Genomic DNA, 115343 nt, shown 5'->3' with positions numbered 1-115343 from the left:
CGACGCCGATGCCGACCGTGCACGGACGCCCATGGTGTCGATTTGGTAATCGAGCGCGAGCCTCGGGGCGATCCGCAGCGACCTGATATTCGCGTTCAGCGATCCGGCTATGACAAAGGGCTCGTCGGCGCCGGTGGCGACGTCGTTGACGCGCATCGTGTTCGACCAGGAGAGGTATCGGGCGGCCCCCCGCCATCGGGTTTCCAGCGTGTCCTGATCGATGCCTGCCGCATCGCGGACGTAACTGTAGTCGAACGCCAGCCGTGCCCATTGCGCCAGATTCCAGTTCCCTGAAAGTGTCGCGGACCATTGATCCGGCCGCGCGGAAAAATGCGGTGATTCAAGGCCGTCATCAATGTCGATTTCGGCGGAGAAGGACATATCGTCCAGTGGAAGCCGGGAGACGAGCGCATAGTGACGTCCGCCGGCGCGATCGACCGTCATCGTCGCGTCGACGAAGACCGGCCCCAGAGCCAGGCGCCCTGCCAAAGAGCCGAAAATCTCCCCGTCGTTGCCGTCGGATGCGGCGATCGACGCCGACACTGTCATCGAGGTCAGAAGACCGATATCGACGGTCGCCGTCCCGGCAACGGTTTCATCCGATGAGAATCCTTTGCCGCTGACGGCATCGACCATCGCTGTCGGATGGCCGACGGCAGCGGCATACTCCACCGTCCCCGGCGGCACCATGCCACTGCCGATGTGGATGCGATCCGATGTCTGGCGTACCTCGCCCAGAGGGCCGAGTTCCAATACGATGAAATCGTTGAAACCGGGCAGTACATCCACATCCTCGAAGACGTACCGCCCGTCTTCGGTCTCCTCGGTGAATGCCAGCAGAACGCCGTTCCGATAGAGTTCCACCGCCCAACCCGGCTGCGTCGTGCCGGTGAATGTGCGATCGGTGAAGGACCGCCTGTTGCCGTTCACGCGGTTGGTGACCGTGACGCCGGTTGCGAATTCCTGCCGGGTCGAATGACTGAGTGCCGGAATGCTGACGTCGCCGATCTGGTACCCGGTTGCTTGCAGTGGCCCGAGCAGACCGCCGGCGGGATCCTCCCGCGACAGCGTGAGCCTGGCGGATTTGAGGCCGTCATGATTGTCAGCCTGAATGAACAGTTGTCCTGTATGCCAACCCAGATCGGCAGCCGCCCTGAGATTGAGATCCGTGGAGAACTCACTGTTGCCGATGCCGTCGGTGCTGTATTCGGTGGCGGCGGAGACATCGATCGCAGGCGGGCTGACGGCGCGAAATGGATAGGCAATGGGTTGACGGACCGTAGGGTCCCGGGGCGGGCGCCATGACGCCCATCGGTTCCGGCGCTCCAACAGTCGTTCAACGGGGAGTGAGCCCTCGGATGAGACGACCATCGACAGCGTCGGCCAATCCATTTCGACGTGAAGCGGCGTGACCTCGGACAGCCAGTCTATTGAAACATAGATGTCGTCTACATGACGTTCTGCTGCACCGTCAGGAATGGTGGATTGCCGACCTTCGAGGGCAAGTGTCCCGGAGGCAAGATCCAGGTCGAATGTCGTCTGCTCGTTGATAATCCAGCCGGTGGCGGTTCCGGTCTCCGGCGAGACTTCAAGGGCAAACAACAGGGCATCTGCCATGGTGCCAAGCGGCAGGTAGACGCCATCGGGACGCTCCAGTGCCAGAAAATATTCCGACGCCAGATGATCATCGGCCCGCAGGTTGATCACGAGCTCTTCCAGCGGGTCCGATTCGATGACCGGCGGCAGCTGATCGACGTCCAACCCCGAGTCCGAAAACCCGGGGGTGGAAAGGAATGCATTAATAAAGAATATGAATATAATTTTATGTGTATGGCGCAAATGTCGCCCGAGCGAAATGTCCAGGGTCAGTCTGTGAGGAGTCCGGGAGAGGCGCCAAAATTGGCTGCGACTCTCCCGCCGCCGGCTATGGGCGTTCAATCCTGATGGATGACGACGCTAAGGGTCACCGCATAGATGGCTTCGAGTTGGATCGAAATGCCGTCGTCTCCAGCGGATTCGAAAGCTTGAGTCGGATTGCCGGTTGGTATCGCTTCGAATCGGATGCGCGCCGCATATTCCCCCGGGGGTAAATCAGCCGGTCGCCGCACGGCGACTCGCACGGTCTGATTGCCGTTTCCGGCCACCGTCACCTGTCGTGGCGAGAAGCGAATCATTTCATCCGCTCTGTGGCCACCGGGGCCGGGTTGGACCTGGGTAAGGGTGATGCGATAGGTTGCTTCCGTCGCGCTCCGGTTCTGCAGACGCAGTTCCGCGCCCCGCTCATTGGGGTCGATCGCAAGTCGCGTGGGTGCAACGGCAAGGCCGCTACCGGTGATGCCCTGTGCGTGAGAGTCTGCGACTGGCGCGAGGGCGGAAAATACGGTTAAAAACAAAAATAGGGTAGCAATTGTACGGAAATAGAACTTTACGTCGTGTCTCAGTATGGCGGCCATTTTAAACTCTCATTGTATCGCGAGCTCGCTTGGCGAAGCGGCGCCCGCCTTCGAAAGAAGGCGGGCGCCCATTGACTCGACTTGCGTCGATCAATGATCAGGGAGCGTATTCGACTTCGACCGTGTAAGTGCCTTCGTAGAGACCGGCAACCTGCTCTTCGGCGACGGTCGCGGTGGCGCCGATGGCGATGGTGTCGCCGCCTGCGCCCAGCGTGAGCGTTTCACCGGCCTGGTCGCTCGTGAATGCCGTAACCGCAATGGTCTCGACGCCGCCGTCGCGGGTGAGATCAACCACGCCGTCAGCCGGCAGGTTGATGTTGACGGCTTCGCCTTCTTCACCGGTGAGGTCGAAGGTGCCGGCCTGCTGGTCGCCGGTGGGGGCGGCCGGATCGACCGTCACGGCGAGGGAGCCGTCACCGGTCGCCGGGGCGACGACGGTGCCGAACAGCAGTTCGTCAACAGCCGTGATCGTCAGCGCTTCCTGAATGGTGATGCTGGCATCGCCGTCGGCGCTGACCTGGGCCAGAGCGGCCGAACCGGAAAACGCCACGACGGCCGTCGCGGCAGCGGTAATCTTAAGAATGTTTCTCATGGATAGAGACCTCCGTCCATCGGGTTGATGTATCGGAAAACGATGAATATGAAGAACACCGCTCCCGCATTACGGGTGAACGGTGGCACCCAAAAGTTACTCAATCACTAACGTGATACACGCCAAGATCGCAAATTTCAACAAATTGTAGGTAAATCATGCAGTGAGATGCGCGCAAAGCCGGGCATCGCCGGAATCCGGCGCGCGCGGGTTGTCACGGCCGCCGCCGGTGACGCCCGGATGGGCAGGGAACACGCTTCACTGGGAAAATTTTGCCTGCATCCGCAGGGGATATTACCGACCGCTGGAACGGGATTCGGGCGCGGCATCGTCGTTGCGGCGATAGCCGTCGTCTTCGGGGTCGCTCACAGAGTCAGTGCGGCTACCGGTAAAGGACGCTTCTCCTGGAATGCCTGTACCGGTACTGCTCATTGATGAAAGCGCGAGCACGGTCCAGAGCGACAGATCCCGGCCGCCATATTGCCCACCGGAATCCCGACTGATTTCCTCGCCGCCTGCCATCTGAAGCCAATATGCGGCATTGGCGATGCTGTCGCTGTCACCCACCTGGCCGAGCATCGCCGGCTGACCGCCTGACATCTGTCCATTCGAAACGCGGCCGGTGCCGAACATGGCACCCTGGCCCGAGCCACCCGTCCACAGGTCTCTTGCGCGGGCGCTTCCGGTGTCGAGGAAGCCGCCGTCGCGGCGGCCACCTGAAATACCGTCCGGCAGATCGGCCGCAAGCGCCATGTCCCGTCGCACCTGGGTCGCGAATCGCTCGTGAATTTCACCGAGGCTTCGTGCCGAGCCGCCGGCGTCGTAAAAGATCGCCTGGTTGGCGCGGGCAGCGGCGGGGAAAAGGGCAGCGCCGGAACGTCCGGGCGCCTGGTCCATTGCGTTCAGGAATTCCGAAGCGCCCCCGGCGCCCAGAAAATGGGCGAGATAGAGTTCCGTCGGCCCGATCCGTTGTGATGTCGTCCGTTCCAGATGCGCGCGGTTGTCGTTTGCATATTCGCCGGCCATTGTGGCGTTGAGCCCGGCGTCGAGGCGGAGATCCAGAATTTCACGGCGCAGACCGGGATCGGCAACACTGAATCGACCGTTTTCTTCCTGGATTCTGGCGGCGTAGTGTCCCAGACCATGACGTTCGCCATGATTGTGGACCATGCCCAACCATGTCTGGTCGATGAACTGGTACAGCCCCGTGGCGCTGGAAGTGCCGGCACGGACATCCTGTCGGAAACTGCTCTCGCGGGCGGCTTTTGCCATCATGTACGAGAAATCGACGCCCGTTGTCCTGCTGGCATTGCGAATGCCGCTCAGGACTTCGTCCGATACCGCATAGGAACCGATCTGGTGGGTAAGCGCCATGGCATCCGAATCCGCAATTGCTCTGTTCGACGGTTGGGAAGCAAAGGCTGTGCCAAAAGTGGGATCGAGGCGAGGCAACGATTGTCGTGGTGCGTATTGCGAGAATGTGTCGGTGGCCCATCCATCGTCGGGAAATCTCTGCCGGAGAGGGCGGCAGATTCTGCCCAGCCTTTAAGGCCGAACGGCGCGTCCTTCGGGGCGGGCGCTTGCAAGCCGGCCGGGGGCGGCGTAGTTTCCGTGTCGAACTTTTTGTCCGATTGTTAATTCCGTTTCAGCTTCAAGGAGGCTCGCCGCGCCATGTCCCTGTTGGCAAAGGCCCTAAATCGCATCAAACCTTCGCCGACCATCGCGGTCACCGCCCGAGCGCGCGAACTGAAGGCAGCCGGAAACGATGTCATCGGACTCGGCGCGGGAGAGCCCGACTTCGATACGCCGGACAACGTGAAGGCGGCTGCGATCAAGGCGATCAACGAAAACCGCACGAAATATACCAATGTCGACGGCATTCCCGAACTGAAGGCGGCCATCGCGGCGAAGTTCAAGCGCGAGAATGGTCTGGACTACGACGTCGATCAGATCACCGTAGGAACGGGCGGAAAGCAGGTTCTGTATAACGCCCTCGTGGCGACCCTCGATCCGGGTGACGAAGTCATCGTGCCGGCGCCGTACTGGGTCAGCTATCCGGATATGGTGCTGCTGTGCGGGGGAACACCCGTCATAGCAGACTGCTCGCAGAACTCCGGATTCCGTCTTCTCCCTGAAGCCCTGGAAGCGGCCATCACCCCGAAAACGAAATGGCTGATCCTCAACAGCCCCAACAATCCGACCGGCGCCGGTTACGACCGGGCATCGCTGAAAGCGTTGGCCGAGGTTCTGATGCGCCACCCGCATGTCCACGTCATGACGGACGACATGTACGAGCATCTCGTATTCGACGGCTTCGAATTCGCGACGCCGGCGCAGGTCGAGCCAGAACTCTATGATCGGACGCTGACCGTGAATGGCCTGTCCAAGGCCTATGCCATGACGGGATGGCGTATCGGATATGCCGGCGGACCCCGGGACCTGATCAAGGCAATGGCCATGATCCAGAGCCAGTCGACCAGCAATCCCAGTTCGATCAGTCAGTACGCCGCTGTTGAAGCTCTGAACGGGCCACAGGATTTCATCGCCGATCGCAACGAGGTCTTTCGCCAGCGGCGCGATCTCGTCGTCGCCGCTTTGAATCAGACGCCCGGTCTGTCCTGCAACACGCCGGAGGGGGCGTTCTATGTCTATCCGTCCTGCGTCGGGACGATCGGCAAGACGACTCCGGACGGCCATAAGATCGAGACAGATGACGATTTCGTGAAATACCTGTTGGAAGCAGCCGGCGTGGCTGTCGTGCAGGGATCGGCGTTCGGCAAGAGCCCGTATTTCCGGATCTCGTATGCCACATCGACCGATGTGCTGGAGGATGCCTGCGCCCGCATTCGCCAGGCCTGTGAAGCGCTGGTCTGACGATCATCCGTCCGAAGTGGCGGAACCGGATATCGCGGCACCCCCTTCCATCGGATCGTGGATGCTACCATCTCCTTGTTGTGGGGCAACGGTTCCTGAGCCGTTGCCGCCACAGCAGCCCAAATTGAGGAGCAAGCGATATGGCAATGAAAATTGATATTGGAATTCCGCACGAGGACCGCCAGGAAATCGCAGAAGGCCTTTCGCGTCTGCTTGCCGACACTTATACCCTTTACCTGAAGACGCACAATTACCACTGGAACGTTACAGGGCCGATGTTCAATACGCTCCACACAATGTTCGAGGAGCAGTACACCGAGCTCGCCACCGCCGTTGACGAACTGGCTGAGCGCATCCGCGCTCTCGGCATGCCGGCGCCCGGCAGCTACAAGCAGTTTCTGGAACTGACGTCCATTCCTGAAGAAGAGGGGATACCGACGGCCCAGGAGATGATCGCAAATTTGGTCAAGGGGCAGGAATCGGTCGTGAAAACCGCGCGGGAGGTTTTCCCGGCAGCGGAAAAATGCGGAGATCAGCCGACGGCGGATCTGGTGACCCAGCGGATGCAGGTACACGAGAAAACGGCCTGGATGCTGCGCAGCAGTCTGGAATGACCGGGCTCGCCGCGGGTTCTCATCGGTGCCGTATTGATTACGGTTCCTGCGGATACAGTTTGCTGTCCTGATATTCGATAATGGCTGCTGGCCATCCAACCGACGGCGTGGCTGTACCGAAGTGTATTGGCCTCGTCGTCGGCGGCAAGAAGGGTGAGGACTCGCTATGTTGATCAAACGCAAACGCGGTTGGGAACTGCCGGAATCGGCGGTGACGCCCGAGCATATCTACCTCAATCGGCGAAATCTGATGAAGGCGGCCGGCGGCGGGCTATTGACGGCAGCCGGCGCGGGCCTGATCGCCCCGGGATTTGCGGCCGCCCAACAGGATTGGGGAACGGTCCGGGGGGCGTCGGAAGGCGACCCGACGGCAGACCTTTATCCGGTTACCCGAAACCCGGCATATACTGTCGACCGGCCGGTCACGGACGCCGAATTCGCTACGACCTATAACAATTTCTACGAGTTCGGGTCGCATAAGGAGATCTGGCGTGCTGCGCAGGATCTGGAGATCCGGCCGTGGACGGTCCGATTTGATGGCATGGTCGAGGAAGAGCGTGAGATCGATATCGACCAGTTGATCCGCGCGATGCCGCTGGAGGAGCGCATTTATCGGCTGAGATGCGTCGAGGCCTGGTCCATGGTCGTGCCGTGGAGCGGATTCCAGATGTCGCATCTGATCGATTACGCACGGCCGCTGAGCAGTGCCCGGTATGTTCGAATGGAAACGTTCCTCGATCCGGACATGGCCAGCGGGCAGCAGCAGGCATGGTATCCGTGGCCGTATGTTGAAGGCCTGACCATGGACGAAGCGATGAACGAATTGGCGTTCATGGTCACCGGCATGTACGGGCAGCCGGTCACTCGGCAGAACGGCGCGCCACTTCGCATTCACGCACCCTGGAAATACGGATTCAAATCGTTGAAATCCATCGTGCGGATAACCTTCACCGACGAGCGGCCACTTACGTTCTGGGAAGAAGTGGCGAGCAATGAGTATGGCTTCTGGGCCAACGTCAATCCGGAAGTCCCGCACAGGCGCTGGTCCCAGGCCCGGGAACGCGACATCGCCACGGACGAGATGATTCCGACCCAGCTCTATAATGGCTATGCAGAATTCGTTGAGGGCTTGTACGAGAATCGGCAGGATGAAGCGTTGTTCATGTAGGCCAGCGCGGCAAGGCCGCAGATGTCCAATTCGTTCCACGCCCCGGCATCCGCCGGGGCGATTTTTTTGTGCCTCGGCCAAGAAGGAAGAGTTTCTTCACCCTTGTGCTGCTAGTGTCAGCGTCGGGCAGGGGAGGCGCAACCAATCCGGCTCCACCCGATTAAAGCGATTCCGGCTTGCGTTTTTAAAGAAATCAAGCAAATCTGTAGGTTGCCGCTCGCGGCTCAGATATCGGTTTAACTATTCTGGCACGGGGGTGCAGGGTGACAGACGGGTCGATCGAATGTTGGCGATTTCCGCGCGGGTTCAGAACCGCCCTTCTGGCGCTGATCGTCGGTGTTCTGTCCGCCTGCGGCGGGTCGCAGCCGGACAACGAGGTCCAGGTGACTGCTGCGCCCGGCGGTTGGGACGGTCACATTGCCGAAGCTTCGCAGCGGTTTCGCGTTCCCGAGGAATGGATAAGGGCCGTTATGGAGGTTGAAAGCGGTGGTCGCACCCATTTGCGTGGCCGACCGATCACGAGTCACGCGGGCGCCATGGGGCTGATGCAGGTCATGCCGGCAACCTACCAGGAACTGCGCCGCGCCCACAATCTCGGCCCCGATCCCCATAACCCGCGCGACAACATCCTCGCCGGTACCGCCTATCTCCGCCAGATGTATGAGATCTATGGATTCCCCGGCTTCCTCGGCGCTTATAACGCGGGGCCCGGCCGCTATGGCGATCACGTCAACCGTGGTCGCGGTCTGCCGCGGGAAACCCGCAATTACATGGCCCGGATAGAGCCGCAGATCGCACATATTCCCCACCCCGATCGGTATGATTATGACAGCGGGAGCCGCAGCCAGTTGGCTCAGGCTTCGACGTCTGCGGCACGGGCATCATCCCCCGCCCCGGCCACCGCATCAACCGCGACGGCATCCGCAACATCGTCATCGCGATCCGAGTCCGGTTCGACATCATCAAGTGCGACCGATTCGGCTGTTAGCACCGCATCGGCCTCCAGCGATAGCCGGCCCTATTGGTCTGCATCTTCGGTACCGACGACCGGCAATCGATCCGCAACTGACAGTGGATCATCGGCGCCGGCCGTTACGCCTGCTGTCGCGACCAGCAATGCGTCGGCGGGGACGAGTGACAACGGGTATCAGGACGTCAGCGGTGACGGTCGCGTGCTTGTTGCCTCGCTCGAAAGCTCCGCCGCCGGCACAAGCAGCGGCGACGTCGTTAATCGGTGGGCCAATAATTCCAGCACCGCATCGGCCACCGCTCAAACCGGGTCGGACCGGGGCGGTTCAGCGGCGCGATCCAATCTCGGCAGCGTATCGGGACCCGATTGGGGCGTCCAGGTTGGCGCCTTCCGCACGGAGGAACAGAGTCTTCAGGCGCTGCAGGATGCGGCACGGTCGGTACCCGGACTGGGCGGCGCTTTCGAACAGGTCAGCGCGGTGACCACCGCTGATGGCAGTTCCCTATACCGGGCCCGGCTGATCGGACTGACGCCCGAAAGTGCCGCCGACGCGTGCGTGCGGCTGAACAGGCAGGGTGGCGCCTGCATGCTCGTCACGCCGAGCTGAACCTATTTCCGGGATAGCGTTCGGGGCGGCGCGTTCATTGATGCGGCGGCCGCCCCAACTCCTTCTGCTCCGACTCTGGCGACCCCCGGTCGCCGCTGATACCGGTCATCCCTGCTCCAGGTCCCCGTTCGCTCCCCCGGCTACGTGCCCCGATCATGTATGGACGGCCCCGTTGCAAGGGTTTTCTGCATCATGGCTTTGTCGAGGCATTCGCTTGCGGTCATGTATCCGGCCTGTTTGTGCGGTCGGAATGACCGCTGGCCAATAAGGCGGCCGCGACATGGGTCCCATTCAAGTCATCGCTCTGGCTGAGCGTTGATCCGGTCGGGTTTGGCCCGCGTCGTGGCGCGATGCACGTGACCGCCATACTGTCATCTTCCCTCGCAATCTCAGCGGCCGCGCCGGCTTCAGGCGCGGGCCGGGCGCGGCCGGTAGGTCTCTCCCCGGCTCATGACAACCCAGGCTATGCGGGCAGTCTTGTTGGCCAGAGCGGTCGCCGCAACGGGGGTTGGCCGGCGCTGCTGCAAGGCGGCAAGCCAGGGGTCGGTGCCGCCTTGGCTTGTCTTGTGATGGCGCAGCCACGATTGCGCTTCCAGGGTCAGCAACCGCCTCAGGTAGGCATCTCCGCGCTTGCTGATGGCGCCCTGGCGGCGTTTCAGGCCGCTGGCGTGTTCTCTGGGTGTGAGCCCCAGCCAGGCGGCGAGGTGGCGCCCGGTCTTGAAGTTGCGGGCATCACCAATGGTCGCCACCAGGGCCGTGGCTGTGATCGGACCGATGCCCGGTATCGTCGCCAGCCGCCGGCTCGCCTCGTCGGCCCTGTGTTGGCGCAAGATGGCCCGCTCGAGCTCTTTGATCCGATCGTTCAGGGCGCTCCACTGAGCCACCAGGGCTTGGAGTGCCGGCAGGGCAACGCTCGGCACGCCCATGGCTTCACCCTCGCCGACAGCCTCGCGTAACCGGCCCAATCCGGCCTGGCCCTGGGAGGGGGGGCACGAGGCCAAATTCGGCCAAGTGTGCCCGCAGGGCGTTGCCCAGCGTCGTGCGCTGGCGCACCAGCAATTCACGCACCCGGTGCACGGCCAGCAGGGCCTGCTGATCCGCCGTCTTCACCAGCACCGCGTGAATGCGCGGGTCGCGGCTCGCCGCGCAGATCGCCGCGGCATCGGCCGCATCCGTCTTGTTGCGCCAGACATAGCTCTTCACGTAGCGCGGCGCCAGCAGGCGAACCTCATGGCCCAAGGCCATCAGCTCCCGCGCCCAGTGGTGCGCCGTGGCGCAGGCCTCCATCGCAACAGTGGTCGCAGGCAGGGCCGCGAAAAATCGAATCACAGCATCGCGCCGCAACCGTTTGATCAGCAAAGCCTCTCCAGTATCGTCGACGCCCTGAACCTGAAAAACGCGCCTGGCAATATCCAGCCCGATCAGCTTGACTTCCATCGTGGACGGCTCCTCTCGTATGCGGTTGGACCACAACCACATTGGCACATTGCGATGCCGTTAGGGGTGGGGCCGTCCACACCTTCAAGTCAGGGGCGATCAGGAAATGTTGTGCGGGAAACGGAGATTTTCGAAGCGTGAGCCAAAAAAAACGCCGGATCGTAAACGATCCGGCGAGTTGAACAGGGAGGCTTCACGTCTGGGAGACGTAGGACTTCGAAAACGAAGCCCCATCCGGGTCGAAACCCGGATTTCGTTGACCCGGTTCACAGCACCGCGTCATGTCTATAAAATAGTCGCTGTGTGATGTTTTACTATGCACAATATGCGAACTCAAACATGCACACCTTGCATAGCTCACGAACGTATCCGCGCTTAGTAAATTGTTAATCAGCCTGCAGGCCAAGCAGGGCACAAAGGGTTCCTGGAACACGGCTCTGCCTGCCTGACCGCGGCTTTCGACATGCGTATCAACGGCATCGCGTCAAAATTTGGCGCTTGCCACCTTTTTGATCAGAAAGTCGCGGAACACTGAAATCCGCTTCGAGTGGCGAAGCTCTTCCGGATATACGAAATACGTCTCCACCGTCGGACCCGCAACCTCCGGCAAAACCTTGACTACGTTCAGATTGGTGTCGACCATATAGTCGGGCAGGGCGGCAAGTCCGAGCCCGCTGCGCACCGCGCGATAAATGGCATACTGATTGTTGACGCGCAGGATCACCTTGCGATTGGCGGCCGTGCCGCCGCCCAGCCCCATGAGCCAGTTGACGTTCTGGACGGGGGCTTTGACGTCTTCACCATAGATAATCAGATCGTGATCAGCCAGATCGTCGACGGTTTCGGGAATCCCGTGCCGTTTCAGGTAGTCGACCGAGCCATAGATGTGAAAGCGGACTGTCATGAGATGGCGCTGTATCAGATCCGGCTGTCTGGGCACCGTCATCCGGATCGCGATGTCCGCCTGACGCATGGACAGGTCGAGTTCGTTGTCATCGATCAGCAGCGTTAGATTGATTTCCGGGTGTTGTTGCAGGAACTCCCGAATCCGGGGCGTGAGCCATGTCGATCCGAAAGCCACTGTCGACGTCACCTTCAGCGGCCCTTGTGCCTTTTCCTTGCTTTCCGAGAGCTGTGCCTCGGTCATCGAAAGGCGGGAGAAGACATCCCGGGCCGTTCGATACAGCAATTCCCCCTGCTCGGTCAGGATAAGACCCCGCGCGTGCCGGTGGAACAAAGCGACGTTCAGGCTTTCCTCCAGGGCGCTGATCTGGCGGCTGACGGCCGATTGGCTCAGATTGAGTTTTTCACCGGCATGCGTAAAGCTTCCCGCTTCTGCCACCGCATGAAACACCCGAAGTTTGTCCCAGTCCATGATCCCCCCAGTACAGTCAGCGGCGTCGGCATTGCCGGCCAATCATTTGGCGCCGCGCGGCTCTTTTCAATGCAGGCCCCCCAAAATTCCCGAAACCTTTATCGGCGTGGCCAGTCACTTCCGGCCGGTCACTGTCGGAGGGGATGGCATAGCATCATACACCCCGGCGGGCCAATTCCTGCCCCCAGCGCCAACTCGGTCCACCATAACCCGGTTCCGGTAAAGAATGCTTACTTACCCTGAAAGGACAATGACACCTAGCCCTGAAGACGTCGAGAGGCGTTCCCCGGCCTCCGCCCGCCAACGGTGCCCCCGAACCGGGCCCCGGAACTGAGACCCCAATTTTTGCCGAACCGGCGGCCCGCTCTATTCGTTCATCATTGATCGTGCTCGCCGATGAATTTTTCGGCGTCAAGAGCGGCCATACATCCGAGACCGGCCGCCGTTACGGCCTGCCGGTATATCTTGTCGTGAACGTCGCCGGCAGCGAACACGCCGGGGACGTTCGTGCGCGTCGTCCCGGCGTCAACGCTGATATAGCCATCATTGTCCGTATTGACATGTCCCTTGAAAACCGCTGTCGCCGGATCGTGACCGATCGCGATGAATACGCCTTCTACGGGTATTTCGCTCAGCGCGCCGCTTTTCGTGTCCCTGATCCGCAGACCGGTGACGCCGCCCATGGGACCATCGTCTCCGAGGATTTCGTCGACCGTCGCGTTCCAGGCGAAGTTGATTTTAGGATTCCTGTTCAGCCGGTCCTGCAACACCTTTTCGGCCCGCAAGGCATCGCGCCGGTGAACCAGTGTCACCGATTCGCATATATTGGCGAGATAGAGTGCCTCTTCAGCCGCGGTGTTACCTCCCCCGACGACGGCGACAGGCTTGTTGCGATAGAAGAAGCCGTCACAGGTCGCACAGGCCGACACGCCGCGGCCGTTGTACCGGTCCTCGCTTGGCAGGCCGAGCCATCGTGCCTGGGCGCCGGTGGCGATGATCACGGTATCGGCGATGTAAGTATCGCCGTTGTCGCCGGTGCACTTGAACGGCCGTTCGGAAAAGTCCACGCCGTTGACGATATCGAACATCATGCGTGTGCCGCATTTCTCAGCCTGTGCGGCCATCTGCTCCATGAGCCAGGGACCCTGGATCACGTCGGCGAATCCGGGATAGTTCTCGACGTCCGTCGTGATCGTCAATTGCCCGCCCGGCTGAAGCCCCTGAACAAGAATCGGCGAGAGATTGGCTCGGGCGGCATAGATCGCGGCGGTGTAGCCGGCCGGTCCCGATCCGATGATCAGGACCTTTGTTTTATGAATTTCGGCCATGACGGGTCCCTGTATGGGCAGCTGGGTATGTGCGGCTGGACGGTGACGAGGCATATATGGGGCTGGCGGGGGAGAACGGCCATGTGACGGAACAGCCCAAGCCGCCCGTCAACCACGGTGATCTGGTAGCACGAAGCTGGCGCGACGCCAACATTGCGTGGCCGACAGCGTTCAGACGGCCCCGCGGCTCCCGGGTGGGGCCAGGGCGGGGCCGCACGTGCCGTCGGAGAAGTCTCGCGTCAGTCGGCCAGCTTCTCGTCCATAGCCGCGTTCTTGACGGCCTTTTGAAGTTTCTCGAAGGCTCGGACCTCGATCTGGCGCACCCGTTCCCGGCTGATGCCGTACTCCTGGCTCAGATCTTCCAGCGTCGACGGTTGGTCCTTGAGCCGACGCTCGGTCAGGATGTGCTGCTCGCGGTCGTTCAGCGCCGACATGGCGTTCTTCAGCAGCCGCTGTCGGTTCGACAGCTCCTGCCGGTCGGCGAGCTGGATTTCCTGGTTCTCGGTATCGTCGACCAGCCAATCCTGCCATTCGCCATCGCCATCCGCCTTGAGCGGTGCGTTGAGCGAGTTGTCGGGGCTGGCCAGCCGGCGGTTCATGTTGATGACGTCCTGCTCCGGGACGCTCAGCTCAGTAGCGATCTTCTCGACGGTTTCCTTGGGCAGATCGCCGTCATCGATCGCCTGAAGCTGGCCCTTCAGCCGGCGCAGATTGAAGAAGAGCTTTTTCTGTGCAGCCGTCGTGCCGATCTTCACCAGCGACCAGCTGTGAAGGATGTATTCCTGAATGGCGGCCCTGATCCACCACATCGCATAGGTCGCCAGCCGGAAACCACGCTCCGGATCGAAGCGCTTGACGGCCTGCATCATGCCGACATTGCCTTCTGAGATGAGTTCAGCGAGCGGAAGCCCATAACCGCGATATCCCATCGCGATCTTGGCCACCAGTCTCAGATGGCTGGTGACGAGCTTGTGCGCCGCCTGGGTGTCGTCATGTTCCCGCCACGCCTTGGCAAGCATGTATTCTTCTTCCTGCGGCAGCATCGGAAACTTGCGGATTTCCTGAAGATACCGGGAAAGATTGCTTTCCGGCCCTATCGCCGGTGCGCTTGGCACTTGAGCCATCGTTGGACAGCCTCTCGATTTAAAAGTGGCGACGACTTCGGCGCCCGGACCTGATTGTCCACCACGCCTCGCGTCCCTGACTAACTACCAGACTAATACCTTAGTTCCACGGTCGGCTATAGCGGATTTCCCCAGTCGGTCGACGATCGTGCCGAAGGCTTCGGTTTTCGCCGTCAGGTTGAACAAGCCGCCGTCGGCTCGGGAAAGGTCATTCCCAGTTCGGCGACGAGATCGCGCAGATCAGCCGGGGCCTGAGCGTGAAACATAACCGACTCGCCGGACGCCGGATGGACGAACTTCAGCCCAGAAGCATGAAGAGCCTGACGCGGGAATGTGGCGACCACCGGGCGAAATCGCGGCGGCAAATCGCCCGCGTGGGTGCTGCCGGATCTCCGGTTCGCCCTTCCATAGACAGGGTCGCCAATCAGGGGGTGGCCGATATGCGCCAGGTGGACGCGGATCTGGTGGGTCCGGCCGGTTTCGAGCCGGCATTCCAGCAGCGCCACGCCGCCGGATCGCACGCCCGCCTTGTCGCTTCCGGCGCCGCCCGGCATTCCAACGCCAATGGTCCGAAAGTTGGTCACTGCCCGGCGCCCGGTCTGTCCGGTGACGACGGCCATCTTCTTCCGGTCGAAGCGGCTGCGTCCGATCGGAGCGTCGATACGGCCTTCTCCTGGAATCGGTACGCCGCGCACGACCGCCCAATAGGTCCGCGACAGGGTGCGGTCGGCAAACTGGGCGGAAAGCGCGGCGTGGGCAGCGTCTGTCTTGGCCGCGACCATCAGGCCGCTGGTGTCGCGGTCGAGCCGATGAACGATCCCCGGCCGTGCGACGCCGCCGATGCCCGACAGGCTGCCCCGGCAGTGATGGATCAGCGCATTGACCAATGTACCGTCCGGATGACCGGCGGCGGGGTGCACGACCATGCCGGCCGGTTTGTCAATGACGATCAGGTGCGCGTCCTCGAACACGATGGGGAGATCGATCGGCTGACCCTGAGGTACCGGATCGTCCGGCGCAGGGATCTTGATCCGCCATGCCGCAGCTTGTTTGACCCTGTATGCGGGGTCGGCTATCGTTTGCCCGTCCAGAGTAAAGGCGCCGTCGGCAATGAGCGATTGCAGGCGGCTGCGCGAAATATCGTCGACCAGACCGGCCAGCACGCGGTCGATCCGCTCGCCGCGCCGTTCTTCAGGGATGTCGCCCTGGCGGATGGATGGGTCGCGCTCTGCCCGATCGATGGCTCCAGCCGACCCGTCCGGGTCATAATCATCGTCGTCGTCGACTTCAATCGGAATTGGCATCTTTGAAAGCACTCAAAATTCTGACCGCCGTCATGGGGGTGATGATCCTCCTCGGCGTTTCGATCATCATCGTCGAACTCATTCACCGGACACAAAGCCCCGATCCGGCGTCCCCTGACGCTGCTCCGGTCACTGCTTCCGTCAGGCCGGCATCGGGCGAAGCCTTTGCCGCATCGGTCGAGATACCGGCCGGCGCCGCGCTGGCCGGGACCGAGGCAACGGCGGACCACCTGATCCTCATCCTTCAGATGCCTGACGCGACCACATTGTTCAAGGTCGTCGATCTGCGCACCGGCGACGAGATCGGCACCGTCGGCGTGCCCGCCGCCTTGCCGACTGGCGACACGGGCGCCCGCTCCGTGCCGGGGCTGGCACCGGTACCGGGAGAAACCGAATGAATTTCTGCAGCGACAATACGGCCGGCGCGGCGCCGGAAATCCTCGAAGCCCTGGGGCCGGCACTGTCCGGTGCCGCGATGCCCTATGGCAACGACGCGGCGACACGGCAGTTGGAGTCGGCGCTGGCGGAGGTTTTCGAGACCGATCGGCTGGCGGTCTTCCCCGTCGCGACCGGGTCGGCGGCCAATTCGCTGGCGCTGGCCACACTGTGCCCGCCCTGGGGCAGCATCCTTTGCCACCGGGGCAGTCACATCAACGTCGACGAGTGCGGTGCACCGGAAATGTTTACCGGCGGCGCCAAGCTGATTGCGTTGGACGGCGAGCATGGCCGCCTGGACGCCGGGACGGTGGCGGCCGCGATCGACGCTGCCGGTTCCGGCAACGTCCACCGCGTGCAGCCCAGCGTCGTCAGCCTGACGCAAGCGACCGAGGCTGGAACCGTCTACCGGCCCGAGGCCGTCGCGGCGATCGCGGAAATCGCCCGTTCACGCGGGCTTCGGGTTCATATGGACGGTGCCCGGTTCGCCAATGCGGTCGTTTCGACCGGGAGCAGCCCCGCCGACCTGACATGGCGCGCGGGCGTCGACGTTCTCAGCCTGGGCGCGACCAAGAATGGCTGTATCGCCGCCGAGGTGGTCGTTTTCTTCGATCCTGACCTGGCGGCAGATACGCGGTTTCGGCGCAAACGGGCCGGTCACCTGTTCTCCAAGATGCGGTTTCTGTCGGCGCAATTGAATACGTGGCTGGCCGACGGCCTGTGGCTGCGGCTCGCCCGGCAATCGAACGGCGCGGCGCGGCGGCTGGCCGACGGGCTGGAAGCGTTGCCGGGTGTCCGGTTGCAGCATCCGGTGGAAGCGAATGAAATCTTCGCCGTGCTGCCCGACCCCATGGCCGACCGGGTGGAATCCGCCGGTATCCTGTTCTATCGGTGGGGCGATGGCTCGGTGCGCCTTGTGACCTCGTTCGCGATCACCGACACCGATGTCGATCGGTTCCTTGCCGTCGCCGCAGGGTAGACCAGGCTTGCGGCGCCGATGCCGGAAGTGTCGATCGACGCACGGTCGGCTTGCGCCTGTCGCCGGAATGACGGTACACATCGCAGGGCATTCTGGTATGACCATTTGCCAAAAGTGATCAACGTGCCGACAGTCACCGGCGCGACGTCAAAAACGGGAGGATCGATTACATGACCATCTTGCGTACCGCACTTGGCGGAGCCGCCGCCATCGCCCTTTTGTCCAGTGGTGCCGCGGCACAGGACCTGACCTTCGATCTCGGCCATTCGCTCGCCTCGGATAGCCATTACGGAGACGGGTATCAGGCTTTCGCCGATACCATCGCCGAATTGAGCGACGGCAGCATCGAGATCGTCGAGCAGCCCGCCAGCGCCCTTGGCGGCGAGCGTGACATGATCGAGGGGCTTCAGATCGGATCGGTCGATCTTGTCATCACCTCCAGCGGTCCGCTGGGCAATTTCGTGCCGGATGTCCTGGTGCTCGACCTGCCTTTCCTGTTCCGCGACTATGACCATGCGCGCGGCGTGCTCGACGGCGAAATCGGCCAGGAAATGCTCGACGGCATGGCCGAGCAGGATCTGATCGGTCTGGCATGGTCCGAGAACGGTTTCCGCCACCTGACCAATTCGGTGCGCCCGGTCGAAACGCCGGAGGACATGCAGGGCCTGCAGATCCGGACAATGGAGAACGAAGTCCATATGCGCGCGTTCGAAGCCGCCGGCGTGGCGCCGACGCCCATGGCGTGGCCGGAGGTCTTCACGGCCCTGCAGCAGGGCACGGTCGATGGCCAGGAAAACCCGATCGCCGTGATCACGGCGGCCAATTTTCACGAGGTTCAGGATTATCTGACGCTGACCGGTCATGTCTATTCGCCGGCCATCGTTCTGATGTCGCCGTTCTCGTGGGATCAGTTGAACGACGAGCAGAAGGGCTGGTTCCGCGAAGCGGCGAAAGCGTCCGCCGAAGCCACCCGCGAGCGTGTTCTGAGCGAAGAGCGCGACGGCGTCGATCAACTGCGCGAGTTGGGCGTCGAGGTGGTCGAGGAAGTCGACAAGGCAGCCTTTCAGGAGGCTGTTTCTCCGGCCTACGAGGTCTTTGCCGACCGTTTCGATCAGGATCTGATCGAGCGCATTCAGAACTGGGGTCTCGACTGATCCCGAGCAGCGCTTACTCCAACGGCTTCGCCCCGGCCTTTCTGCCGGGGCGGGCCGGATGAAACCGACCTGACGGCCGACGCGGGGCGAATATTCGGATGATAGTCTGGTTTCAGCGGATCGAGTCCGCAGTGACCCGTGCGGCAATTGCGGTCGCCGCGCTGCTGCTGGCCGTTTCGGCGGCATTGGCGATATATCAGGTCTGGACGCGTTATGTGGCCGGGATGCCGTCGACATGGTCGGAAGTGGCGATCCGTTCGATGATGATCTGGGCCGTGTTTCTGACGGCGCCCTATGCCTTCAAGACCGGCGCGATGATCGGCGTCGAGCTGATTTATCGTCTGGTGCCGCGTGGCATGATGATCGGCATCTATCTTCTCGTGTCCGTCGTCTGTGTGGTGTTCCTGGTCGTCCTGGCGTGGCAGGGCTATAGCATGATGCTGCGCGTTCAGAACCAGAACCTGGCCGGGTTGTTCATCAGTATTGCCTATGTCTACGCGGCGATACCGGTCGGGGCGGTGCTCAGCATCTTCAGTGTTATCAGCCGCGCCATCGATGTCTGGCGCGACCCGGAAGGCCATCTGCTGATCGTCGATCCCAAAGCGAGCGCTACCTGATGAACGCAGCAATGGCCCTGACCATGGGCATCCTGTTCATGCTGGGTGTCCCGATCGCAGTGGGCATCGCCATGGCGGCGGTGGTGGCGATCGAATATTTCACCCGGTTGCCGCTGTTGCTGGTGGCGCAGCGCATGTTCACCGGCATCGACAGCTTCACGCTGATGGCGATTCCGTTTTTCATCCTGGCCGGCAATCTGATGTCCGCCGGCGGAATATCGGAACGTCTGGTCGATTTCGCCAAATCCATCGTGGGCGGCGTGCGCGGCGGCCTGGCCTGCACCTGCGTGCTGACCTGCATGATTTTCGCCAGCGTCTCGGGATCGAGCGTGGCGACGACCTTTGCGATCGGCGCGATCCTGATCCCGGCGATGGTCAGGGACGACTATCCCAAGCCTTTCGCGGCCTCGGTCCAGGCCTCGTCCGCCAGCCTGGGCGTGCTGATCCCGCCGTCGATACCGCTGATCCTTTACGGCGTCGCGACCGAGACTTCGATCGGGCAGTTGTTCATTGCCGGCATCGGACCCGGGCTGGTCGTCGGTATCGCGCTGATGGTGTTCGTTCATATCGTCGCCCGCATCAAGGGATACGGGGAGCGTCCGGCCGAGGACCGGCTGGGCGTATGGACCGCCTTCAAGCGGGCGCTGTGGGCGCTGATCATGCCGTTCGTGGTCATTGGCGGCATCTATGGCGGCGTCTTCACGCCGACCGAGGCATCGGCGGTTGCCGTCTTCTACGCGCTGATCGTCGGGATGTTCGTCTATCGGCGGCTCAAGCCCCGGGACCTGCCGGAAATCCTGCGAAATTCCATGGTCGCGACATCGGTCATCATGCTGATCATAGCGGCGGCGGCGCTGTTCAGCTTCGTGCTGACCCGGGCCGGAGTTCCGGCGGAAATCGCGCGCTGGGTGACGCAGGTCTTCAACGAGGGCTGGACATTCCTGCTGGCGGTCAATGTCGTTCTGCTGCTGGTCGGAATGTTCATCGAGACGTCGGCGGCGATCATCGTGCTGGCGCCGATCCTGCTGCCGATCGCGGTGTCGTTCGGCCTGGACCCGGTCCATTTCGGCATGATCATGGTCGTCAATCTGGCACTGGGCATGTTCACCCCGCCGCTGGGCGTCAACATGTTCGCCGCGTCGCAGGTCGCGCGACTGCCGGTAGACCGGTTCATCATCCCTTTGCTGCCTTTCGTGCTCGTCATGCTGGCCTGCCTGATGATCATCACTTACATTCCGTTCGTTACGCTGGTATTCCGGGACCTGCTTTACGGCGGATGACCGGTCCTGCACGCACGCGGGCCGGGTCATCCGTCCGAAGATTGCTGCTCGACCGATTGCACAAGGAAGAAGACGATGCCCGACCGATCCCTGCTGATCGGCGCCGCCTGGCGTGCCGCCAAAACGCATGAAACCATCGACGTCGTCGATCCCTCGACCGGCCAGGTTTTCGAGTCCCTGGCGCGCGGTGACGCGGCGGATATCGATGATGCAGTCGTCGCGGCACGCGGCGCCTTCGACGGCGCCTGGGGCCGCATGACGGCTGTCGAGCGCAGCCGCGTGCTGCGCCGCTGGGCAGATCTGATCGACGCCCATCTTGATGAACTGACCGCGCTGGAGAGCCGCGATTGCGGCAAGCCGCGCCCGGCCGCACGCGTAGACGCCGTTTGTTGCCACCGGTATTTCGAATACTATGCCGGCGCCGCCGACAAGCTGCACGGCGAGACGATACCGTTCCAGGACGGCTATACGGTGCTGACCCTGCGCGAGCCGCACGGCGTGACCGGCCATATCGTGCCATGGAACTATCCCATGCAGATCTTCGGCCGCTCGGTCGGCGCCGCCCTGGCCGCCGGCAATGCCTGCGTCGTCAAACCGGCCGAAGATGCCTGCCTGTCGATCCTGCGGCTGGCCGAACTGGCACTGGAGGCGGGCTTGCCGACCGGCGCCCTGAACATCGTCACCGGTTTTGGCGCCGAGGCGGGCGCGCGGCTGTCGGCCCATCCGGATGTCGACCACATCTCGTTCACGGGCTCGCCGGAAACCGGGGCGCTGGTCCAGACGGCGGCAGCCGCGAACAACCGGCCGGTCACCATGGAACTGGGCGGAAAATCACCGCAGATCGTCTTTGGCGACGTCGATCTCGAAGCGGCTCTGCCGATCCTGACCAACGCTTTCATCCAGAACGCCGGCCAGACCTGTTCAGCCGGCAGCCGGCTGCTGGTCGAACGCAGCGCCTATGACCGTGTGCTGGGCGCGGTCTGTGATCGTGTTTCCGGCATGATCGCCGGTCCGGTCGATGCCGCCGACGACCCCAACTGCGGGCCGCTGATCAGCGCAAAGCAGAAGGCGCGGGTGGATTCGTTTCTGGAGCGGGCCCGCGGCGACGGAATTGCCGTTGCGGCAACGGGCAAACTGGCCACCGGTGCCGACCGGGGCGGTTTCTTTCAGGCTCCCATGGTCTTCGGCAATGTGCCGCGCGATCACTTCCTTGCCCAGCAGGAGGTGTTCGGCCCGGTCCTGGCGGCGATGCCATTCGAAGACGAGGTCGATGCGCTGGAGGCGGCCAACGGTACCGATTTCGGTCTGTGTGCGGGTATATGGACAGCTGATGGCGGCCGTCAGATGCGCCTTGCCCGTGGCGTCAGGTCCGGCCAGGTCTTCATCAACAGTTATGGCGCCGGAGGCGGCATCGAACTGCCTTTCGGTGGCGTGAAGAAGTCCGGATTCGGCCGTGAAAAAGGCTTCGACGGCATGGTCAGCTTTACCACTGTCAAAACGGTGACCATTCGCCACGGATGACGGCTGTCGGCGGATGATTTCGCCTGAAGGGGAGCATGCAGTATGAGATTGAAAGACAAGGTTGCGATCGTCACCGGCGGTGGCGGTGGCTTCGGTGAGGGAATCGCGCGGCGCTATGCCGACGAGGGCGCCCGGGTTGTGGTCGCGGACATCAATGGCGATGCTGCGGGCCGTGTGGCCGCCGATATCGCGGCGAAGGGCGGCACATCAGTTGCCGTCACCGCCAATGTCGCGGTCAGCGCCGATGTCGAGCGTATGATCGATGAGACACTTGCGGCTTTCGGCGGCCTCGACATCGTGGTCAATAATGCCGGTACCACACATCGCAACGGCCCGATCCTCGATATCACCGAGGAACAGTTCGACCGGGTCTTCGACGTCAACGTCAAGAGCCTGTATCTGACGGCGAAATTCGCCATTCCCGTATTCCGCAAGGCCGGAAGCGGCGTGTTCGTCAACATCGCATCGACCGCCGGCATCCGGCCGCGTCCGGGGCTTGTCTGGTATAATGCGACCAAGGGCGCGGCGATCACGGCGACCAAGGGTATGGCCGCCGAATTGGGCAAGGACAATATCCGGGTCGTGGCGATCAATCCGGTGATGGGCGAAACCGGTCTGACCGACGATTTCATCGGCGGCGACAGCCCGGAAAAGCGTGCGAAAGTCATCGAAGGCATCCCGCTTGGCCGGCTCAGCACGCCGCTCGACGTCGCCAATGCGGCGTTGTTTCTGGCGTCGGACGAGGCCGCTTTCCTGACCGGCGTTTGCCTGGAGGTCGATGGCGGGCGCTGCGTCTGACGCGAATTCCGACCAGTACCGCCGGTGCCGCGGACTAGCTTGCGGCACGGGCGTCGGGAATCCGGTCGTGTTGATAAAGGGCGGTGCGGGGCAGCAGGATCTCGGCCCTGGTACCCTTGCCCGGCGTGCTGGACAGCCGGAACTGACCGTCATGAAGCTTGACGAGGCGATCCACCAGAGGCAGGCCCAGCCCGGTGCCTTCCTGTTGTCTCGTCATCGAGTTGGCGATCTGGCGGAACGGTTCCATGGCAAGGCCGGCTTCTTCCGTGCTCATTCCGATGCCGGTGTCGGAGACGACAATCGACACCGTCTCCTCGCCGCCGTTGCCGGTCTTACCCTGAGTTCCTCCCAGGGCCGCGCCTTCGTCCCCGCCCTGGGCGACCACATCGACCGAGATCGAACCGCCAGCGGCATTGAACTTGACCGCATTGCTAAGGAGGTTGATCAGGACCTGCTTCATCCGCCGTTCATCGACGATCACGAATACCCGTTCTTCGGTGTCGGGCGGGTGAACGATCAACCCCTTTTCAGCGGCGCGGGTCTCGATGAACCGCATGCTGTCCCTGATCAGGCGGGAAAGGTCGACTCTCGACAGTTCCAGTTCCAGGCGGCCCGCCTCGATTTTGGACAGATCGAGAATATCGTTCAGCAGATTCAACAGGTGCCGGCCGGAGGTCGTTATGTCGCCGAGATACTCGAACTGCTTGTCTGAAACCTTGCCGGCCCCGCCCGACTGAAGCAGTTCGGAAAAGCCGATGATGGCATTCAGAGGCGTGCGCAGTTCGTGGCTCATCATCGTCAGAAAATTCGACTTGGCCTGATTGGCATTTTCGGCCTGAATCTTGGCTTCGAGAATCGTGTCTTCGGCGAATTTGCGCTCGCTGATATCGATTTGGGCAATCAGGGCACCCCCGCTCTCGAAGGGCACGACGCTCATGCGGTACCAGGTGTTCGATTCCGGTCCGCCAATGCGGTATTCATAACAGAAGGTCTTGCCTTCCGGGTTATCGAGAATGCGCGTCACGCCTTCGACGGCCGCGCGTCCGTCACGCTCGTCGATGACTTCGGGGATTTGCAACAATCCGAACAGATTGCGCGGCCAGGCGACATCGCCGTCGAAGATGCCGTCCCAGAATTCGCGCCAGCCGGTATTGCATACGATCACGTCGCCGGTGTTGTCGACCAATGCGACCTGCACCGGCAATCCATCGAGAATGGCACTCTGGCGGCGCAGAAGATCGCGCTCGCGCAGGCTTATTCTGTCCAGTGCGGCGCGGGCTTCCTTTTCGGTGGTGACGTCTCTGCCGATCCCGCGATACCCGGTCCACCGCCCCGCACCGTCGTGCACGGGATTGGCGGACAGCAGACAGTGCAGTCTCTTGCCGCCCGGCTTCCTGATCGTTCCTTCGATATCGCGAAAAGCTTCGCGTTTACGAACGGCCGAGGCAACGGCCGATGATATCGTGAGCCGACTGGTGCCCTGGCTCGCGACCCGTTCCGTGCGCAGAGGCATGATCGTTCCGATCAGATCGCCGTGTGACAACCCCATCGTTTCGCAGAAACGGTCGGATACATAGGTGAGGCGGAACTGGCGGTCGGTTTCCCAGAACCAGTCGGACGCCGCCTCGGCAAAGTCCTTGAACAAGCCTTCGTTCCGAATGGCCCGGTGCTGGGATTCGCGCGTATGGTCGATCTGCCGCGACATGATCCGTGCGGATGTCAGAATGACGCCCATGACCGCAAAAAAGAGGGCGATTTTCCACGGCAAACGGCTGGACCATTCTCCGAGAATGCCCTCCCGGCCGATCGCGGCGACAGCTACGACCGGATAGGAGCCCACCGGTCGCGCGGCGACGATGCGCGCCTCGCCTCCCGATGACGAATCAACAAGCGTCTCGGTCATGTCGACCGGTTGCTGCTCGCTCTCGGCAGGATCGCCGATAAGGGCCATCATCGACGAAAGCCGGGACGGTGATCGGTCATCGCCGGTGACCATGGGATTCCAATAGGCATCGAACCGGCTCGCGTCCTCGGCGTTGTACGCCATAATCGTCCCTGACGGCGTGACGAGGGCGACGGAGGTGTCGGAATCGATTGTCAGTGTGTCGAACGACTGCGTCAAATGCCCGACATCGATCACCGCGATCAGCGATGCCACAGGCGTGGTCTGGTCGACATGGGTCACCCGGCGGACAAGCAGCAATGCGTCATGATCGCGTGCCGCAGCCGGCGAATCGATCAGTGCCGCGTTCCTGCCCTGCACCAGTGAATAGGGGTCCGGCGAGGCTTCCAACCCGTCGGCAATCGTTTCGCGCGTCGAACGTGCAAGGGTCGAACCGGGAAACGCTTCGGCCGAAGCCGCCGGTCCGGTAAGGCGCGGGGGCGGGCGCATCAGACTGGTGACGATTTCCCCCGTCAGATCAATGGCGACGACGTCTCGCAGGAAGCCGACGTCGCGGAACGCGGCGGCCAGCCGGTCGGCGGCGCGTTCGTCCTCGACCGGCAGCGCAGCGGCGGCCATGTCGAGGGCAGCGTCGGCAACGGCCAGGGTGCGGACGGACTGTTCCGCAACGATCCGCACGAGGGCGTCGGCATCCGTCTCCGCTGCGTTCCACGCGTCGTCATAGTTTCGTTTTATGTCCCGTCCGATGACCAGTACGAGCATTGCCGCGAACAGGAAGGCGCTGGCGATGACTGTCTGCCGCATGAATGTGAAGCCGATCCTGCCGCTGCTGTCCGCGATTCCGATGAACGACACTTGTCGGACGTTCTGGCTACCGAAGTCAACTATAAAGCGAATAGTGTTATAAGTATGCTCCTTATAGTGCGTGTTGCAGCTCGGCATTTCTGTGACGCTTCACCGCCGCGACTGCAACGGCGGAAGCGACAAGGATGTAGAGGGCACAGTAACCTGCGAGTGTGGACATGGTGACCGCGCCGTCGATCAGCCAGCCGAACGCGAATGGGCTTCCGGCGGTTGCAACGATCATCATGGCGGTGGTCATGGACCGGATCGCGCCGATATGTTTTCGGCCATAGAGTTCGGGCCATAGCGCCGATGTGACCAGCATTTGCCCACCGACCGACACTCCGGCCAGCAGCATGAACAAAAGCGCGGCCGCAGGATGATCCACCGTTGCCAGCACCACGCATCCTGCGGCGATGCCAAGCAGATAGAACGGCAGAATGCTGACGGTGCCGATGCGATCGACCAGAGTGCCGAGATAGATGGCGGAGACGGTCGCCGCCGCGGCGAAACCGCTGAAGGTGGCGGCATACCAGGCCAGCGACCAGCCCTTTTCCTCGACCAGCACGACCTGGTGGAACATGATGCCGGTGGTAATGAACGGCGTTGCCAGAAACACGGGCAACAGCAGCAAAAACCTGAGGTCGCGGAGCACCTCGGCGGTGGTAAAATCGCGACTGGCGGTGAATCCCCTCCGCTGGATGGCGCCATCCCGGCTTCGGCCGTCGGTGTCGCTTTCGCTTTCGTTCGGCTTCCCTGAACCGGTAAAGAGGACGATGGGAAGGACGAAAATGACCAGCACACCGGCAAACGCCAGCCATGCAGTCCGCCAATCCAGGATCGCCGCAGCCGATACGACAAGGAACGGCAGAACGGCCTCGCCGGCCGGAACACCGGTGCCGGCAAGACTGATCGATTTTCCGCGATCGCGGTCATAGCATCGCGCCATGGTCGTCATGGCGGTATGGGTCATCAGCCCCTGTCCGAACAGCCGCAGGCCATATAGCGCCAGCCCCAGCATCAGGACGTTTGAGGCGCTGGAGGCAACCACGCAGGCAGTGGCAAGGCCGCAGCAGACGAACGCTGCAAATCGTGTATGGCTGGTTCGGTCGATGAGGCGTCCGATTCCCATGAGGGTCAGCGCACTTGACAGCGTTGCGATCGAATACACGCCACCGAATTGACTGTTGCTTAAATCGAATTCATTTCTGAACTCGGCGCCAAAAAGCGCAATGAAAAACGTCTGGCCGAAGGCAGAAAAACAGGTGAGCGTAAATCCGAAAGAAAGCAGACGGATATTTTTCTTAATGAACGAGAAGTAATTTGACACTGGTCTGCACAGACGAAAATGGGCGGAGCACGCAAGAGGTTATCGCACGCATGATCGCGCGCCGGCAGAATCGGCACAACGCTCAAAACCTATGCGCTGCTATGCGCATTAAGCAGGTGGACCTGCGGAGAGGCGGCCGCCGGCCGTTGCGTGGTCTGCCGAGAAAAAAACAAATTCGACATCGAATGTATGGCATGACAATCGATTAGGGAGTTTGCTAATATACTTTCGTAGTGTCGCGATCGATTTGTCGTGTGCGTTGAAATATCGTTACCGTAGCTCCATTACCCCCGGGCGCTCCTGCAGATGCTGAAATTGCTGATTGCCGATGATCACGCCCTCGTGCGGGACGCGCTGAAGACGCATATCGAGCGGCAGTGCAGCGATGCGAGCGTCGTCACGGCGGCTTCGGTTGACGACGCCATGTCGACGATCGCCGCAGTGCACGCCGAGCCGTTCTCGCTGATCATTCTCGATCTCTGGATGCCGGGCATGGACGGGCTGCATGGCCTGGAGCGCGTTCTGAAGGCCACGCAATCGCCGGTCGCCGTAATGTCGGGGCTGGCAAAGCCGGCCGATGTACAGGCCGCAATGGATGTCGGCGCCGTCGGTTTCCTGCCCAAAACCATTGACGGCGGAGTCTTGCTTGAGGTGGTTCGAGCCTTCAGCAACCGCGAACCGGCCAACGCGGCCGCGATCCGCGCACTTGCGGCTGCGTATCCAGTCGATTCTTCACCTGTTTCCGCCAAGGGCCGGCCGGTTTCCACACTGACGCGCAAAGAGGACGACGTCGTCCGGCATCTTCTGCTGGGCATGTCGAACAAGGAGATTGCGCGCTGTCTGGGCGTCGAGGAAGTGACCGTGAAGCTTCACGTCAAGAATATTTGCCGCAAGCTCGATGCCAGAAACCGGACGCATGCGGCGCTGCAAGCGGTAAGAATCGGTTATGTCGCGGCGATCTGTCCGGGCGAAAAATGTGCGGCCGAACAATGATGGCCACCAGGGTGGGAAGAACGCTCCGACCCCATCGCCCCGTCCTGAGCGCCGCTCCTTCCCATCCTTCTGAGTTGGCGGGCGCAGAGCCATACGACCTGACGCGTTGCCCACTGTCGATACTGGCAGCCATGGCGGCCCCGATCGGCAACTGAATCCCGTTCCCATCCCCGACTCTGCGTGACGGCACAGGATATCGCTGTGTGTCCGGGCAATAGTGATTGCCGAAAATCGCCCCCGTTTCGACCGTACTCCACCTCGGCGACGGAAATTGCGCGTATGTGGCCGGTGCCATGGAACATCAGCATGAGCACGGGGTTCCGGAGCGTAGGACGAAACAAGGGAAGGTGTCGTCATATGTCACGCTCGGCTCCGCATTCTCAGCCTCAGCCCGGGGGGCAAAACAGGACGGACTTCGTTCTTGTGACTGGTGGTGCCGGGTTCATTGGCCGGCATGTCGTGGCAGAACTGCTTCGGCGCGGCGCGCGGGTTCGCGTGTTCGATAACTTCAACGATCAGGTCCACACCGACCCGGCCGGCAAGGGCCATGTTCCGGGGTGCGGAACGGATGCGGCGACGACAGCCCTGCCCAATGGCAGCGTTGCCGATTGTGAAGTCATCGACGGTGACATCCGCGACCGCGAGGCTGTTCGCCGCGCACTTGATGGCGTCGACAGCGTCGTCCATCTGGCCGCCGAGGTCGGTGTCGGGCAGAGCATGTACGAAATCGAACGCTATGTCGGCGTCAACGAGTTCGGCACCGCCGTCCTGCTTCAACAGATGATCGATCTGCCGATCAAGCGCATCGTCGTGGCGTCATCAATGAGTGTTTATGGCGAGGGGCTTTATCGCGATGCCGCCGGATCGGATGTTCAGGACGCATCCCGCCCCCGGGGTGCGAACGGCAGTTCCGGGCTGGCAAGCTGGGATCCGGTCGGCGCCGATGGCGGGGCGCTGACGCCGGTCGCGACGCCGGAATCAAAGGAGCCGAAGCTGTCGTCGATCTATGCGCTGAACAAGTACGCGCAAGAGCAGATGGCGATGATCGTGCCGCCGGCCTATGGCACCGAGGCCGTCGCATTGCGTCTCTTCAACGTCTACGGGCCGGGGCAGGCTCTGTCCAATCCGTATACCGGTGTGCTGGCGGTATTCGCCGCCCGCCTTCTGAACGGCCGGCCGCCAATGATCTATGAGGATGGCCAGCAACTGCGCGATTTCGTGCATGTCGAAGATGTCGCCAGGGCCTTCGCTGATGCACTGACCGCACCCAGGGCAGCGGGGGCGGTCATCAATATCGGCAGTGGACGGCCGATTTCCATCGGGCAGCTGGCCCAGCGATTTGCCGCCGTAATGGCGCGCGAGGACCTGAAACCCGTAATTGCCGGCAAGCGCCGTGCGGGGGATATCCGGCACTGCTTTGCCGACATCGACCATGCAAGGCGGATCCTGCAGTACGAGCCGCGATACGATCTGGACGTCGGCTTGGCTGAACTGGCCGACTGGGTCGTGACCGAGGGCGCGGTCGACAACATCGCCCATGCCAGCGCCGAACTGGAATCGCGGGGACTGGTTACATGACGGCAAACGGGAAATGCGCTCCCGGCGTCGTCGAATGGTTCCGGCCCGGGTGCCATTCCCATGCTGAAGCCGCGCTGGAACAGATGCGCATGATCGGCGTCGATCGCCTGCGAACGCATCTGTCATGGGCGGAGTTTCACGTCGAGGGTGGCCGGGACTGGTATGACTGGCTGCTGCCGAAACTTGCGGCCGAAACCGATCTGCTTCCCTGCATTCATTACACACCACCCTCGATCGCCGAGAACGGGCGCACGAACGGGCCGCCGACCGATCTGAGGGCGTTCGCCGACTTCATCGATAGCGTGATCGACCGCTACGGACGCCATTTCGAAGCCGTGGAACTGTGGAACGAGCCCAACAATCTGCTGGATTGGGATTGGCGGCTGGACCCCGACTGGGGAAAGTTCTGCATGATGGCTGGCGCCGCCGCCAACTGGGTGCGCCAGCGCGGCAAACGGGCGGTGCTGGGCGGGCTGTGCCCGAGCGACGCCAACCTTCTGCGCCATATGGGCGAGCGCGGACTGCTTCAGTACATCGACGTGATCGGTGTGCACGGGTTTCCCGGCACCTGGGAGAGCGAGGAAGGAACCTGGGCGGGGTGGGGCAGTCTGATTGCGGAAACGCGTGAGGCGGTCGAACCATTCACCGACAATGCTGAAATCTGGATCACCGAGGCCGGGTATTCGACCTGGCGCCGCGACGAGGCCGAACAGGCGCGCCGGTTCCTTGAGATCACGGCCGCGCCGGCCGACCGCGTCTATTGGTACGCGCTTCAGGATCTGCCCATCGATGTCGCCAGCCAGGAAGGCTATCACTTCGACGAGCGGCACTATCATTTGGGGCTGTTCGACAGTAGCGGCCATCCGAAACTGACGGCGCGCCTGCTGGCGCATGGCGGGCAGGTCTGTATCGAGCAGACCCTGGATCTGGCGCGTCCGGGACCGGCGATCGTCGGCCGGAAGCCGGTGCTGGTCACTGGCGGGGCCGGGTTCATCGGGTGCAATCTGGCCGACAGCCTGGCCGCCGATGGCCGCGATGTTCTCGTCTTCGACGGACTGATGCGGGTCGGGGTGGAACAGAACCTGGCCTGGCTGAGACGCCGCCACCCCGCCCGGATCAGCGCGACCATTGGCGACGTGCGCGACCGGATCGCCGTCGACGACGTCACCCGCGATGCATCGGGCGTGATCCATCTTGCGGCGCAGGTGGCCGTGACGTCGAGCCTGGCCGATCCGATGGACGATTTCCGCTCGAACCTGTGCGGCACGCTGAACCTGCTGGAAGCCATACGCCCCAATCCGATGCCCTTCGTTTTTGCCAGCACCAACAAGGTCTACGGCGATCTGGCCGAGGTGCCGCTGGTGCTGCTCGACCGGGCGTATCGCCCGGCGGATGACGCACTGAACGCCACCGGCGTCGGCGAGGATCGCAGCCTCAGTCTGGTCACGCCGTATGGATGCTCCAAGGGCGCTGCTGATCAATATGTTCTGGATTACAGCCGTAGCTTCGGGTTGCCGACGGCCGTGCTGCGCATGAGCTGTGTGTATGGCGAACGTCAGTTTGGCACCGAGGATCAGGGGTGGGTCGCTCATTTCGCAATCAATGCCCTCGCCGGACGGCCCGTGACCATCTTCGGCGACGGCTTTCAGGTCCGCGACATCCTTCATGTCGACGACGCCGTCCGCGCCTATCGGCGTGTCTTCGACAACATCGGCGCCGTTTCCGGCCGGGCGTTCAATCTGGGCGGCGGACCGGCCAATGCCGTTAGCCTGGCCGAACTGGTTGCCTGTCTGGAGCATCTGATCGACGGGCCGGTCGACACCCGCACCGAGCCGTGGCGCCAGGGCGACCAGAAATACTTCGTTTCCGATACGCGCCGACTGAACGCGGCGCTGGGATGGGTGCCGGCCATAGAATGGAAGAGCGGCGTTCGACGGCTGGTCAATTGGCTGCGGGTCGAGCGCGCCGACGACGTCGGGCCGATGCCGAATTGCAGGGCCGGCTCCCCGATTCCCCCCACCTTTCCGTCCGCGAGGTGAGACGATGCGCATCGCTCTGGTCAATCCCGCCTGGCGTTACGACAACAGCATTTATTTCGGCTGTCGCGCGGCGCATCTGCCGTTGGAACTGGGATACTCCAGGGCCTTGTCCGAGCAAGGCGGTCACACGGCCGAAATCTTCGACGGCCAGTTGTCGGGCGGTGACAATTCAGCGCTCGCCGAGGCGGTGGCGGCTTTCCAGCCCGACATGACCGTTGTCGCAACCGCGCCGACCTATCTGTTCTGGCGGTGCGCGCCGCCGGAGCTGCGCGTGCCGGGGCAGTTCCTCGGGCTGCTTGGCGGCCGTGGCGGTCTCACCGTCGCCGTCGGTCCGCACGGATCGGTGACGCCGGAACCGACGCTGAGGAAACTCGGCTGCGACATTGTCGTGCGCGGCGAATGCGAAGAGGTGGTGGCCGGTCTGGCCAATCACGGCGGCAACCCCGGCGCCGTTCCGGGTACCGCCTGGCTCGGGGGCGACCGGAGGCTGCGCCTGAACGGCGGCAATGCGGCTTCGCCGTTCGTGTCTCATCCGGCGCTGAAATGGCCGGATCGCTGGCTGGCCGATCACTGGCATCATCACCACCGGTTCGATGCCGCGCCGGACGGACCGGGGGCCGAGGTCGAGGCGTCGCGCGGGTGTCCCTTCAATTGCTCGTTCTGCGCCAAGATCGACTATCGCGACAAATACCGCCGCCGCGACCTGTCGATCCTGCTGGACGAGATCGACGCACTTATCGCTCAGGGCGTGACCTATCTGTACTTCATCGACGAGATATTTCTGCCGCGCCAGGATCTTCTTGCGGCGCTGACCGAGCGGGACGTCCGCTTCGGCGTGCAGACGCGCATCGATCTGTGGAGGCCGGAAATGATCGCGCTGCTGGGCAAAGCGGGCTGCGTTTCGGTCGAAGCCGGGCTGGAAAGCCTGACGCCCGAGGGCCGGGACAGTCTGGACAAGAGATGCCGGCTTTCCACCGAGGAAATGGCCGATCTTCTGATCGAGGCGCGCCGGCACATTCCGTTTGTTCAGGCCAATCTGATCGCGACGGTCGCGGACGACCCGGCGACCGTGGCCTGTTGGCGCGACCGGCTTCGGGATCACGATGTCTGGGCGAACGACCCTGTGCCGCTGTTCGCCTATCCCAGCTCGCCGGATTATCGCAAGCGCTGGGGCGCCCCCGACGATTGCGCCTGGGAACGCGCCCACGATCACTATCTGCGCGAATTCGGCGTGTTCAGCGACATTCAGGAGCAGGATCCGAAATCTCTGGCGCAATTGGAGGCCCCATGCCCCGGATGCTGAGCGAGCCGCGCCGGATCGTTATCTCCACCGACACCGTCGGCGGCGTCTGGACTTATGCCCTGGATCTGGCGCGCGCGCTTGCTGACCGGGGCATCGAAGTCGTGCTGATGATCGTTGGGCCGTCGGCTTCGGTCTCCCAGCGCCGGTCGGTGGATGCGATCGGCGGTGTCACGCCGGTAGTCGCTGATCTGCCGCTGGACTGGGCGGCACGCGATGAGCGTGAGCTGGTCGATGCGGGCGAGGCGTTCTTCAACCAGTGCCGTGCTTTCGACCCCGACGTCATTCACCTGAACAGCCCCGGATTTGCTGCCACGCTGGCGCGGGAGGAGGCTGCGTCGCGCACGCCGCTTGTCGTTGGGCTCCACTCGTGCGTGGCCAGTTGGTGGTCGGCGGTTTTTCCCGGCATTGATCTGCCGCCGGATCTGGCGTGGCAGTTGGCAATTGTCAGGCGGGGTTTGGCGAGGGCCGATGCCGTCATCGTCCCCAGCCATGCGTTTGCCGCCGCGATCAAACCCCATTACGGGCACGGCCTCGATATCGAAGTCATTCCCAATGGACGTCACCTTTCGAACGGTGGGGGGCGTCAGGCAGGAGCCGGGGGACTGGTGCTGACGGCGGGCCGGCTGTGGGATCAGGGCAAGAATGTCGCAACGCTCGACCGGGCCGCGGCGCAGTTGGCGATGCCGATCGAAGCGGCCGGGCCGGTGTGCGAGCCGCGTCGCGGCGCTGTGGCGGCTGCTTTTCACCATTTGCGGCTTGTGGGTGAACTGGACCGGGCGGCGATGCAGGATCGGTTGGACGAGGCTGGTATTTTCGTTTCGGCGGCCATTTACGAGCCGTTCGGGCTGGCGGTGCTGGAGGCGGCGCAGGCCCGATGCGCGCTGGTGCTGTCCGATATTCCGACATTTCGCGAGCTATGGGACGGGGCGGCGGTCTTCGTCGAGCCCTCGGACGCGTACGGCTTCGCCCGCGAAATCGAGCGGTTGCGGGCGGATGGTGCGGCGCGGTTGGCAATGGCCGACGCGGCTGCAAGGCGGGCCGGTGGCTTTGGGATCGACGCCATGGCCACCGAGACGGCTGCGCTTTACGGCCGGGTGGCGGCCTGTCGTCTGGCAAGCGTGGGGGCGCCCGCATGAAGATCGTCTATTTCACCCAGTCCCTGCGGTCCTGCTGGAACCATGGCAACGCGCATTTCCTGCGCGGCATGGTGCGGGCGCTGCGCCGCAGCGGCCATTGTGTCGACGTGCTGGAACCGGCGGGGAGTTGGAGTCTGACCAATCTGCGCCACGACCAGGGCGATGAGGGGCTGTTGCCCTTTCGCCGTGCCTATCCTGATCTGGAGCCGGTATCCTACGACGATGGCGCCGACCCGGTGCTGTTTGCCGATGCCGCCGATCTGGTGATCGTGCACGAATGGACCGACCCGGCGGTGATCGCGCGGCTGGTGCGCCTGCGCCGCGAGGGCGGGCGATTTCTGCTGCTGTACCACGATACCCACCACAGGGCGGTCAGCGAACCGGACAGTGTCGACCGCGCGGTGCTGGAAGGCTTCGACGCCATTCTTGCGTTCGGCGAAAGCCTGGCCGCCGTCTACCGGAAATGGGGGGCGCGGGTGTTCGTCTGGCACGAGGCGGCGGATGTCAGCCACTTTTTTCCTCGCCGGTGTTCCGGCAAAGAGGCGCCGTCGGGCGATGTCGTCTGGATCGGAAACTGGGGCGACGAGGAACGCACCGAGGAGTTGGAGACATTTCTCTTCAGCCCGGTCGCCGCGGAGGAACTGGCGCTGATGGTCCACGGAGTCCGGTATCCCGAAGCGGCGGTGCGGCGGCTGAACAATATCGGCGCCAGTTATGGTGGATGGGTCGCCAACGCCGATGTGCCGAACCTGTTCGCCCGGTTCCTGATGACTGTCCATGTGCCGCGCCGGTTCTATGTCGAAGCCCTGCCGGGGATCCCGACGATCCGCATGTTTGAAGCACTGGCCTGCGGCATTCCTCTGATCAGCGCGTGGTGGCCCGATACCGAAGGGCTGTTCCGGCCCGGCGACGATCACCTGGTCGCCCGGACGGGAGACGAGATGAGGCGGCATATGCGTGATCTCCGCCACCAGCCGGGCCTGCGCGAGGCTCTTGCCACGAATGGCCTGGAGACCATCCGCACCCGGCACACCTGCGACCATCGCGCGGCAGAGCTGATGGATGTGGTTCAGGAAATGACGCAAAGCGCCGCCGAAAGGGTTGTCGGATGACCACGATCGCCTTTTACGGATCGAGCTTGCTGTCGTCCTACTGGAATGGTGCCGCAACTTATTATCGCGGCATTATCCGGGCGCTGCACGACCGGGGCTACCGGGTGACCTTTTACGAACCCGATGCCTTCGACCGGCAGTCGCACCGCGATATCGACGCCCCCGACTGGGCGCGGGTGGTGGTCTATCCCGCCACCCCCGAAGGCGTATCTTCGGTTCTGGACGACGGTGCCGGGGCCGACGTCATGATCAAGGCAAGTGGCGTCGGCGTTCATGACGACCTGTTGCTGACCGGCATGCTGGAAAAGGCATTGCCGGAAACGGTCAGAATCTTCTGGGATGTCGATGCCCCGGCCACGCTTGCCGCGCTGAAATCGGCATCGGCCCCAGCGCTGAGGCAGGCGCTGCCGGCGCTCGACGCCGTTCTGACCTATGGCGGTGGAAATGCCGTCGTCGCGGAATACCGGGCGCTCGGCGCGCGCGACTGCGTGCCGATCTATAACGCACTCGACCCCGCGACGCATTTCCCGGTCGCGCCGGAACCCCGTTTCGCCGCTGATGCGTCCTTTCTGGGCAATCGACTGCCCGATCGTGAAGCGCGGGTCGAAGCGATATTCTTCGACGCGGCGCGGAGACTGCCCGACGCGCGGTTCCTGCTCGCCGGGTCCGGTTGGGAGCCCGATCGGCTGCCGAAAAATGTGCGCCATATCGGCCATGTCCGCACCGCCGATCACAACGCGTTCAACGCCTCGGCGCTGGCTGTCGTCAACATTGCACGCGACGCAATGGCCGCGGTCGGCTTTTCGCCGGCGACACGAGTGTTCGAAGCCCTCGGCGCCGGTGCCTGTCTGATCACCGACGAATGGCAGGGGCTGGAGATGTTCGTCGAGCCGGGCCGGGAAATCCTGACCGTTCGCGACGGGGTCGATCTCGCCCACCTGCTGAGCGCGCTGACGCCGGAACGGGCGGCCGAAATCGGTCGGGCCGGGCGCCAGCGCATCCTGGCTGATCATACCTATGCCGATCGGGCCGCCATTCTGACTGCCAGGCTCGCGGCCCTGCAATCCGCCCGAACCTTTCTCAATCCGACGGGAACGACAGCATGAAACTGGTGTTTTTCGGTCTGAGCCTGTCGTCTTCCTGGGGAAACGGCCACGCGACGACCTATCGAAGCCTGCTGCGCGCCCTGGCCGATCGTGGCCACGACATCGTGTTCTATGAACGGGATGTTCCATGGTATCGCGCCCATCGCGATCTGCCCGATCCCGATTTCTGTACGCTGCGCCTGTACGATCGGCTGCCCGATATCGTGGAAATCGACGACGAAGCGCCCGACGCCGTTATCATCGGTTCCTATGTCGAGGATGCCGAGGCTCTGGTGGCGATGCTGTCGAACCGGACATCGGTAACGCTGGCGTATTACGACATCGATACGCCGGTGACCGTCGCCGGGCTGGCGGCGGGTGGGGCGGCCTATCTCAAGCCGCGGACCGTGCCGGCCTTCGATGTCTATCTGTCTTTCAGCGGCGGCCCGATCATGACGCGGCTGAAGCGGGAGTTCGGTGCACGGATGGTGCGGTCGCTGTCCTGCAGCGTCGATACACGGATCTATGCGCCTATCGAAGTACCGCGCCGCTACGCGCTCGGCTATCTGGGCACCTACGATCCCAGCCGGCAGCCAGCGTTGGAGGAATTGCTGATCGAGCCCGCGCGCCGGATGCCGGATCGGCGCTTCATCGTCGCCGGCGCCCTGTATCCGGATGACATCGCCTGGCCCGGCAATGTCGAGCGTATCGCGCATCTTCCGCCGAGCGAACACGCGGCTTTCTATGCGTCTCTGGTCTTCGCCCTCAATGTCACCCGTGCCGATATGGTGAAGGCCGGATACAGCCCCAGCGTCCGGATATTCGAAGCGGCCGGATGTGCCCGGCCGGTGATCACCGATGTCTGGCCGGGGTTGGCGCAGGTGCTGGAGCCGGGAGCAGAGGTTCTGTGCGCCGGAAGCGCCGACGATGTCGTGGCGTGTCTGGCAATGGCCGACGCCAGCAGGGAAAGGATCGCCAGGGCGGGGTATCTGCGGGTTCTGCGCGATCACACCGCCACTGCCCGGGCCGTCGCATTCGAGGACGCTCTGATTGAAGCCGCGCATGGCCGAATGGCGCGGACGGGATCGCAAGCGCGGGCGCGCGCCTCATGAGCGGGGGTGCAACCATTCTCGACGAAATCGCTGACCTGGCGCCGTGGTTTCACAATCTGCATCTCCCCGGCGGCGTTTGCACCGCGCCCGACCATCCGCTGGGCGATTTTCCCAACTTCAAATGGCTGGAAATCGCCGACCACCTGCCGTCCGACCTCAGTGGCAAGCGGGTGCTGGATATCGGCTGCAATGCCGGCTTCTACAGCCTTGCGATGGCCGGGCGCGGGGCGGAGGTGGTCGGTATCGACATGGACGACCATTATCTGGCCCAGGCGCGATGGGCGGCCGACAAGGCCGGCGCCGACCGGGTCTCTTTTCAGAAAGCGTCGGTCTACGAGCTCACGGCCTTGCCCGGACATTTCGACGTCGTGCTGTTTTTGGGTGTTCTTTATCACCTCCGGCACCCGCTGCTGGCGCTCGACCTGATCGCTGAAATCGATCCGGGCCTGTTGGTGGTACAGACGCTGACACGGGGCGACGAAGCGGTGTCGGAGGACAGCCGCAGCGATGTCGATTTCCAGACGCGGCACAAGCTGCAGACTTCTTCATGGCCGGCCATGGCCTTCATCGAGTCGACGTTCTGCGGCGATCCTACAAACTGGTGGGTGCCGAACCATGCCTGCGTCCTCGCCATGCTGCGCAGCGCCGGATTTGCCGTGCGTGGGCAGCCGGGCCACGAAATCTATGTCTGCGACCGCAGCGACCGCAGCGACCGGACCGCCCCCGCGTTCATCGACGACGCCCATAGCCAGGCAAGCCGCATTGCCGTCAGCAGCCGCGTTTGTCAGGGAGACAATGAATGACCGAGCGCATTCTCGTTGCCGGTGGGGCCGGGTTCATAGGAACCAACCTTACCGCCGCCCTGCTGGACCAGGGTTATGACGTGGTCGTGCTGGATAACCTGCGCACGGGGCGGACGGTCAATCTGGATGCCCTGACCACCAGCGGTCGCCTTGTCTTTCGTCATGGCGACATCAACGATCCGCCGGGCGATCTCGGTTCTTTCAACAAGATCTATAATCTCGCCTGCGCGGCGTCGCCCGTTCACTATCAATCCGACCCCGTCGACACCTTGCCGACCTGTGTCAATGGCACCCACAACCTTCTGGCGCTGGCCGAAGCCTGCGGCGCGCGCTTTCTCATGGCGTCGACCAGCGAGGTCTATGGCGATCCGCTGACCCATCCGCAGCCCGAGGGCTATTTCGGCAACGTCAATCCCAACGGCCCGCGCGCCTGCTACGACGAAGGCAAGCGTGCTGCTGAAACGCTGTGCTGCGACTATCGCCAACGCGGCGTCGACGTGCGCATCGCGCGGATCTTCAATACCTATGGTCCCTTCATGTCGCCCGATGACGGGCGTGTCGTCACCAACGCCGTCTGTCAGGCCCTTGCGGGGCATGATATCACCGTCTACGGCGACGGTACGCAGACGCGGTCATTCTGCTATATCGACGATCTGGTGGCAGGACTGATGGCGCTGATGGAATGCGGGACGCCGATCGATCGCCCGATCAATCTGGGCAACCCGGATGAGGTTTCGATCAACGATATGGTGGCGGAGGTTCTGCGCGCCGTACCGGGGCGTTCGCGCATCGTGCACCGGCCGCTCCCGACCGACGATCCGCGGCGTCGCTGCCCGGACATTTCCCGTGCCCGCGAGCTGCTGGGCTGGGAGCCGAAGATCGCATTCCCCGACGGGTTGGGCAGAACCGTTCAATGGCTCGCCGGGCAGACGCAGCCGACGATCGCCACCAGCGTCGTTCAGCCAACGCCGGTCAGCAAATCTCAGGCTCGCGCCGGTATGGCAGCCGAGTAGCGCCCGCTTCAGCAGGTGTAGAGGGCGTTGCCTTCAGATCCGGACCCGACTATTGCCGTCCTACCCCCCGATGAGATCGCCGCCATTGGGGTGCAGAACCTGGCCCGTCATGTACGATGCATCGTCACACGCCAGGAAAAGCAGGGCCGGCGCGACCTCGTTGGGTTGGCCCGGGCGGCCCAGTGGTGACCCTTTGCCGAACTCGGCGACGTGTTCGGCCGGGAACGAGGCCGGGATAAGCGGCGTCCAGATTGGACCGGGCGCGACGCCGTTGACGCGTATACCCTTGTCGGCGAGGTTGGACGAAAGCGCGCGGACGAAGGCCAGGATCGCCCCCTTCGTCGACGAGTAATCCAGCAGTGTCGGCTGACCCCGATAGGCGGTGACCGATGTCGTGCAGATGATCGAGGCACCGCGTCGCAAATGGGGCAGGGCTGCCTGAGTGATGAAGAAATAGCCGAAGATATTGGTACGAAACGTCCGCACCAGCTGCTCCTCGGGGATGTCAGTCAGAGCTTCGCGATAATGCTGCTCGGCCGCATTGTTGACGACGACATCGATACCGCCGAACCGGTCGATGGTCCCGGCGATGAAGGCGTCGGCAACCGCCCGTTCGCCGACATCCCCGGACTTCAACAGGCATTCGCCGCCTTCCTGTTCCACGAGCCGCGCTGTTTCCTCGGCATCGTTCTGTTCCGTGGCATCCTTGTAGAGGATGGCGACCCTGGCGCCTTCCCGCGCAAACAGGATCGCGGTCGCCCGACCAATGCCGGAATCGGCGCCGGTGATGATTGCGGTCTTCCCCTTGAGCCGGCCTGAACCGGGAAAACGGGGCGCATATTCCGGATGGGGATACATTGCCGCTTCGCTGCCGGGCTGGTGCTTCTGGTGCTGGCCTACCGGCGGGTCCGTTTCGTCAGCCATGGAAGAATGGTCCTCGCGTCTCCGGCGTGCATATCCGATGTTACTGCCGGGTTGATTGGTGAACGGCCATCCGGATGATGACTGGATCGATACACCCGCCTGCCCAATCTTCCGGAAAAATGCGCGCGCATTCGATCCGTCGATGACCTTTCTGTGGCCGTCAAAGATTTCAGTGTCGTGTTGGGGGCATTTGCGCTGATCCTGTTGGTAGACGCGTCCCGACACCTCATATGTGAGAGTGTGGAAACGACCTCGGTGATGGAAAGGTTCCCGGACCCCAGGCGGCAAGACGCGACGGTAACTTGTGTTATTGAAGCTGGCTTGGTGAATAGGGAATGGTGGTTGGCCGATCCCGGGCCATGCAATGGCAAATGAAAGGCATCGCCCCCATGATTCCCACTGAGGAACTCTTCAAGCAGATCAAATCGACCACCGGGCCCGATAAAGACCGTATACTGAAGACACGGGCATTGGCGCTTCATGTGGCGACGTTTATCGACGACCGGGCTTCGGCGCGAAAGCTGGTCCGAGAGTTGAATATGGCCTATTTGCACCTTCAATTCGCGACACTGTCGGAGGAAGCGAACGTCAGGACCAGGTGCCGCGAGCAATGCCTGGAAGTGGCCACGCGGCTATGCGCGGCTGCGCGGGAAAGCGGCGTCGGCCGGGAAGGACTGGCGCACGAGCCCAACCGCCTGGCCGACGATAATGCAGTGAACAGGGCGAATTCACGGGGAACCACGGCATCCGCCGCCGAATGACGTTTCTCGACGAGCGAACCGATTCACGCGAGCCGGGCGCGCGGCACTCATGTAATTTCGTTCATGACCTGCTTCAGGCGGCGGCGTTCTGACCGTTTGCTGATCTGGCGGCTGTCCGACGCCCGCCAGCGGTTGCCTCTGGTTTTATCGGGATTGAAACGGAAGCAGCGTTTTGCGGCAACCGGGTATTTCTCTGGCCCATAGATTGCGACCACCATGATGTCGAACGCGCTGATCTGATCCACCGACGTGGTCGTTTCCTTCGGCTGACGGCCAGGTGTGGCGCTCTCGGGCCGCTGGTCTGGCTGTTGCCTGCTTGAAAGCGGAGCATCCGTCGGTACGGTATGTTCCTGGCTCTTGTCCGGGGACTGGTCTCGCGGCGGCGTGCCGGAAGGGAGGTTGCGGCTGTCCGGTTCGTCGGTAGCAACGCCGGAATCGCCGAGAAGAGCTTGTTGGAGCAGCGATTCGAAGGTGCCGATATTGATGTAGTCACCTTTGGCGACCGGTCCCTGGAACCAGGATGAACGCGCGTCGGTACTTGGCTTCTTCGACAGAGAATTCAAGTCGGTCAGCGATCTTTGTATCGATTGTCCGTCGGGATCGATGATGACAACGATGGAATCCACATAGATCGGCTCTGCGCTCATGTTGGAAATCAGGCAATTGGCGGTGATCTCATGACCGGCACCGCGATTGATCAGGATTTTGGCCTGCCGCTGTTGCCAGTGGGTGCTCAGCAAGAGCTGAAAATACGATGCCCAGACGACCAGTATCAGAAAGTTGACGATGGTGTTGATCGCATCGCTGTATTCGATGAGCAATGCCCACAGATCCATAGTGAATGCTCCTCGTTGCCCGGCCTGAAGCGGTGCCCGCCAGCCCGCTCCTGAACGTCCGCCGCCCACATACTGTTCCTGAATAACGGAACATGCGGCGGTAGTTCCATGTTTGGCGACTGCCACGGAGGGACCAGCTGTGAATGATCCCGATATCGAAATGTTATCCACCACGGTGCCCGCGGCGCTGGCGCGGGCCGTTCGCGAACTGCTCGAAGCGACCTGCGATCGCGGCTTGCGTCTGGCGGTCGCGGAAAGTTGCACGGGAGGATTGCTATCGTCGCTGCTGACCGACGTGCCCGGGTGTTCACACGCGTTCGAGCGCGGATTCATCGTCTATTCGAGCAGATCGAAGGAAGAACTCCTCGGCGTGCCGCGCGGGATACTGGACCGCCATGGCGCCGTCTCGGAGAAGACGGCGATCGCTCTTGCCGAGGGGGCGCTGGCGCGCTCGTCGGCGGATGTCACCGTAGCCATTACGGGATATGCCGGACCGGCCGGCCGCAGCGGCGAGCCCGGCCTGGTTCATTTCGCCAGCGCCAGCCGCTTCGCTGACACCAGCCATCGGGTCGAGCGGTTCGGGGATATCGGGCGCGGGGCGGTTCGCCTTGCCGCCACTCGGGTTGCGGTGGATATGCTGAGCGCAACGGTGGCGATCCGACAACGATAGCCGAGTTGCGGGGACGCCGGTCCCCGTACTGACAATCGCCTGGCACGAAGCGTTGTGCCAATCAATGAAGGGAGATCGACAGTGGCCGAAAATGGGAAAAAGGGCGGGAATGCCCGCGATGGAAATAATCCGCGCAATGTAACGGAGACTGATCTCGCCGGCAGGAAAATGGGTGAAAACAGCCTGCAGGGCGACGATCAGCACAATGTGCACAATCAGCGCCACGCCGTTCCCGACGAGAAAACGAAAACCGACGACATCATCGAGGGGTTGGAAAAGATGGACAAGCACGAGTGTGCGCGGCGAGAGTCAGGAAAGAAAGATCCATCGAAAGAATAGTTAACTGATGGATAGAAGTAATGGATAGGTGAGCATTATACCGGCTCCCGCCGGGTTCCGGCCGCCGGCATTGTTCATCCGGGGGGCGGGCCGGTGGCATCGGCACTCGCCGGACCGGATAACGCATCCAGAAATGCGGACAGCCAGGCGTGGTTGTCGCGCTTGCGAACGCGGGCGAGCAGCGCCGCATGTCGGTCCTGCCGCTCGTCGAGTGGCATAAACAGTGCATCACGGAGGCTCCTCGCCGTGGCCTCGGGGTCGAACGGATTGACGATCACCGCGTCGACCAGGTCCTCAGCGGCGCCAGCGAATTTCGACAGCACGAGAACGCCCGGATCGTCGGGGTTCTGGGCGACCACGAACTCCTTTGCCACCAGGTTCATGCCGTCCCGCAGCGGAGCGACGAAGCCGACGTCGCTTTGCCGAAACAGGAATGCCACCGTTTCGCGTGGGATGTTGCGATGAATGTAGCGTATCGGCGTCCAGTTGAACTCGCCCCAGTCGCCGTTTATCGACCCGGCAACCCGTTCGAGTTCCTCTCTGATATCGACATACGCCGGTACATCCTCCCGCGACGGCGGCGCGATCTGCAGATAGGTGACCGCACCACGAAGCGCCGGCTCCGTCTCCAGAAGCGTCTGAAATGCCTTCATGCGATCCGGAAGCCCCTTGGAGTAGTCCAGGCGATCGACGCCGATGATGGTTTTCATCTCTGGCACGTCAGGTTTGACATGCTCGACCAGTTCATCGTCTGCCGTCTGACGGGACATGTCCGCTACGGCATCGACGTCGATTCCGATCGGAAATGCGCCAACCTTAATGTCACGTCCCGCGTGGCGCACGCCATCTGACGTGGCGTCGATATCGTCGAGATCGGTGACATAGTGGATGAAATGCTCAGCGTCCGCCCGAGTCTGAAACCCGACAACGTCATAGGCAAGCATGGATCGGGCCAGCCATTCGCCGTCGGGGGCGACGGCGAAAAGATCGGGCGGCGGAAACGGCGTGTGAAGGAAGAAGCCGATGCGCTGACGGCAGCTGCGTTCGCGCAGTTCCCGGCCAAGGGGTATCAGATGATAATCGTGGACCCAGACGAGATCGTCGCTCCTGAGAAGATCTGCGGCGCTGGCTGCGAAACGGGCATTGACCTTGCGGTAACAGGAAAAGCAGATTTCGTGATAGCGTAGCAGGTCAGCCCTGTAGTGCAGTAGCGGCCAGAGAAATGAATTTGAAAAGCACGTGTAATATTGTTTATATTCGCGGTCGCTGAGCGACAACGACGCCATTTTTACGGTTTCGGTGCCGCTGACGTCCGGCGTATCCGAAGGCTCGGCCTCGATGCTGCCGTTCCAACCGAACCACAGTCCCCCGCGACTTTTGATGGCGTCGGCGAGGCCGACCGCCAATCCGCCCGTTTGTGTTTGCTGATTGAGATCGGCGACCCGATTGGAGAGGACGACAAGTCTGGCCATTTCGTGGTCCTCTGACAGACGGAGAGAAGTGTGAAGCGGGTCGGCATCGTTCTCTTATGAGGGGTGCTCCGCCTGTGCCGGGAACCGGACCCGGGCCCGTCCTTCGGGTCCCGGGTCACCGGCCCGATCGAACGGGCCGGCTGGTGGCAAGCACCGATATAGCTAAATGGTGTTCCCGCCGGACGATGGTGTGCTGCTCGGGCTTCCGGCTGAGGTCGGCGTTTGACCGGCTGTCTGATCCGGTTGCCGTATTCGCAGATTGTTCTGAACATGTGTAACGCCGGACACGGAATCGGCGCAGTCTTCAGCGTGGCGTTTCGCGCGCTTGGAGTCGACTTCGCCGGACAGGGTGATCTCGCCATTTGAAACCGAAACCTGGATGTCCCGTGCATCGACGAACGGATCGTCCGTCAGACGATCGTTGCAGTCCTCTTCGATGCGCTGATCCGAACGTCGATAGCCTCTTGGGCCCTTGCCGCGGTGGTCTTCCTCCCGCCGGCGGGTGGCCTCATCGTCGCCGAACCACGAAGACACTTCGTCGGCGGCTCGATCCAGCATTCCCCGGTCCTGATTCCGCCCGTCATCCCGGTCATCACGGCGACCTCGGCCGCCGCGAACGGGATGCCCGCCTCGATGTGCATAGTCCGGATCCTGGCCATATCCACCCCGTGGCGCGCCATGGGACCTGCCGCCCGCTCCCGGCCGCTCTTCCTCCGACCAACGGTCCCGGCCGCGGTGCGGATCCTCGCGCCGCGGGTCCCGGCCGGCTTGCGGTCGATGGCGATAATCATCGCCGGGGTGCCGATCGTCCTCGTCGCGATAGGGGAAATCGGGGTCGGTGCCGAAATCGCGGGACCGATGCCTGTCGCCTGCCATTGGTCGTCTCCTCGTCTTGAATCTCTCTCTCGACGCCGGTCGTCAGTGTTGGCGGCCCTGGCGTGGTGGCCCGTCCAACTTTCAAACGGATCGAAGGTTCAAAAAAGAATCGCCGATCCGGGGCGCCGCTGGTCCGGGACGAGAGGGCGAGAAGGGTGGGAACCATGGGGCGGGGGCCACGGTTTGAATGGCATCCAATACCCAACCCAGGGGAGAGCCCTATGCCGACCGTCGATCCGACGATGCAGTCCTGCATCGATGACTGCCTTGCCTGCTATCAAGCCTGTACCGCAACGGCCATGGGTCATTGCCTTGAGGCGGGCGGCAAACATACCGAACCCGGGCATTTCCGACTGATGATGGCTTGTGCCGAAATCTGCCGGACGGCCGCTCATTTCATGCTGATCGGTTCCAGGCATCACAAGCATGTATGTTCCGAATGTGCCGAGATTTGTGGCGAATGCGCCGACGACTGCGAGCGCCTCGGCGACATGCAATCCTGTGTCGATGCCTGCCGGCGATGTGCCGCGAGTTGTCGGCAGATGAGCGGATAAATGCTTGTTCTTCCGAGATGTTCCGTTGGAGGAATGCAATGCAAGTCTCTGAAGTGATGAGCAGCAACGTCAAGATCGCCGATCCCGACGAATCCGTGCAGGATGCCGCCAGGAAGATGCTGTCCGACGGTATTGGCTATTTGCCTGTGGGGTCGGGCGACAAGCTCGTCGGAACCCTGACCGACCGCGACATTGTCACGCGCGTCATTGTCGAAGGTCGAGATCCGTCTGTCAGGGTCGGAGAGATCATGACCCGGGATGTGAAATACTGCTTCGATGACGAGGATATCGACCAGATCGTCGCCAACATGGGCGAGCTGCAGGTCCGAAGTCTGCCGGTCGTCAACAGAAGCAAGCGTCTCGTCGGCGTTATTTCGCTGTCCGACGCGCCCCGCAGTCTATCGGGACAGGGACGAGGGAACAATCCCCGGCGTTCAGCGTTTGAAGCGACGATCCAGGAAGCGCGATCACCGGCCGCGAGCGTTGCCAACACGACCGGCCGCGTTTCATCACGCACCATTCAAGAGGATTGAGTCAGATGGCTATCCAGAACATGAACGAACTGTTCCTGCATATGCTCAAAGACGTCTATTATGCAGAAAAGCAGATCGTGAAGTCTCTGCCCAAGATGGCGAGCAAAGTGGGCGAGGCAAAGCTGAAGCAGTCGATGGAAAAGCATCTGGAGGAATCGAAACACCACCTGGAACGGCTGGAAGAGGTTTTCCAACTCGTCAATCAGAAACCCTCTGGAGAAACCTGCCCGGCGATCGACGGCATCATCAAGGAAGCCGAAGAGATGATGGGCGAGATCAAGGATGCCAACACGCGCGATGCTGCGATCATAGCGGCCGCCCAGGCCGTGGAGCATTACGAGATCACGCGTTACGGCACGTTGATCGCATGGGCCGACGAACTGGGGCTTTCCAAAGCCAGTACCCAGTTGAAGAAGACGCTGGAGGAAGAAAAGAAGACGGACGCTCTGCTCACCAAGCTGGGTGAGGACCGCGTCAACACCAAGGCCAAATCGAAAGCCTAGGCCGCGCCAAGCCGCTTCATCCGGACGCCGTCGGCACCTCTGATCCACGTTTCGCTGGCATCAGGGTTGTAGGCGGCGTTCTGGATGGGGACTGGAGCAAAGGTGCCGTGACCGCGCCTTCTCCATCTCCCAGGGCGTGGTTGCCAGCACTGCCCCCGGACCTCCTGGACGACCAGCTTCAGGCGCAGGGGGTCGGCCGGGTCCCGGCGAAACCAGATGCGAGAGATTGCCATGATTAATGAATCCAGGTTGCGCGGATTGGCGGAATCCGAAGGCTTTCCGCGCATCTCGATCTTCATGCCCACCCACAAGGGCGGCCCCGAGCTCCGCCAGGATCCGATCCTGTTCAAGAACCTGCTGCGCGATGCGGCCGCAGCGCTGGAGCAGCGTGGCCTGAGTGAACGCGACATCGACACGTTGTTTGCCGAAGCGCGGCGTTTCATCGACGACGAATCCTTCTGGCCGCCGATTGATTCTCTGGCGCTTTTCATATCCGAAGAGGGGACCGACGTGAACTCGGTTCCGCTCGAATTGGAACCCGGCGCGCATGTATCGGACCGCTTCGTGATCAAGCCGCTGCTGGAACTGTTCTCCAGGGACGGCCGCTTCCACGTGCTGGCGGCATCGCAAGATGGTGTGCGGCTCTATCGGGCACACAGGTTCGCTATGGAAGAGATCCATGACGAGCGTCTTCAGCGCACGGCAGCGGAATTTCTGAACCGCACCGAATTCGAGAACGCGCTGCGCTATCACGCGACCGGGAGGGGGGCAGAGACTATCCTGTACCACGGTCAGGATCCCCAGGACGAACAGCGCGAGCAGATCGAGCAGTTCGTGCGGCGCATTGCATCCGCCGTTGACAAGATTCTCGCCGGGGACACGGCGCCGCTGGTTCTTGCAGCCGACGAATTCCTGCTTGGTCTGCTACGGCGCCACATCGGCCATGGTGGCCTGATGGAAGCGGCGATCAGCGAACATCCCACGTCGATGGACGAAAAAACGCTGCATGCCCGCGCGTATGATCTGGTCGAAGCCCGGCTGGATCAAGGGCGGCGGGCCGCGATGGAGCGGTTCCGGATGCGGATGGGCGAGGGTGACGACACCGCGTCGGACGACGCGGAAACGATCGCTTCGGCGGCTGCAGACGGCAGGGTCGAAACCCTGTTTGTGGCTACCGGTCGCAGGCCGTCCGCAGGCGAGGTTCCTGCTGCCGCCAATCAGGCCGGGACGGGAACGGCCACGGGTGATGCCGAACCGGAAGACCTTGTCGAGACCGCGATCCGCGAGACCTTGCTCAGGGGCGGCATCGTGTTTTCACAACCGGATGGCATCGGGTCTTTTCCGGAAATTGCCGCCATCTTTCGGTACTGAGTACCAACGGCAGTAGCCGCGCCCTTCGTCCGCGTTTGTCAATTGAACAAAATGCCCGGTCTGCGCGTTATGGCGGCCCGAAGGATCTAAGGAGCAGGAAAAATGGCTACGGATCGAAATCGGCGCCCTGACCCGGCGCGCCCCGACCCGGCGCGCCCTGGCTCGGCCGGGGGCAAACCGCCGGAGCAGCGCGGATGGATGTCCCGGCCGGTGGTGTGGGTCGCCATCGCAGCGGTCATCCTCGTTGCCCTCTATCTTTTGTTCATGATGGGCGGGCAAGACGGCGACGATGCGCTCGTCGAGGAAAGCGGCGTCGAGCAGGATGTCCCGCCTGCCGACGACGCTGGCGGCGCTCAGGATGACAGTCCACCGGCGGCGACCGAGCCGGAAGAAATGGATCCGCCAGCCGATGTGGCGCCCGCCGACGACCAGGAGCAGACAGCCAACTAACCCGACCGATGTCAGGGCGTGTGACGACGATGGAGCAGCAAATGAGGCATCGACATGGCCCCGGGTGGCTGGTTTTCGTGCTGGCGGGTGTGACATTCGCCACCGCCCTGGCATTGCGGAAACCACCGGGGAACGGGCGTCGGAACGCCAGAGCTGCCCCGGGGCGACACCCCGAGACTATTGGACGGGGGCCGATCGATCGGGAAGGGCAGGATTGGGACGATGTCGATGAGGCATCGGACGAGTCATTTCCGGCCAGCGATCCGCCTTCCTACAACCCGTAAAGCCCACCAGTCTGCCAGTGTGACCGCGCTGGAGTGCGATTATAACAGGAGGATTTGCCATGCGATTCATTCCGACGAAAATCCACGGCGCAATCGACTACATCGTGGGCGTTCTGTTGATCCTTGCGCCGTGGTTGCTGGGATTCGCCTATGGAGGAATTGGGCACTGGTTGCCAGTGATCCTGGGTATCGCTGTCATCGTCTACAGCCTGATGACGGATTATGAGTATGGTGTTGCGGCCGTAATTCCGATGCCGACCCATCTGGGACTGGATATCGCTGGCGGTGCACTGCTTGCGGTATCGCCGTGGCTGTTCGGATTCGCCGACATCGTTTATTGGCCGCATCTTGTTGTCGGGTTGCTGGAAATTGGCATCGGCATTATGACCAAAACCCATCGGTCCAGCACGTCAGAGGCCTCACTCGGCCGCTTCTGACCATGGTTGCGGTGCTATCTATGTGTCCGCGAAAAAGCCGGCGACCCAGATGGCGTTGCCGGCTTTTTCGTTTTTCGAATTATCGATCGGGTTATTCAATCATGGCGCAGGCCAGCCGATCCCCGGCATCGCCGGACGGTTGGCTCTCATAGTCGTCGCGGCCGCCATGGATTACCAATGCGCGGCCGTTGACGTCGGACTCTCCGGCGTCCAGCCGCGCCATGCTGTTGAACACTTCCGCCCGCATTGTGCCGTCGGAACCGACATACTGATTTGGCATGTCGCCGACATGGGGGCCGTTGGCGGCAAGATAGCCGTGGTCCTGACCGGTCGGATTGAAATGACCGCCGGCGGAGTCAAAGCTGTCTTCCGGATTGCATGCTCCGTTCTCGTGGACGTGGAGTGCCACCCACTGCCCGCTCGGCAGGCCGTTGACTTCGACCTCGATCAGCACGCCGCTTTCGGTGCCGGTGAGCGTCGCTGTTCCACTTTCTTCGCCGTCAGTGTTCACGAAGGTGGCGCCTGCCCCGGCGTGCCGCTGCGCACCGGACTGGCTTTCGTTTTCCACCTGGTCTCCGGATTGGTCTTCGGCCATCGCCGCCGATCCCGCCATGGCGATGGCTGCAATAGAGGTGGCTAAAGTCAATTTCATTTTCTGCTCCTGTGTTCGGCCCATCATCGTCGGGTGAGTCCGGAATACCGGCGGAGCCTTGCAATGTTCCACAGATCCGGGCCCCGATGGACAAAAGAGGCGCCGAATGGTCACCGATCGAATTCTTGTTGCGCCGGGTGGAACTTCCAGCAGTCGCGGCGGTTCGGATCGAGGCTCGGAACAATCGAGGAGGGGCAACTCATGCGGATGCGACGCCGGTCGTTCATGACACTCATGGCTTCTTCCAGCATCGTCGCCTTCTGCCCGTCTCTCGCGACGGGGCAGCGAATGACCGAAGGAGGCGGCCGCTATTTCTTTCTGTCGGACGCCGAAGCCCGCTTTCTGACGGCCGCCTGCGATCGGCTGATCCCCGAAGACGAATTTCCCAGTGCGTCGCAGGCCGGCGTCGTCGACTACATCGATCTGCAAATGGCGACAGGGTTCGGGCGTGGTGAGCGGTTCTATATGCGGGGGCCGCATCCGGAAGGTACGGCCATGCAGGGGTATCAATTGCCACATCCGCCAGCGGAAGTATTCCGAATGGCGATCGCGGGCCTGGACGAGGCAATCGGTGAAGGCGGCTTTGCCGGACTGCAGCCCGGCGATATGGACCTGGTGCTGACAGAACTGGAGGAAGGGGTACGCGCCGCGGGGGAGATTCCAGGCGGCGCCTTTTTCGACCTGCTGGCTGCCGCAACCATCGAAGGGTATTTCTCCGACCCCGTTTATAATGGCAACCGCGACCACGCCGGCTGGCGGATGGTCGGTTTTCCCGGTGCTCACGCCTATTATCTCGACGAAGTCGACCGCTACGATCTGGCATACCATCGGCCGCCCTCGGGGATCGCCTGGCAACCGGGTCTGGGCATTCCGCCCCGGATATCGCCTGGCGGCATGGCGCCCGCTGGGGCCGCTTCGGCGGCAACAGGGGAGGCAGGGTGATGGCGACAAGATTGCCGAAGACGGACATCGTTATCGTCGGCGCGGGCTGGACAGGGCTGACGGCGGCCTACGAACTGGCCAATGCGGGCCAGCGATGCGTTGTTCTGGAGCGTGGCGCCATGCGGCACGACGCGCCCGATTTTCAGGCGCCGCAGATGCACGACGAACTGCGCTATGGCCAGCGACACGAATTGATGATCGAGCCCAGCAATCTGACGCTGACTTTCCGGAACAATCAGGACGAGACCGCGCTGCCGATGCGCCGGCTTGGATCCTTCCTGCCCGGCACCGGTGTCGGGGGTGCGGGCGTTCACTGGAACGGCCAGCTTTGGCGGCCGCTGCCCAGCGACCTGACTATGCGCACTCATTACGAAGAAAAATACGGGGGCGACGCGATTCCGGACGATCTTCAGGTCCAGGACTGGGGCGTTACCTATGACGAACTGGAGCCGCATCTTGATTTTTTCGAGAAGGTAGCCGGTTGTGCCGGGCGAGCGGGTAATCTGAACGACGAAATCCGGGAGGCCGGCAATCCCTTCGAAGGACCGCGATCCGAAGAGTATCCGACGCCGCCAATGAAACAACACTATGCCGGTGCGATGTTCGCCGACGCCGCGCGCGAAGTGGGCACCCACCCGTTCATCATGCCGTCGGCCAACGTGACCGTGCATTACGAGAATCCGTACGGCGCTCAACTCCATCCGTGCACGTATTGCGGCTTCTGCGAACGATTCGGCTGCGGCTATTTCGCCAAGGCCGATCCGATCATCTGCGTCCTCGACCGGATCTGGGGGCATGAGAATTTCGAACTGCGCACCCATGCCAACGTCACGCGGGTGAACCTCGCCGATGACGGCCAGACGGCGACCGGGGTCACCTATGTCGCGTCCGACGGCCGCACCTACGAGCAGCCGGCCGATATGGTCCTTCTTTGCGCCTATGGGCTTTGGAACGTTCATCTGATGCTGTTGTCGGGTATCGGCGAACCCTATGACCCGTCGACGGGCGAGGGCGTTGTCGGCCGCAACTATGCCTATCAGACGATGTCGTCGATCAGTGTGTTCTACGACGGCCGCTACAATTTCAATCCGTTCATGGGCGCTGGTGCGCTCGCTACCGTCGTCGATGATTACAACGGCGACAATTTCGACCATTCGGAACTCGACTTTGTCGGCGGCGGCTATATCGCGTGTCTTCAGACCAACGGGCGGCCGATCGGATATCATCCGACGCCGGAAGGGACCCCCGGATGGGGATTGGCCTGGAAGCGGGCGGTGCGGCGCAACTATCTGTCGACGGCGAACCTGGTCATCCACGGGTCGTCGATGGCGACGCGCGGCAATTACCTGGACCTCGACCCGACCTATACAGATCCCTATGGCCGCCCGCTGTTGCGGATGACCTTCGATTTCCCCGATAACGACCGGCGGATGTCGCGCCATGTGACCGACCGGGCCGAGGAAATCGCCCGCGCCATGGGCGGGTCGTCCTATTCGGTATCGCGGTCTGCCGACGACAACTATTCGATCGTGCCCTATCAGACGACGCACAACACCGGCGGGGCCGTCATGGGGTCGGACCCGTCCACCAGTGCCGTCAACCGATATTGTCAGGCATGGGGGCAGCATAACGTCTTCGTCTTCGGCGCCTGCCTGTTCCCGCAAAACCTCGGCTACAACCCGACAGGGCCGCTGATGGGGCTTGCCTATTGGACCCTCGACCGCATCAAGCGCGACTACCTGAACGATCCCCGACCGCTGATGGGCCGCTGATGGAATTGGAGGCTGTTACCCATGAGACGATTTCGACTGCCGCTCGCTGCGGCCGGCGCCGGTACCATCGTTCTGGCTTTCGGCATGATTTCCATCGCTCAGGACCTGGAGGGACCGGGGGTTCGGGAAATGGCCCAGCGCCTGGAGAATCCCGGCGTTGCCTTTCTGGCCACGGCGGAACGCCAGCCAGACGTGGACATGCTTGCCGAGGGACGTCTGGTCGCCATGGGCGGGTCACAACGCGGCGGCGCCGGCATGGCCTGTTTCACCTGTCATGGCGCGAGCGGTGCGGGTGAGGGCTCCGGCGCTTTCCCCCGGCTCGCCGGAATGCCGGCCTGGTACATGTACAAGCAACTGAACGACTATGCGTCGGGCGCGCGGCCGAACGACATCATGACGCCGATTGCCGAAAACCTGCTCGACAGGGAGCGCGAAGCGGTCTCCAGCTATTATGCGGTGATGCAGGCTCCTTATCCGCGGGCAGGGGAGTATGGCGGCCTCGAACTGCAATGGGGCGGGCAACTGGCCGCTGTCGGTTCATCGGAAAAGGGCATTCCGGCCTGTGTGAACTGCCACGGCCCCCAGGGTGAGGGACTGCCGCCGTCGGTGCCGGGACTTGCCGGCCAGTATGCGTCCTATACGGCCCTGCAGCTGGAACTGTTCCGCGACGGAACGCGCGACAACGACCCGATGGGGGTCATGACGGCGATCGCCCAAAAGATGGAGGACCGCGACATTCGGGCGGTTGCCCGCTACTACGAAAGCGTCCGTCCCGTGGGCGGTAGTGACGCCGAATATTTCAGTCAGCAGTTGGGTGCCGGGTCCGGCTCGCGCCCGTTTTATCCGACCGGGCCCGAGCCGGCCGAACGTCCACTGCCCGAGGATGCCGCCGGGCCGGTCGAAGGCGTGGGCGAGCCGGACAACGGTCAGGGTGACGGTGCGCAGGACGCAGGGCAGCAAGGCGGCGGCGGTTCCCAGCAGATTCAGGAAAGTGAGGATGAGAACGGCGGGGATCAGAATGGCGGCGGCCAAGCTGGCGATACCGGGGAGTAGGCGCCAATGCGGGTGTCCGCGGCCGCACTTCGGATCTTGCCGCTGTTATTGATGTTGTCGGCTTGCCAGCCCGAAGAAAGGGCTGATCCGCGCCTGCGCATCATCGACGGGGACGCCGGACACGGCCGGGAACTGATCGCCGCGTATGGCTGCGGGGCCTGCCATGAAATCGGCGCCATGCGCAGCGCGCGCGGCCGCGTCGGCCCGCCCCTGACAGGATTCGAAACCCGTCGGTACATTGCCGGCGGTCTTCCCAACACTCCCGGCAATGTGGTGGCATTTCTGCGCGATCCGCCGCGCTTCAACCCGGACACCGCAATGCCGGATATGGGCCTCGGCGAGCCCGAAGCCCGGGACATCGCCACCTATCTCTATGAAGGGGTGAAATGACCGACTGGGTTTTCTCGCAAGCTGAGTGGCCGCAGACCGCGCTGGATCCGGCGGGACCGCATGCGGCCTCGGTTCATTGGTTGCATATGGGGATGTTGATCCTGATGGTGGCCGTCGTGGCGATCACCATGCTTGCGCTGGTTGTCGCCTGGTTCGTCAGGCTGGAGCGGTCGCCGGTCTGGATCATCTGGACTGGCGGTCTGGCGTTTCCCCTAGTCGTGCTCGTCGGCCTCATCGCTGTCAACAGCGATGTCACCCGCGCCGTATCTGCCCTGGCAGGACCGGATGAACTGGTGATCGAAGTCACCGGCAAGCAGTTCTGGTGGGATGTCCGCTACCCTGCCGAGGGTGGGCAGGAGGCCATTCGCACCGCCAACGAAATCCATATCCCGACAGGCCGTCCTGTTCGATTCAGACTGCTCAGCGACGACGTCATTCATTCGTTCTGGGTGCCGGCACTGGGCGGCAAACGTGACATGATACCGGGCAGAGAAAATGAACTTGTCCTTGTGGCCGACCGGCCGGGGCGCTTTCGCGGTCAATGCGCCGAATTCTGTGGCCAGCAGCACGCACGTATGGCGCTGGAGGTCGTGGCGCACGCACCCGCTGCCTTTGAGGAATGGCGGGACGAGCAGACGCGGCCGCGGCTGACGCCGGACCATCCGCAGCTTCGTGCCGGTCGCCAGGCATTTTCCGACCTCGGCTGCGCGGCGTGCCACGAAATCCGCGGCGTCGCCGAAGGCGGCCGCCTCGGCCCCGATCTCAGCAATTATGGCGAACGCGACCGGATGGGGGCCGGGATATGGCCGAACACCATCGGAAACACGGCCGGATGGATCGTCGACGTTCAGCGCATGAAACCGGGGGCCGAGATGCCGTCCTATACTGACATCGACGGGCCGACGTTGCGCGCCGTGGCCGCCTATCTGCAGAGTCTGCGATGACCGTCGGCGCCCGCCAGGCAGACCCGGTCCGGTCCGGTGCTCCACCGGGCGCAGACGAGCCGTTCCCCGACCGACGCCGGGGCGAACCCGCCCGCACCTTCGGCGAAATCTGGGGCACACCTGGCGGCATCCGGTCGATCACCGGCGTCAGTCACCGAACCATCGGCCTGCGCTTCATCGGGACGGGGTTCGCATTCTTTCTGATCGGGGGCGTTCTGGCGCTGATGATCCGGTTGCAATTGATGACGCCGGACGGAACCTTTTTGAGCGATGCCGTCTACAACCAGATCTTCACGATGCACGGCACCGTGATGATGTTCCTTTTTGCCATCCCGATCCTCGAAGGCATGGCGATCTACCTTCTGCCGATGATGCTGGGCGCCCGCGACCTGGTTTTCCCGCGCATGAGCCTCTATGGCTATCTCTGCTATCTGCTGGGCGGCCTGCTGCTGCTGTCGAGTTTCATCGTCGGCGCGGCGCCCGACAGTGGCTGGTTCATATACACGCCACTGTCGTCTAAGGCGTTCAGCCCCGGCCTGAGCACCGATTTCTGGCTGATAGCGATTACGTTCATCGAGATATCGTCGGTGACGGCGGCGGTCGAGATCATCGTGTCGATCCTTTCCGCGCGCGCGCCGGGCATGTCGCTGACCCGGATGCCGATCTTTGCGTGGTACATACTGGCGACGACCTTCATGATTGCGGTGGGCTTTCCGCCGCTGATCATCGGCTCGATCATGCTGGAGAGCGAGCGCCTGCTGGGCCTGCCGTTTTTCGATCCCACCGGCGGGGGCGACCCGCTGTTGTGGCAGCACCTGTTCTGGATTTTCGGTCATCCGGAGGTCTATATCATCTTTCTGCCCGCTGCCGGCATGGTTGCGACGATGGTTCCGACCTTCGTCGGTCGGCAGCTGGTCGGCTATTACCTGATCGTGGCAGCCATCGTTTCCATGGCGTTCCTGTCCATGGGACTATGGGTCCATCACATGTTCGCGACCGGCTTGCCGCAGATATCGCTGGCCTATTTTTCCGGTGCCAGCATGGCGGTGGCCATTCCCACCGGCATTCAGATCTTCTGCCTTATCGCAACGATCTCCACCGGCCGGGTCAGGCTGGAAGTGCCGATGCTGTTCATTCTGGGCTTCTTCTTCATCTTCGTGGCCGGCGGCGTCACCGGCATTATGCTGGCGTCCGCGCCCTATAACTGGCAGGCGCACGACACCTATTTCGTGGTTGCGCATTTCCATTACGTCCTTGTCGGCGGCATGGTGTTTCCGCTGTTCGCCGCGTTCTATTACTGGTTTCCTCATGTCTGCGGCCGGATGACATCAAAGGTTGCAGGGGTTGCCGCATTCACGCTGATGTTTATCGGATTCAACGTTGCGTTTTTGCCCATGCACCTGACCGGCTTCGTCGGCATGCCGCGCCGCGTCTCGACCTATCCCGAAGGCCTCGGCTGGGACGGCCTCAATCTCATTTCGTCGCTGGGCGCCTTTGTGTTGGCGCTTGGGGTGCTGATCTTCATCATCGATGCCGCCTGGTCGTGGCATTTCGGTCCCCGGGCGCCGCGCAATCCGTGGCGGGCCTCGACACTCGAATGGCTCCATCGGCCAGTCGCGCCGAACTACAACTTCAATGCCGTTCCCACGATCACCAGCCGCGATCCGCTTTGGCATCAGAGCGAACTCGCCGATGAAGACGAAATGCGGAACGGCTGGATCCCGCTTCGAAACGACGGCAAGCGCGAAACCATGGGCACCCATCCGGTCACGGGCGATCCGGTGCAGGTGATCCGGCTGCCCCGGCCGTCGTGGTGGCCGGTCGCTGCGGCGGTGGCCACGGGCATCTTCTTCACCTCGGTTCTGGCCTCCCAGTATGTCGTCGCCGGCGTCGGGGTTCTGCTGGTCCTTGCGGCCTTCACGGCCTGGCTTTGGGAGCCGGCGGACTCGGGAACCGAACAGGCCGCGATCTCGGGCATGGTGCTGCCCGTGGACATCGTTTCGCGGGCTTCACCATCCTGGCTCGGGGTTGCCGGTGCACTTCTCGTCATCTCGTCGCTCTATTTTTCGCTGATGTTCGGCTATCTTTTTCTCTGGACGGTGGACCCGGCGTTTCTGCCGGCGGACTCCGGCGCGAACGAGACGGCACTCGTCGCGGCCGCCGCCGCCGCCGTGCTGCTGGCCGTCGTCGCCACCGTCGCCGACCTTGGTCTGCGCAGACACGCGCACCACGGCGCCTCGGCATCCGGCCAGGCAGAGCGTCACGGGCGCAGCGACCGCAATAAGGAACGGCATGCGGAACAAGTCCCGGCATTGATACTTCTGTATTCAGTGCTTTGCCTTCTGCTGGCGGCAGCGACAGCGGCAGGGCTGATCGCCGCGCCGTGGGAAATCGATCCCACGGCAGACGCTTATGGCGCGACCGTGTGGCTGGTGTGCGCATTCGTTGCGCTTCTGATGACGGTGGCTGCCGTGTGGTACCTGTTCGTCGTCGCTCGATTGACTGCAAAAAGGCTCCGCCCGCAGGCAGGCATGCCGTTGATGAGCGGTGCGACCTTCGCAAGGGTGATTACCATCTACACGCTGTTTGCGCTCGCGCTCATCCAGTACGGGCCGCCGTTGTTGGGGCAGTCGGAGCAACCGGCGCCGGCGTCACGGTTGGAAACCGGAGGATCGGATGGCTGACCGCGTTGCCAGTGCACCAGGAATGCTGGGAGTGGCGCTGACGATCCCGCTGCTGGTCTGGAGTGCCCATTTTCTCGCGGTCTATATTCTGTCGGCTCTTGTCTGCGAGGGGCGGGTGGTTGCCGATATCCGGCTCTGGGTGGCCGTGGCGACCGCGATCGCCGCCGTCGCGATCGTTGTCCAGATGGTTTGGCACGGTGTCGTCCTGGCTCGATACGAAGGGACGTCCCGGACACTTCACGCTGCTGCCATGACGATTGCAGGGTTGTCGCTGGTGTCCCTGGCATTTGTCGCCTATCCGGCTTTCAGCCTGGAGGCACTCTGCACCTGAACCGAGGATCAACCGATGACCGATGCCCCGATTCCCTATTGCGGTATACCGCCAGTGCCGGAAGAGGTGTGGCGGAACTGGAATCTCGATCCGGTGCTGATCGCTATCCTTGCAGGCCTTGTCGTTCACTACGCTATGGCGGCGCCCCGGACCGGCGTCTCGCATGGCGATCGCCGCGCGGGCATGGCCGGGTGGGCCGTCGTGGCGACGGTCTTTGTCTCACCGATCTGCAGTCTTTCCATGGCGCTGTTCTCGGTGCGGATGGGCCAGCATGTCGTGCTGGCGCTTATTGCCGCGCCGCTGCTGGTCGCAGGCGGGGCGCACCGCTGTCTGTTCTGGCCGCTATCGCGACAGGTTCCGCGGTTACCTGCGGGAATTTCCTGCGCCGGCGGCGCGCTGTTCTTCGCCGTTGCATTCTGGGGGTGGCATCTGCCGGGCCCCTATGCCTTGACGCTTTACTCGGATGCCGCATATTGGCTGATGCAGATTACCTTGATCGCGGCGGCATTGCTGCTGTGGGACGGAATATCGCGAATGGACGAAGCGCCGGGGGCGGCGGTCGGCGCTGCAATAGGTACGGGCTTTCAGATGGCGATCTACGGCGCCATCCTGATGTTTTCCGAAACCGCCTGGCACGGTTTTCACGCCACGACCACCATACCGTTCGGGCTTTCGGATCTGGATGATCAGCGCCTTGCGGCGGCCCTTATGTGGGCGCCCGGCGCCATTGGCTTCCTGATCGTGGGGCTGGCCTTTTTCGCCGGTTTTCTCAGGCGGCTCGAATTGCGTTCCGGAACCGGCGGACCGGCGACGGGAACTGCCGCGGGATCCGGAAGCCGGGCGCAGGGTTGAGGGAACCGGCGATCAAAGGGGCCGGTAAATCGTTTTTTTGCCGGAGTCCTGGAAATCTTGCCGCTGTCCGTCATACTATGCGTTTTCGGGGGCAGTCCTCGCGGCTAAGATGCAAGAGATGCTATAAAGCGTCTGACCGTTGTGGAAAATAGAGGCTGTCGCAATAGTGCCACCAACACTGATGTAGTTTCGTATGGTAGATGATGACGATGATCGAAGCGGCCAGATTCATCTCCTTGATACAAGGCAGGCGGAGGTTTCACTGCGCCTTCAGCGGTTATACGAACGTATTTGCAGAGAAGGGCAACCGGAAAGGTTGCAGCAATTGGCCACTCGGCTTAGCGACGCACTCTGGCTTCGATACCAGAACGAAGATGGCATCGCCGACGAGGCGCTGGCCGACGACTTCGATACCGAGGATGCGGAGTTGAGCCGTCCGCGGCCGGATGTCGCAGCTTACGATGAAGCTGGCGGTGCCGCGGTTGAAGCCGAGCCGGATGACAGAATGGCAGCCGAAGATGATGAGATCGCCGATCCCGATCCGGACGGCGGCGACCCGGACGATGGCGATACGGATGAGGGCGATCGGGATGGGGGCGACCCGCCGCTTCAGGTCTAGGTTCTCACCCAGCAGCTGGCCCCGCATCAGTCTTTTGTATCGGGGCGGTCGGGAACATTAGCGGTTGATGTTGGTTTCTCCGGCAAGCGTTTCCCACGGCCGGGAATCGCCTGCAAGGGAGAAATCCGCAATGGAAAGCCGTGAAGAATGGGTGCGCCGCCGCGCCTATGAACTCTGGAACGACGATGGGCGTCCTGCAAACAGGGAACTGGCACATTGGACTCTGGCCAGCGCTCTCTTTTATGTCGAAACGGGAATGGGGGGCCGAGCGGTGAGCGGTTGTGGCGCCCGCTCCGGTGCGCCCGCGATTACCTCCGGCAATTCGGATGACAGGGCGGGTGACGGCGCCTGGGCGGGCCGAGGTCATGTTAGCGGCGCGGACAATGTCGTGTGGTTCCGGCGCCGATCGGACCAGTAAATGACCCTTTCACAAGGCGAAGCCGATGGATGGCGGTTCCGCGACAGCGTGAATCTGGAGGCAAGCAATGCCCGCAAAATCGAAATCCCAGCAGAAGGCGGCTGGAATGGCTCTGGCGGCAAAACGCGGCGAAACCAGGGTCAGCGACCTTCAAGGGCCATCGAAATCCATGTACGAGTCGATGAGCGAGAAGGATCTTGAGGAGATGGCTTCGGAACCGCGCAAGAGCAAGCCGGAGCACGACAGTAAGGACTGAGGCCTCGTGGTTCCTGCAGATGTATCAACCGGCGCGGCCTGACGCCCGCCGAGGAGGTTGTTGTCGCCGCGACCGAAATCGACGCTTCCCGGGAATCCAACCCGACGACGAGTCCGGACGCCTGAGAAACGGGCGCCCGGCCTTGTCGCCAGTCCGGTTACTGGCCCCGGTTACTGACGTTGACCCCAGAACTCATCGATGCGTTCGCGTTCGCTTTGCCCGGTTTGCAGGTTGTTGAACGCGTCCGGGTCGACTGTTGGTGCATTTTCGATTTCGTCTTCGGAAATGTCGAGCACCAGCGTCTGGAGGCCCGGCGTGGCACGGAGCTGGTCCCAGGGTACGGCTATGTGGTCTTCGCCTATACCCAGAAATCCGCCGCGCGCCAGGAGAACATACGAAACCTGTCCCGAGCCCGGTTCGAAGACGACATCGCTGATGCTGCCCAACTGTTCGTCACCGGGATTCCGGACGTCCGTCCCCTCGATGTCATCGATTGTATACGAGGAAAGCCCTTCAACCTCTGAGATCGGTTGCGCCTGAGCGAGCTGTTCCTGACGCCACGATGTGACGTTCGCCGGGTCGATGCCGGCTTCCCGCAGATTCTCGGCAAACATATCATACGAGTCCGTGATCTCGGTCAGCAGGTGCTGGCAACCTTCTTCATCGCCTTTCCGCGCGAGGATCCGGGCCGCCTGGTACAGCACACCGATGTCCTGGCGTGGCGATTGAAACTGCTGCTGCCCTTCGGCCGGCATCGCTTCCCCCTCCGCAGGGGGCTCGGCCATCGAATCGTCAGCAGGCATCGTGCCCGGCATCATTTGTCCGGGCATGCCGAAACCTCGGCTTGTCGACCCCGCTACCCAGAACCCTTCTTCGTTCATCCGAGCGGTCAGCGTGTTCAGATCGTCCAGGCATTGCTGGGCCACCTGCTGCTCCTGCTCCTGTTGCTGATTCTCTTGTTGCTCTTCTGATTGGGCCAAAGTCAAGGTTGGTCCGACTGCAATGACCGTGGCGATGAGTGCCGTCGACGACAAGAGTTTTTTCATTTGAATCTCCGCAAATAAGTGCTTCCAGGGCAGATTTCCGCTGCCTTCCCGCCTCTGGTCATCACCGGCCATATGCTGAGGCCGGCGTTGCTGACGGGTAGGTAACGACGACTGACCGTTATTGTTCCCTGGAACTTGCCTGATCGGTGTCGGTCCCGGTGCCTCCGGTGATGAGCCGGGCGCCGCGTTGATAGGTGATGTAGCGCCACAGCCATTGCACCGTTACGGTGAGGCGGTTCTGAAACCCGACCAGCAGATAGACGTGAATCACCGCCCACAGGAACCAGGCCAGCCCCCCCCTTCAATCGACGGCGTCCGAAATCGAATATGGCGGCGTGCCGCCCGACGATGGCCGTATTGCCGCGGTTTCGGAACCGGAACGGCGCCATGGCGGTACCGTCACGCAGGTTCCGGCTCAATTCCCGGCCCAGATGCTCGCCTTGTTGTTTGGCGACCTGCGCCAGGCCGGGCAATGGCTTGTCGGTTTCGTCTTTCGCCAGGGCGAGATCGCCCAGCACGAAGACGCCATCGAGGGACCCGATGGCCAGCGTCTCGTCGACGGCCACACGGCCGGCGCGATCGGTTTCAACGCCGAGCCAGCGTCCGGCTGGCGAGGCCGCCACGCCGGCCCCCCAGACAGTCAGTCCCACCGGCACAAAGGTGCCGCCTATGACGATTCCCTTCTCCTGAACGGATTCCACGGCCTGGCTGACCCGCACGGAGACGCCCAGTTTTTCAAGTCGGCGCCGGGCATAGTCCGCCAAATCCTCCGGAAACGGGGCGAGAATGCGAGGTCCTGCTTCGATCAGCAGGACCTGTGCCCGGTCAGGCTGGATGTGCCGGAAATCGCGCGCCAGGGTATAATGACTGAGTTCGGCGATGGAGCCGGCCATTTCCACACCCGTCGGCCCGCCGCCGATGACCGCCACGGTCAACAGGCGGCGTTGTTCGACCGGGTCTTGCTCCCGTTCGGCCTTCTCGAACGCCATCAGCAAGCGCGACCTGATCAGCCGCGCGTCGTCGATCGTTTTCAGGCCCGGCGCATAGCGCGCCCATTCGTCATGACCAAAGTAACTGTGCGTCGAGCCGGTTGCCAGGATCAGACGGTCGTAGCCGATAGCGCTACCATCGGCCATGCGTACCTGTTTATGCGCAGTGTCGACGTCGACCACTTCACCCAAGACGACATCGATGCTGTCATACGGTCTCAACACCCTGCGTATGGGTTCGGCGATATCGGCGGGCGACAATGCAGCGGTTGCGACCTGGTACAGCAATGGCTGGAAAAGGTGATAGTTCTGCCGGTCGATGATCGTCGTAGCGATTCCGGCCCGTCCGAGGCCCTTGGCCGCGTAGAGACCCGCGAAGCCGGCCCCGACTATGACCACGTGCGGCCCTTCCGGAGCGGGTCTGGCCGGTTCGGTCGCATCGGGGGGCGCCATGGCAGCGGTATCGACCGTTTGTCGCTGTGCCGGCGGCGCATCGTTCATCGTGTTGGCTCCGGGCGTTGCGTTTAAAGACCCTGGCTTCCTTTGTCGGGCTTTGTCGTGCCGCTGCCGCGGTTCCGGCGTTTGTCCTGACCCTGCTTTCGAGTGCCCTGGCTGATTTGAATCTGTCCCTTCACATCTGGCAGGTCGCCCTGATCGGCATAGTATTTTTCCGGAACCTGGGCCGGGTCGGGATCCGTTTCCGGCGGCGGCCCGAACGATTTGCCCGGCAAACCATTCGCATCTTCGCGGTCGATCAGATCGGCCGCCAGTTCCCAGTGATAATGTGCCCGGTCTTCGGGACAGCCTTCCTGCTCCCAGAGCGCGTATGCCCGGCGCCGGATCCGCTCTTCACGATCGTTCATCGCCTAGATTTCCTTGATGGCCTGTTTACAGCTGCGATTCGGGTCAGCAAATCCGGGAGCGCCGCTCGGGCGGCGGCTCACCCCGCTCTGGGTCCCGGTCCGCGACGGCGAGGCAGTGTGGTCGTCGAACAGTGCGTGATCGTCCAGTATGGTGGGGCCGAGCCCCTGACTGAGCGCCCATATCGCTGCCTGGGTCCGATTGCTGGCATCGATCTTTCTAAGCAGCCCCTTGATCTGCGTCTTGATCGTGCTTTCCGCCACCTTCAGCCGGTTTGCGATCACCTTGTTTGAATTGCCGCATGCCAGGCAGCGCAAAATCTGCATTTCCCGGGCAGTCATTTCTGCGACCGTCCCCTTTTTCGGAGTGTCGAAATGCCATCTGGATGCACCGTTGGTCACCAGCATGGCCGCCAGTTCGGTCGGAAATACGATCTCGCCCAATTCGACCAGCCGGAGCGATTCGACCAGGGCATCGGGGGACAGATCCTTGAGCAGGAACGCCTGTGCGCCGGCCCGCAAGGCCGTGATCAGAGAACTGGAGTCGACCCGATGGTTGAGTGCGATGATCCGGTAAGTCCCCTCCATCGCGTGCAGTTCCGCGATCTTCTCCATGAACTCTTCATCGGCTTCGAACCATTCGACCAGAAGCACCCGGGGTTCCGGCGCGGGCTGCCGGAGGTCAGGCAGAACATCGTCAAGGGACCGGGCTTCGGCGACGATCCTGAATCCGGTCGCATCAAAAAGTCGCTTCATTCCCTCTCTGAACAGGCGGCTTCGATCGATGATGACGACACCTGAATCCAACTCGGATCTTTCAATATTTAACTCCGTTGTCATCCTGTCCATTCCACCCTCACTGGCTAGATGTAGTAGAGCAATGAGCCAAGCCGACCGCGCCGTATGCATCGGACCGGATCAACCGGTTTTCTTTCCAAGCTTGTGCGTCGCAAGTCGCGCGTACTGATTTCCCGCGACAATACATTCCGTTTCGTCGCAATCTTGCGTCGAAAAATGGTCGCCGCCCTGGGCTCGCCGGTGGGTACGTCCGGGCGGAATGCACGCATGATTTTCGCTTGGCTCCCGATTTCGTCCTATCGTTGGCCACACAATCCACAAGGTATTGGAATGTTCCGTCGGAAGATGAAAATTGGCGAATTTGAGGTACGGCAGTGGCAGCACGAAGACGCAAAAAGTCCATAGCCCGTCAAAGTTTGCTGTCTGACTGCCGAATTGTTCAATCGAGTTACGTTTCGATCCGATCGATCCAAACGATCGAACGGCGCGATCTGAGAGGCTGAGGGCGGATACGCTGCGGCGTCCCGGTTGAGCCAGGAGCCGCAAATGGAACGACAACGATGCCGGCCGGAAATCACCGTTGCGCACAGAAGGACCAGACTCGTGTCGAAAGAAGCCAATCTTGATCACCAGGAAGAAAATCAGGCCGACGCTTACGAGAAAGCCCACTCGTCGGTGATCTTCGAGGCGATCAGGCGCGACGGCGAGCATGAGCTGAGGCGGCCGGTCAGCGCGCTCTGGTGGTCCGGTGTCGCGGCAGGGCTGGCGATCAGTACGTCGGTGGTGTGCAAGGGGTTTCTGGTCTCGATCCTGCCCGCTGCGGAATGGGCCGCAGGTGTCTCGAACCTGGGCTATACAGTGGGGTTCCTGATCGTGATCCTCGGGCGGATGCAGCTATTCACCGAGAACACGATCACCCCGATCCTGCCGTTGTTCCTCGCGCCGACGCGGGGCAAGTTCCTGCAGACGGCCCGCCTCTGGGGCATCGTCTTCGCAGCCAATATGGTGGGCTGCGCCGCTGCCGCGCTGGTGCTCGTTTTCGGATATATCGTGCCGGAAGGCCGTTTCGAGGGTATCATTGCCGTGTCGCAGCACTATGCCGAGGCCACGGCGCTGGAGCATTTCACATGGGGCATCCCGGCGGGTTTCCTGATTGCCGCGCTGGTCTGGATCCTGCCGCGTATGGAGAGCGCGGGCGAAGTGCTGATGATCGTCATCCTGACCTACGTGATCGGGGTGGGTGAGATGTCGCACGTCGTTGCCGGCTCGACAGAACTTTTCATTCTGGTCGCGCGCGGTGAATTGGGGATCGGCGCGGCTGTTTTCGAGGGCATTTTGCCCGCCTTTGCCGGCAATGTGCTGGGTGGCACCGGTATCTTTGCCGCGCTGACCTATGCGCAGTTGCGCGAGGAGATCTGAGCCTTCCGGCGTGTCGGCACACCTACGTCAATTCGTCGAGTTCACGTGGCTGCAGCGTCCCCGAGCGCGGTATGCTGATCAGCTCCCGGATCAGATCGAGAGTCTGATCAGCTCCCGGATCAGATCGAGAGTCTGATCGGCACGGGCTGGTCCCCGAGCAAAACGAAGGCGCAACAGGGTGGAAGGCACGCCGCTTTCCGAAGCCATTAAGCCCAATGACCTATTGCGTCGACTTCAAAGGGGAGTTCAAACTCGGCAACGGCCACTACTGTTACCCATGTCTTCGGGTCGGACACGAGTAGATTGGCGTCCCCTAGGGGATTTGAACCCCTGTTGCCGCCGTGAGAGGGCGGTGTCCTAGGCCTCTAGACGAAGGGGACATGACATGAGCCTACGCATACCCTCTTCGCCCACCCCCGGTCAAGGGGTGTCGAGGACTGCGCCGCTGGCACTGCGCTGCTTTCTGGATGGGTTGCCGCAACCGGCTCCGGAAACGCATAAAGTCGAGGTGGCGCCATACGTTTTTGCGCCCAAAATATTCGGAAGTACGATTTGTCCCGGATTGCGCTTTGATTATCGTTCTGACGTGACAAAATCGTGACGTGAAAACGCTCGCTTGAACTGTGCGGCGAGAAGCGCATATTTTCGTAAAGTTCTATTTATATCGAGGGCTGTGTCGTGTTGGCTGGATTTTCGCCGACTGGGTGGAGAATAGCTGTTGCGGCGCTGGGCGGTGGTGTCGTGGCGGCGGGCGTTGTCGCCGTGCCGTTGGCGGCGGGCCAGCCGATCGGACCTGTCGCCATCGCTGCGGCGTTCATGGGTGTGGTCCTCGTCGCCGTGATGGCCGGAGTGCTGGGCCGCCGTTACGAACGGCGAGTCACGTCGGCAATTTCGCGAATCCGCATGCCTCCGGTGCTTACACCCGCCCACGTCTCAACCGGTGCCCGGGCCGCGGGTCGGACCCTGGGCCGCCGCCGTGGAAACGGTGAGCCGGGTTTGGGTGATGTGCTCGTTGGGAGTGAGGATGTCGACGATATTGCCGAGGTGGTGGCCCGGCTGTCCAGCACCTTGAACGGCGAGCGTGAAAGCCTGCTGCTGGCAACCAGCGGTGCCGACGACGGATTGTTCGACATCAATCTCGATTCCGGCCGGGCCGTATTATCGGCGCGGGCACACGACATGCTTTCCTATTGTGTGGGCGTGGACGAGGGGCTCGGTCTTAAAGCAATCCTTCGCTGCATGTCTGCCGGCGACCGGCCGATTTTTCTTCGAAATCTGCGCCGATTCCTCGCGCCGGGCGGCGGCGTTTTCGAGCAGGAAGTCGAACTGGCAAGCTATGCGCAAGTCGCCGCGGCTGACGTCGCCGCGCCGGGATGGTTGCGTTTCAGGGCGGCGGCCTTCAGGAGCGCCCACGGCCGGGCGCGGCGGGTTGCCGGTGCAATACAGGATATCTCCAGCCAGAAGCGCGCGGAGGCGGATCGGCTGAGGGCGGTGTTCACCGACCCGGTAACGGGAATGGCCAACCGAGTGCGGTTTCTGGAGCAACTGGACGAACTCGCCCGATATTCGGCAGGCACCCGCAGGTCTCGGGGCGAAGGCGGCGGCCTGTGGCTGGCGACGATCGACATCGACCGCTTTCGACGGGTCAACGACGCCCTTGGGCAGGAAGCTGGCGACGCCATGCTCCGGGATATCGGAGTCAGACTGGAAGCCGAGGCGTCGGCGCTGGGGGCAATCGCCGCCAGACTCGGCAGCGACCTGTTCGGCTTTGCCCTTGCGCGGCCGGCTATTGAAAGTTCCAGCGACGAGGATGTCGCTGCGCATGAATTCGGTGTCCGGCTGTCGGCACTATTCGACGTCCCGTTTGAGGTCGATGGCGTGCGCATCCATCCATCGGTATGTGTTGGCGTCGTCAGCGCACGCCGGGGGCATCGTGCCGACGATTTGCTGGGCGAGGCGTCTCAGGCCCTGGCGGTCGCGAAATCGAGCGGCCGCGGCCAGGTGGTCGTCGGGACGCGCGATCGAACCGCGCCGTTCATGGCCGACGGAGAGTTGTTGGTTCTCGAAGCCGATCTGCGCCGCGCCATAGCGGCCGGCGATCTGGAGGTCGTTTATCAGCCGATCGTTGGATCGGACGGCAGGGGCCAGAACGGCATTCAGGGAACCGGGTCGGCTCCGCTGAAAGGTGTCGAAGCCCTGGTTCGGTGGGATCATCCCCGCCACGGCAGGTTGTCGCCGGAGGTCTTCGTTGCGCTTGCTGAAGAGACGAATCTCGTCGTCGATATGGGCCGGCTTGTTCTTGATCGGGCGTTGTCGGACCTTTGCCGCTGGCAGGGCAATCCGGATTTCCCCGATATGTTTGTTGCCGTGAATCTTTCCCGCCGGCAACTGAGCGATCCGGGATTGGTCGGTGATGTCCGTTCGGCCGTCCGTCGGCACGGCGTCCGGCCCGAAAACGTCAAGCTGGAGATTACGGAATCGCTCGTCATGGATGGTGGCACGACGATGCCGGACACTGTGCGGGCATTGCGCGAGGTTGGCGTATCGCTGGCCATCGACGACTTCGGCACCGGGCACTCGTCGTTGTCGTTGTTGACGAGCCTGCCATTCGACACGCTGAAGATCGATCGCGCCTTTCTGATTGACATCCGCGAGGGCAAACCGCGTGCCGAAGCCCTGCTGCGCGGCATCGTTTCGCTGGCTCACCGGGTCGGCATGGATGTCGTGGTCGAGGGGGTGGAATCCGCGGAAGAAGCCAAACTGATGCAGACCCTGGAAATTGCCTATTGCCAGGGATACTATTACTGCCGCCCGGTCGAAGCGGGTCAGATCGACACGTTCTTCCGGCAGCCCGTCACAGAGCCCCTCACAGAGATTGCAAGCCGCTGACCGGCCGCCCCGATCAGGCCCCGTTTGACACCGGCGCTGCGATACGCTTCAACCATGGCTGTGAACCGGCACTTGCCGGTTGGTCGTTGGATGGGCATCTGCGGGTCATGATCAATGTCTGAGACACTTCGGGCCGCTGTCGTTGGGGTGGGTCATTTCGGTCGGTATCACGCCGCGAAATACGCGGCGATGGACGGCGTCGATCTCGTCGCCGTCGTCGATAACGATGCTGGCCGTGCCCGGACCGTCGCCGAAGAACACGCCACCCGTGCTGAAACGGATATCGCGGCGATTATCGACGGTGTCGATCTGGTCAGCGTTGCGGTGCCGACGTCGCTCCACCGCGAGGTGGCGACAGCGTTTCTCGAACGGGGCGTCCATGTTCTGGTCGAAAAGCCGATTGCCGATACGCTGGAGAACGCCGATGCCATGCTCGCTGCGGCCGAACGATCGGGTGCCCTTCTTCAGGTCGGGCACATAGAACGCTTTTCCGGGGCTTTCGGTGCCATCAGCAGCCGGCTTGTCCGGCCGCTCTATATCGAATCCTATCGCATTGCGCCGTTCAACCCGCGCATCAGCGACGTGAATGTCATTCTCGATCTGATGATCCATGATATCGATCTCGTGCTGGCGCTGGTTCAGTCACCGCTCGAATCCGTCGACGCCGTAGGGGCACCGGTGATCACCAGGCAGGAAGACATCGCCAACACCCGGCTGAAATTCGCCAATGGTTGCGTCGCCAATATCACGGCCAGCCGGGTCAGTGCGAAAACCGAACGTACGATGCGGATTTTCCAGCCGGAAAGCTATACCCTGGTCGACTTCCAGGACCAGAAGCTGGTCCATATGACCAAGGGCGGGAAGGGGCCGTTTCCCGGCTTCCCCGGCATTCAGCGATCGGACGAAACCTTCGAGCGCGGCGACACGCTGGAGCGGGAGATCAGATCCTTCGTCGACGCGATACGGTCGGGCGGCCCGGCTGTCGTCGACGGTATGGCCGGCCGAAACGCACTTGAAGCCGCCTTGCGCATCGGCGAAAGTCTCCACGCGCATCTCCGGCTGGTATCGATGGACGACATATAATGGTGACGACAGACACGACGATCACTCCGATCGCGCCGATCGATCTGGCTTCGCAGTATCTGCGGCTCAAGAACGACATAGACGGCCGGATCGCGGCCGTGCTGTCGCATGGCCGGTTCATCCTGGGCCCCGAAGTCGAAAGCTTCGAACGTGAGATCGCGGAATTCTGCGGTGCCCGCCACGCTGTCGGCGTGTCCAGCGGTCGTGATGCTCTGGTCATCGCCCTTTGGGCTCATGGTATCGGTGCCGGCGACGCCGTGTTCGTGCCGTCCTTTACATTCGCGGCGACGGCGGGTGCGGTTGTTTCCGCCGGCGCATCCCCCGTTTTCGTCGATGTCGACCCGGACGGATTTCTGATGGCGCCGGACGATCTGGTGCGGGCGATCGAGCGTACGGCCGAAGCTGGACGGCTTCGCCCGAAAGCGGTCATGCCGGTCGACCTGTTTGGTATCCCGGCGGACTACCCGGCGATCGGGCCGATTGCCGAGGCTCATGGACTGGCGGTCATCGCCGACGCTGCCCAGAGCGTCGGCGGTTCGCTCGGCGGCAGGGCGGTCGGTGCGTTGGCGCCCATCACGGCAACGTCCTTCTTTCCCACCAAACCGCTCGGCGCGTACGGCGATGGCGGTTGTCTCCTGACCGACGACGACAGCATGGCATCACTGTTCCGGTCGATCAGGGTTCATGGCCAGGAAGGCGACGAACGCCAGCAGCGCAAGGGAATGACGGGCCGTCTGGACACGATGCAGGCAGCGATCCTGCAGGCAAAGCTTGCCGTCTTTCCCGATGAACTGGACGCTCGCGAACGTGTGGCCCGCGCATACGATGCCGGATTCGGGGATATCGTTACCGCGCCTCACAGGCCCGACGGGACGCGATCGGCGTGGGCGCAATATACGATCAAGAGCGACCGGCGCGACGCGATCGCAGCCGCACTGGCGGCGGCCGGCGTCACCGCACGGGTGTACTACCGCTATGGCGCTCACCTGCACGAGGGGTTTCGCGAGTACAGTGATGGGCCCGGCTCGCTGCCGGTGACCGAAGGGCTTGCTCATCGGGTACTCAGCCTGCCCATGCATCCCTATCTGACCGACGCCGAGATCGATCGGGTGATCGCGATCGTGCGCCAGGCAGCGGGATGACGATGATGCGCCGCGCGCCCCACAATGCGCGACCAGAAGATTGCATCAGCTTCGCCGCTCGTCTACCGTCGCGGGTGTAAAGTTGGAATGGGAGTGGCACAGGTGGGAATGTTCATCAGTTGCGGTGAAGCCCTGATCGACTTCGTTCCGGCGCGGTCTGTCGATGGCGATCCGGCTTACCGGCCCTGCGTCGGCGGGTCGCCGTTCAACGTCGCCATGACCGCCGGCCGCCTCGGGGCATCCGTCGGCTATCTGGGGCGGCTTTCGACTGATATGTTCGGCGACACCATCATGGCCGAACTGGCCAGAAGCCGTGTTGCCGATCGCTTCGTGGAACGGTCCGTGGATCCGTCGACGTTGAGTTTCGTGTCACTGCCGACCGACGGAGAGCCGCGCTATGCGTTCTTCGGCGCCGGCGCGGCCGACCGGCTGTTGTCGATGGTGCATGCCCGCACCGTTTTGGCCGACCCGGACGTGACCTGTCTTCATTTCGGCTCGTTCTCGCTTGCCGTAGCGCCCGTTGGCGATGTTCTGGGCCGGTTGATGGCCGAGGCCACGTCGAACCGCATCGTCTCGCTGGATCCCAATATACGGCCGGGCCTGATCGAGGATCGGGACCGCTACACCCGATCGCTTGCCGACTGGGTGGGGCAGGCCGATATCGTAAAGGTCAGTCAGGCCGATATCGAATGGCTTCGTCCCGATGCCGACCCGCTCTCGGTGGCCCGGGATTGGTCGCAGCAGGGTCCGACGGCCGTCGTCGTTACGCGCGGTGCCGAGGGTGCCGTGGTGTACCGCAATGGGGAGTCTGTGTTCGATCGGCGGCCCGGCAAGCCGGTCCAGGTGATCGATACCGTGGGGGCCGGGGACAGCTTCCAGGGGGCAATGCTTGTGGCCCTGCAGCGTGACGGGTTGCTCAAGGACAAAGCCGTGTTCCGGGCGATGGACGATGCGGGCCTGGCGCGCGCAGTTGACTTCGCGATTTCGGTCGCCGGAATCACGTGTGGCCGACAGGGGGCCGATCCGCCGTGGTCGGAGGACCTGCCGAATAATTAAGGAGCGGCCCGTGCATGTCTTGGTGGATTCGTCTGGGCGGGCCCGTTTGCTTCAATGGTCGCGTTTGAGGGCGACGACAGTTGCCGATGGCGTGTCGGCGCCAGGATGGTGGTCATCGAGGCCGTAGGGTTTACCTTCATAGCCGGGAACGACGGCGTTCAGAACGTCGTACAGGCCAAGAGTGTCGCGGCTGGCGGCGAGCACTGACAGCCGGTCCATGGCGCGCTGCAGATCGCTGAGCGCCAGGGGACGGGGAATGGCTTTGAGGATGCCGTCGGCGGTTGTGGCCTCCGGACTTTCGCGGCTGTCGAACAGCTCCTCGAACAGCTTTTCTCCAGGTCGCAAGCCGGTATAGATGATCTTGACGTCCTTATCCGGCTTCAGCCCGGCAAGCAGGATCATGTGCCGCGCCAGGTCGCTGACCTTGATCGGCTCCCCCATATCCAGAACGAAAATTTCGCCGCGTTTGTCGCCTTCCTGCAGCCCGTGAGCCGCAGCCTGCAGAACCAGTGAGACGGCCTCGGAGATGGTCATGAAATAGCGCCGGATGTCGGGGTGCGTTACCGTCAGCGGCCCGCCGCGCTGCAACTGGCGCTGGAAGAGCGGCACGACCGATCCGCTGGACCCGAGGACATTGCCGAATCTGACGGTCATGAATCGGGTGCGCTCGGAATGATCGGCGCCGCGCCCCGGACCGTTTCGGTCGTCACCGTCCAGGTCCAGGGCCTGGCAGAAATACTCGGCAAGCCGCTTCGTTGCCCCCATGACATTGGTCGGATTCACCGCCTTGTCGGTGGAAATCTGCACCATCGCGCGGGCGCCGACCGCCAGAGCCGCCTCGGCGACGTTGCGCGTGCCGATGCAATTGGTCTCGATGCCTTCGATCGGGTTGGTCTCAACGATCGGGACGTGCTTCAGAGCGGCGGCATGGAATATGACATCGGGGCGGTGGGTGCGGAGCGTTGCAAAAACCGCACTGCGGTTGCGGACATCGACGAGAATTGCCTGACGCGGAAGGTCGGGAAACTCTTCGCCGATGGCCTGGTCGATGCTGTAAAGGTTGAATTCGCTGACATCGGTCAGAATCAGCCGGTCGGGATCGAACGAGGCGATCTGCCGGCAGAGTTCGCTGCCAATGCTGCCGCCGCCGCCGGTAACCATAATGACGCGGCCGGTCAGCAGATGATGGACTGCCTGACGGTCGATTGCGGCCTGAGGGCGGCCGAGAAGGTCTTCCAGCGCGACAGGCTGGAGATCCAGCCCGGAAAGATCGACCGCGCTTCTGAATTCCGTCAGACGCGGCAGCCGTGAGAGCGGCAAGCTGAGGGATTCGCAAGTCTCCAGAAGCCTCTTTGCCGTATCGTGGGGCAGGGCGTTTGCCGGATCGGTCAGGAGAACCCGTTGCGGCCGTTGCCGTTTACGCGTCAACCGGTCGACGACCGATCTGATTTCCTCTATATGGCCCAGAACCGGAATGTCGTGCATTGCTCCGCCGACGCGGCCGCGCTTTCTGCTGACGATTCCGACAACCTGATACTGACTGGCGGAGGGATTGGAGGTGGCGCGGAGAAACCCGTCGGCCTCGTCGCCGGTCCCGATCAATAGAATGGGAATGCGGGGTGTGCCGACCGGTGCCTGGCGTTCGGCCGATATCTCGTGGAACTGTCGATAGGCGAAACGCGAACCCCCCATCAGGACGACCATGATCATCCATTGAATGATCGGAACCGAGCGCGGTGTGGTCGCGAGCCTGTCGACGACGAACATGAATGCGACGAACAGCAGCACGGTTACGGTTGCCGCTTTGATGATCGCCATAAGATCGACAGTCGAGGCAAAGCGCCAGATGCCCCGATAGACGCGGAAAACCAGAAAGGTGCCGGCGGCAATCACGGCGAGCCCGGGTACGCCATAGGGAATCATCGTTTCGGCGTAGCGGTCGGGCAGACCGTCCAGACGCAGTACCAGGGCGGCGATCAGCGCACCGACCGTAACGAGCAGGTCGTGGCAAAGCGCCAGAAAAATATGTCTATAGCGCACGGGCGAAACACGCGTTGTGAGGGCCGTTACGAATCGCGAACGGTGCGGCTCGGCAGATTGCACGACCGTCGGTCGGCAGTATGGAGCAGATGCGCCCCATGATCCACCGCGAATACCGATGGTTCTCCGGCACTTCGGTTGATGCTGTCCAGACATCCGGAGGTCGGAATCAGAAAGCCCCGCTGAATGCGGGGCTTTCGTGGGCAGCGGTATTTCCGATTCTCGCATCGGGCAGAACGAGAGCCGGTATCTGGTCGTGCACCCCGGCCACAATGGCCGGATTCAACGCAGCAGTATGCCGCTCAGACCGTCAGAGTGTCGAAACTTCGACGCGGCGGTTCTGAGCGCGGCCTTCCGGCGTGTCGTTCGAAGCGACCGGCTGAGTTTCGCCGTATCCTTCGATGACCATGCGGTCACGCGGAATGCCGGCGTTCTCGAGGTAGGTCGCGACCGCCTCTGCGCGGCGCATCGACAGGCCTTCGTTGTACTCGAGGGTGCCGATGCTGTCCGTGTGGCCAGCGACGTTGATCGTGGCATCCGGGTAATTCTGCAACTCGGCCGCGATGGCGTCGAGTTCCGGATAGAATGCCGGCCGAATTTCGCTGCGGTCGAATTCGAATGCAACGTCACCGGCGATGGTGGCCATCATCGGTTCCGGCTCGGGTGCTTCCGCAACCGGGCAAGGGAACGATCCGTCATGGAGAACCGGCGTGTTGTTGCTGGCGGCACGAACCGGAGTCCGATTCGATTCCACGAGCACCGGGTTGCACCATTCCGCAGTCTGTTCCTGCGCCTGCGCGGCACTGTACTGGGTGGGAACTACCGACGCAGCCACCAAAAACGCGGTGGCCGGAAGGCACAAATAAGTGAGGTATCGCACTTCTTTTACTCCTGTTCTCTGTCAGCGTCCTGTGCGTTCGACCAGGGTACCGCTCGCAATTAGTGGCAGAAGCAACAGCGTATCTCAGGAATACATATACCCGGACACACTCCGACCACGTTGTCGATACCCTCCAAGACCATACTTACTCAAATTGGCCGTGAGGGGATAGGCCAAACTTGCTGCCCCCGGCCGCCGCAAGTGCCTTGGCGCCGGCAGCTTAATCAAATGCGAGCATGATTCGCAAACCTTTGTACCACGAAAGTTGTGCCGGAGGAGCATGATCCGGCCACCCGTTGCCATTGTGCAACTTCTGCCGCTGCCGACCGGCCGCGTGCCCGTCACGCCCCGCCGAGTCCGCTTGATTGATTCGTATTGTCTCGATAGTATTTAACCGTGACGTCGATCGACGTCTGATTGATCTCATCGGAGCGATACAATGTCGTGGCTTCCCGCCATTGCCGACAGACCAGGCCCGAAGTATCTGCGCATCGCGGACGCGCTGGCCGAGGACATCTATTCCGGGCGGCTTGCAGCCGGCGATCGATTGCCGACGCACCGCGAACTCGCCTGGCGTCTCTCGGTCACTGTTGGAACCGTAAGCCGAGCCTATTCCGAGGCCGAGCGGCGTGGCCTGATCGTCGGCGAAGTGGGTCGGGGAAGCTTCGTGCGTCCCGGCGCGCGTTCGTCTCAGACGCTGGACATGCCGGGCATTGCGGCGCCAAGGCTGATCGAGCTGGGGGTCAATCGACCGCCGGCCCATTTGGGAAAGGCCGAGATGTCCGCAGCCCTCGTGCGGCTCGCAGGGGATCCGCGTCTGAGTGATCTGATGAACTACCAGGCCCATACGGGCGCCTGGGACCACCGCGAGGCCGGAGCCGCCTGGGTCGCCCGGCGCGGCGTCTCCCATCCCGCATCCAATGTCCTTTTGACCAGCGGCGCCGAACATGCGATCGCTTCGGCTCTCATGGGTCTCACCGATCCCGGCGACACCATTCTGGTCGAGGGGTTGACCTGGTCCGGCGTGCGCGCTCTGGCCAGCTTGCACCGGCTGTCGCTCAAGCCGGTCGCCATGGACGCAGAAGGGCTGATCCCGGAGGCCTTCGAGGCTGCTTGCCGGGTAAGCGGGGCCAGACTGCTGTATTGTATGCCGACAATTCACAACCCTACGACGGCATATATGCCGGCAGAACGTCGTGAAGCGATCGCCGGGATTGCCCGTAAATATGGTGTAACCATCATCGAGGACGACGTTTACGGGTTTCTTCCCGACGATCCGACACCGGCGCTCAGTGCCTATGCCCCCGAACGTTGCATTTATATCACAGCGGCAAGCAAATGTGTCGCACCGGGGATGCGGGTCGGCTTCGCGGCCCTGCCGAGCGACCGGATCGGCCGCTTCAGCGCCGCCAGCAGAGCACTGAACTGGATGGCGCCTCCGGCCATGGCTGAGATCGTCAGTGGATGGATCAGAGACGGCACTGCCGACGAACTGGCAAGCCGGATCCGGGCCGATGTGAAGCGGCGCCAGGCGATCGCCACACGTCTGCTGGACGGTCTGAGCTATCAGACGCACCCTGCGGCATTCCATGTCTGGCTTGAATTGCCGGAACCCTGGCGCGGCGGCGATGTCGTGCGCATGGCACGCAATCGCGGCCTGTCGATGACCGCGACAGAGATGTTCGTGCCGGGCCGCGGTGAGCCACCGCATGCGCTGAGGGTGACCGTCAGTGCGACCCGTGACGATGCGGAACTGGAAGCCGGGCTGTCGGTGCTGCGCGATATCATTGAAAGCCGCCCGGAGCCGTGCCTGGCGGTTGCTTAACGCCGCTTGCCCGAAACGTATCATCATCCACCTGTCATCAAGCCGATCGGAATAGCCATGAAAGACGGCAAGCCCACGATTCTGTCGATTCAGTCATCCGTCGCCTATGGCCATGTCGGCAATAGCGCGGCGGTGTTCCCGTTGCAGCGGCTGGGAGTCGAGGTCTGGCCGGTTCTGACGGTGCATTTCTCCAATCATACCGGATACGAGACGGTACGCGGACCCGTGTTGCCGGCGGCGGATATCGCCGACGTTGTCCGCGGCATAACGGAACGCGGCGTGCTCGGCCGCTGCGATGCGGTGCTGAGCGGATATATGGGGTCTCCGGCGCTGGGGGGCACGATACTGGAGACGGTAGAAACGGTCAGGAAATCTGCGTCGGGCGCGCTTTATTGCTGCGATCCGGTGATGGGGGATACCGACCGCAACTTTTTCGTCAAGCCGGATCTTGCCGATTTTATCCGCGATCGGGCGGTGCCGTCCGCGTCGATCATCACCCCGAACCAGTTCGAACTGGAGTTCCTGACCGGCACGCCAATCGCCGATCTTCACGACGCACTGAAGGCTGCGCGCCGGATGATCGAGCGGGGGCCGCGCGTCGTCCTGCTGACGAGTTTCCTGAGAGCAACCGGCAGCAAGGACGATGTGATCGAGCTTATGGCGGTCACGGCCGAGGGGGCCTGGATCAGCGCCACGCCGCGCCTGCCGATCGCGGTCAATGGCTGCGGGGACATGACCGCCGCCCTGTTCCTGGCGCATTTCCTGATACACGGCGATCCGGCGGAAGCACTGTGGCGCACGGTGTCCAGCGTGTTTGCGGTGCTGGAGCTGACCTGCCATACCGGCTCACGTGAGATCGAGTTGATCGCGGCTCAGGACGCGATCGCCCATCCACCGGAGCGGTTTTTTGCGGAAAAGGTGGCATAGCGTCTGATGCCGGATATCGATACTGCCGGACGCCGGGACGGGCGAGGAGGGGAAAAGGACCAGGCCGGAATGGCGGATTCGACCGCCTATGTTCTGCTCGTACTGTCAGCCGCGTTCATGGGATCGAACATCGTCTTCGGTCGGGCGGCGGCCGATGTCGTGCCGCCGATAGCCCTGGCCTTCTGGCGGTGGGTCGTGGCGGCGATGCTGCTGTTGCCTTTCTGTGCAGCCGGCCTGCTGCGCCACCGGGCCGAACTGCTGCACCATTGGCGACGGCTTTTCGCCCTCGGGGCGCTGGGGATGGCGATCTGCGGCACGTTCGTCTATATCGGCCTGCGCGAGACGACGGCCATGAATGGCGGTCTGATTTATGCCGCGTCGCCGGTGATGATCCTGATACTGGGCGCTGCCTTCAAGGGCGAGCGGATCACGCTTCGACAGATTGCCGGCATCGTTCTCGCGCTTTTGGGCGTGGTGACGATCCTGACGCGCGGGAATCTGCAGGCGGTCCTTGCGCTGTCATTCAATCGCGGTGATCTCTGGATCCTGGGCGCGACCGCGTCTTGGGCGGTCTATTCCGTCATGCTGCGCTATGCGTCGTTGCGAATGCCCGTTATGCCGCTGTTCGCCGCGATCGCGGTGGCGGGCGTGATCGTCCTGGTGCCGTTCTGGCTGATCGAAACCCTCGCCGTCGAAGCCATGCCGCTCAGTTGGAGCGCAGTCTTCAGCATTGTCGGCGTGGCGGTATTCGCCTCTGTGCTGGCCTTTTCGACCTATCAGCAGGGTATCCGGATTGTCGGGTCTAATCGCGGCGGGCCGTTTATGTATCTGATGCCGGTATTTGCAGCCCTGATGGCTGTGGTCTTCCTTGGCGAAAGCCTGGAGGTCTATCACGTCCTTGGCTTTGCGATGGTTGTCCCCGGCGTCGCCGCTGCGACGCTTAGGTATTAGGTCCGCCGCTGCGACGCTTAGGTATTAGGTCCGCCGCTGCGACGCTGGAGCGAGCGACCGCCGCCGGCGCTGGTCCGGCGGCAATCGACAGGAAGGCTCAGCCGATCTGGGCCAGGGCCTGATCCAGGTCGGCAATGATATCTTCGACGTTTTCAATGCCGATCGACAGCCGGACAACCTCTGGTCCGGCGCCGGCTTTCTCGCGGCCTTCGTCGCTCAACTGCCGGTGCGTCGTCGACGCCGGATGGATGATCAGAGACCGGGTGTCGCCGATATTCGCCACATGGCTCAGCATCTCGACCGTTTCGACCATTTTGACGCCCGCTTCGAAGCCGCCGTGAACGCCGAAGGTAAAGACGGCGCCCGGCCCGCGCGGCGTGTATTTACGAGCCAGTTCCCGATACGGCGAGTCATCCAGCCCGGCGTAGTTTACCCAGGCGACCTTGGGGTGCGACGCCAAGTGCCGGGCAACGGCCATGGCGTTGTCGACATGGCGCTCCATGCGCAGTGGCAGGGTTTCGATGCCCAACAGCGTCAGGAAAGCGTTCATCGGCTGTTGATTGACGCCCAGGTCGCGCAGACCGACGGCGTGGCCGTGCATCGTAAAGGCCATTTCGCCGAAGGTTTCGTGGAATTTGAGACCGTGGTAGCCGGGGTCCTCGGCGGTCAGCCCCTCGAACTTGTCGCTTTGCGACCAGTTGAACCGACCGGAATCGATGACGGCACCGCCGACGCTGGTGCCGTTGCCCGACAGGAATTTGGTCGTCGAATGAACGACGAGATCGGCGCCGTGCTCCAGGGGGCGGCACAGGAACGGTGTCGCCATGGTGTTGTCGACGATCAGGGGCACGCCGGCCGTGTGGGCGATTTCGGCCAACGCTTCGATGTCCATGACCACGCCGCCCGGATTTGCCAGACTCTCAATGAACAGGCACCGGGTTTTGTCAGTCATCGCCCGGCGGACCGAGTCCAGATCGTCGGCGTCGACGAAGGTGGTCTTCCAGCCAAAGGCGCGCGGGAAGCTGTTCGAGAGCTGGTTGACGGTGCCGCCATAGAGCTTGTTGGCCGCGACGATCTCTGCTCCGGGTTCCATGAAGGGGAAGAACGCCAGAAGTTGCGCGGCATGTCCCGAGGCCGTTGCTACGGCGCCGACGCCCGATTCCAGCGCAGCGAGCCGTCCTTCCAGGGCGGACACCGTCGGGTTGGTCAAGCGGGAATAGATGAAACCGAGACGTTGCAGATTGAACAGCGAGGCGGCGTGATCGGTATCGTCGAACACATACGACGTCGTCTGATAGATCGGCGTCTGCCGCGCACCCGTGGCGCTGTCCGGCTCGGTCCCGGCATGAACGGCGAGGGTGGAGAAGCCTGGTTTCGTTTGGTCCGTCATTTTTGTATTTTCCTCCGCTTTGAAGATATCAGGCCTGAATTCAGTCCTTGCCATCCGAGTTCGCCATGGGCGCGGGCGTATTCAACCTTGGGGCAGCGGTTCATGACCACGCGGACGCCGCGCGCCTCGGCACGGGCGGCGGCGGCATCGTTTCGCACGTTGAATTGCATCCAGATCACTTTCGGCAGCACGGGCAGGGCGAGCGCCTCATCAACGATGCCGCCCGCAGCGTCCGAGCTGCGAAATATGTCGACCATATCGACCGGATGCGGCAGGTCGGCCAGTGCGGCCAGGACCGGCTGACCAAGGATCAGTCCGCCCGCGGCGCCCGGATTGATCGGAACGACATCGAACCCTTTGTCCAAAAGGTATTTCATGACGAAGTAGCTTGGTCGGGTCGTGTTCGTGCTCGCGCCCACCATGGCGACGCTGGTGACCGACGCCATTGTTTCGGCCAGCCATTTCGGATCGTAGGAATCGTGATTTACTGACGATGGAACCGGGGTTTGTTCCGGGGTTGATGCCGGTGAGCTCATGTTCCGCTCCAATTCGGGCGCCGCTTGTTCAAGAAGGCGTCGATGCCTTCGGTGGCGTCGTCGGCCATCATGTTCCGCACCATGACGCCGCTTGTATAGTCATAGGCGTCGGCAAGGTCCATTTCCGCCTGGCGGTAAAAGGCCTCCTTGCCGACCTTCAGGGTCAGCGGGGACTTGCTGGCGATCGTCGCGGCCATCGTGCCTGCTTCCGTCATCAGGTCGGTGTCGTCGACCACGCGATTGATCAGGCCTAGCCCGACGGCCTTTTCGGCGTCGATCGCCTCGCCCGTCAACAGCATTTCCATCGCGGCTTTGCGCCCGACCGCACGGCTCAAGGCCACCATCGGCGTCGAGCAGAATAGCCCGATATTCACGCCCGGCGTTGCAAATCGGGCAGACCGTCCGGCGAGGGCGAGGTCGCAACTGGCGACGAGCTGGCATCCGGCTGCCGTGGCCATGGCGTGAACGGCGGCGATGACGGGTTTGGGCAGGCGCGTGATGCCCATCATCAGATCGGAGCATTGCCGGAACAACCTTTCGTAGAAAGCCCGGCCCGGATTCGCTCTGACTTCTTTCAGATCATGGCCGGCGCAGAACGCCGGTCCGGTGGCGGCGATGATCACGACCTTGACCGCCGGATCCCGTCCTGCGGCGTCCAGCGAGTCTGCCAATGCCGTCATCATGCCGACTGACAAGGCATTGCGTGCGTCCGGCCGGTTGAGAGTAAGCGTGGCGATGCCGTCGGCGTCGGCCCGCAATACGGGCTGCGCCGCTTCGTCTGACAACTGCTGCATCCTTCGTCTCCTCCCCTCGGTTCCGTCTTCGGTGCGAAATCGAACCGGCGCCGATCATTCTAGGCTTGCCCGTCCGGAGCAAGACATATCACATGTGACCGATGTGTCCGCCACGCAGTAGTGTCCGCCAGCAGCAGCTGCGGTTCCTGGCAATGAGGAAACAATGGGATGAACGGCCCTGACAGTCCCGATTCAGGCGACAATGAAGCTGCCGCAATCGATGGGCCGATGTTTGAATCGCTGATCCGCGAGCAGGTTCCTTTTATTGGCGCCTACGGGATTCGGGTCGAGAGTCTGGGCCGGGGCTGGATGACCCTGAAGCTGCCATTCGGCGAGGCATTTCTGCGCCCGGGAGGATCGATATCCGGTCCCGTCCTGTTTGCGCTGGCCGATGTCGCTTTATATGGCGCGGTCATGACTCGCATCGGTCGCGCCGATATGGCGGTGACATCGTCGATGACGATCAATTTCCTGCACCGCCCGCCAGCCGAAGCGGTCCTGGCGACCGGGCGCCTATTGAAGCTGGGCCGGCGGCTGGCCTATGGCGAGGTGGTTCTGTCGTCGTTTGAATCCAGTAGCGATGCCGAGCCGGTCGCTCATGCAACGGGGACCTATGCAATCCCCGGCAACTGATGCGGTCCATGGACCGCGGACGGCATCAAACTGCTGCGGTACCATGTTACCGTATCGGTAAGGCACTGCGATCAGTGGATTTTTTCGGTTGACAAGGGCATTCCGGGTCGATAAAAGCCGCATCCATGGACCGGGCACGTGGCCCGGTGTTTTTTTGAGTCGTGTCGGCGGTTTAGTCGGCACGGCCACGACAAAGGGCTCTGATGTTCTTTGAGCCGTATTATCGAGGGCAACGATGAAGACTTTTTCCGCCAAGGCTTCCGAAGTCGAACGGAAGTGGCTGGTCATTGACGCTGAGGATGTGATCCTCGGTCGTCTGGCAAGCGTGATCGCGACGCGCTTGCGTGGCAAGCACAAGCCGATCTTTACGCCGCATGTCGACTGCGGCGATCATGTTGTTGTGGTGAACGCCGAAAAGGTGAAGCTCACCGGCAACAAGTGGGACGACGACAAGTTCTACTGGCATACCGGTTATCCGGGTGGCATCAAGTCGCGTTCGAAGGGTCAGATCCTTTCGGGCCGGCATCCGGAGCGGGTGATTCAAAAGGCGGTCGAACGCATGATTCCGCGCGGTCCGCTCGGTCGTGATGTCCTGCGCAAACTGCGGGTTTATGCCGGACCGGAGCATCCCCACGAGGCGCAGACGCCGGAGATTTTGGACATCGCGTCCATGAACCCGAAGAACAAGAGGTAATCCATGGCCGAGGCAACAACTCTCGCCGATCTCCAGTCTCTCGGTGATGCCGCTGGCGTCACGGAGCAGCCGGAGCGGGTTCAGATCCGCGATGCGCAGGGCCGGTCCTATGCCACGGGGCGTCGTAAGGATGCCATCGCGCGCGTCTGGATCAAGCCGGGCACCGGCAAGATCGTCGTGAACGGCAAGGATCAGGCGCAGTATTTCGCTCGCCCCGTTCTTCGGATGATCATCAATCAACCGTTCGAAGTGTGTGAGCGGTTGGACCAGTTTGATATTTACGCCACCGTCACTGGTGGCGGACTGTCGGGACAAGCTGGTGCCGTCCGTCACGGTTTGAGCTGGGCATTGGTCCGGTATGAACCGGGTCTGCATCAGACCTTGAAGAGGGCCGGATACCTGACTCGTGACGACCGCCGGGTCGAGCGGAAGAAATACGGCAAGCGCAAAGCCCGCCGGAGCTTCCAGTTCTCCAAACGGTAAGTTGCGGGGCGCAGGCATCCTGCGACATCTTGCTACTGGAAAATGGGCGGGTCCGACAACGGGTCCGCCCATTTCTTTTTGTGCTATGTTTTTCGGCATGCACAGGGGGAAATTGCACATGTCCGATGAAAGAATGAATGCCCGTCTGATCGGCTTTCGGGATTGCCGGCCGCTGGTTCACGAAACCGTGTTCGTCGCCGATACCGCCCGCATCATCGGCGATGTCGAAATCGGCGCCGACACCGGCGTGTGGTTTGGGTGCGTCATCCGCGGCGACGTCAATCATATCCGGATCGGCGCGCGCACCAACATCCAGGACGGCACCACGATACATGTCACGGGCGGGGGACATCCGACGATTATCGGGGATGATATCACGATCGGCCACATGGCCCTGTTGCATGCCTGTACCCTGGAACACGGTTCCTTTGTCGGTATGAAGGCCTGCGTCATGGACGGCGCGGTGGTTGAGACGGGTGCGATGGTTGCCGCCGGAGCGCTCGTGACCAACGGCAAACGCATTCCGGCCGGTCAGCTTTGGGGTGGCAGCCCGGCCCGCTATATGCGGGACCTGACCGACAAGGAACGTGACTATATCCCGGTGTCGGCGCGAAAATATGCCGATCTGGCGGCGACCTATCGCATCTCGTCGTAATTCGGGTCGCAATTATGGGGTCGTAATACTGGGTCGTGAAGCTGATCCGGGGCCGGCCTGAAGCCGGCTGACCAATGCGCTTCGTCAGCCGGTCGTTCCGCCATTGCCGCCAGGGCCATCCCCCGAACCACCTGCCGAACCACCTGCCGAACCGTCTGCCGAACCGTCTCTGGGGCCGCCTCCGGGCGTCTCCTCCGGTCCGCCGATGACGGATTCCAGATCCCGTTTCAGGGCTCTCAGATCGTCGGGGACGGGCAGCCCTTCGGCTTCCATAGTATGGATGGTTTCCGTCACCCGGTGATGAAGGGCATAGGGATCGTCGAATTGCCCTTCCGCTTCGTCCATCAGCATCTGGATGGCCAGTTCGATGTCGCTGCGTTCCATGGCGGCGGTCTCCTCTGGTGCGGGGATCCCGGTTTGATCCGGCATGGGATCTCCCGGTTGCTCCTGGTTGCCCCCTAGTTGGAAGTCACTTTAACATACGAACCCGGCGCGTCCTCGATCGCTGGCAATTTCCCGTCGCCGGGCTGACGGGCCGCGACCTCGCCGCCGGTATATTTCGCGATCCAGCTTTGCCACTCCGGCCACCACGAGCCATCGTGTTGCGTGGCATTTTTCAGCCAGGCGTCAGGATCCTTGTTCTTGCGGCTGTTCGTCCAATAGCAGTATTTGCCGGCTGCAGGCGGGTTGACGACGCCGGCGATATGCCCCGAAGCCGAGAGGCAGAACTTGACCGGTCCACCATAAATGTTGGTTGCAGCATAAGTCGATTTCCACGGCGCGATATGATCTTCCTTCGTCGACAGAATGAATGTCGGTTGATCGACGGTCGAAAGGTCTATCGGCGTATCCAGCAGGGTCAGCCCACCGGGTTCGACCAGCTTGTTCTCCTGATACATCTTGCGCAGGTAGTATATATGCATCGCCGCCGGCATGCGGGTGGAGTCACTGTTCCAGTAGAGCAGATCGAAGGGGAAGGGTTCCTTGCCAAGAAGGTAGTTGTTGACGACAAACGACCAGATCAGATCATTGGAACGGAGCATGTTGAACGTCGTCGCCATGCTGCTCCCCTCGAGATAGCCCTTCTGGGACATTTCGGTCTCAAGTGCGGCCAGTTGCTCTTCATCGACGAAGACCGACAACTCGCCAGCGTCGGTGAAATCGATCATGGTCGTGAAATAGGTGGCGGACGCAATCCGATCGTCCTCCCGGGCTTTCATGACCGCCAGGGTGCAGGCGAGCAATGTGCCGCCGAGGCAATAGCCGATCGCGTTGACGTCGGATTCCCCGGTCGCCTGCTCGATGGCGTCGAGGGCGGCCAGAGGCCCATGGGTCATGTAGTCTTCGAAATTTGCCTCGGAAAGCGTCTCGTCAGGGTTGACCCATGACAGCACGAAGACGGTGTGCCCCTGATCGACAGCCCATTTGATGAAGCTGTTCTTTTCGCGAAGGTCCAGAATGTAGAACTTGTTGATCCAGGGCGGAATGATCATGAGCGGCCGGCGCGCGACTTTTTCCGTGGTCGGCGTGTACTGGATAAGCTGCATCAGCTTGTTCTGGTAGACGACCTTCCCGGGTGTGACCGCGATGTTCCGGCCGATTTCGAACGCGTCGTAATCGGTCATCCTGATCGCCAGTTTGCCATTCCCGCGATCGAGGTCCTCCAGCAGGTTGTTCAGGCCGTTGACCAGATTCTCGCCACCGCTTTCCATCGTGGTGCGCAGAACCTCGGGATTGGTCATCACGAAGTTGGACGGCGCCAGCGCGTCGGCGAACTGGCGGGTATAAAAGTCGACCTTGCGCGCGGTCTTCGGGTCCAGCCCTTCGACATCGTTGACTGTCGACTGCATCCACCGCGCCGTCAGCAGGTAGGACTGTTTGATGTAGTCGAAGACCAGATCCTCGTTCCAGGCGTCGTCCTTGAATCGGCGGTCGCCTTTCTCCGGTTCGGCCACCGGCTCGAACGTGCGCCCCATCATGCGTTCCGTCGTCTGCTGCCACAGCGAGACATAGTTCTGCCAAAGCTGCATCTGCGCCTGCGCCAACTGAGCCGGGTCCGACATCATGCGCGCCGTCATCTGGAAGAATGCGTTGCCGACATTGAGCGGATCGAACGATGGCGGCGTCAGCCCGGCGTCCATCTGACGCTTGAGGAAATCCGCGACCAGTTTCTGGCTTCGTTCGGCGATATCGTTCATGGACTTTCCCATTCTGACTGGGTCGGGTAGGCCGATGGTCGAAGCGCGCGGCGTCGACGTATTGCGGCTTGCGGATCCATTCTGTCCGTTACCTGCGTCTTTGCCTTTGCCGTCACGTGTCATACAAGGCTCCGATACCGTTATCGTTCAGGCGGATCCAGGCCCGGGCGGCTCACGGCACGGGCCGACGCCGCCATGGCCTGCATTCGCCTGCGGCACTCGTTGATGAGGCGGCACCGCGTTGGCACCGGTACTCTTGAAGCCGACCACGTTTTAATACACCATCCGCGGGACGCCCGCATTGCCGAATCGGGGGAATGGCCGGACAATCGACACAGTTTCCGCCCATCCCTGGGCTACCGAACCTATCCTGCGGGCAACACAATACCCGAAGGTATCGAGTGGTCTTGACCGCGCCGAACGGCTATAAGGCGATGCCAGCGTCATGATGATTGGAATAACGGACCGATGCAGAGAACATTCCGTATGAAACCGGCGAATTCATCCGTGGCGGCGGCGCGATCAAGTCGGCGCGCCGCTCTCCGGACGCCTTTGTTGACGGCTCTGGCGCTCACGCTGACGGCGTGCGGCGGGGCGGCACAGATCATGGACGGCACGCCGCATGCGGGTTCGATCTCGCCGACGGTGGCCACCCCTGCAGGCGCTTCGACAGATTACGGTGCTTCGGCAACCGCAGAAACCCGGTCATCGGATGCACCACTTGCGGATATAGCGGACGGACGCGGCGCAGCCGCGAGTGACGCAGCCCAGACTACTGAGGGGCGGGCTGGGTCTGAATCCCGGCCGGGCGCGGAAATGCCGGACGATCCGCAGGTGGCCTCTGCGCCGGGGGCCGATCCCCTGAGCGGCACTCAGGCTTCGACCCTGCAGGAGCGGGGCTTCTTTGGTATCGCCGAACCCATCGGCCGCGCCGAACAACCCTCTGCGGCACCCGCGCAACCGCGGCAGCCAACGCCCGAAGAAGTCCAGGCGCGCCAGCGGAGAGATGCTCTGGCCTCCATCGTCGGACAGTTCGACAGCCCGAGCGGAGCGGCACGGGGGGCGCCACAATCTGGTGCGGATTCCGGCGATCCGCGAATTGCCGACGTTCCGGACAGGCCAGATGATGCGCCGACCCAGGCTGAACTGGCGGCGATGAGGGAGCAGCTCGAATCATCCCGTGATCAGGGCCGGACCGCGTCGGAAGACCGTACGGAACGGATGGAATCCGAGGAGTTCGCGCCCTTCGATGAGGATGAGTCCGAATCCGACGGGAATGACAGTACCGAAGATGAAGCCGAAAGCGCCGGCACGGACCCGGCGGCGATGATTGGCGGCATGGAAGCTGCCGAATCGGAGACGACCGGGACCGGGACGCAAGAGGATGAGGCGCAGGAGGAAGCGCCAGCGGCCGCGCCGCTGGCCTCCACCGTCACCATCCCATTCGAGACTGGCAGCACGGCATTGACGGCCGACGCGCGCCGGATGGTGACCGACCTTGCTGGCGACCCGACCCTGGAAGGCGCTTCGATCCGCGTGATCGGTTATGCAACCGATGCCGATGGCGGCGAATCGACTGCCCGCGACAGGGCGACAGTTGTTGCGGATGCGTTGCGCGCGGCGTTGTCCTCGCAAGATGTCTCCGGCATTTCGGTTGAGGTCGATGCCGATACCGGGCAGGGGGCAAGCGCGGATATTCGCATTAACGAATAGCAACCCGCGCGGATCAGATACCCGCGGGCCATGATCGCCCGGGTGACCCCGTTAGCGGTGTAGCGGTCGACTGTCCGGCCGCGCAGCAATCGAGTGGCGGGGTTCCCTCCGCCTACGCAGCCGCCCCAGGGAGCCGGATCGTGATCGATCAGGAGTTTCACCGAATAAAGCGCCTTCCCCCGTACGTCTTCGCCGAGGTCAACGCCATGAAGGCGGCGGCGCGGTCGGCCGGCCGCGACATCATCGATCTCGGCATGGGCAATCCCGACCAGCCGACGCCGACGCACATTGTCGACAAGCTGGCCGAAGCCGTTCGCGATGGAAAAGCGCATCGCTATTCCAATTCCCGTGGCATTCCGGGCCTGAGGCGAGCGCAGGCAGCCTATTACCAACGGCGATTCGGCGTTTCGCTGGACCCGGAGAGCGAGATCATCGTCACACTCGGCTCGAAAGAGGGACTGGCCAATCTGGCGCAGGCCATCACGACACCCGGTGATATCGTTCTGGCGCCCAATCCCAGCTATCCGATCCATATGTTCGGCTTCATCATTGCCGGGGCGGCGATCAGAAGTCTGGTCATGGCGCCGGGTCAGCCGCTGCTGGACAGCCTGGAGCGGGCGGTGCGCCACAGTGTCCCGAAACCGACCGCGCTGGTGCTCAATTACCCGTCAAATCCGACCGCTGAAACCGTGGACCTGGATTTTTACCGGCCACTGGTGAGCTTCTGCCGAGAGAACGGCATCTACATTCTTTCCGATCTGGCCTATGCCGAGATCTATTTCGGCGACAGCGTACCGCCGTCGATCCTGCAGATTCCCGAAGCGCGGGATATCGCTGTCGAGTTTACCTCGATGTCGAAGACCTATTCGATGCCGGGGTGGCGCATCGGCTTTGCCGCCGGCAATCCGCGCCTGATCGCGGCGCTGGCGCGGGTTAAATCCTACCTCGATTATGGCGCCTTCACCCCGATTCAGGTCGCGGCGGCCGCGGCACTGAACGGCCCCCAGGATTGCGTGGAAGCGGCGCGAAACCTCTATCGCGAGCGGCGGGATGTTCTGGTCGAAGGCCTGCATGGCGCCGGCTGGGCCGTGCCGCGACCTGAGGCCAGCATGTTCGTCTGGGCCCCTATTCCCGAGCCGTACGCGGCCATGGGCAGTCTGGCGTTTTCCAAGCTCCTGCTGGAAAACGCCGATGTCGCCGTCGCACCCGGAGTTGGGTTCGGCGAATATGGCGACGGCCATGTCCGAATCGCGCTCGTGGAGAACAAGAACCGCATCCGCCAGGCTGTGCGCAGCATCAAGAAGTTCCTGAGCGTGCCGCCGCATCCATTCGTGGCCCAAGACGTCAAATAAGAGAGGCAACAATCCGACCATGACGGAAATCCCCAAAAGCAGCAGTCCTTTGAAAATTGAACCACTGAATATCGGCATTGCCGGCCTCGGCACCGTCGGAGCGGCGACGGTCATGGTACTGCACGAGCATGCGGATCTACTGTCTTCCCGATGCGGCCGTCCCATCCGGGTCGCCGCCGTCAGCGCGCGCAATCGCGATCGGGACCGGGGCGTCAAATTGAGCGAAATCCGCTGGTACGATGACCCGGTTGACCTGGCCCGAGATCCGGCGGTGGATGTGGTGGTCGAACTTATTGGCGGATCCGACGGTCCCGCCCGCGAGGTCGTCGAGGCGGCGATCAGCGCAGGCAAGCATGTCGTCACAGCCAACAAGGCCATGATGGCACTGCACGGTTCGGCGCTTGCCCGCAGAGCCGACGCCGCCGGTGTCACCCTGGCTTATGAAGCGGCGGTTGCCGGCGGCATACCGGCAATCAAGGGGATTCGTGAAGGTCTCGCCGCGAACGTGTTTTCCAGCGTTGTCGGCATTCTGAACGGCACTTCCAACTTCATCCTGTCGGAGATGCGCGAGACAGGCCGCGATTTCGGCGACGTTCTGGCCGAAGCGCAGCAGCTTGGCTATGCCGAAGCCGACCCGACCTTCGACGTCGAGGGGATAGATGCCGCCCATAAACTGGCGCTGCTGGCCGCGATTGCCTTCAACGTGGATGTCGACTTCGATTCACTGCATATCGAGGGAATCAGGCAGGTTTCCGCACTGGATATTGCCTATGCCGATGAACTGGGCTTCCGGATCAAGTTGCTGGCGATCGCCCGCCGCGGCGACGGCGGACTGGAACTCCGGGTCGCGCCCTGCATGGTGCCGCAGGAACGCCCGATCGCGAAGGTCGAAGGTGTGTTCAATGCGGTTCAGGCCACGGGTGATCATGTCGGCCAGGTAATGATGGTAGGGCAAGGCGCCGGTGGCGGTCCGACGGCGTCGGCCGTCGTCGCGGATATTGTCGATATCGCACGGGGACTTCGGGTGCCGGCGTTCGGGTTCCCGGCCGATGCGCTGGAGCCGGCAACGGTGCTGCCGATAAGCGCGCGTCGGGGTGAATACTATGTACGGTTGATGGTGGTCGACAGGCCGGGCGTGATTGCCGACATAACGGCCATCATGCGGGATCAATCGGTGTCGGTCGAAAGTTTCCTTCAGCGGGGACGATCGCCCGGCGACGCGGTGCCATTGATCATCGTGACCCACGACACGACCGAAGCGGCGATGAGCCGGGTTCTTGCGGCCGTTGGTGATTTGGATCATGTCGTCGAATCCCCGAAGATGATACGCATCGAACGTATGGTGGTATGATGCCGCGAATGGGATAAACACGCTGGCATCGAATCGAATATCCGGGGGGAAGGCTGGTATGGCCGACACGAGAATGATGGATCGCAACCTCGCGCTTGAGGTCGTTCGCGTCACCGAGGCGGCGGCGTTGTCCGCATCGCTTCTGATGGGACGGGGTGATGAGAAGAAGGCCGATCAGGCGGCCGTCGATGCGATGCGCCAGGCGCTCAACAGTCTGACCGTTGAAGGCGAAGTCGTTATCGGCGAAGGCGAGCGCGACGAGGCGCCGATGCTGTTCATCGGCGAAAAGGTCGGCGCCGGCGGTGGTCCGGCGATCGACATCGCTCTCGACCCGCTTGAGGGGACGACGATCACTGCCAAGGGTGGACCCAATGCGCTGGCCGTGGTGGCGATGGCGAACAAGGGCGGGTTCCTGAAGGCGCCGGATGTTTATATGGAAAAGATCGCCATTGGTCCGGGTCTCCCCGAGGATCTTGTCGATCTGGATTCCGAGCCGGCCCAGAACCTGAAATCGCTGGCGCTGGCGAAGCAGTGCGAAATTTCCGATCTGGTCGTTTGTATTCTGGATCGTCCCCGCCATGAGGAACTGATTGCCAAGGTCCGGGAAGCCGGCGCGCGAATCATGCTGATTTCCGATGGCGATGTGTCGGCGATCATCGCGACCACCGACCCTCTGACCGGGGTGGACATTTATATGGGGTCCGGTGGGGCGCCGGAAGGTGTTCTGGCCGCCGCTGCGCTGCGCTGCGTCGGCGGGCAGATGCAGGGACGGCTGATCTTCCGCAACGACGATGAGCGTGAGCGCGCGCATCGTCATGGCGTGAAGGATTTGAACCGGCTGTATAACCTTCGCGACATGGCCTCAGGCGATGTCATGTTCGCCGCTACCGGCGTCACCGATGGCGCCATGCTCAAGGGCGTTCGCCGCTTCAAAAGCGGTGCGATGACGCATTCGATCGTGATGCGGTCGAAATCCGGCACTGTTCGCTATATCGAGGCGCGCCATAACTTTACGCGCAAGACCGGGTTTCTTCCCCAGGATACGTGATCGCCATGGCGGTCGCTGCTGCTGGGACTGAAACGACGGAAGCGGCGGCAATGGCAGCCCGGCCGGAAGCGGCCGGGCTCCGGGACCGCGTTGCGCTGGCGGTGCAGCGGTCGGTGCAGGGCCGCTGCTGGCGTGAGACGCGCGCCGACGAGACCTCGGTCAGGGATATTTGCCGACAGCACGACCTGCCCGATCTCATTGGCCGCATCCTGGCGGCGCGAGGCATCGCGCTGGATAGCGTGCCGGACTATCTCTCCCCCAGTCTGCGCGCCTATCTGCCGGACCCCGACGTTCTCGCCGACGGTGCAAAGGCGGCATCGATCGTGGCCGATGCCGTGCAGGCCGGAGAAACCATCGGTGTCTTCGGCGACTACGATGTTGATGGCGCCACCTCGACGGCGCTCATGGTCCGGTATCTGCGCGATGCCGGCGCCAGGACGGTGCTTCATATCCCTGACCGGCTTGAAGAGGGGTACGGCCCCAATCTGCCGGCGGTCGAGGCGATGGCCGAAAAGGGTGCATCACTGTTCCTGTTCCTGGATTGCGGCACCACGGCCTTCGATGTGCTGAAAGCCGTCGGCGAACGGGGGCTGCCCGCCGTGGTCGTGGATCATCATACCGCCGAAGCGCGTTTGCCCGATGTGCGGGCCGTCGTGAACCCGAATCGCCAGGACGATACCAGCGGGCTCGGGGATCTGGCCGCCTGCGGCGTGACATTTCTCCTGCTCGTCGGCATCAATCGCCGGCTTCGAACAGCGGGGCATTTCGGCGAGCAATGCCGGGAGCCGTCTCTTCTCGGCCTGCTGGATCTGGTTGCACTGGGCACGATTTGCGATGTCGTGCCGCTGACGGGGCTCAACCGCGCCTTTGTGGCCCAGGGCCTCAAGGTCATCAACGCCCGATCCAATTCCGGTTTGGCAGCGTTGGCGCGCGTGGCCGGTCTTGAGGGCGCTCTGGATGGCTACCACGCCGGATTCATTCTGGGACCCCGGATCAATGCCGGCGGGCGCGTCGGCCGGGCGGATCTGGGGGCCCGGCTGCTTTCCGGCGATCTGGACGGCGAGGATGTCGACAGCATCGCCGGCCTTCTCGATACCCACAATGAAGACCGCAAGGCGCGGGAGCGGGCTGTGCTGGACGATGCTGCGGCGCATGTGGTCTGCGATTCCGGCGGCACGCCGGTCTGTCCGGTCGTGACCGTGCACGGCAATGGCTGGCATCCCGGCGTGATCGGCATTGTCGCCGGTCGCCTGAAGGAGAAATTTGCCAGGCCGGTTTGCGTGATCAGCTGGCAGTTGGGCCCGGATGGAGCGCCTGCAGGGGTGGGGAAGGCGTCTGCGCGATCCGTGCCTGGTATCGATCTCGGGCGCGCGGTGATCGATGCCCGCAATGCCGGGCTGCTGCTGGCTGGCGGCGGTCACGCGATGGCGGCTGGATTCTCGATCGAGCGAAGGGCTCTGGACGCCTTTCAGGCGTTCATGGACGACCATGTCCGCCGTCAGATTGCCGATGCTTTTCCAGGCACCGATTCGCCGGACGACAGTCCGCTGGCCCGGGACTACCGGATCGACAGCATCCTCGCCGCCGAAGCGGCGACAGTGGGCACGGCGCATCTGGTTGCCAGACTTGGCCCATTCGGCCCCGGCAATCCGGAGCCGCGTTTCGTTATTCCGTCGGTGCGCCTGATAAAGCCGCGTGTGGTGGGGGCCGGTCATGTCAGCTTCTTCGCGTCCGGCGGTGGCGGCGCAAGCCTCAAGGCAATCGCGTTTCGCGCCGCCGACGGGCCGTTGGGCGCGGTCCTGATGGGGGGCGGCCGGGATCGGCCGGTTCATATTGCCGGGACATTGCGGATCGACCGGTGGCAGGGCCGTGAGACGGTCCAGATCCTGGTCGAGGACGCAGCCCACGCCGATGCGACATAGCCGTTCCGATCGATCTTGAACAACTTCCGCAAGCGGACCGAAAAAGGTCTTGCTTTTGAGTGGCCCGGAAGGTAATTCTCCCGCCGCAAACGGTTGCCGCCTGACACTGGCGGTAACGGACGCGGCCTCGTCCCCTTCGTCTAGAGGCCTAGGACACCGCCCTTTCACGGCGGCAACAGGGGTTCGAATCCCCTAGGGGACGCCAGCTTCCGACGCGCCATATGGCGCAGGAATGCTCGGCTGATAAGCGGGTTGTCGCTTCGGTGTGCGTACCAATGCCTCAATATCAAGACCAAATGAGTTGGGCAGCGGCCACCCTTTGTCACGCTGCGGAAACGGCGTTTCGGTTATAATCGTACCCCTGTCAGCCCAATTTTTATGGGGTACCGTCATGATTCGCCTTTTCAGCACTGCGTCGCTCGCAACAACGATCCTGTTGGCCGGCTGTATCTCAACGCCGGTCACCGATCCGCCGCCGCGAGAGCCGATCGCCACGAATTGCGACGCACGCTCCGCCGCCTGGTCAGTCGGACTTACCGCGACCGATGAAATCATCGATCGCGCGTGGGAGGACGCCAACGCGCGATTCATGAGAGTTATTCGACCCAACAAAGCCGTGACCATGGAGTTCAATCCGGAGCGGATAAACTTCGAGCTTGATCGCAACGAGGTTATTCGCGCCGTCCGCTGCGGCTGAGACGGGAATCACTGGCAGGGCGCTCCCGGAGATCTCGGCTACCGGAAGGCCTTCTGTGATGCTGCAGTGAGCCGTCGGGCGCTTGCGGCCATGACCTGCAATGGTGCGGCTGGTTTCGTGATCGCGACGAGCGGTTTCGTGGCGGGCCGGGAAAGGTCATTGTGGCCGACCGAGTGGCTCGGTCGCCCCTTCGCCGCACCTGCAAAAATTAGCGCCAGTTCGGCTGTGCCTAGCGACGTTTGTGCTTCTGAGCTGGCTTGGTGGCGCTCGTTCCAAGTCCGATGGATTTGGCGAAGCTTGACCGCTTCTGCGAGTAATTGGGCGCAACCATTGGATAATCGTGCGGCAAGTTCCACTTCGCACGATAGTCTTCCGGGGTCATGTTGTACTGGGTCCGGAGATGCCGCTTCAGCATCTGCAATTTGCGGCCGTCCTCAAGGCAAACGATATAGTCGGGTTGAACGCTGCGTTTGATCGGAACAGCGGGTTTCTGCTGTCTGGGGGGTTCCTGGGATGGCGTATCGCCGAGCCAGGCCAGTGCCTGGTGTACGTTGTGCACCAGGGACGGAAGGTCAGTCGGCGCGACTGGGTTCTTCGCGACATAAGACGCAGTGATCAGGGCTGTCATCCTGATCAGGCTGTCTTGGTTATTCTCGTCCCGTGCCGGGCTATCCTGTCTCTCGTCTCTCAGATTCATCGACTTCTGTTTCCGTTGTGGCGGGAAAGAATTCTCACTTTTTTGGATCGTATCACACCTCCAACTTCAAACATCTATAGCTTGTAACAGAGGATATTTCAATCGGTTTAGTTAAGACATCGCTGGCGGTGACGCGATGTTTAAGATACTTATCGATATTTTTTCCCAGACGGGGAAAAATGAGCGCGCTAACTGCCTGTATAATAAGTCAATTTATAGAGAATATTGGAAATTCAGTTATACGTACCGGAAAATATAGGAACGATATCACGAAAAATCGGAAAAAGATCGACATTGGCAATATGAAGAATGTGGTAATGATCGGTATTTAGTAATAAAAATAATGTACGATCATCCGCTGATGGTCATATGTTGAATATCATAACACGTGAGAATTTTTGTACGGATTCGTCGCGCCTGCGATGCTGCGAAAAGCCCACCCCACGACGTGGGCGCGAGTCTTCGGAATTTACCTTTAATAAACATGATATTTTCGCGTTAGGTGCAGAATCGTGCACTGGTTCGCTCTGCACTTGGCGATGTTTGACGTCGGGTTTGCGGGGGTCGATTTCCGTGCCGGCGGCATCCGATATTCATTCCACTTTTCGCAGTTGGGCAAGCATCTGCCGGCCGCCTGGGAAAGGAACGATAGGATTCTATTCTTCGGTTCTGCCGGCTCGCACCCGTGCAAAATGCCTGGCAATCTCCGAAAACTCGGTTTCATCAGCCGGTTCGCCGGAATTGGCGACCGCGCGTGTTTCCAGCATTGCGAAGGCAGCGCCCAGCCGGTGCAGCGTGTCGAGATAGGATTCCAGAAGTTCGGAGAATTTCTCTGATACGACGATCCGGGTTCGGCGGCCGTCTACCGTGTCTTTCTCACGGCGTATGAGGCCGCGCTCTTCAAAGAGACTCAATTTCTTGGACGCCGAGATGTAGTAACCGCCGGTGAAGACGACGATATCCTGCACAAACACGTCGCGCTGTTGCAGATGGCGCTCGGCGACGAATCGAAGAATCTCCATTGTCGGTCGGTCGACGAGGCGGCCGAAAAGGCGGCGTTCGTAATCTTCAACCCAGCGCAGGCATTGCAGCACGAAGAGCCGGCGTTCGTCGGCTTCGATGCCCATTTGCTCCCCGGAGGCGTGATCTCCGGCATCCTGGACGGGTTGCCTCGGAATTACGGGGTCGATGATTGCGGCTCCTTCCGGCTTGTCTTCTGATCCCGCTCTCCACCCGCAATGCAGGCGACACCAGCAGTTGTTGCCCCAGTACGGCTAACGGCTGCCGGCGGAAGGAAATCCGGCAGTCACCAAGGGCGCAGCCGGAACGTTGAAATCAATCCCCGAACGCTATCAGATGGCGCTAATATAGCGCAATCAAATTTGCGTTTAATTTGGTTCGCATACACGTCATGTGCGAACAACTTACCGCGGGCAGAGGGTTCCTTGTTACCGCGGCCTGTGGTATCTGGTCCGCTCGCCACCAACTGCCGTTAGAAGATCCATGACAGTCGTGCGTTTCGCTCCCAGCCCTACCGGCAGATTGCATGTGGGCAATGCCCGCACCGCACTGGTGACGTGGCTTCATGGCCGCAAACGAGCCGGAACCTGTATTCTGCGCTTCGACGATACCGATACCAATCGGTCCAGCGAAGCTTATGTAGACGCCATCCGTGACGACCTGGCGTGGCTGGGTCTGGATTGGGATCAGGAGCAGCGGCAATCGGCGCGCGTGGACCGTTACGCTGACACGATCGAACGGCTGAAATCGTCCGGGCGCATTTATCCTTGCTACGAGTCCGAAGAAGAACTTGCGCTGAAGCGCGCCAGTCTGCTGTCTCGTGGCCTCCCGCCCCTGTATGACCGGGCGGCTCTGTCGCTTTCTGCTTCCGAGCGCCAGGCGTTCGAGGCTGAAGGCCGCAGTCCCCATTGGCGCTTCAGACTGGAACCGACGCCGATCGCCTGGACGGATCTGGTCCGCGGGCCGATATCGTTCTCCGGCGCCGATCTCAGCGATCCAGTCGTCATCCGAGAGGACGGTTCTCCGCTCTATCACATCTGTTCCGTTATCGACGATATCGATATGGGTGTTACCGATGTGGTGCGTGGAGAAGACCATGTGTCCAACACGGCCACGCATATCCAGATGTTCGAGGCGCTGGATGCGCCGATACCCCGGTTTGCCCATCTGGCGCTATTGTCGGCCGCAGATGGCCAGGGGCTGTCCAAGCGCGGCGGCAGCATGTCGCTGGGAGACCTCAGAGACGACGAGGGTATCGAGCCTGCGGCGCTGAGGAGCCTGCTTGCCCGCATCGGTACGTCGGATCCGGTCGAGCCGGTCGAGGATATCGATGCGCTGGTAGCGACGTTCGACTTTGCCCGGTTCGGGCGGGCGACCGCGAGGTTCGATATCGCGGAACTGCTGCGGATCAATGCCCGCATCGTCCATGGAATGAGCTTCGAGCGCGCGCGCGACGGGCTGATCGCCGCTGGCCTGCCCGAGGCCGACGAGGCATTCTGGGCGGCGGTCCGGCCGAATATCTCCCGGATAAAGGAGGCGGGCGAATGGTGGGCGATCGCCAAGGAGCCGATCGAACCGGTTATCGAGGACGAGGAATTCGCCCATGCGGCGGCGGAGCTGCTGCCGCCGGAACCGTGGACGGCGCAGACCTGGGCGCAATGGACCGGCGCAATCAAGGAAGCCACCGGGCGCAAGGGCAAGTCGCTGTTCATGCCGTTGCGGATGGCGCTGACAGGGCGTCAGCACGGACCTGAACTGGCCGAATTGCTGGTGCTGATCGGCCGCGACCGGACCCTGGATCGGCTTTCCGGCCGTCGCGCCTGATGCCCGGTCGAGCGTCGAAGAATTCCATGCTTGAGGGGGGACGGCCGTGTCCTTGATGCTGACGAACACGTTGACGGGCCGCAAGGAGCCGTTCGCGCCGATCGATCCGGACCACATCCGAATGTATGTTTGCGGTCCCACGGTCTACGATTTCGCCCATATCGGCAATGCGCGGCCGGTCGTGGTTTTCGACGTTCTTTATCGTCACCTTCGGTATCTGTACCCCCGGGTGACCTATGTCCGGAACATCACCGATGTGGACGACAAGATCATCGAAGCATCACGCAGAACGGGCGAATCGATCGACCTGATCACGACGCGAACGACAGCGGCCTATCAGGAGGATATGCGCGCGATCGGCGCACTGGACCCGGATATCGAACCGCGCGCTACAGCCCATATTGACGATATGATCGCCATGATTTCACGGCTGATCGAGCGGGGGCATGCCTATGCCGCCGACGGTCATGTCCTGTTCAATGTGCCGTCCATGCCGGACTATGGCGCATTGTCCCGTCGCGATCGTGACGGGCAGATTGCCGGCGCGCGGGTCGAGGTCGCATCGTACAAGAAGGACCCTGCCGATTTCGTGCTTTGGAAGCCGGCCGAGCCCGGCGCTCCTGGCTGGGACAGTCCCTGGGGGCGCGGCCGGCCGGGTTGGCATATCGAATGTTCGGCCATGTCGGCCCGGCATCTCGGTGCGACATTCGACATCCACGGCGGCGGCCAGGATCTGATTTTTCCTCACCACGAGAACGAGATCGCGCAGAGCCGCTGCGCCCACGGCACTGACGCAATGGCCCGTTGCTGGATCCATAACGGATATGTCATGGTCGAGGGCGAGAAGATGTCGAAATCGCTGGGCAATTTCCGCACGGTTCACGATCTGCGCGACCAGTGGCCCGGCGAAGTGATACGCATGGTGTTGCTGTCGGCCCAGTACCGGCAACCGCTCGACTTCACAGAGGACGGTTTGCGTCAGGCAAAAGCGTCGCTCGATCGGCTGTACGGAGCCCTCCGCCACCAGGTGGACACGGCGGCTGGCCCGGACGTATTGCCCCTGGCGCCGGACGATCCGGTGATCCGGGCGTTGAATGACGATCTGAATACACCACAGGCAATGGCGGCGCTTCACGAAACCGCGGGGGCGGTGAACCGTGCAAGCGGTGATGAAGCACGACGATTGGTCGGCCTGCTTCGGTCGCAGGCCAATCACATGGGCCTGCTGACGGTGGACCCGGAGGCCTGGTTCCAGCAGATGCCGGCCGCGGATGGACCAGGGACAGAGGAGATCGAGGCAATGATCGTGGCGCGTCAGGAGGCTCGAAAGACGCGTGATTTCAAGGAGGCCGATCGAATTAGGGACACGTTGGCCGATCAGGGCGTCATCCTTGAGGATGGTCCGACCGGTACGACGTGGAAGCGGAACTGATTTTCCCGCGGCGGCCGCCAAATGGGGCCGCCCATTCCCTTTTGGGCCATGTTGATGACGTGGTGCAGCCGCTAACCTGACCTGTGCCAGTGCATGGGCGGCGGTTCGCCCCCGTGTCGACGATATTCGGATGACCGATCATGCCAGAACGTATCTATATTTTTGACACGACTCTTCGTGACGGGGCACAGTCTCAGGGTACGGATTTTTCCGTCGCCGACAAACAGGCCATCGCCCGCGAGCTCGATCGCATCGGTATCGATTATATCGAGGGCGGATGGCCCGGCGCCAATCCGACCGATGATGCCTTTTTTGCCGACCGGCCGGTGCTCTCCCACGCCCGGTTCACCGCGTTCGGCATGACGAAGCGCGCCGGACGGAGTGTGGAGAACGATCCCGGATTGAGCGCCGTCGTCAATTCCTCCGCCGACACGATCTGCCTGTTCGGCAAGACATGGGACTTCCACGTCGACATTGCGCTCGGCATCGGCCGGGACGAGAACATCACCGGCATTCGGGAGAGCATCGCAGCCGCCCACGACCGCAAGGGCGAGGCGATCTTCGACTGCGAACATTTCTTCGACGGGTACAAGGCCAACCCGGACTATGCGCTTGAATGCGCGGTTGCTGCATACGAAGCCGGCGCGCGCTGGGTGGTGCTGTGCGACACCAACGGGGGAACGCTCCCGGACGAGGTCGAGGCCATCGTCCGCGAGGTTGCGGCCCGGATTCCCGCTGATCGGCTGGGCATTCACGCCCATAACGATACCGAAAATGCCGTCGCCAATACACTCGCCGCAGTGCGCGCGGGCGTTCGCCATGTCCAGGGCACTCTGAATGGTCTGGGCGAGCGGTGCGGCAATGCCAATCTGGTCTCGCTTCTGCCGACCCTGATGGTCAAGATGGGTTTCGAGAGCGGGGTGACACCGGAGAAACTCGCGCGATTGACGCATCTTTCGCGCTGGTTCGACGAGCATGTCATGAACAGGGCCCCGCAGCGCAACGCGGCGTATGTTGGCGAGAGCGCCTTTGCCCATAAGGGCGGCGTGCATGTTTCAGCTGTCGAAAAGGCGCCGGAGACATACGAGCATATCGACCCGACCCTGGTCGGCAACAAACGCCATATCGTTGTCAGTGATCAGGCCGGACGGTCCAACGTTCTGGCCCGCCTCAGATCCGTCGGGGTCGAGGTCGATCCGCAGCACGCAAATATCTCCAAGCTTGTCGCCCTGGTCAAGCAGCGGGAGTTCGACGGATATGCGTATGATGGCGCCGAAGCGAGTTTCGAAATGCTGGCACGGCGGTTACTCGGACAGGTGCCGGACTATTTCGAACTGAAGCGATTTTCGGTGACGGACGAGCGCCGTTTCAATGCGCGCGGAGAGTTGGTGACGGAATCCGAGGCAACGGTCAAAGTTCGTCTCGGCCGGGAGATGCGCCATACGGTCGCTGACGGCAATGGTCCCGTGAACGCGATCGATCTGGCATTGCGCAAGGCGCTGCTGGACTTTTACCCGCAATTGGAAGGGCTGCGGCTGGTCGATTATCGGGTCCGGATCATGCGCGAAACCCAGGCGACCGGGGCAACGACGCGCGTTCACATCGACAGCGTCAATGGCGACGGGGACCGCTGGACGACGGTCGGCGTGTCGACGAATATAATCGATGCGTCGTTCGATGCGCTGCTAGACAGCTTCACCTACAAGTTGTTCCGGGACCAGGCATCGGCGGTTACCTGATGAGCACAGCCACATTGTCGGGAGCGTCGCCTGCGGAACAGCAGGTCTCGCCTCCTGTTGTTGTACTGGTTGCGCCGCAGCTTGGCGAGAATATCGGCGCGGCGGCGCGGGCAATGCTGAACTGCGGCTGGAGCGAGCTGCGCCTCGTCCGGCCGCGCGATGGCTGGCCAAACCCGGCGGCCGTCGCGAATTCCGCCGGGGCCGATGCCGTCCTGGACGGCGCGCTGGTGTTCGAGACGACGGCGGAAGCCATCGGCGACCTCACCGCAGTGTTCGCGACGACAGCACGGCCCCGGCATATGGTCAAACCGGTTGTCGACCCCGTCGAAGCGGCAAGGCGTCTGAACGATCGGGCAATCGTCGGACACCGGCCCGGGCTCCTGTTCGGGGGTGAGCGTTCGGGTTTGGACAACGACGACGTCGCGTTGGCCGATACCGTGTTGACGATGCCTCTGAACCCCGATTTCACGTCATTGAATCTGGCGCAGGCGGTGCTGGTCGCTGCGTGGAGCTGGCGGCAGCAGTGTCTCGGCCTCGTCGGCGGGCCGTTGCCGAGCGGGGAAGGCGGTCAGCCGGACGCCGGTGCACAAAGCGGTGCCAACGATTCCGATGATGCCTCTCCGTGGTCTCATTCCGGGCGGCGCGACGTCTCGCCCGCACCGCGCAAGGCGATGATCGGGCTGTTCGATCATCTGGAGCGGGAACTGGAGCATGCCGGTTTCTTCAAGGTCGAGGCCATGCGCCCGTCAATGATTCGCAATCTGCGCAGTCTGCTTCTCCGGGCATCTCCCACGGAACAGGAAGTGCGGACGCTTCACGGTGTCGTTACCGCTCTCTCGGATCGCAGGAAGGGAGGCGCGCCCCGTCGTCGGCAGGCATCTTCCAGCAAGGACGCGACTGTTTCCGGTGACGGGGACGAGGGCGAAGGCTGATCTATTGCATTTGAAATATATTCATGACCATCATTGCTGTATTCAGCCGATGACGCGCGGTGGGTGAACTCTCCCCACGACCGCCGTCTATGGGCAGAACTCGATGGTGGTCATGGAGACAGAAACGGGGCGTCGGACATGAAGACCGATCAGGTGGCATCGATGCCACTTGCCGATCTCGTCGGCGGGTGTGCCGCCGGGGATGCTCGGGCGCTGCACCGGCTGTACGATGTCCTGGCGCCCCATTTCTTTGGCATTGCGCTGCGGATCGTCGGCGACGCCCGGATCGCGGAGGACGTCCTGCACGACACCTTCGTCCAGATCTGGCGCCAGTCGGACAAGTTCGATCGGCGGAAGGGGACGGCGCGAGGCTGGATGGTTTCACTTCTGCGATACCGGGCAATCGCCGAGAGAGGCCGCCGACCGGGCGGTGAGGCCTCGGCCCCGTCCGCCAAAGCTTTTCAGGCGACGTCCGGTGCGACTGTCCCGCCGGATGCCGAAGAGCGCGAGCGGGTGCTGCGACTCAATCGGTGTCTTGGTGACCTGCCCGAGAAACCGCGTCGATGCATAGCGTTGGCATTTCTGAATGGCTTGCCGCACGATCGCATCGCCAGCGATCTCGTTGCGCCTGTCGCAACCGTAAAGATCTGGATCAGGCAGGGGGTGATGCGGTTGAAGGAATGTTCGAATTTCCATGGTCAATGACCGCCCCTCCCTTGATGCTACTGCAGCGGAATACGCTCTCGGCACGTTGAGAGGTTCCGATCGCGATATTTTCGAAGCGCGGCTTCGCGAAGATGCCGCTCTGCAAAGCATGGTCGCCCGATGGGAGGACCTGTTGACCCCGATGGCGGCCGCCGTGGCGCCCCAGGAACCACCGCCGGCGGTTTGGCAGCGGATTGGCAGCACACTCGGTTTCTCCGACACGCCCCCACGCCCTGCTCGTGCCGCCGAGGCGATTGGGCCGGAGGCGGAGGGGCCGGAGTCCGTGGAAATCAAAGAAGACACCGGTCCACCCTCCGGTCCGAACGCATATCCGGGAGGTGAGGGGGCACAGCGCTCTGCAGTTGAGGCGCGGCCGGCATTCGTTGTCAGGCGTTCAAGCTCGCTTGAAAACTGGCCGGACCCCGGGGAGGAAAAGGAACTCGCCGCCGCTCGCCGCCGGACGGGCCGCTGGCGGATGGCAGCGGTCGCTCTGGGGATCGTCGCCGCCATTCTGCTACTGATCGTGCTGGGCGCGTTGCCGGATCCAGCTCCGGACTCAACCGGGCCGATCCCGCTGACGGCCGTGCTCAGTCCGGTGGAGGCGTCTCCGGTCTGGACCATTCGCTTTGATCAGGAGCAGGGCCGTTTGCAAGTGGATGCGATTCAGCCCGGGCCGGGTCTCCATGAACAGAGCTACGTCCTGTGGGCGTTGATGCCGGATTCGGGGCCCCGCGCGCTCGGCGAACTCGCTCCCGAACGCCAGACGATATTGTCGGTGTCGGACGATGTCGCGAGCCGTCTTGGCGGCGGGGTTCCCCTGACGATCACACTCGAACCCGCAGGCGGGTCACCGACGGGGCAGCCCACCGGCTCGATTGTCCATACGGGCCGGCTGGAGCCATTTTTTCGGCCCATGTAAGCCGCGCGAGGCGTTTGTGTCAGATCCTGGCGGGCGTGGAGGCATTGACAATACCGTTCTGGTGGCTATAGTCCGCGCACTCCTGGGAAAGTGGGGGCATCACCGGTGCGTTGGCGCCGCGACGATGCTTGCCCGGCCCGATACCTCCGACGGAGGTATCGACGCCATACCAGGACAATGAGTCTCGGCGTTGCAGCCGGGTCAGACCTTTGTTCAAGAGAAACAGGCCAAATCCATGTCCAAGCGTTTGAATTCGAAGCATAAGATTGACCGGCGTCTCGGCGTGAACCTTTGGGGTCGCCCAAAGAGCCCGATCAATCGTCGCGAATACGGCCCTGGTCAGCACGGTCAGCGGCGCAAGAAGCCGACCGACTATGGCATCCAGTTGATGGCCAAGCAGAAGCTCAAGGGCTATTACGGCAATATCGGCGAGAAGCAATTTCGCCGTTACTACGAGGACGCCACGAGGCGCAAGGGCGATACCGGCGAGAACCTGGTTCAGTTGCTTGAGCGGCGTCTGGACATGGTCATTTACCGCATGAAATTCGTGCCCACCGTTTTCGCTGCCCGGCAGTTCGTCAACCACGGACACATCCTGGTCAATGGCAAGCGGCTCAATGTGCCGAGCTATCCGGTCAAGGATACGGATGTCATTTCGATCAAGCAGAAGTCGCGTGAACTGCCGCTCGTTCTTGAAGCGGTGAATAGCGGAGAGCGCGATGTGCCCGATTACGTCGAAGCCGATCACAGCCAGATGACAGGTCGCCTCGTTCGTCCGCCGATGCTGGCCGACGTGCCGTACCCGGTTCAGATGGAACCCAATCTGGTCATCGAGTTCTACAGCCGCTAACGATCAAGCGGTTCATCCGGATCCGACTGTCATACGGCGGCCCGTTCATCGGGCCGCCGTTTTGCCGTTCGGGCCCTGTACCAAGCGATACCGGTCGCGTTGCTATCGCCGTGTGAGAGCGTCCCAGGTATAAATCGCAAGGCCGCTCCAGATCAGCAGGAAAGTGGCAATATTGGCCACGCCAAAGGGTTCCTTGAAAATGAGCACGGCGATCAGAAACTGAATTGTCGGCGCCAGATACTGCATCAGACCGATGGTCGAGTATCGGAGCTTTTGCGCGCCCATCATGAACAGGATCAACGGAGTCGCCGTGACGACGCCGGTTCCGACCAGCAGCGTGCTTTCCCACAATCCGCCGACAGCAAATCGCCCGGTTCCTGTCACCGCGAACCAGAAAACGCCGAACACGGCGATTGGCAGGATGATGCTCGTCTCGACGAGGAGGCCCCCGATCGGATCGATGCGTTCGCGTTTGCGGATCAGACCGTAAAACCCGAATGTCAGGGCAAGACCCAGGGCGATCCAGGGAAACGCACCCAAGGTTATCGTCTGGTTCAGGACGCCAGCCGCTGCCAGACCAACGGCCAGCATCTGTCGCCGATTGAGGGTTTCGCCCAGAAAAATCACACCGAGCGCTACGTTGATCAGTGGGTTGATATAATATCCCAGGCTTGCGTCGAGCAGCCGTTCGATGCTGATGGCATACATGTAGATCAGCCAGTTCAGGCTGACCAACACAGTTGTGACGGCGAAGACACCGACCAGTCGGCGGGACTGGAATGCCGTTACCACCGTAGACGAGCGTCGCAGAACGATCACCAACGGAATCAACAGCAGAACGGTCCACGTAATCCGGTGGGCCATTATCTCGAAGATTGGTGAATTATCGAGCGCGCGGAAATAGAGTGGCAGAACTCCCCAGAGCAGGAACGCCCCAAAGGCCTGGACCAAGCCCAGTTGCGACCGATCCACGGCCAAAGGTCGGTCGGTCATGCCAGGGGCGCTTCCTTTGTACTGGACGCGTCTCTATGCGCTGGCGCTGGAATTGACCGCGATGCCGCGAGCAATGAGAAAATCCTGCAACTCGCCGGTTTCGGCCATTTCCCGCACGATGTCGCAGCCGCCGACAAATTCGCCGGCGATGTAGAGCTGCGGGATCGTCGGCCAGTGAGCGAAATCCTTGACGCCCTGACGGATGCTCGGATCGGTCAGCACGTCTATCGCCTTGTAGTCGACGCCCAGTTGTTCGAGCGTTTGAAGGACCGCCGCCGAGAAGCCGCACTGCGGAAAGATCGGCGATCCCTTCATGTAGAGGACGACTGGATTATCCGCCAGATCCGAACGGATCCGTTCGAACACCGGATTTTCTTGTGCCGCCATATCAAATGGATCCTTCTCTGCAATCCTCGATCACGACCAATCCGGCGCCGATCGATCAGGATGTCGAGGCTTGTTCCGGCGCCGCCGTGGTCAAAGCGAGGGCATGCAATTCGTTGCCCATGCGGCCACTGAGAGATCGGTAAACCATCTGGTGCTGCTGCACCCGTGTCATTCCGGTGAAGGACGGGCTGACGACATAGGCCGCATAATGGTCGCCGTCGCCGCGGAGATCTTCAATCCGAACTTCGGCATCGGGGATCCCGTCCTTGATCATCCGTTCCAGTTCGCTTGCGTCCATTGGCATGGCGGTTGCCTCATCCTCGTGGGCCATGGCGGCGCTGTGGCGCCGCCGGACCGATTGCTGTCGGTGGTTGTCAGTCAGTTCTAGAACATAGCACCGCCCGCGTCGATACCACGATCAGGCCAGGTCGCTTGCCATCAGATCCGGCAGCCAGGACGAGTGGTGACTGGCCAATGTTTCCAGGGCGATCAGTGCACCGGGTGCAGCGAGTGCGATATCAGTGCCCCCGACGATTCCGATCCGCCTGATCGCGACGCCAGCGCGCGCGGCACGGGCGACAAGTGTGTCGGCTTCCGCCGGGCTGACGGTGAGCACGTAGCGGCCCTGATCCTCGCCGAACAGTTGCCCGTGGTCGGCGGCCAGCGCCGGGTCATCCAGGGTCACGCCCCGCTTTCCGGCCATCGCCATTTCCGCGACGGCGACCAGCAAGCCACCATCGGCAACATCGTGACAGGCGTTGATCGCCCCGTCTTCGATTGCCGCTCGGACGAAGTCGCCATTGCGCCGTTCATGGTCCAGGTCGACCGGCGGCGGTGGGCCGTCCTCGCGACCGAAGATTTCCCGCAGGTAAAGGCTCTGACCCAGATGACCCTGGCATTCTCCGACGACCAGAACCACATCGCCGTCGTTCTGAAACGAGAGGCCGGATCGTTGCGTCATGTCGGCGATCAATCCGACGGCGCCGATCGTCGGGGTCGGCAGAATGGCTTCGCCGTTGGTCTCGTTGTAAAGCGAGACATTGCCCGAAACGACGGGGAAATCCAGCTTGCGGCATGCATCGGCCATTCCCTCGATGCAGCCCGCGAACTGGCCCATTATCGCGGGTTTCTCCGGATTGCCGAAATTCATGTTGTCCGTGATCGCAAGCGGCCGGGCTCCGGTCGCGGTCAGGTTGCGCCAGGCCTCGGCCACTGCCTGTCGCCCGCCTGCCACCGGATCGGCCTTGCAATAGCGCGGCGTGCAATCGGTGGTCAGCGCCAGTGCCTTGCCTGTTCCGTGGACACGCACGATTGCCGCGTCTGCGGGCCGCCCGATTCCGGAGGACGAGATGGTATCGTTCATGACTGAGCTGTCGTATTGCTCCCATATCCAGGCCCTGGACGCCAGATCGGGCGATCCCATCAGTTGCTCCAGAACGGTCGTGGCCGGGACAGGCATGGGAAATGCCATGGTGTCGATGGGTGAGGGGGGCGGAGTCGGTTCCCATGGGCGATCGTATTCCGGCGCGTTGCCGACCAGCGGCGCCACCAGGATGTCGGCCTCGATCTCGCCATTCTTGCGCAGCACCAGGCGCCCGCTATCGGTGACGCGGCCGATAACCGCGAAATCCAGTTCCCACTTCTCGAAAATGGCCCGCGCCTGATCCTCGCAACCGGGCTTGAGAACCATCAGCATGCGCTCCTGGCTCTCCGAAAGCATGATCTCGTACGCCGACATGCCTTCTTCCCGTTGCGGAACCTGGTCCAGGTCCAACTCAATGCCACATCCACCCTTGTCCGACATTTCGACCGACGACGAGGTCAGTCCGGCAGCGCCCATATCCTGAATGGCAATGATGGAGTCGGTTGCCATCAGTTCGAGGCACGCTTCCAGCAGCAGCTTTTCCTTGAACGGGTCGCCGACCTGGACCGTCGGCCGCTGGTCCTCGGAGCCTTCGGAAAATTCGGCCGAGGCCATGGTCGCCCCATGAATTCCGTCGCGCCCCGTCCTGGCGCCGACATAGACGACCGGATTGCCGGGCCCGGCGGCTGCCGAATAGAAAATCCGGTCGGCCTGGGCGACACCCACTGTCATCGCGTTGACGAGAATATTCCCGTTATAGGCCGGATGGAAATTCGTCTCGCCGCCGACGGTCGGAACGCCCATGCAGTTTCCGTAGCCGGCGATGCCGGCCACAACACCGGAAACAAGATGTTGCGTCAACGGGTGATCCGGGGACCCGAAGCGCAGGCTGTTCAGATTGGCGACGGGGCGGGCGCCCATCGTGAACACGTCGCGCATGATACCACCAACACCGGTAGCGGCGCCCTGAAACGGCTCGATGAAGCTGGGGTGGTTGTGGCTTTCCATCTTGAACACGACGGCCTGGCCATCGCCGATGTCGATGACGCCCGCATTCTCTCCCGGCCCGCAAATGACCCAGGGCGCCTCGGTCGGCAGGGTCTTGAGCCATCGCTTGGAGGATTTGTACGAGCAATGCTCGGACCACATGACCGAAAAGATGCCGAATTCAGCCAGACTGGGGGTTCGGCCCATGATGCTGACCATGAGATCGTATTCGTCCGCCGACATGCCGTGGCGGGCGGCGAGATCGTGCGTAACCTCCGGAGCGGGCACGGCATCCGGCATGGCGCCGGACGAAGTCTTGGCAGTCTGTGTCGATGTCATGGCGGCGGTTCGCTTGCGTTGGTCAATAGGCTGGAGTCAATTGGCGGGGAGCGTCGAGTGCCGTCCGGGGCTAGGCCGCGACGGATGCAATGCCCCGGAAGAGAGCCATTCCGTCCGGCCGCGTGGCGACGGCAGGGTCGCTCACCCGTTCGGGATGGGGCATCATGCCCAGAATTCTGTGTGTCGGGTTGAAGATACCGGCAATGTCGTTGAGCGAACCATTCGGATTGGCCGCCTGCGTCCGGCGCCCATCACTATCGACATAGCGGAATGCGACGAGGCCATCGCCCTCCACACGGTCGAGCGTTGCCGATTCGGCGAAATAGCGGCCATCGTGGTGAGCCACCGGAACCTCGATGACCTGGCCTTTATCGTATGCCTGCGTGAACGGCGTGTCGTTGCGTTCGACGGACAAGTGAACCATCCGATGGACGAATCGAAGCCCGGCATTGCGCATCAGGGCGCCTGGAAGGAGACCCGCCTCGACCAGTACCTGAAACCCGTTGCAGATGCCCAGGATCGGAACGCCCCGGCCAGCGGCACTGTGGATCGCTTGCATGATCGGCGACCGCGCCGCCATCGCACCCGAGCGCAGATAATCGCCATAGGCGAAACCGCCCGGCAGCACGATCAGGTCGGCGGGCGGCAATTCGGTGTCCCGGTGCCAGACCATTGTCGGCCGATGCCCGGTCGCCAGCGCCATGGCGTCTGCCGCGTCCCGGTCACAGTTGGAAGCGGGAAATACGATAACGGCGCTTTTCATCGGGATGTTCCACTCTGAAGTGATGGGGTGGCCGGGGCCGGGGCCGGTGTGAGGTTGGCAGGGTCCGGGGTGCTGGTTGCGACATCCGGGGACTGGACGATGCTCGTCATGGTCGACCCATCGGCCGCCCGATTGTCGAGATAGACGCGCCACAACAAAAGTGCGGCGGCACTGCGCCAGGGGCGCCATGCGTCAGCCGCCTCGCGCAGTGCCGCCGGGCCGGGCCGTGCGGCCAGGCCGGCGAGTTCCTTCAGTCCGACCTGAATGGCGAGATCGCCGGCGGGCATGACGTCACGCCGTCCCAGCGCCCATAGCAGATAGCATTCGGCGGTCCAGTGACCGATCCCCTTCATTGCCGTCAATGCCCGGATCGCGTCGTCGTCCGGCATTGTCGCCAGTGCGTCGAGATCGATCGCGCCATCCAGCACTGCCCGGGCGAGGGATTGCGCGTAGCGCCCTTTTTGGGCAGAGAAGCCGCAGGCCCTCAGCGTCTCCGGCGACAGCAACAGAAAGGGCTCCGGCGCGACTGGCCACAGATTCCGTGTCAGTCGTGCCCACATCGTCTGTGCGGCGCGAACCGATACCTGTTGCTCCAGGATCAACTGTACCAGCGATCCAAAGCCGGGCGGACGAAACAGTGGCGGAATGCGGTCGGGCCTGTCCAACGCCGGCTGGAACAGGATCGAGCGCCGCGCGAGTGCGGCCATATCTGCCCGGAACGCCTCCGCTCTGCCGTCGGTCTCGCTGGCAACGAGGGGCTCAACGGGGGGCACGGTCATTCCTGAATCGTGATGGCGTAGCTTTCAATGACCGGATTGGCGAGCAGCGACTTGCACATGGCATCGACTTCCGTGCGCGCGGCTTCCGGATCGGTGGTTTTCAGATCAAGCTCAATCAGTTTGCCCTGACGGACCTCGGCGACGCTCTCATGGCCCAATCCCCGCAAGGCATTGCCGATGGCCTGCCCCTGAGGGTCGAGAACACCGCCCTTTAGCCTGATCTCAACGCGTGCTTTCAAAATCGTCATCCTTTCCCTTGGTACCCAACAACGCGCCTGTCGCCCGGATCACCCGGTTCCCGTATCAGGTGGTCTCACGGGTCCTGGCGCCCGCGAAATATCCAGCAACAGGTCAGGGCCGTCGACGAGGGCGGTTCATATCCTTGCGATCAACCGGCTTCTTGCCGTCTTCGGCGCCTGGGATGCCGCCCGTCTCGTTGCCGCCCGTATCCCCGCCGCCCGTGTCGTCGCCAGCAGGTTCCGCTGTCTGAGCATCCCGGTTGATGTCGACGATACCGCCTTCCGGAAGGATGCCGAGACGTCGGGCCACCTCGCGGTAAGCTTCCTCTACCTGGCCCAGATCCTGGCGGAACCGGTCCTTGTCGAGTTTCTCGTTGGTATCGATGTCCCAGAGCCGGCAATTATCCGGGCTGATCTCGTCGGCAAGAACGATGCGCATTTCGCCCGCCTCGTTATACAGACGTCCGAACTCCAGCTTGAAGTCGACGAGGCGCAGCCGGGTGCCGAGGAAAAGCCCCGACAGGTAGTCGTTTACCCGCAGTGTCATCGCCATTATATCATCGATGTCCTGGGGTGACGCCCATCCGAAGGCGGTGATGTGCTCTTCGGATATCATCGGATCGCCAAGTTCGTCCGATTTGTAGTAGAACTCCATGATGGAGCGGGGCAGAACAGTGCCTTCCTCGACGCCGAATCGCTTGGAAAACGACCCGGCCGCCACGTTGCGGACGACCACTTCTATGGGAACGATCTCGACTTCGTAGCAAAGCTGCTCGCGCATGTTGAGGCGCTTGATAAAGTGGGTCGGCACGCCGATCTCACCCAGCTTCACCATCAGATATTCGGAAATCCGATTGTTGAGGACCCCCTTGCCGGAGATCGTTCCATGCTTCTGGTTGTTGAAGGCGGTTGCGTCGTCTTTGAAGTATTGGACGACCGTACCCGGTTCTGGTCCTTCGAACAGGACTTTTGCCTTGCCTTCGTAAATCCGTCTCCGACGGGTCATGGGCTTTTGCTTCCTTGAAAACTATCGGCTAGGCAAGGACACTTGCGGTATGGGGCGCGACGGTAACCGTGCCTCATATGTCATATAGCAACTTGCCTCGTCCGGCTCAATGATCCCCGACGGGATCAGCCAAATGCATCGAAAGCGGTTCCGGGCCCGGAGCTGCGCCTCATGGCGGAGGTAACAGGCGCGGGGTATCGGGCAGGGTACCATTGCGACGGGTTGGTTTGCCTGCTACCCATTGCCGGAAGCCATCGCCAGGGTCATTGTCAGACAGGGCCGTTGTCAGGCAGAGGTTGTCGAGCCCGGATTGCAGACTGGGCCAACGCATGTTTTCGGAGACCGATCCGCATGAACACCTTCGACGAACGCAAGAAAGCATTCGAAGCAAAATTTCAGCACGACCAGGAGCTGCTGTTCAGGATAACCAATCGCCGAAACCGCCTGCTGGGCCTCTGGGCTGCGGAGCTGCTCGGCAAATCGGCTGACGATGCCGCGACATATGCACGCGAGGTGATCGCCGCGGATTTCGAGCGACCCGGCCATGAGGACGTGGTCGAAAAGGTCCGGGCAGATTTCAAGGCGGCGAATGTCGAACTGAGTGATCATCGTCTTCGCAAGAAAATGGATGAGTTGCTGGCGGTGGCTCACGACCAGATCATGACGGAGATCAAGGACTGATACCGCCGTCCCCGACCGATTCGAAACGCTGCTTGCCAGGATGGGCGCGGCAATGAACGGGCATCCGGAGCGGCCTGACGGTCGGGATGCGTACCCGAACGCTGCGGCTGGTCAGCGCGGTCGCGCTGCATCCAGCCGGCGCAACAGCGACGAGGGCGGCGGCATTGTTGGTCAGGGGCTTCGCCTGTTCGCCCTTTTCGTAACTGGTGCGGCCACACTCGCCCTCCAGCTTATCGCCAGCCGGATCCTTACTCCCTATTTCGGGGTAAGCCTCTATATCTGGACCGGGATTCTAGTGGTGACGCTTGTTGCCCTTGCTGCCGGATATGCGCTCGGCGGCTGGTTGTCCAACGGGCGGCGTCCTGGCGACGCCGATGGCATGTTCGGCACGGCCCCGGCCGTGGCCGGTGGTTGCCTCGCCTTCGGGGCGCTGGTCTATCCCAATCTTTTTCCATTGCTGGCCCGACTCGATCTGGCTTTGGGGGCCATTCTCGCCTCCGTGGTTCTGCTGGGACCGGCTCTGGTCATCCTGGCGGGCATGAATCCGCTACTGGTGGCCACATTCCGCCGTGGGTCGGCGGATGCGGGTTCGGGCAACGTCTTTGCGTGGTCTACCGCGGGGTCGGTCATCGGCGTGCTTGCGGCGGCGTTTGTTTTCATACCCCACCTGACAAATTTCAGCAGCCTGCTGGCCGTTGCCGTGGCACTGGCCACCGTGTCGGCCGGCTGGGCGGTGTTCAGCGGCCGCCCGCGCGAGGACCGCATCCGCGCCGTAAAGGCTGCGGTGATCGCGGTTCTGATGGCGGTTCTGTCGCAAGGCATTCATTTCGGGCTGCCGGGGCGTCCGGCCATCAGCGCCTTCGGGTATGATGTGGTCACAGCGTCTCCGTCGGCTCACGGAACCGTTCGCGTGGTAGACATACCGGCACAGGCGGGCGAAACCGATCGCGTGATGCTGGTCGACGGCATGAATATGGGTATGCAGCGCCTTCCCGCGGAGAATGGCGTTGCCCCCGCCTCCATCGGATTTCCGCATGCGCTGACAGCCATCGCCCGGCAGCGCAACAGGTCACAAGGTGTGCTCGTTCTCGGCCTGGGGATCGGCAGCGTGCCGATGATGCTGACCGGCGAAGGCTATCCGGTGGATGCCGTGGAAATCAGTCCGACCGTGGTCGATATCGCGACCGACTATTTCGGCTTCGATCCGGGCCGCGTACCCGTGCACGAGGTGGATGCCCGGATATTCGCCCGGCATTGCCCCGGCGACGATGGTCAGCGATACGATGCCATTCTCGTGGATTTGTTTGCCGGCGACGGCATCCCCGACCATCTGGTCACTCGGGAGTTTTTCGAAGATCTGCGCAGTTGCCTGACACCGGGCGGAACTGTCGCTTTCAACACCATCGCGACTGCGAACGCTTCCATCATCGATTCCGATCTGCTGGCGACAGTGGTCAGCGTTTTCGGCATGACCACGGTAATCGAAGATGTTGCCCCGGGCAGCGACGTTGGCAACGCCTATCTGGCGAGCCCGCCGATGCTGGACCCGGAAGCGGCCACATTCGACGAAGCGCCAGCGGCGGTTCGCGACGGGCTGATTGCGGCGTTTGCGGGCGCCGAGCGGATCGGCGCTTCCGATCTGGGCCACGGACGCGTGCTGACGGACGAGAACAACCGCTTCGTCGTTTCCGCGCGTCAGGAGCAAATGACCTATCGCCGTCATATCGTCGAAAGCCTGCCGCCTGCGCTGCTTTTGAACTGATGCTCAGAAGGCGACGAACCGGTTCATCAGCACGAGGCCGGTGGCGCCGATGGCGACGGCAGCCAGGATATTGCGCCTGAGCAGAAAGAACGCCAGCGCCGCCATGCCGGCGCCGCTGAGCCGGGCGATCATCGTGGTCTCCGCCAGAGGTCCGATTGGCAACACGATCATGCGCGCAATCAGGCCCGCTAGCAGGGCATAAGCGATGCAAGCGACCCAGTTGAGCAGCGGACCGTCATGGCGTAGATGGCCGGAAAGGGCGACCCCCAGCGCCCGCCAGAAATAGGTGATTGCGGCCGCGGCAATCGCCGCGCCATAGAACGCGCTGTCTCCCACCCAATCCGGCATCAGGCGCTACCTGCAGCAGGGGGCTTCGACGCAAGGCGCGTCGACAGATAAGCCAGGGTGCCGGCGACGAAACCTGTCGCCAGCAGGCCCCAGTCAGGGTTTACAAGATGGAACAGCGGTCCAAGGACGGCGCCCAGAACCATGGCCCGGAGCCGTGCCCGATCCCTCAGATCGGCGGTCAGGACGAGCATGAAATAGATCGGGTTCAGAAAGACCAGCCCCAGCGACACATAAGGTGGAACGCTGCCGGCAAGGAAGAACCCCGCCACCGTCGCGGCGACCGTGAACAAGAACAATGTGCCGGAGAACCCGACCAGGAACGACAGCCTTTCACGGGGCGGCAGCCGGGGGCAGTCGCGCATGGCGTACACCCAGCCGGTTATGGCGATCAGATGGGCGGCGGCATAATACCGCCAGCGGGGCGTTCCCGGCGCTCGGAGATGCGGCATCAATGCCAGGACCATCGGCAGCAACCGCACATTGGTCAGGGCGACCGCCGCCGTCGTTATCAGGAGCGAACTGCCCACAGCATACAACTCGACCAGCGCGATCTGGCCGGGCAGTGCGTAGCCGAGCATCGAGGAGAGGACACCCTGAGCCAGCGTCAGATCGCTCGCCCGGACGAGCGAACCGAATCCGACATAGCTCGCCGTCATCACGATGCCGGGTGCGGAAAAGGCGAGCAGTGCGGCGTGGCCGAGGGCGCGGCCGGGAGATCCATATGAAATGGATCCCGCGACCGCGGAAATGTCGTTGGCGTTATCGTCGGATGTCGGCACGGAAGCTCTGGCTCCGGGAGGGCAGAAGAGAAAGCCCGGCAGACACTACGCCATCTCAACATTCCAGTGGAAGGCATGGCCGGTATGCGCAAGGGCGCAGTAGTTACCGGCCTGACCCGGCGGCGGCGACCGGCGCCCACAGAACATCCTCGATGTGATCGGCGCCTGTGGCGAGCATGACCAGCCTGTCGATCCCGAGAGCGATACCGGCGCTGTCGGGCAGCCCGAATTCCAGCGCTGCCAGAAAATCATCATCGAGCGGATAGCGTTCGCCGTAAAGGCGTTGTTTCAGGTCCATGTCTGCCATGAACCGACGGCGCTGCTCGTCAGCATTCGTCAACTCGCCGAACGCGTTGGCCAGTTCCATTCCGCAGACATAGAGCTCGAATCGGTCAGCGAGGGCCGGATCTTCGGGCTTGGGTCGCGACAGCGCGGCCATGGAAACCGGGTAGTCGGTCAGCACCGTCGGGGTACCAATGCCCAGATGAGGCTCGATGCGTTCCAGAAAAATCCGGAAAAAGATGTCGTCGAACCGGTCATCCGGAGCCGTGCGGATCGACAGCGATGCCGCAGCGGCGGCCATCGGCGCCGGTGACGGATCGGCCGGATTGTCGATCAGGGCGGGCAGATCTATGTCGGCATGACGGCGAAACGCATCGGCGGTCGTCAGAATCTCCCACTCGGCCGACGGATCGGCGCGATGGCCGCCCCATCTCAGCGTGCCGGTTCCCGCCGCCTCGGCCGCCGCTACGAGCAGTCGCCGGCAGTCCTGTATCAATGCCGAAGATGGCGCGCCCGCACGGTACCACTCCGCCATAACGAATTCGGGGTGATGGGTGGCCGAGCGCTCGCCATTCCGAAAAACCCTGGAAAACTGGTAGATGCGCTCCATTCCCGCGACCAGCAGCTTCTTCATCGCGAATTCCGGCGATGTGTGCAGGTATCGCATGGCCCGGTCGTCGGGGTGCCCATCGATCAGCGTCGTGGAGAACGCTTGCAGATGCGGCTCCAGGCCGGGGCTGACCTGCAATGCCGGGGTTTCAACCTCAATGAAATTCTCGGCTTCGAAAACGGCCCTGAGCGACCGGATGATCCGGGCCCGCGCAGCGAGCCGGTCCCGCTTGCCATCGAACAGCTCCGGCCGCCACCAGGCAGCGGTACCTGTATCGTCGCCCCGATTGGATGAACTGGATGTTCGTGTCATGGTCGAAATCCGATGGTCGCGGGACCTGCGGGAGAAGCGCGTTGTCTTGACCGCGCCATGCTGTTAGGGTCGCGCCGTTCGAGACGGGGCCGGTGATACCGGTGCCCGACCGAGTCGTTTAACGCAATCGAAATTGAATTCAGTTCGGGAATGTCGATGAAGGTCAACGCCATTACCATCCGGCCGGGAAATGTGCTGGAATACAACGATAAGCTGATGCTGGTGACCAAAATCGATCTGATCCAGCCCGGAAAGGGCAATGCGGTCATTCAGGTCGAAATGAAGGACATGCGCACGGGCACCAAGGACAATCAGCGGTTCCGGACGCAGGAGACGGTTGAGCGCGCGCGACTCGACGATGCCGAAATGCAGTTCCTGTTCCACGAAGGCGATCAGTATACCTTCATGGATTTGGAAAACT

At 62.3% G+C, this 115343-nt stretch carries 106 protein-coding genes, 2 tRNA genes and 2 pseudogenes (2 of these 110 cut by a window edge); 69 read left to right on the top strand and 41 right to left on the bottom strand.

The features are described 5' to 3' along the window. From ABZ728_RS09630 to ABZ728_RS09615, 4 genes are all read right to left on the bottom strand, one after another. A protein-coding gene (locus tag ABZ728_RS09630; protein ID WP_366655884.1) for a hypothetical protein crosses the window boundary here: on the bottom strand, positions 1-1761 show its 5' portion. It extends 831 nt beyond the left edge of the window; only the first 1761 of its 2592 coding nucleotides appear in the window; its start codon is at positions 1759-1761; its stop codon lies off the left edge, out of view. Between the two features lie 173 nt (positions 1762-1934). After that, complete coding sequence (locus ABZ728_RS09625) at positions 1935-2453, bottom strand: fimbria/pilus periplasmic chaperone (protein ID WP_366655883.1); 519 nt, start codon at positions 2451-2453, stop codon at positions 1935-1937. Positions 2454-2550: 97 nt separating this feature from the next. Further along, positions 2551-3045, bottom strand: a complete 495-nt coding sequence (locus ABZ728_RS09620) for a DUF4402 domain-containing protein (protein ID WP_366655882.1) — start codon at positions 3043-3045, stop codon at positions 2551-2553. Positions 3046-3339: 294 nt separating this feature from the next. Next, positions 3340-4419, bottom strand: a complete 1080-nt coding sequence (locus ABZ728_RS09615) for a hypothetical protein (protein ID WP_366655881.1) — start codon at positions 4417-4419, stop codon at positions 3340-3342. A 297-nt stretch (positions 4420-4716) separates the two neighbouring features. Here ABZ728_RS09615 and ABZ728_RS09610 point away from each other — a divergent pair, with 297 nt between their 5' ends. The 4 genes from ABZ728_RS09610 to ABZ728_RS09595 all read left to right on the top strand — a co-directional run bounded on the left by ABZ728_RS09610 (position 4717) and on the right by ABZ728_RS09595 (position 9278). Continuing rightward, the gene (locus ABZ728_RS09610; protein ID WP_366655880.1) at positions 4717-5919 is read left to right on the top strand and encodes a pyridoxal phosphate-dependent aminotransferase; all 1203 of its coding nucleotides are present in this window, start codon (positions 4717-4719) and stop codon (positions 5917-5919) included. Between the two features lie 146 nt (positions 5920-6065). Then, complete coding sequence (locus tag ABZ728_RS09605; RefSeq protein WP_368077968.1) at positions 6066-6533, top strand: Dps family protein; 468 nt, start codon at positions 6066-6068, stop codon at positions 6531-6533. 166 nt (positions 6534-6699) lie between these two features. Beyond that, positions 6700-7701, top strand: a complete 1002-nt coding sequence (gene msrP, locus ABZ728_RS09600; RefSeq protein ID WP_366655878.1) for a protein-methionine-sulfoxide reductase catalytic subunit MsrP — start codon at positions 6700-6702, stop codon at positions 7699-7701. A gap of 263 nt (positions 7702-7964) precedes the next feature. Continuing rightward, complete coding sequence (locus tag ABZ728_RS09595; protein ID WP_366655877.1) at positions 7965-9278, top strand: lytic transglycosylase domain-containing protein; 1314 nt, start codon at positions 7965-7967, stop codon at positions 9276-9278. Between the two features lie 407 nt (positions 9279-9685). On the opposite strand, the pseudogene ABZ728_RS09590 reads toward ABZ728_RS09595, so the two are convergent. From ABZ728_RS09590 to ABZ728_RS09570, 5 genes and pseudogenes are all read right to left on the bottom strand, one after another. Continuing rightward, positions 9686-10715, bottom strand: a pseudogene (locus ABZ728_RS09590) (IS110 family transposase). A gap of 484 nt (positions 10716-11199) precedes the next feature. After that, the gene (locus ABZ728_RS09585) at positions 11200-12090 is read right to left on the bottom strand and encodes a LysR family transcriptional regulator (RefSeq protein ID WP_366655876.1); all 891 of its coding nucleotides are present in this window, start codon (positions 12088-12090) and stop codon (positions 11200-11202) included. A gap of 377 nt (positions 12091-12467) precedes the next feature. Then, the gene (gene trxB, locus ABZ728_RS09580; RefSeq protein ID WP_366655875.1) at positions 12468-13418 is read right to left on the bottom strand and encodes a thioredoxin-disulfide reductase; all 951 of its coding nucleotides are present in this window, start codon (positions 13416-13418) and stop codon (positions 12468-12470) included. Positions 13419-13657: 239 nt separating this feature from the next. Continuing rightward, positions 13658-14542: an RNA polymerase sigma factor RpoH gene (rpoH, locus tag ABZ728_RS09575; protein ID WP_366655874.1), complete on the bottom strand. Its 885-nt coding sequence runs from the start codon at positions 14540-14542 to the stop codon at positions 13658-13660. Between the two features lie 173 nt (positions 14543-14715). Continuing rightward, positions 14716-15846 (bottom strand): RluA family pseudouridine synthase, encoded by a 1131-nt coding sequence (locus tag ABZ728_RS09570; protein ID WP_366655873.1) that lies wholly within the window; start codon positions 15844-15846, stop codon positions 14716-14718. Between the two features lie 2 nt (positions 15847-15848). Here ABZ728_RS09570 and ABZ728_RS09565 point away from each other — a divergent pair, with 2 nt between their 5' ends. The 7 genes from ABZ728_RS09565 (at position 15849) to ABZ728_RS09535 (ending at position 22630) form a co-directional block, all read left to right on the top strand. Further along, on the top strand, positions 15849-16244 hold the full coding sequence (locus ABZ728_RS09565; protein WP_366655872.1) for a hypothetical protein: 396 nt from the start codon (positions 15849-15851) through the stop codon (positions 16242-16244). Next, positions 16241-17260: a low specificity L-threonine aldolase gene (locus ABZ728_RS09560; RefSeq protein ID WP_366655871.1), complete on the top strand. Its 1020-nt coding sequence runs from the start codon at positions 16241-16243 to the stop codon at positions 17258-17260. Before ABZ728_RS09565 ends, ABZ728_RS09560 begins: the two co-directional genes overlap by 4 nt. A 170-nt stretch (positions 17261-17430) precedes the next feature. Then, on the top strand, positions 17431-18414 hold the full coding sequence (locus ABZ728_RS09555) for a TRAP transporter substrate-binding protein (RefSeq protein WP_366655870.1): 984 nt from the start codon (positions 17431-17433) through the stop codon (positions 18412-18414). A 98-nt stretch (positions 18415-18512) separates the two neighbouring features. Next, positions 18513-19031: a TRAP transporter small permease gene (locus tag ABZ728_RS09550; RefSeq protein ID WP_366655869.1), complete on the top strand. Its 519-nt coding sequence runs from the start codon at positions 18513-18515 to the stop codon at positions 19029-19031. Then, positions 19031-20311 (top strand): TRAP transporter large permease, encoded by a 1281-nt coding sequence (locus ABZ728_RS09545; RefSeq protein WP_366655868.1) that lies wholly within the window; start codon positions 19031-19033, stop codon positions 20309-20311. Before ABZ728_RS09550 ends, ABZ728_RS09545 begins: the two co-directional genes overlap by 1 nt. A 75-nt stretch (positions 20312-20386) precedes the next feature. After that, positions 20387-21832 carry an aldehyde dehydrogenase family protein gene (locus tag ABZ728_RS09540; protein WP_366655867.1) on the top strand — a complete coding sequence of 482 codons (1446 nt, stop codon included), beginning with the start codon at positions 20387-20389 and terminating at the stop codon, positions 21830-21832. 42 nt (positions 21833-21874) lie between these two features. Continuing rightward, positions 21875-22630: an SDR family oxidoreductase gene (locus tag ABZ728_RS09535; protein WP_366655866.1), complete on the top strand. Its 756-nt coding sequence runs from the start codon at positions 21875-21877 to the stop codon at positions 22628-22630. 34 nt (positions 22631-22664) lie between these two features. On the opposite strand, the gene ABZ728_RS09530 is transcribed toward ABZ728_RS09535, so the two are convergent. Both ABZ728_RS09530 and ABZ728_RS09525 read right to left on the bottom strand, forming a co-directional pair. Continuing rightward, positions 22665-25388, bottom strand: a complete 2724-nt coding sequence (locus tag ABZ728_RS09530) for an ATP-binding protein (protein WP_366655865.1) — start codon at positions 25386-25388, stop codon at positions 22665-22667. Between the two features lie 61 nt (positions 25389-25449). Then, entirely contained in the window at positions 25450-26706 is a 1257-nt protein-coding gene (locus ABZ728_RS09525) for an MFS transporter (RefSeq protein WP_366655864.1), read from the bottom strand. A gap of 306 nt (positions 26707-27012) precedes the next feature. Here ABZ728_RS09525 and ABZ728_RS09520 point away from each other — a divergent pair, with 306 nt between their 5' ends. The 10 genes from ABZ728_RS09520 to ABZ728_RS09475 all read left to right on the top strand — a co-directional run bounded on the left by ABZ728_RS09520 (position 27013) and on the right by ABZ728_RS09475 (position 38880). Next, positions 27013-27699 carry a response regulator transcription factor gene (locus ABZ728_RS09520; protein ID WP_366655863.1) on the top strand — a complete coding sequence of 229 codons (687 nt, stop codon included), beginning with the start codon at positions 27013-27015 and terminating at the stop codon, positions 27697-27699. A 423-nt stretch (positions 27700-28122) separates the two neighbouring features. Beyond that, positions 28123-29277 carry an NAD-dependent epimerase/dehydratase family protein gene (locus ABZ728_RS09515; protein WP_366655862.1) on the top strand — a complete coding sequence of 385 codons (1155 nt, stop codon included), beginning with the start codon at positions 28123-28125 and terminating at the stop codon, positions 29275-29277. Next, the gene (locus tag ABZ728_RS09510; RefSeq protein WP_366655861.1) at positions 29274-31316 is read left to right on the top strand and encodes an NAD-dependent epimerase/dehydratase family protein; all 2043 of its coding nucleotides are present in this window, start codon (positions 29274-29276) and stop codon (positions 31314-31316) included. Before ABZ728_RS09515 ends, ABZ728_RS09510 begins: the two co-directional genes overlap by 4 nt. Positions 31317-31320: 4 nt before the next feature. Continuing rightward, positions 31321-32619 (top strand): TIGR04295 family B12-binding domain-containing radical SAM protein, encoded by a 1299-nt coding sequence (locus ABZ728_RS09505; protein ID WP_366655860.1) that lies wholly within the window; start codon positions 31321-31323, stop codon positions 32617-32619. Next, positions 32604-33755 carry a glycosyltransferase family 4 protein gene (locus ABZ728_RS09500; RefSeq protein WP_366655859.1) on the top strand — a complete coding sequence of 384 codons (1152 nt, stop codon included), beginning with the start codon at positions 32604-32606 and terminating at the stop codon, positions 33753-33755. The genes ABZ728_RS09505 and ABZ728_RS09500 overlap by 16 nt, the downstream gene beginning before the upstream one ends. Then, positions 33752-34867: a glycosyltransferase gene (locus ABZ728_RS09495; protein WP_366655858.1), complete on the top strand. Its 1116-nt coding sequence runs from the start codon at positions 33752-33754 to the stop codon at positions 34865-34867. The genes ABZ728_RS09500 and ABZ728_RS09495 overlap by 4 nt, the downstream gene beginning before the upstream one ends. Next, positions 34864-35973 (top strand): glycosyltransferase, encoded by a 1110-nt coding sequence (locus tag ABZ728_RS09490; RefSeq protein ID WP_366655857.1) that lies wholly within the window; start codon positions 34864-34866, stop codon positions 35971-35973. Before ABZ728_RS09495 ends, ABZ728_RS09490 begins: the two co-directional genes overlap by 4 nt. Beyond that, a complete protein-coding gene (locus ABZ728_RS09485; protein ID WP_366655856.1) occupies positions 35970-37064 on the top strand; it encodes a glycosyltransferase in 1095 nt (364 codons plus the stop codon). The genes ABZ728_RS09490 and ABZ728_RS09485 overlap by 4 nt, the downstream gene beginning before the upstream one ends. Beyond that, the gene (locus ABZ728_RS09480) at positions 37061-37867 is read left to right on the top strand and encodes a TIGR04290 family methyltransferase (RefSeq protein ID WP_366655855.1); all 807 of its coding nucleotides are present in this window, start codon (positions 37061-37063) and stop codon (positions 37865-37867) included. The genes ABZ728_RS09485 and ABZ728_RS09480 overlap by 4 nt, the downstream gene beginning before the upstream one ends. Then, positions 37864-38880: a UDP-glucuronic acid decarboxylase family protein gene (locus ABZ728_RS09475; RefSeq protein WP_366655854.1), complete on the top strand. Its 1017-nt coding sequence runs from the start codon at positions 37864-37866 to the stop codon at positions 38878-38880. Before ABZ728_RS09480 ends, ABZ728_RS09475 begins: the two co-directional genes overlap by 4 nt. A 60-nt stretch (positions 38881-38940) precedes the next feature. Here the strand turns inward: ABZ728_RS09475 and ABZ728_RS09470 are convergent, their stop codons facing one another. Further along, the gene (locus tag ABZ728_RS09470) at positions 38941-39804 is read right to left on the bottom strand and encodes an SDR family oxidoreductase (protein ID WP_366655853.1); all 864 of its coding nucleotides are present in this window, start codon (positions 39802-39804) and stop codon (positions 38941-38943) included. Positions 39805-40175: 371 nt separating this feature from the next. Here ABZ728_RS09470 and ABZ728_RS09465 point away from each other — a divergent pair, with 371 nt between their 5' ends. Further along, complete coding sequence (locus tag ABZ728_RS09465) at positions 40176-40565, top strand: hypothetical protein (protein ID WP_366655852.1); 390 nt, start codon at positions 40176-40178, stop codon at positions 40563-40565. 47 nt (positions 40566-40612) lie between these two features. Here ABZ728_RS09465 and ABZ728_RS09460 read toward each other — a convergent pair whose 3' ends face one another. Continuing rightward, the gene (locus tag ABZ728_RS09460; RefSeq protein ID WP_366655851.1) at positions 40613-41527 is read right to left on the bottom strand and encodes a hypothetical protein; all 915 of its coding nucleotides are present in this window, start codon (positions 41525-41527) and stop codon (positions 40613-40615) included. A gap of 13 nt (positions 41528-41540) precedes the next feature. Here ABZ728_RS09460 and ABZ728_RS09455 point away from each other — a divergent pair, with 13 nt between their 5' ends. Together ABZ728_RS09455 and ABZ728_RS09450 are read left to right on the top strand one after the other, a co-directional pair. Further along, positions 41541-42071, top strand: a complete 531-nt coding sequence (locus ABZ728_RS09455) for a CinA family protein (protein ID WP_366655850.1) — start codon at positions 41541-41543, stop codon at positions 42069-42071. An 81-nt stretch (positions 42072-42152) separates the two neighbouring features. Beyond that, on the top strand, positions 42153-42410 hold the full coding sequence (locus ABZ728_RS09450) for a hypothetical protein (RefSeq protein WP_366655849.1): 258 nt from the start codon (positions 42153-42155) through the stop codon (positions 42408-42410). A gap of 74 nt (positions 42411-42484) precedes the next feature. Here the strand turns inward: ABZ728_RS09450 and ABZ728_RS09445 are convergent, their stop codons facing one another. Both ABZ728_RS09445 and ABZ728_RS09440 read right to left on the bottom strand, forming a co-directional pair. After that, a complete protein-coding gene (locus ABZ728_RS09445; RefSeq protein ID WP_366655848.1) occupies positions 42485-43882 on the bottom strand; it encodes a trehalose-6-phosphate synthase in 1398 nt (465 codons plus the stop codon). Between the two features lie 162 nt (positions 43883-44044). After that, a complete protein-coding gene (locus ABZ728_RS09440; protein WP_366655847.1) occupies positions 44045-44758 on the bottom strand; it encodes a BON domain-containing protein in 714 nt (237 codons plus the stop codon). A gap of 592 nt (positions 44759-45350) precedes the next feature. On the opposite strand from ABZ728_RS09440, the gene ABZ728_RS09435 reads away from it, so the two are divergent. The 5 genes from ABZ728_RS09435 (at position 45351) to ABZ728_RS09415 (ending at position 48890) form a co-directional block, all read left to right on the top strand. Beyond that, a complete protein-coding gene (locus tag ABZ728_RS09435; RefSeq protein WP_366655846.1) occupies positions 45351-45845 on the top strand; it encodes a CBS domain-containing protein in 495 nt (164 codons plus the stop codon). 5 nt (positions 45846-45850) lie between these two features. Next, positions 45851-46348 (top strand): DUF892 family protein, encoded by a 498-nt coding sequence (locus ABZ728_RS09430; RefSeq protein ID WP_366655845.1) that lies wholly within the window; start codon positions 45851-45853, stop codon positions 46346-46348. 231 nt (positions 46349-46579) lie between these two features. Next, the gene (locus tag ABZ728_RS09425; RefSeq protein ID WP_366655844.1) at positions 46580-47719 is read left to right on the top strand and encodes a hypothetical protein; all 1140 of its coding nucleotides are present in this window, start codon (positions 46580-46582) and stop codon (positions 47717-47719) included. Positions 47720-47821: 102 nt separating this feature from the next. After that, entirely contained in the window at positions 47822-48169 is a 348-nt protein-coding gene (locus tag ABZ728_RS09420; protein ID WP_366655843.1) for a hypothetical protein, read from the top strand. A gap of 343 nt (positions 48170-48512) precedes the next feature. Continuing rightward, positions 48513-48890, top strand: a complete 378-nt coding sequence (locus ABZ728_RS09415; protein ID WP_366655842.1) for an SPW repeat protein — start codon at positions 48513-48515, stop codon at positions 48888-48890. A gap of 91 nt (positions 48891-48981) precedes the next feature. Here the strand turns inward: ABZ728_RS09415 and ABZ728_RS09410 are convergent, their stop codons facing one another. After that, complete coding sequence (locus ABZ728_RS09410; RefSeq protein ID WP_366655841.1) at positions 48982-49542, bottom strand: superoxide dismutase family protein; 561 nt, start codon at positions 49540-49542, stop codon at positions 48982-48984. A 201-nt stretch (positions 49543-49743) separates the two neighbouring features. Between ABZ728_RS09410 and ABZ728_RS09405 the strand changes: the two genes are divergently transcribed. The 11 genes from ABZ728_RS09405 to ABZ728_RS09355 all read left to right on the top strand — a co-directional run bounded on the left by ABZ728_RS09405 (position 49744) and on the right by ABZ728_RS09355 (position 59803). Beyond that, on the top strand, positions 49744-50484 hold the full coding sequence (locus tag ABZ728_RS09405; protein ID WP_366655840.1) for a gluconate 2-dehydrogenase subunit 3 family protein: 741 nt from the start codon (positions 49744-49746) through the stop codon (positions 50482-50484). Further along, complete coding sequence (locus tag ABZ728_RS09400; RefSeq protein WP_366655839.1) at positions 50484-52256, top strand: GMC family oxidoreductase; 1773 nt, start codon at positions 50484-50486, stop codon at positions 52254-52256. Before ABZ728_RS09405 ends, ABZ728_RS09400 begins: the two co-directional genes overlap by 1 nt. 21 nt (positions 52257-52277) lie before the next feature. Further along, positions 52278-53309 (top strand): c-type cytochrome, encoded by a 1032-nt coding sequence (locus ABZ728_RS09395; protein ID WP_366655838.1) that lies wholly within the window; start codon positions 52278-52280, stop codon positions 53307-53309. A 6-nt stretch (positions 53310-53315) separates the two neighbouring features. Further along, positions 53316-53699, top strand: a complete 384-nt coding sequence (locus ABZ728_RS09390; protein WP_366655837.1) for a c-type cytochrome — start codon at positions 53316-53318, stop codon at positions 53697-53699. Continuing rightward, the gene (gene coxB, locus ABZ728_RS09385; RefSeq protein ID WP_366655836.1) at positions 53696-54643 is read left to right on the top strand and encodes a cytochrome c oxidase subunit II; all 948 of its coding nucleotides are present in this window, start codon (positions 53696-53698) and stop codon (positions 54641-54643) included. Before ABZ728_RS09390 ends, coxB begins: the two co-directional genes overlap by 4 nt. After that, positions 54640-57327, top strand: coding sequence for a cytochrome c oxidase subunit I (ctaD, locus tag ABZ728_RS09380; RefSeq protein ID WP_366655835.1), 2688 nt, complete (start codon positions 54640-54642; stop codon positions 57325-57327). The genes coxB and ctaD overlap by 4 nt, the downstream gene beginning before the upstream one ends. Then, positions 57320-57658, top strand: coding sequence for a hypothetical protein (locus ABZ728_RS09375; protein ID WP_366655834.1), 339 nt, complete (start codon positions 57320-57322; stop codon positions 57656-57658). The genes ctaD and ABZ728_RS09375 overlap by 8 nt, the downstream gene beginning before the upstream one ends. A gap of 15 nt (positions 57659-57673) precedes the next feature. Further along, positions 57674-58510 (top strand): cytochrome c oxidase assembly protein, encoded by an 837-nt coding sequence (locus ABZ728_RS09370; RefSeq protein WP_366655833.1) that lies wholly within the window; start codon positions 57674-57676, stop codon positions 58508-58510. 325 nt (positions 58511-58835) lie between these two features. Continuing rightward, a complete protein-coding gene (locus ABZ728_RS09365) occupies positions 58836-59129 on the top strand; it encodes a hypothetical protein (RefSeq protein ID WP_366655832.1) in 294 nt (97 codons plus the stop codon). Between the two features lie 130 nt (positions 59130-59259). Next, the gene (locus ABZ728_RS09360) at positions 59260-59547 is read left to right on the top strand and encodes a DUF2934 domain-containing protein (protein ID WP_366655831.1); all 288 of its coding nucleotides are present in this window, start codon (positions 59260-59262) and stop codon (positions 59545-59547) included. Between the two features lie 67 nt (positions 59548-59614). Beyond that, positions 59615-59803 carry a DUF3008 family protein gene (locus ABZ728_RS09355; protein ID WP_366655830.1) on the top strand — a complete coding sequence of 63 codons (189 nt, stop codon included), beginning with the start codon at positions 59615-59617 and terminating at the stop codon, positions 59801-59803. Positions 59804-59973: 170 nt separating this feature from the next. On the opposite strand, the gene ABZ728_RS09350 is transcribed toward ABZ728_RS09355, so the two are convergent. The 4 genes from ABZ728_RS09350 to ABZ728_RS09335 are packed head-to-tail and all read right to left on the bottom strand — an operon-like array spanning position 59974 to position 63538. Then, entirely contained in the window at positions 59974-60921 is a 948-nt protein-coding gene (locus ABZ728_RS09350) for a PRC-barrel domain-containing protein (RefSeq protein ID WP_366655829.1), read from the bottom strand. Then, complete coding sequence (locus tag ABZ728_RS09345; RefSeq protein ID WP_366655828.1) at positions 60846-62339, bottom strand: NAD(P)/FAD-dependent oxidoreductase; 1494 nt, start codon at positions 62337-62339, stop codon at positions 60846-60848. The genes ABZ728_RS09350 and ABZ728_RS09345 overlap by 76 nt, the downstream gene beginning before the upstream one ends. 23 nt (positions 62340-62362) lie before the next feature. After that, positions 62363-62701: a DUF2934 domain-containing protein gene (locus ABZ728_RS09340; protein ID WP_366655827.1), complete on the bottom strand. Its 339-nt coding sequence runs from the start codon at positions 62699-62701 to the stop codon at positions 62363-62365. A 3-nt stretch (positions 62702-62704) separates the two neighbouring features. Then, a complete protein-coding gene (locus tag ABZ728_RS09335) occupies positions 62705-63538 on the bottom strand; it encodes a response regulator transcription factor (RefSeq protein WP_366655826.1) in 834 nt (277 codons plus the stop codon). Between the two features lie 504 nt (positions 63539-64042). Here ABZ728_RS09335 and ABZ728_RS09330 point away from each other — a divergent pair. Further along, positions 64043-64915, top strand: a complete 873-nt coding sequence (locus tag ABZ728_RS09330; protein ID WP_366655825.1) for a formate/nitrite transporter family protein — start codon at positions 64043-64045, stop codon at positions 64913-64915. A gap of 304 nt (positions 64916-65219) precedes the next feature. Here ABZ728_RS09330 and ABZ728_RS09325 read toward each other — a convergent pair. Next, positions 65220-65295, bottom strand: a tRNA-Glu gene (locus tag ABZ728_RS09325). Positions 65296-65593: 298 nt separating this feature from the next. Between ABZ728_RS09325 and ABZ728_RS09320 the strand changes: the two genes are divergently transcribed. The 4 genes from ABZ728_RS09320 to ABZ728_RS09305 all read left to right on the top strand — a co-directional run bounded on the left by ABZ728_RS09320 (position 65594) and on the right by ABZ728_RS09305 (position 71085). Continuing rightward, the gene (locus tag ABZ728_RS09320; RefSeq protein WP_366655824.1) at positions 65594-67804 is read left to right on the top strand and encodes a bifunctional diguanylate cyclase/phosphodiesterase; all 2211 of its coding nucleotides are present in this window, start codon (positions 65594-65596) and stop codon (positions 67802-67804) included. Between the two features lie 114 nt (positions 67805-67918). Next, the gene (locus ABZ728_RS09315) at positions 67919-68887 is read left to right on the top strand and encodes a Gfo/Idh/MocA family oxidoreductase (protein ID WP_366655823.1); all 969 of its coding nucleotides are present in this window, start codon (positions 67919-67921) and stop codon (positions 68885-68887) included. Further along, complete coding sequence (locus ABZ728_RS09310) at positions 68887-70029, top strand: DegT/DnrJ/EryC1/StrS family aminotransferase (protein WP_366655822.1); 1143 nt, start codon at positions 68887-68889, stop codon at positions 70027-70029. The genes ABZ728_RS09315 and ABZ728_RS09310 overlap by 1 nt, the downstream gene beginning before the upstream one ends. A gap of 108 nt (positions 70030-70137) precedes the next feature. Further along, positions 70138-71085 (top strand): carbohydrate kinase, encoded by a 948-nt coding sequence (locus tag ABZ728_RS09305; RefSeq protein ID WP_366656234.1) that lies wholly within the window; start codon positions 70138-70140, stop codon positions 71083-71085. A gap of 51 nt (positions 71086-71136) precedes the next feature. Here ABZ728_RS09305 and ABZ728_RS09300 read toward each other — a convergent pair whose 3' ends face one another. Further along, on the bottom strand, positions 71137-73125 hold the full coding sequence (locus ABZ728_RS09300; RefSeq protein ID WP_366655821.1) for a nucleoside-diphosphate sugar epimerase/dehydratase: 1989 nt from the start codon (positions 73123-73125) through the stop codon (positions 71137-71139). Between the two features lie 310 nt (positions 73126-73435). Further along, on the bottom strand, positions 73436-73960 hold the full coding sequence (locus ABZ728_RS09295; protein WP_366655820.1) for an OmpA family protein: 525 nt from the start codon (positions 73958-73960) through the stop codon (positions 73436-73438). 484 nt (positions 73961-74444) lie between these two features. On the opposite strand from ABZ728_RS09295, the gene ABZ728_RS09290 reads away from it, so the two are divergent. The 3 genes from ABZ728_RS09290 to ABZ728_RS09280 all read left to right on the top strand — a co-directional run bounded on the left by ABZ728_RS09290 (position 74445) and on the right by ABZ728_RS09280 (position 77708). Beyond that, positions 74445-75830, top strand: a complete 1386-nt coding sequence (locus ABZ728_RS09290) for a PLP-dependent aminotransferase family protein (RefSeq protein ID WP_366655819.1) — start codon at positions 74445-74447, stop codon at positions 75828-75830. A 57-nt stretch (positions 75831-75887) separates the two neighbouring features. After that, positions 75888-76757 (top strand): pyridoxal kinase PdxY, encoded by an 870-nt coding sequence (gene pdxY, locus ABZ728_RS09285; RefSeq protein ID WP_366655818.1) that lies wholly within the window; start codon positions 75888-75890, stop codon positions 76755-76757. A gap of 69 nt (positions 76758-76826) precedes the next feature. Then, entirely contained in the window at positions 76827-77708 is an 882-nt protein-coding gene (locus tag ABZ728_RS09280; protein WP_366655817.1) for a DMT family transporter, read from the top strand. A 97-nt stretch (positions 77709-77805) separates the two neighbouring features. Here the strand turns inward: ABZ728_RS09280 and ABZ728_RS09275 are convergent, their stop codons facing one another. From ABZ728_RS09275 to ABZ728_RS09265, 3 genes are read right to left on the bottom strand one after another with little or no spacing between them, the layout of a single operon-like run. Then, complete coding sequence (locus ABZ728_RS09275) at positions 77806-79098, bottom strand: O-acetylhomoserine aminocarboxypropyltransferase (protein WP_366655816.1); 1293 nt, start codon at positions 79096-79098, stop codon at positions 77806-77808. Then, positions 79095-79634, bottom strand: a complete 540-nt coding sequence (locus ABZ728_RS09270) for a CoA-binding protein (protein WP_366655815.1) — start codon at positions 79632-79634, stop codon at positions 79095-79097. Before ABZ728_RS09270 ends, ABZ728_RS09275 begins: the two co-directional genes overlap by 4 nt. Next, positions 79631-80428, bottom strand: coding sequence for an enoyl-CoA hydratase (locus tag ABZ728_RS09265; protein WP_366655814.1), 798 nt, complete (start codon positions 80426-80428; stop codon positions 79631-79633). Before ABZ728_RS09265 ends, ABZ728_RS09270 begins: the two co-directional genes overlap by 4 nt. 168 nt (positions 80429-80596) lie before the next feature. On the opposite strand from ABZ728_RS09265, the gene ABZ728_RS09260 reads away from it, so the two are divergent. The 4 genes from ABZ728_RS09260 to ABZ728_RS09245 all read left to right on the top strand — a co-directional run bounded on the left by ABZ728_RS09260 (position 80597) and on the right by ABZ728_RS09245 (position 82893). After that, entirely contained in the window at positions 80597-81061 is a 465-nt protein-coding gene (locus ABZ728_RS09260) for a PaaI family thioesterase (protein WP_366655813.1), read from the top strand. Positions 81062-81296: 235 nt separating this feature from the next. Next, on the top strand, positions 81297-81755 hold the full coding sequence (gene rplM / locus ABZ728_RS09255) for a 50S ribosomal protein L13 (RefSeq protein WP_366655812.1): 459 nt from the start codon (positions 81297-81299) through the stop codon (positions 81753-81755). 3 nt (positions 81756-81758) lie between these two features. Then, positions 81759-82238 (top strand): 30S ribosomal protein S9, encoded by a 480-nt coding sequence (gene rpsI, locus ABZ728_RS09250; RefSeq protein WP_366655811.1) that lies wholly within the window; start codon positions 81759-81761, stop codon positions 82236-82238. A 133-nt stretch (positions 82239-82371) separates the two neighbouring features. Next, complete coding sequence (locus tag ABZ728_RS09245; protein ID WP_366656233.1) at positions 82372-82893, top strand: gamma carbonic anhydrase family protein; 522 nt, start codon at positions 82372-82374, stop codon at positions 82891-82893. 84 nt (positions 82894-82977) lie between these two features. Here ABZ728_RS09245 and ABZ728_RS09240 read toward each other — a convergent pair whose 3' ends face one another. Continuing rightward, on the bottom strand, positions 82978-83322 hold the full coding sequence (locus tag ABZ728_RS09240; protein ID WP_366655810.1) for a hypothetical protein: 345 nt from the start codon (positions 83320-83322) through the stop codon (positions 82978-82980). Between the two features lie 29 nt (positions 83323-83351). Beyond that, positions 83352-85103 (bottom strand): class I poly(R)-hydroxyalkanoic acid synthase, encoded by a 1752-nt coding sequence (phaC, locus tag ABZ728_RS09235; protein ID WP_366655809.1) that lies wholly within the window; start codon positions 85101-85103, stop codon positions 83352-83354. Between the two features lie 456 nt (positions 85104-85559). Between phaC and ABZ728_RS09230 the strand changes: the two genes are divergently transcribed. The 7 genes from ABZ728_RS09230 to ABZ728_RS09200 all read left to right on the top strand — a co-directional run bounded on the left by ABZ728_RS09230 (position 85560) and on the right by ABZ728_RS09200 (position 93174). Continuing rightward, a complete protein-coding gene (locus ABZ728_RS09230) occupies positions 85560-86804 on the top strand; it encodes a hypothetical protein (protein WP_366655808.1) in 1245 nt (414 codons plus the stop codon). A 143-nt stretch (positions 86805-86947) separates the two neighbouring features. Then, entirely contained in the window at positions 86948-88156 is a 1209-nt protein-coding gene (locus tag ABZ728_RS09225; protein WP_366656232.1) for an LL-diaminopimelate aminotransferase, read from the top strand. Between the two features lie 55 nt (positions 88157-88211). Continuing rightward, on the top strand, positions 88212-89507 hold the full coding sequence (locus ABZ728_RS09220) for a homoserine dehydrogenase (protein WP_366656231.1): 1296 nt from the start codon (positions 88212-88214) through the stop codon (positions 89505-89507). Positions 89508-89583: 76 nt separating this feature from the next. Continuing rightward, positions 89584-90555 carry a class II fructose-bisphosphatase gene (gene glpX / locus ABZ728_RS09215; protein WP_366656230.1) on the top strand — a complete coding sequence of 324 codons (972 nt, stop codon included), beginning with the start codon at positions 89584-89586 and terminating at the stop codon, positions 90553-90555. Between the two features lie 5 nt (positions 90556-90560). Further along, the gene (gene recJ / locus ABZ728_RS09210) at positions 90561-92477 is read left to right on the top strand and encodes a single-stranded-DNA-specific exonuclease RecJ (protein WP_366655807.1); all 1917 of its coding nucleotides are present in this window, start codon (positions 90561-90563) and stop codon (positions 92475-92477) included. A gap of 129 nt (positions 92478-92606) precedes the next feature. Further along, positions 92607-92682, top strand: a tRNA-Glu gene (locus ABZ728_RS09205). A 186-nt stretch (positions 92683-92868) separates the two neighbouring features. After that, the gene (locus tag ABZ728_RS09200; RefSeq protein ID WP_366655806.1) at positions 92869-93174 is read left to right on the top strand and encodes an I78 family peptidase inhibitor; all 306 of its coding nucleotides are present in this window, start codon (positions 92869-92871) and stop codon (positions 93172-93174) included. A 229-nt stretch (positions 93175-93403) separates the two neighbouring features. On the opposite strand, the gene ABZ728_RS09195 is transcribed toward ABZ728_RS09200, so the two are convergent. Further along, the gene (locus tag ABZ728_RS09195; protein WP_366655805.1) at positions 93404-93871 is read right to left on the bottom strand and encodes a MucR family transcriptional regulator; all 468 of its coding nucleotides are present in this window, start codon (positions 93869-93871) and stop codon (positions 93404-93406) included. A gap of 656 nt (positions 93872-94527) precedes the next feature. Further along, positions 94528-94998 (bottom strand): hypothetical protein, encoded by a 471-nt coding sequence (locus ABZ728_RS09190; RefSeq protein ID WP_366655804.1) that lies wholly within the window; start codon positions 94996-94998, stop codon positions 94528-94530. A 376-nt stretch (positions 94999-95374) separates the two neighbouring features. Here ABZ728_RS09190 and gltX point away from each other — a divergent pair, with 376 nt between their 5' ends. The 7 genes from gltX (at position 95375) to rpsD (ending at position 103292) form a co-directional block, all read left to right on the top strand. Further along, entirely contained in the window at positions 95375-96715 is a 1341-nt protein-coding gene (gltX, locus tag ABZ728_RS09185; RefSeq protein WP_366655803.1) for a glutamate--tRNA ligase, read from the top strand. Between the two features lie 46 nt (positions 96716-96761). Beyond that, positions 96762-98147 carry a cysteine--tRNA ligase gene (gene cysS, locus ABZ728_RS09180; RefSeq protein ID WP_366655802.1) on the top strand — a complete coding sequence of 462 codons (1386 nt, stop codon included), beginning with the start codon at positions 96762-96764 and terminating at the stop codon, positions 98145-98147. Positions 98148-98284: 137 nt separating this feature from the next. Next, positions 98285-99886, top strand: coding sequence for a citramalate synthase (gene cimA / locus ABZ728_RS09175; protein WP_366656229.1), 1602 nt, complete (start codon positions 98285-98287; stop codon positions 99884-99886). Beyond that, positions 99886-100818 carry an RNA methyltransferase gene (locus tag ABZ728_RS09170; protein ID WP_366655801.1) on the top strand — a complete coding sequence of 311 codons (933 nt, stop codon included), beginning with the start codon at positions 99886-99888 and terminating at the stop codon, positions 100816-100818. The genes cimA and ABZ728_RS09170 overlap by 1 nt, the downstream gene beginning before the upstream one ends. Before the next feature lie 138 nt (positions 100819-100956). Beyond that, entirely contained in the window at positions 100957-101523 is a 567-nt protein-coding gene (locus ABZ728_RS09165; protein WP_366655800.1) for a sigma-70 family RNA polymerase sigma factor, read from the top strand. After that, the gene (locus ABZ728_RS09160) at positions 101513-102442 is read left to right on the top strand and encodes an anti-sigma factor (RefSeq protein WP_366655799.1); all 930 of its coding nucleotides are present in this window, start codon (positions 101513-101515) and stop codon (positions 102440-102442) included. The genes ABZ728_RS09165 and ABZ728_RS09160 overlap by 11 nt, the downstream gene beginning before the upstream one ends. A 235-nt stretch (positions 102443-102677) precedes the next feature. Further along, positions 102678-103292, top strand: coding sequence for a 30S ribosomal protein S4 (rpsD, locus tag ABZ728_RS09155; protein ID WP_366656228.1), 615 nt, complete (start codon positions 102678-102680; stop codon positions 103290-103292). A gap of 102 nt (positions 103293-103394) precedes the next feature. Here rpsD and rarD read toward each other — a convergent pair whose 3' ends face one another. The 8 genes and pseudogenes from rarD to purC all read right to left on the bottom strand — a co-directional run. Beyond that, positions 103395-104285, bottom strand: a complete 891-nt coding sequence (gene rarD / locus ABZ728_RS09150) for an EamA family transporter RarD (RefSeq protein WP_366655798.1) — start codon at positions 104283-104285, stop codon at positions 103395-103397. Between the two features lie 33 nt (positions 104286-104318). Then, positions 104319-104672, bottom strand: a complete 354-nt coding sequence (gene grxD / locus ABZ728_RS09145) for a Grx4 family monothiol glutaredoxin (RefSeq protein ID WP_366655797.1) — start codon at positions 104670-104672, stop codon at positions 104319-104321. A gap of 55 nt (positions 104673-104727) precedes the next feature. Continuing rightward, entirely contained in the window at positions 104728-104976 is a 249-nt protein-coding gene (locus ABZ728_RS09140; protein WP_366655796.1) for a BolA family transcriptional regulator, read from the bottom strand. A gap of 114 nt (positions 104977-105090) precedes the next feature. Beyond that, the gene (gene purL, locus ABZ728_RS09135; protein ID WP_366656227.1) at positions 105091-107322 is read right to left on the bottom strand and encodes a phosphoribosylformylglycinamidine synthase subunit PurL; all 2232 of its coding nucleotides are present in this window, start codon (positions 107320-107322) and stop codon (positions 105091-105093) included. A gap of 109 nt (positions 107323-107431) precedes the next feature. Further along, on the bottom strand, positions 107432-108124 hold the full coding sequence (purQ, locus tag ABZ728_RS09130) for a phosphoribosylformylglycinamidine synthase subunit PurQ (RefSeq protein ID WP_366655795.1): 693 nt from the start codon (positions 108122-108124) through the stop codon (positions 107432-107434). Further along, the gene (locus ABZ728_RS09125) at positions 108121-108903 is read right to left on the bottom strand and encodes a hypothetical protein (protein WP_366655794.1); all 783 of its coding nucleotides are present in this window, start codon (positions 108901-108903) and stop codon (positions 108121-108123) included. The genes purQ and ABZ728_RS09125 overlap by 4 nt, the downstream gene beginning before the upstream one ends. Beyond that, on the bottom strand, positions 108900-109142 hold the full coding sequence (purS, locus tag ABZ728_RS09120) for a phosphoribosylformylglycinamidine synthase subunit PurS (protein WP_366655793.1): 243 nt from the start codon (positions 109140-109142) through the stop codon (positions 108900-108902). The genes ABZ728_RS09125 and purS overlap by 4 nt, the downstream gene beginning before the upstream one ends. A gap of 238 nt (positions 109143-109380) precedes the next feature. Continuing rightward, positions 109381-110148: pseudogene (purC, locus tag ABZ728_RS09115) on the bottom strand (phosphoribosylaminoimidazolesuccinocarboxamide synthase); the annotation flags it as partial. Between the two features lie 351 nt (positions 110149-110499). Between purC and ABZ728_RS09110 the strand changes: the two are divergent. Continuing rightward, positions 110500-110829: a DUF1476 domain-containing protein gene (locus ABZ728_RS09110; RefSeq protein ID WP_366655792.1), complete on the top strand. Its 330-nt coding sequence runs from the start codon at positions 110500-110502 to the stop codon at positions 110827-110829. A 52-nt stretch (positions 110830-110881) separates the two neighbouring features. Next, entirely contained in the window at positions 110882-112591 is a 1710-nt protein-coding gene (locus ABZ728_RS09105) for a fused MFS/spermidine synthase (RefSeq protein ID WP_366655791.1), read from the top strand. Positions 112592-112594: 3 nt separating this feature from the next. Here the strand turns inward: ABZ728_RS09105 and ABZ728_RS09100 are convergent, their stop codons facing one another. From ABZ728_RS09100 to epmA, 3 genes are all read right to left on the bottom strand, one after another. After that, positions 112595-112939: an AzlD domain-containing protein gene (locus ABZ728_RS09100; protein WP_366655790.1), complete on the bottom strand. Its 345-nt coding sequence runs from the start codon at positions 112937-112939 to the stop codon at positions 112595-112597. Next, positions 112939-113718 (bottom strand): AzlC family ABC transporter permease, encoded by a 780-nt coding sequence (locus tag ABZ728_RS09095; protein ID WP_366655789.1) that lies wholly within the window; start codon positions 113716-113718, stop codon positions 112939-112941. Before ABZ728_RS09095 ends, ABZ728_RS09100 begins: the two co-directional genes overlap by 1 nt. Before the next feature lie 103 nt (positions 113719-113821). Continuing rightward, the gene (gene epmA / locus ABZ728_RS09090) at positions 113822-114922 is read right to left on the bottom strand and encodes an EF-P lysine aminoacylase EpmA (protein ID WP_366655788.1); all 1101 of its coding nucleotides are present in this window, start codon (positions 114920-114922) and stop codon (positions 113822-113824) included. 156 nt (positions 114923-115078) lie between these two features. On the opposite strand from epmA, the gene efp reads away from it, so the two are divergent. Continuing rightward, positions 115079-115343, top strand: the 5' end (the start) of a protein-coding gene (efp, locus tag ABZ728_RS09085; protein ID WP_366655787.1) for an elongation factor P. Its footprint extends 302 nt past the window's final position; the window shows 265 of its 567 coding nt (coding positions 1-265); the start codon lies at positions 115079-115081; its stop codon lies off the right edge, out of view.

This window comes from Fodinicurvata sp. EGI_FJ10296 (genome assembly GCF_040712075.1).
In the GTDB taxonomy this organism is placed as follows: Bacteria; Pseudomonadota; Alphaproteobacteria; order DSM-16000; family Inquilinaceae; genus JBFCVL01.
This window is presented reverse-complemented; position numbering and strand designations above follow the sequence as displayed.

Coding starts and splice junctions, on each gene's coding strand:
- ABZ728_RS09625 (WP_366655883.1), bottom strand. CDS start 2,453: ATGGCCGCCATACTGAGACACGACGTAAAGTTCTATTTCCGTACAATT.
- ABZ728_RS09620 (WP_366655882.1), bottom strand. CDS start 3,045: ATGAGAAACATTCTTAAGATTACCGCTGCCGCGACGGCCGTCGTGGCG.
- ABZ728_RS09615 (WP_366655881.1), bottom strand. CDS start 4,419: ATGGCGCTTACCCACCAGATCGGTTCCTATGCGGTATCGGACGAAGTC.
- ABZ728_RS09610 (WP_366655880.1), top strand. CDS start 4,717: ATGTCCCTGTTGGCAAAGGCCCTAAATCGCATCAAACCTTCGCCGACC.
- ABZ728_RS09605 (WP_368077968.1), top strand. CDS start 6,066: ATGAAAATTGATATTGGAATTCCGCACGAGGACCGCCAGGAAATCGCA.
- msrP (WP_366655878.1), top strand. CDS start 6,700: ATGTTGATCAAACGCAAACGCGGTTGGGAACTGCCGGAATCGGCGGTG.
- ABZ728_RS09585 (WP_366655876.1), bottom strand. CDS start 12,090: ATGGACTGGGACAAACTTCGGGTGTTTCATGCGGTGGCAGAAGCGGGA.
- trxB (WP_366655875.1), bottom strand. CDS start 13,418: ATGGCCGAAATTCATAAAACAAAGGTCCTGATCATCGGATCGGGACCG.
- rpoH (WP_366655874.1), bottom strand. CDS start 14,542: ATGGCTCAAGTGCCAAGCGCACCGGCGATAGGGCCGGAAAGCAATCTT.
- ABZ728_RS09570 (WP_366655873.1), bottom strand. CDS start 15,846: ATGCCAATTCCGATTGAAGTCGACGACGACGATGATTATGACCCGGAC.
- ABZ728_RS09560 (WP_366655871.1), top strand. CDS start 16,241: ATGAATTTCTGCAGCGACAATACGGCCGGCGCGGCGCCGGAAATCCTC.
- ABZ728_RS09555 (WP_366655870.1), top strand. CDS start 17,431: ATGACCATCTTGCGTACCGCACTTGGCGGAGCCGCCGCCATCGCCCTT.
- ABZ728_RS09550 (WP_366655869.1), top strand. CDS start 18,513: ATGATAGTCTGGTTTCAGCGGATCGAGTCCGCAGTGACCCGTGCGGCA.
- ABZ728_RS09545 (WP_366655868.1), top strand. CDS start 19,031: ATGAACGCAGCAATGGCCCTGACCATGGGCATCCTGTTCATGCTGGGT.
- ABZ728_RS09540 (WP_366655867.1), top strand. CDS start 20,387: ATGCCCGACCGATCCCTGCTGATCGGCGCCGCCTGGCGTGCCGCCAAA.
- ABZ728_RS09535 (WP_366655866.1), top strand. CDS start 21,875: ATGAGATTGAAAGACAAGGTTGCGATCGTCACCGGCGGTGGCGGTGGC.
- ABZ728_RS09520 (WP_366655863.1), top strand. CDS start 27,013: ATGCTGAAATTGCTGATTGCCGATGATCACGCCCTCGTGCGGGACGCG.
- ABZ728_RS09510 (WP_366655861.1), top strand. CDS start 29,274: ATGACGGCAAACGGGAAATGCGCTCCCGGCGTCGTCGAATGGTTCCGG.
- ABZ728_RS09505 (WP_366655860.1), top strand. CDS start 31,321: ATGCGCATCGCTCTGGTCAATCCCGCCTGGCGTTACGACAACAGCATT.
- ABZ728_RS09500 (WP_366655859.1), top strand. CDS start 32,604: ATGCCCCGGATGCTGAGCGAGCCGCGCCGGATCGTTATCTCCACCGAC.
- ABZ728_RS09495 (WP_366655858.1), top strand. CDS start 33,752: ATGAAGATCGTCTATTTCACCCAGTCCCTGCGGTCCTGCTGGAACCAT.
- ABZ728_RS09490 (WP_366655857.1), top strand. CDS start 34,864: ATGACCACGATCGCCTTTTACGGATCGAGCTTGCTGTCGTCCTACTGG.
- ABZ728_RS09485 (WP_366655856.1), top strand. CDS start 35,970: ATGAAACTGGTGTTTTTCGGTCTGAGCCTGTCGTCTTCCTGGGGAAAC.
- ABZ728_RS09480 (WP_366655855.1), top strand. CDS start 37,061: ATGAGCGGGGGTGCAACCATTCTCGACGAAATCGCTGACCTGGCGCCG.
- ABZ728_RS09475 (WP_366655854.1), top strand. CDS start 37,864: ATGACCGAGCGCATTCTCGTTGCCGGTGGGGCCGGGTTCATAGGAACC.
- ABZ728_RS09470 (WP_366655853.1), bottom strand. CDS start 39,804: ATGGCTGACGAAACGGACCCGCCGGTAGGCCAGCACCAGAAGCACCAG.
- ABZ728_RS09465 (WP_366655852.1), top strand. CDS start 40,176: ATGAAAGGCATCGCCCCCATGATTCCCACTGAGGAACTCTTCAAGCAG.
- ABZ728_RS09445 (WP_366655848.1), bottom strand. CDS start 43,882: ATGGCCAGACTTGTCGTCCTCTCCAATCGGGTCGCCGATCTCAATCAG.
- ABZ728_RS09440 (WP_366655847.1), bottom strand. CDS start 44,758: ATGGCAGGCGACAGGCATCGGTCCCGCGATTTCGGCACCGACCCCGAT.
- ABZ728_RS09435 (WP_366655846.1), top strand. CDS start 45,351: ATGCAAGTCTCTGAAGTGATGAGCAGCAACGTCAAGATCGCCGATCCC.
- ABZ728_RS09430 (WP_366655845.1), top strand. CDS start 45,851: ATGGCTATCCAGAACATGAACGAACTGTTCCTGCATATGCTCAAAGAC.
- ABZ728_RS09425 (WP_366655844.1), top strand. CDS start 46,580: ATGATTAATGAATCCAGGTTGCGCGGATTGGCGGAATCCGAAGGCTTT.
- ABZ728_RS09420 (WP_366655843.1), top strand. CDS start 47,822: ATGGCTACGGATCGAAATCGGCGCCCTGACCCGGCGCGCCCCGACCCG.
- ABZ728_RS09415 (WP_366655842.1), top strand. CDS start 48,513: ATGCGATTCATTCCGACGAAAATCCACGGCGCAATCGACTACATCGTG.
- ABZ728_RS09410 (WP_366655841.1), bottom strand. CDS start 49,542: ATGAAATTGACTTTAGCCACCTCTATTGCAGCCATCGCCATGGCGGGA.
- ABZ728_RS09405 (WP_366655840.1), top strand. CDS start 49,744: ATGCGGATGCGACGCCGGTCGTTCATGACACTCATGGCTTCTTCCAGC.
- ABZ728_RS09400 (WP_366655839.1), top strand. CDS start 50,484: ATGGCGACAAGATTGCCGAAGACGGACATCGTTATCGTCGGCGCGGGC.
- ABZ728_RS09395 (WP_366655838.1), top strand. CDS start 52,278: ATGAGACGATTTCGACTGCCGCTCGCTGCGGCCGGCGCCGGTACCATC.
- ABZ728_RS09390 (WP_366655837.1), top strand. CDS start 53,316: ATGCGGGTGTCCGCGGCCGCACTTCGGATCTTGCCGCTGTTATTGATG.
- coxB (WP_366655836.1), top strand. CDS start 53,696: ATGACCGACTGGGTTTTCTCGCAAGCTGAGTGGCCGCAGACCGCGCTG.
- ctaD (WP_366655835.1), top strand. CDS start 54,640: ATGACCGTCGGCGCCCGCCAGGCAGACCCGGTCCGGTCCGGTGCTCCA.
- ABZ728_RS09375 (WP_366655834.1), top strand. CDS start 57,320: ATGGCTGACCGCGTTGCCAGTGCACCAGGAATGCTGGGAGTGGCGCTG.
- ABZ728_RS09370 (WP_366655833.1), top strand. CDS start 57,674: ATGACCGATGCCCCGATTCCCTATTGCGGTATACCGCCAGTGCCGGAA.
- ABZ728_RS09360 (WP_366655831.1), top strand. CDS start 59,260: ATGGAAAGCCGTGAAGAATGGGTGCGCCGCCGCGCCTATGAACTCTGG.
- ABZ728_RS09355 (WP_366655830.1), top strand. CDS start 59,615: ATGCCCGCAAAATCGAAATCCCAGCAGAAGGCGGCTGGAATGGCTCTG.
- ABZ728_RS09350 (WP_366655829.1), bottom strand. CDS start 60,921: ATGGCCGGTGATGACCAGAGGCGGGAAGGCAGCGGAAATCTGCCCTGG.
- ABZ728_RS09345 (WP_366655828.1), bottom strand. CDS start 62,339: ATGAACGATGCGCCGCCGGCACAGCGACAAACGGTCGATACCGCTGCC.
- ABZ728_RS09340 (WP_366655827.1), bottom strand. CDS start 62,701: ATGAACGATCGTGAAGAGCGGATCCGGCGCCGGGCATACGCGCTCTGG.
- ABZ728_RS09335 (WP_366655826.1), bottom strand. CDS start 63,538: ATGACAACGGAGTTAAATATTGAAAGATCCGAGTTGGATTCAGGTGTC.
- ABZ728_RS09330 (WP_366655825.1), top strand. CDS start 64,043: ATGGAACGACAACGATGCCGGCCGGAAATCACCGTTGCGCACAGAAGG.
- ABZ728_RS09315 (WP_366655823.1), top strand. CDS start 67,919: ATGTCTGAGACACTTCGGGCCGCTGTCGTTGGGGTGGGTCATTTCGGT.
- ABZ728_RS09310 (WP_366655822.1), top strand. CDS start 68,887: ATGGTGACGACAGACACGACGATCACTCCGATCGCGCCGATCGATCTG.
- ABZ728_RS09305 (WP_366656234.1), top strand. CDS start 70,138: ATGTTCATCAGTTGCGGTGAAGCCCTGATCGACTTCGTTCCGGCGCGG.
- ABZ728_RS09290 (WP_366655819.1), top strand. CDS start 74,445: ATGTCGTGGCTTCCCGCCATTGCCGACAGACCAGGCCCGAAGTATCTG.
- pdxY (WP_366655818.1), top strand. CDS start 75,888: ATGAAAGACGGCAAGCCCACGATTCTGTCGATTCAGTCATCCGTCGCC.
- ABZ728_RS09280 (WP_366655817.1), top strand. CDS start 76,827: ATGGCGGATTCGACCGCCTATGTTCTGCTCGTACTGTCAGCCGCGTTC.
- ABZ728_RS09275 (WP_366655816.1), bottom strand. CDS start 79,098: ATGACGGACCAAACGAAACCAGGCTTCTCCACCCTCGCCGTTCATGCC.
- ABZ728_RS09270 (WP_366655815.1), bottom strand. CDS start 79,634: ATGAGCTCACCGGCATCAACCCCGGAACAAACCCCGGTTCCATCGTCA.
- ABZ728_RS09265 (WP_366655814.1), bottom strand. CDS start 80,428: ATGCAGCAGTTGTCAGACGAAGCGGCGCAGCCCGTATTGCGGGCCGAC.
- ABZ728_RS09260 (WP_366655813.1), top strand. CDS start 80,597: ATGAACGGCCCTGACAGTCCCGATTCAGGCGACAATGAAGCTGCCGCA.
- rplM (WP_366655812.1), top strand. CDS start 81,297: ATGAAGACTTTTTCCGCCAAGGCTTCCGAAGTCGAACGGAAGTGGCTG.
- rpsI (WP_366655811.1), top strand. CDS start 81,759: ATGGCCGAGGCAACAACTCTCGCCGATCTCCAGTCTCTCGGTGATGCC.
- ABZ728_RS09245 (WP_366656233.1), top strand. CDS start 82,372: ATGAATGCCCGTCTGATCGGCTTTCGGGATTGCCGGCCGCTGGTTCAC.
- ABZ728_RS09240 (WP_366655810.1), bottom strand. CDS start 83,322: ATGCCGGATCAAACCGGGATCCCCGCACCAGAGGAGACCGCCGCCATG.
- phaC (WP_366655809.1), bottom strand. CDS start 85,103: ATGGGAAAGTCCATGAACGATATCGCCGAACGAAGCCAGAAACTGGTC.
- ABZ728_RS09230 (WP_366655808.1), top strand. CDS start 85,560: ATGCAGAGAACATTCCGTATGAAACCGGCGAATTCATCCGTGGCGGCG.
- glpX (WP_366656230.1), top strand. CDS start 89,584: ATGGATCGCAACCTCGCGCTTGAGGTCGTTCGCGTCACCGAGGCGGCG.
- recJ (WP_366655807.1), top strand. CDS start 90,561: ATGGCGGTCGCTGCTGCTGGGACTGAAACGACGGAAGCGGCGGCAATG.
- ABZ728_RS09200 (WP_366655806.1), top strand. CDS start 92,869: ATGATTCGCCTTTTCAGCACTGCGTCGCTCGCAACAACGATCCTGTTG.
- ABZ728_RS09195 (WP_366655805.1), bottom strand. CDS start 93,871: ATGAATCTGAGAGACGAGAGACAGGATAGCCCGGCACGGGACGAGAAT.
- ABZ728_RS09190 (WP_366655804.1), bottom strand. CDS start 94,998: ATGGGCATCGAAGCCGACGAACGCCGGCTCTTCGTGCTGCAATGCCTG.
- gltX (WP_366655803.1), top strand. CDS start 95,375: ATGACAGTCGTGCGTTTCGCTCCCAGCCCTACCGGCAGATTGCATGTG.
- ABZ728_RS09170 (WP_366655801.1), top strand. CDS start 99,886: ATGAGCACAGCCACATTGTCGGGAGCGTCGCCTGCGGAACAGCAGGTC.
- ABZ728_RS09165 (WP_366655800.1), top strand. CDS start 100,957: ATGAAGACCGATCAGGTGGCATCGATGCCACTTGCCGATCTCGTCGGC.
- ABZ728_RS09160 (WP_366655799.1), top strand. CDS start 101,513: ATGGTCAATGACCGCCCCTCCCTTGATGCTACTGCAGCGGAATACGCT.
- rpsD (WP_366656228.1), top strand. CDS start 102,678: ATGTCCAAGCGTTTGAATTCGAAGCATAAGATTGACCGGCGTCTCGGC.
- rarD (WP_366655798.1), bottom strand. CDS start 104,285: ATGACCGACCGACCTTTGGCCGTGGATCGGTCGCAACTGGGCTTGGTC.
- grxD (WP_366655797.1), bottom strand. CDS start 104,672: ATGGCGGCACAAGAAAATCCGGTGTTCGAACGGATCCGTTCGGATCTG.
- ABZ728_RS09140 (WP_366655796.1), bottom strand. CDS start 104,976: ATGCCAATGGACGCAAGCGAACTGGAACGGATGATCAAGGACGGGATC.
- purL (WP_366656227.1), bottom strand. CDS start 107,322: ATGCCGGATGCCGTGCCCGCTCCGGAGGTTACGCACGATCTCGCCGCC.
- purQ (WP_366655795.1), bottom strand. CDS start 108,124: ATGAAAAGCGCCGTTATCGTATTTCCCGCTTCCAACTGTGACCGGGAC.
- ABZ728_RS09125 (WP_366655794.1), bottom strand. CDS start 108,903: ATGACCGTGCCCCCCGTTGAGCCCCTCGTTGCCAGCGAGACCGACGGC.
- ABZ728_RS09110 (WP_366655792.1), top strand. CDS start 110,500: ATGAACACCTTCGACGAACGCAAGAAAGCATTCGAAGCAAAATTTCAG.
- ABZ728_RS09105 (WP_366655791.1), top strand. CDS start 110,882: ATGAACGGGCATCCGGAGCGGCCTGACGGTCGGGATGCGTACCCGAAC.
- ABZ728_RS09100 (WP_366655790.1), bottom strand. CDS start 112,939: ATGCCGGATTGGGTGGGAGACAGCGCGTTCTATGGCGCGGCGATTGCC.
- epmA (WP_366655788.1), bottom strand. CDS start 114,922: ATGACACGAACATCCAGTTCATCCAATCGGGGCGACGATACAGGTACC.